The sequence below is a fragment of the Paenibacillus sp. 2TAB23 genome (assembly GCF_052115165.1).
Classification (GTDB): Bacteria; Bacillota; Bacilli; order Paenibacillales; family Paenibacillaceae; genus Pristimantibacillus.
Map to the genome: position 1 here is coordinate 171,702 of NZ_JBFRGD010000002.1, position 115,343 is coordinate 287,044.

The 115,343-nt window shown below is 46.1% G+C and carries 114 protein-coding genes (1 of these 114 only partly in view); 112 read left to right on the forward strand and 2 right to left on the reverse strand.

Translation table 11 applies throughout. The annotated features are described in order from the left end of the window. Positions 1 to 61 precede the first annotated feature (61 nt). The 11 genes from AB4Z29_RS03515 (at position 62) to trmD (ending at position 11,271) form a co-directional block, all read left to right on the forward strand. A complete protein-coding gene (locus AB4Z29_RS03515) occupies positions 62 to 295 on the forward strand; it encodes an acyl carrier protein (protein ID WP_053375686.1) in 234 nt (77 codons plus the stop codon). A 290-nt stretch (positions 296 to 585) separates the two neighbouring features. Beyond that, positions 586 to 1,827 carry a beta-ketoacyl-ACP synthase II gene (gene fabF, locus AB4Z29_RS03520; protein ID WP_441941731.1) on the forward strand — a complete coding sequence of 414 codons (1,242 nt, stop codon included), beginning with the start codon at positions 586 to 588 and terminating at the stop codon, positions 1,825 to 1,827. Beyond that, positions 1,817 to 2,521, forward strand: coding sequence for a ribonuclease III (gene rnc, locus AB4Z29_RS03525; RefSeq protein WP_441941732.1), 705 nt, complete (start codon positions 1,817 to 1,819; stop codon positions 2,519 to 2,521). Before fabF ends, rnc begins: the two co-directional genes overlap by 11 nt. Positions 2,522 to 2,678: 157 nt before the next feature. Beyond that, positions 2,679 to 6,254 (forward strand): chromosome segregation protein SMC, encoded by a 3,576-nt coding sequence (gene smc / locus AB4Z29_RS03530; RefSeq protein WP_441941733.1) that lies wholly within the window; start codon positions 2,679 to 2,681, stop codon positions 6,252 to 6,254. A 42-nt stretch (positions 6,255 to 6,296) separates the two neighbouring features. Then, complete coding sequence (ftsY, locus tag AB4Z29_RS03535) at positions 6,297 to 7,304, forward strand: signal recognition particle-docking protein FtsY (RefSeq protein WP_441941734.1); 1,008 nt, start codon at positions 6,297 to 6,299, stop codon at positions 7,302 to 7,304. 168 nt (positions 7,305 to 7,472) lie between these two features. Continuing rightward, positions 7,473 to 7,835: a putative DNA-binding protein gene (locus AB4Z29_RS03540; protein ID WP_441941735.1), complete on the forward strand. Its 363-nt coding sequence runs from the start codon at positions 7,473 to 7,475 to the stop codon at positions 7,833 to 7,835. Between the two features lie 26 nt (positions 7,836 to 7,861). Next, on the forward strand, positions 7,862 to 9,238 hold the full coding sequence (gene ffh / locus AB4Z29_RS03545; protein ID WP_441941736.1) for a signal recognition particle protein: 1,377 nt from the start codon (positions 7,862 to 7,864) through the stop codon (positions 9,236 to 9,238). Between the two features lie 33 nt (positions 9,239 to 9,271). Beyond that, positions 9,272 to 9,544, forward strand: coding sequence for a 30S ribosomal protein S16 (gene rpsP, locus AB4Z29_RS03550; RefSeq protein ID WP_053375694.1), 273 nt, complete (start codon positions 9,272 to 9,274; stop codon positions 9,542 to 9,544). 25 nt (positions 9,545 to 9,569) lie between these two features. Continuing rightward, positions 9,570 to 9,800 (forward strand): KH domain-containing protein, encoded by a 231-nt coding sequence (locus tag AB4Z29_RS03555; protein ID WP_053375695.1) that lies wholly within the window; start codon positions 9,570 to 9,572, stop codon positions 9,798 to 9,800. A 172-nt stretch (positions 9,801 to 9,972) separates the two neighbouring features. Next, complete coding sequence (gene rimM, locus AB4Z29_RS03560; protein WP_441941737.1) at positions 9,973 to 10,497, forward strand: ribosome maturation factor RimM; 525 nt, start codon at positions 9,973 to 9,975, stop codon at positions 10,495 to 10,497. Between the two features lie 3 nt (positions 10,498 to 10,500). After that, complete coding sequence (trmD, locus tag AB4Z29_RS03565) at positions 10,501 to 11,271, forward strand: tRNA (guanosine(37)-N1)-methyltransferase TrmD (RefSeq protein WP_441941738.1); 771 nt, start codon at positions 10,501 to 10,503, stop codon at positions 11,269 to 11,271. Positions 11,272 to 11,330: 59 nt separating this feature from the next. Here the strand turns inward: trmD and AB4Z29_RS03570 are convergent, their stop codons facing one another. Beyond that, positions 11,331 to 12,746 carry a CAP-associated domain-containing protein gene (locus AB4Z29_RS03570; RefSeq protein ID WP_441941739.1) on the reverse strand — a complete coding sequence of 472 codons (1,416 nt, stop codon included), beginning with the start codon at positions 12,744 to 12,746 and terminating at the stop codon, positions 11,331 to 11,333. A 201-nt stretch (positions 12,747 to 12,947) separates the two neighbouring features. Here AB4Z29_RS03570 and rplS point away from each other — a divergent pair, with 201 nt between their 5' ends. From rplS to AB4Z29_RS03605, 7 genes are all read left to right on the forward strand, one after another. After that, on the forward strand, positions 12,948 to 13,289 hold the full coding sequence (rplS, locus tag AB4Z29_RS03575) for a 50S ribosomal protein L19 (RefSeq protein WP_053375699.1): 342 nt from the start codon (positions 12,948 to 12,950) through the stop codon (positions 13,287 to 13,289). Positions 13,290 to 13,475: 186 nt separating this feature from the next. Further along, positions 13,476 to 14,087: a signal peptidase I gene (lepB, locus tag AB4Z29_RS03580; protein WP_441942006.1), complete on the forward strand. Its 612-nt coding sequence runs from the start codon at positions 13,476 to 13,478 to the stop codon at positions 14,085 to 14,087. Positions 14,088 to 14,096: 9 nt separating this feature from the next. After that, positions 14,097 to 14,963, forward strand: coding sequence for a ribosome biogenesis GTPase YlqF (ylqF, locus tag AB4Z29_RS03585; protein ID WP_441941740.1), 867 nt, complete (start codon positions 14,097 to 14,099; stop codon positions 14,961 to 14,963). Between the two features lie 21 nt (positions 14,964 to 14,984). Further along, on the forward strand, positions 14,985 to 15,599 hold the full coding sequence (locus AB4Z29_RS03590) for a ribonuclease HII (RefSeq protein ID WP_441941741.1): 615 nt from the start codon (positions 14,985 to 14,987) through the stop codon (positions 15,597 to 15,599). Positions 15,600 to 15,834: 235 nt separating this feature from the next. Continuing rightward, complete coding sequence (locus tag AB4Z29_RS03595) at positions 15,835 to 17,727, forward strand: hypothetical protein (RefSeq protein ID WP_441941742.1); 1,893 nt, start codon at positions 15,835 to 15,837, stop codon at positions 17,725 to 17,727. Beyond that, positions 17,724 to 18,032, forward strand: coding sequence for an EscU/YscU/HrcU family type III secretion system export apparatus switch protein (locus AB4Z29_RS03600; protein ID WP_441941743.1), 309 nt, complete (start codon positions 17,724 to 17,726; stop codon positions 18,030 to 18,032). The genes AB4Z29_RS03595 and AB4Z29_RS03600 overlap by 4 nt, the downstream gene beginning before the upstream one ends. Beyond that, positions 18,025 to 18,429 carry a YraN family protein gene (locus AB4Z29_RS03605; RefSeq protein ID WP_441941744.1) on the forward strand — a complete coding sequence of 135 codons (405 nt, stop codon included), beginning with the start codon at positions 18,025 to 18,027 and terminating at the stop codon, positions 18,427 to 18,429. The genes AB4Z29_RS03600 and AB4Z29_RS03605 overlap by 8 nt, the downstream gene beginning before the upstream one ends. Before the next feature lie 105 nt (positions 18,430 to 18,534). Here AB4Z29_RS03605 and AB4Z29_RS03610 read toward each other — a convergent pair whose 3' ends face one another. Then, positions 18,535 to 20,103 (reverse strand): YifB family Mg chelatase-like AAA ATPase, encoded by a 1,569-nt coding sequence (locus AB4Z29_RS03610; protein ID WP_441941745.1) that lies wholly within the window; start codon positions 20,101 to 20,103, stop codon positions 18,535 to 18,537. A gap of 349 nt (positions 20,104 to 20,452) precedes the next feature. Here AB4Z29_RS03610 and sucC point away from each other — a divergent pair, with 349 nt between their 5' ends. The 94 genes from sucC to AB4Z29_RS04080 form a co-directional block, all read left to right on the forward strand. Then, positions 20,453 to 21,613 carry an ADP-forming succinate--CoA ligase subunit beta gene (gene sucC, locus AB4Z29_RS03615; RefSeq protein ID WP_183561764.1) on the forward strand — a complete coding sequence of 387 codons (1,161 nt, stop codon included), beginning with the start codon at positions 20,453 to 20,455 and terminating at the stop codon, positions 21,611 to 21,613. 59 nt (positions 21,614 to 21,672) lie between these two features. After that, positions 21,673 to 22,605, forward strand: a complete 933-nt coding sequence (gene sucD, locus AB4Z29_RS03620) for a succinate--CoA ligase subunit alpha (RefSeq protein ID WP_183561761.1) — start codon at positions 21,673 to 21,675, stop codon at positions 22,603 to 22,605. 154 nt (positions 22,606 to 22,759) lie between these two features. Next, positions 22,760 to 23,914 carry a DNA-processing protein DprA gene (dprA, locus tag AB4Z29_RS03625; protein ID WP_441941746.1) on the forward strand — a complete coding sequence of 385 codons (1,155 nt, stop codon included), beginning with the start codon at positions 22,760 to 22,762 and terminating at the stop codon, positions 23,912 to 23,914. A 28-nt stretch (positions 23,915 to 23,942) separates the two neighbouring features. Further along, positions 23,943 to 26,051 carry a type I DNA topoisomerase gene (topA, locus tag AB4Z29_RS03630; RefSeq protein ID WP_441941747.1) on the forward strand — a complete coding sequence of 703 codons (2,109 nt, stop codon included), beginning with the start codon at positions 23,943 to 23,945 and terminating at the stop codon, positions 26,049 to 26,051. Positions 26,052 to 26,374: 323 nt separating this feature from the next. Next, positions 26,375 to 27,694, forward strand: a complete 1,320-nt coding sequence (trmFO, locus tag AB4Z29_RS03635; protein WP_441941748.1) for an FADH(2)-oxidizing methylenetetrahydrofolate--tRNA-(uracil(54)-C(5))-methyltransferase TrmFO — start codon at positions 26,375 to 26,377, stop codon at positions 27,692 to 27,694. Between the two features lie 60 nt (positions 27,695 to 27,754). Continuing rightward, positions 27,755 to 28,300 carry an ATP-dependent protease subunit HslV gene (gene hslV / locus AB4Z29_RS03640; protein WP_441941749.1) on the forward strand — a complete coding sequence of 182 codons (546 nt, stop codon included), beginning with the start codon at positions 27,755 to 27,757 and terminating at the stop codon, positions 28,298 to 28,300. Positions 28,301 to 28,379: 79 nt separating this feature from the next. Continuing rightward, positions 28,380 to 29,780 (forward strand): ATP-dependent protease ATPase subunit HslU, encoded by a 1,401-nt coding sequence (gene hslU, locus AB4Z29_RS03645; RefSeq protein ID WP_441941750.1) that lies wholly within the window; start codon positions 28,380 to 28,382, stop codon positions 29,778 to 29,780. A 27-nt stretch (positions 29,781 to 29,807) separates the two neighbouring features. Then, positions 29,808 to 30,578 carry a GTP-sensing pleiotropic transcriptional regulator CodY gene (codY, locus tag AB4Z29_RS03650; RefSeq protein ID WP_441941751.1) on the forward strand — a complete coding sequence of 257 codons (771 nt, stop codon included), beginning with the start codon at positions 29,808 to 29,810 and terminating at the stop codon, positions 30,576 to 30,578. Between the two features lie 216 nt (positions 30,579 to 30,794). After that, complete coding sequence (flgB, locus tag AB4Z29_RS03655) at positions 30,795 to 31,208, forward strand: flagellar basal body rod protein FlgB (protein ID WP_441941752.1); 414 nt, start codon at positions 30,795 to 30,797, stop codon at positions 31,206 to 31,208. A gap of 2 nt (positions 31,209 to 31,210) precedes the next feature. Next, the gene (gene flgC / locus AB4Z29_RS03660; RefSeq protein ID WP_441941753.1) at positions 31,211 to 31,660 is read left to right on the forward strand and encodes a flagellar basal body rod protein FlgC; all 450 of its coding nucleotides are present in this window, start codon (positions 31,211 to 31,213) and stop codon (positions 31,658 to 31,660) included. Between the two features lie 35 nt (positions 31,661 to 31,695). Then, entirely contained in the window at positions 31,696 to 32,004 is a 309-nt protein-coding gene (gene fliE / locus AB4Z29_RS03665) for a flagellar hook-basal body complex protein FliE (RefSeq protein ID WP_441941754.1), read from the forward strand. A 42-nt stretch (positions 32,005 to 32,046) separates the two neighbouring features. Next, positions 32,047 to 33,618 (forward strand): flagellar basal-body MS-ring/collar protein FliF, encoded by a 1,572-nt coding sequence (gene fliF, locus AB4Z29_RS03670; RefSeq protein WP_441941755.1) that lies wholly within the window; start codon positions 32,047 to 32,049, stop codon positions 33,616 to 33,618. 23 nt (positions 33,619 to 33,641) lie between these two features. After that, positions 33,642 to 34,643: a flagellar motor switch protein FliG gene (fliG, locus tag AB4Z29_RS03675; RefSeq protein WP_441942007.1), complete on the forward strand. Its 1,002-nt coding sequence runs from the start codon at positions 33,642 to 33,644 to the stop codon at positions 34,641 to 34,643. Next, positions 34,636 to 35,475, forward strand: coding sequence for a FliH/SctL family protein (locus AB4Z29_RS03680; protein WP_441941756.1), 840 nt, complete (start codon positions 34,636 to 34,638; stop codon positions 35,473 to 35,475). The genes fliG and AB4Z29_RS03680 overlap by 8 nt, the downstream gene beginning before the upstream one ends. Next, the gene (gene fliI / locus AB4Z29_RS03685) at positions 35,462 to 36,787 is read left to right on the forward strand and encodes a flagellar protein export ATPase FliI (RefSeq protein ID WP_441941757.1); all 1,326 of its coding nucleotides are present in this window, start codon (positions 35,462 to 35,464) and stop codon (positions 36,785 to 36,787) included. The genes AB4Z29_RS03680 and fliI overlap by 14 nt, the downstream gene beginning before the upstream one ends. 8 nt (positions 36,788 to 36,795) lie before the next feature. After that, positions 36,796 to 37,242 (forward strand): flagellar export protein FliJ, encoded by a 447-nt coding sequence (gene fliJ, locus AB4Z29_RS03690; protein WP_441941758.1) that lies wholly within the window; start codon positions 36,796 to 36,798, stop codon positions 37,240 to 37,242. A gap of 37 nt (positions 37,243 to 37,279) precedes the next feature. Then, positions 37,280 to 38,185, forward strand: a complete 906-nt coding sequence (locus AB4Z29_RS03695) for an MgtE protein (RefSeq protein ID WP_441941759.1) — start codon at positions 37,280 to 37,282, stop codon at positions 38,183 to 38,185. A gap of 48 nt (positions 38,186 to 38,233) precedes the next feature. Beyond that, complete coding sequence (locus tag AB4Z29_RS03700; protein ID WP_441941760.1) at positions 38,234 to 39,604, forward strand: flagellar hook-length control protein FliK; 1,371 nt, start codon at positions 38,234 to 38,236, stop codon at positions 39,602 to 39,604. Positions 39,605 to 39,645: 41 nt separating this feature from the next. After that, positions 39,646 to 40,170: a flagellar hook capping FlgD N-terminal domain-containing protein gene (locus tag AB4Z29_RS03705; RefSeq protein ID WP_441941761.1), complete on the forward strand. Its 525-nt coding sequence runs from the start codon at positions 39,646 to 39,648 to the stop codon at positions 40,168 to 40,170. Then, on the forward strand, positions 40,167 to 40,544 hold the full coding sequence (locus AB4Z29_RS03710; RefSeq protein WP_441941762.1) for a TIGR02530 family flagellar biosynthesis protein: 378 nt from the start codon (positions 40,167 to 40,169) through the stop codon (positions 40,542 to 40,544). The genes AB4Z29_RS03705 and AB4Z29_RS03710 overlap by 4 nt, the downstream gene beginning before the upstream one ends. A 118-nt stretch (positions 40,545 to 40,662) precedes the next feature. Then, positions 40,663 to 41,481: a flagellar basal body rod protein FlgG gene (flgG, locus tag AB4Z29_RS03715; RefSeq protein ID WP_441941763.1), complete on the forward strand. Its 819-nt coding sequence runs from the start codon at positions 40,663 to 40,665 to the stop codon at positions 41,479 to 41,481. Positions 41,482 to 41,538: 57 nt separating this feature from the next. After that, a complete protein-coding gene (locus tag AB4Z29_RS03720) occupies positions 41,539 to 41,766 on the forward strand; it encodes a flagellar FlbD family protein (protein ID WP_441941764.1) in 228 nt (75 codons plus the stop codon). Continuing rightward, complete coding sequence (locus AB4Z29_RS03725) at positions 41,763 to 42,227, forward strand: flagellar basal body-associated FliL family protein (protein ID WP_441941765.1); 465 nt, start codon at positions 41,763 to 41,765, stop codon at positions 42,225 to 42,227. Before AB4Z29_RS03720 ends, AB4Z29_RS03725 begins: the two co-directional genes overlap by 4 nt. A gap of 38 nt (positions 42,228 to 42,265) precedes the next feature. Continuing rightward, positions 42,266 to 43,267, forward strand: a complete 1,002-nt coding sequence (gene fliM / locus AB4Z29_RS03730) for a flagellar motor switch protein FliM (RefSeq protein ID WP_183561723.1) — start codon at positions 42,266 to 42,268, stop codon at positions 43,265 to 43,267. Continuing rightward, complete coding sequence (gene fliY, locus AB4Z29_RS03735; protein WP_441941766.1) at positions 43,257 to 44,519, forward strand: flagellar motor switch phosphatase FliY; 1,263 nt, start codon at positions 43,257 to 43,259, stop codon at positions 44,517 to 44,519. The genes fliM and fliY overlap by 11 nt, the downstream gene beginning before the upstream one ends. 20 nt (positions 44,520 to 44,539) lie before the next feature. After that, positions 44,540 to 44,902: a response regulator gene (locus AB4Z29_RS03740; protein WP_028611027.1), complete on the forward strand. Its 363-nt coding sequence runs from the start codon at positions 44,540 to 44,542 to the stop codon at positions 44,900 to 44,902. A 57-nt stretch (positions 44,903 to 44,959) separates the two neighbouring features. Next, positions 44,960 to 45,559: a flagellar biosynthetic protein FliO gene (locus AB4Z29_RS03745; protein ID WP_441941767.1), complete on the forward strand. Its 600-nt coding sequence runs from the start codon at positions 44,960 to 44,962 to the stop codon at positions 45,557 to 45,559. A gap of 37 nt (positions 45,560 to 45,596) precedes the next feature. After that, entirely contained in the window at positions 45,597 to 46,304 is a 708-nt protein-coding gene (gene fliP, locus AB4Z29_RS03750) for a flagellar type III secretion system pore protein FliP (RefSeq protein ID WP_441942008.1), read from the forward strand. A 22-nt stretch (positions 46,305 to 46,326) separates the two neighbouring features. Continuing rightward, positions 46,327 to 46,596: a flagellar biosynthesis protein FliQ gene (fliQ, locus tag AB4Z29_RS03755; RefSeq protein ID WP_183561717.1), complete on the forward strand. Its 270-nt coding sequence runs from the start codon at positions 46,327 to 46,329 to the stop codon at positions 46,594 to 46,596. Between the two features lie 11 nt (positions 46,597 to 46,607). Beyond that, on the forward strand, positions 46,608 to 47,405 hold the full coding sequence (gene fliR / locus AB4Z29_RS03760; RefSeq protein WP_441941768.1) for a flagellar biosynthetic protein FliR: 798 nt from the start codon (positions 46,608 to 46,610) through the stop codon (positions 47,403 to 47,405). A gap of 12 nt (positions 47,406 to 47,417) precedes the next feature. Continuing rightward, a complete protein-coding gene (gene flhB, locus AB4Z29_RS03765) occupies positions 47,418 to 48,515 on the forward strand; it encodes a flagellar biosynthesis protein FlhB (RefSeq protein ID WP_441941769.1) in 1,098 nt (365 codons plus the stop codon). Positions 48,516 to 48,537: 22 nt separating this feature from the next. Then, the gene (gene flhA / locus AB4Z29_RS03770; protein WP_441941770.1) at positions 48,538 to 50,568 is read left to right on the forward strand and encodes a flagellar biosynthesis protein FlhA; all 2,031 of its coding nucleotides are present in this window, start codon (positions 48,538 to 48,540) and stop codon (positions 50,566 to 50,568) included. Next, positions 50,565 to 51,770, forward strand: coding sequence for a flagellar biosynthesis protein FlhF (gene flhF / locus AB4Z29_RS03775; protein WP_441941771.1), 1,206 nt, complete (start codon positions 50,565 to 50,567; stop codon positions 51,768 to 51,770). Before flhA ends, flhF begins: the two co-directional genes overlap by 4 nt. Continuing rightward, positions 51,767 to 52,636, forward strand: a complete 870-nt coding sequence (locus AB4Z29_RS03780; RefSeq protein ID WP_441941772.1) for a MinD/ParA family protein — start codon at positions 51,767 to 51,769, stop codon at positions 52,634 to 52,636. Before flhF ends, AB4Z29_RS03780 begins: the two co-directional genes overlap by 4 nt. A 26-nt stretch (positions 52,637 to 52,662) precedes the next feature. After that, positions 52,663 to 54,024 (forward strand): protein-glutamate methylesterase/protein-glutamine glutaminase, encoded by a 1,362-nt coding sequence (locus AB4Z29_RS03785; protein ID WP_441941773.1) that lies wholly within the window; start codon positions 52,663 to 52,665, stop codon positions 54,022 to 54,024. Between the two features lie 44 nt (positions 54,025 to 54,068). After that, a complete protein-coding gene (locus AB4Z29_RS03790; RefSeq protein ID WP_441941774.1) occupies positions 54,069 to 56,150 on the forward strand; it encodes a chemotaxis protein CheW in 2,082 nt (693 codons plus the stop codon). Positions 56,151 to 56,163: 13 nt separating this feature from the next. Beyond that, complete coding sequence (locus AB4Z29_RS03795) at positions 56,164 to 56,625, forward strand: chemotaxis protein CheW (protein ID WP_183561701.1); 462 nt, start codon at positions 56,164 to 56,166, stop codon at positions 56,623 to 56,625. A gap of 3 nt (positions 56,626 to 56,628) precedes the next feature. Beyond that, on the forward strand, positions 56,629 to 57,249 hold the full coding sequence (locus AB4Z29_RS03800; RefSeq protein ID WP_441941775.1) for a chemotaxis protein CheC: 621 nt from the start codon (positions 56,629 to 56,631) through the stop codon (positions 57,247 to 57,249). After that, complete coding sequence (locus AB4Z29_RS03805) at positions 57,246 to 57,740, forward strand: chemotaxis protein CheD (protein ID WP_441941776.1); 495 nt, start codon at positions 57,246 to 57,248, stop codon at positions 57,738 to 57,740. The genes AB4Z29_RS03800 and AB4Z29_RS03805 overlap by 4 nt, the downstream gene beginning before the upstream one ends. 1 nt (position 57,741) lies before the next feature. Continuing rightward, complete coding sequence (locus AB4Z29_RS03810; protein ID WP_441941777.1) at positions 57,742 to 58,179, forward strand: hypothetical protein; 438 nt, start codon at positions 57,742 to 57,744, stop codon at positions 58,177 to 58,179. A 4-nt stretch (positions 58,180 to 58,183) separates the two neighbouring features. Further along, positions 58,184 to 58,969, forward strand: coding sequence for a FliA/WhiG family RNA polymerase sigma factor (locus tag AB4Z29_RS03815; protein WP_441941778.1), 786 nt, complete (start codon positions 58,184 to 58,186; stop codon positions 58,967 to 58,969). Positions 58,970 to 58,984: 15 nt separating this feature from the next. Next, positions 58,985 to 60,391 (forward strand): DUF342 domain-containing protein, encoded by a 1,407-nt coding sequence (locus AB4Z29_RS03820; protein ID WP_441941779.1) that lies wholly within the window; start codon positions 58,985 to 58,987, stop codon positions 60,389 to 60,391. A 37-nt stretch (positions 60,392 to 60,428) separates the two neighbouring features. Next, positions 60,429 to 60,755, forward strand: coding sequence for a hypothetical protein (locus AB4Z29_RS03825; protein ID WP_441941780.1), 327 nt, complete (start codon positions 60,429 to 60,431; stop codon positions 60,753 to 60,755). A gap of 33 nt (positions 60,756 to 60,788) precedes the next feature. After that, a complete protein-coding gene (locus AB4Z29_RS03830) occupies positions 60,789 to 61,394 on the forward strand; it encodes a DUF6115 domain-containing protein (RefSeq protein ID WP_441941781.1) in 606 nt (201 codons plus the stop codon). Continuing rightward, positions 61,387 to 61,968, forward strand: coding sequence for a hypothetical protein (locus tag AB4Z29_RS03835; RefSeq protein ID WP_441941782.1), 582 nt, complete (start codon positions 61,387 to 61,389; stop codon positions 61,966 to 61,968). Before AB4Z29_RS03830 ends, AB4Z29_RS03835 begins: the two co-directional genes overlap by 8 nt. Positions 61,969 to 62,147: 179 nt before the next feature. Then, entirely contained in the window at positions 62,148 to 62,846 is a 699-nt protein-coding gene (gene rpsB / locus AB4Z29_RS03840; protein ID WP_054028957.1) for a 30S ribosomal protein S2, read from the forward strand. Positions 62,847 to 62,989: 143 nt separating this feature from the next. Then, entirely contained in the window at positions 62,990 to 63,640 is a 651-nt protein-coding gene (gene tsf / locus AB4Z29_RS03845; protein WP_141500749.1) for a translation elongation factor Ts, read from the forward strand. Between the two features lie 105 nt (positions 63,641 to 63,745). Beyond that, entirely contained in the window at positions 63,746 to 64,474 is a 729-nt protein-coding gene (gene pyrH, locus AB4Z29_RS03850) for a UMP kinase (protein ID WP_138752926.1), read from the forward strand. Further along, positions 64,474 to 65,028: a ribosome recycling factor gene (gene frr, locus AB4Z29_RS03855; protein ID WP_441941783.1), complete on the forward strand. Its 555-nt coding sequence runs from the start codon at positions 64,474 to 64,476 to the stop codon at positions 65,026 to 65,028. The genes pyrH and frr overlap by 1 nt, the downstream gene beginning before the upstream one ends. Before the next feature lie 61 nt (positions 65,029 to 65,089). Continuing rightward, positions 65,090 to 65,854, forward strand: a complete 765-nt coding sequence (locus tag AB4Z29_RS03860; protein WP_441941784.1) for an isoprenyl transferase — start codon at positions 65,090 to 65,092, stop codon at positions 65,852 to 65,854. A 27-nt stretch (positions 65,855 to 65,881) separates the two neighbouring features. Continuing rightward, entirely contained in the window at positions 65,882 to 66,676 is a 795-nt protein-coding gene (locus AB4Z29_RS03865; protein ID WP_441941785.1) for a phosphatidate cytidylyltransferase, read from the forward strand. A 15-nt stretch (positions 66,677 to 66,691) separates the two neighbouring features. Then, positions 66,692 to 67,831, forward strand: a complete 1,140-nt coding sequence (locus tag AB4Z29_RS03870) for a 1-deoxy-D-xylulose-5-phosphate reductoisomerase (RefSeq protein ID WP_441941786.1) — start codon at positions 66,692 to 66,694, stop codon at positions 67,829 to 67,831. An 87-nt stretch (positions 67,832 to 67,918) separates the two neighbouring features. After that, the gene (gene rseP, locus AB4Z29_RS03875; protein ID WP_441941787.1) at positions 67,919 to 69,193 is read left to right on the forward strand and encodes an RIP metalloprotease RseP; all 1,275 of its coding nucleotides are present in this window, start codon (positions 67,919 to 67,921) and stop codon (positions 69,191 to 69,193) included. Positions 69,194 to 69,203: 10 nt separating this feature from the next. Further along, a complete protein-coding gene (gene proS / locus AB4Z29_RS03880; RefSeq protein ID WP_441941788.1) occupies positions 69,204 to 70,652 on the forward strand; it encodes a proline--tRNA ligase in 1,449 nt (482 codons plus the stop codon). Positions 70,653 to 70,695: 43 nt separating this feature from the next. After that, entirely contained in the window at positions 70,696 to 75,003 is a 4,308-nt protein-coding gene (locus tag AB4Z29_RS03885; RefSeq protein WP_441941789.1) for a PolC-type DNA polymerase III, read from the forward strand. A 169-nt stretch (positions 75,004 to 75,172) separates the two neighbouring features. Beyond that, positions 75,173 to 75,634, forward strand: coding sequence for a ribosome maturation factor RimP (gene rimP, locus AB4Z29_RS03890; protein WP_441941790.1), 462 nt, complete (start codon positions 75,173 to 75,175; stop codon positions 75,632 to 75,634). A gap of 38 nt (positions 75,635 to 75,672) precedes the next feature. Next, positions 75,673 to 76,770 (forward strand): transcription termination factor NusA, encoded by a 1,098-nt coding sequence (gene nusA / locus AB4Z29_RS03895; RefSeq protein ID WP_441941791.1) that lies wholly within the window; start codon positions 75,673 to 75,675, stop codon positions 76,768 to 76,770. 51 nt (positions 76,771 to 76,821) lie between these two features. Continuing rightward, positions 76,822 to 77,136, forward strand: a complete 315-nt coding sequence (gene rnpM, locus AB4Z29_RS03900) for an RNase P modulator RnpM (RefSeq protein ID WP_183561664.1) — start codon at positions 76,822 to 76,824, stop codon at positions 77,134 to 77,136. Further along, positions 77,123 to 77,455, forward strand: coding sequence for a L7Ae/L30e/S12e/Gadd45 family ribosomal protein (locus AB4Z29_RS03905; protein WP_183561662.1), 333 nt, complete (start codon positions 77,123 to 77,125; stop codon positions 77,453 to 77,455). The genes rnpM and AB4Z29_RS03905 overlap by 14 nt, the downstream gene beginning before the upstream one ends. A 61-nt stretch (positions 77,456 to 77,516) precedes the next feature. Then, on the forward strand, positions 77,517 to 80,093 hold the full coding sequence (gene infB / locus AB4Z29_RS03910) for a translation initiation factor IF-2 (protein WP_441942009.1): 2,577 nt from the start codon (positions 77,517 to 77,519) through the stop codon (positions 80,091 to 80,093). A 7-nt stretch (positions 80,094 to 80,100) separates the two neighbouring features. Beyond that, positions 80,101 to 80,457, forward strand: coding sequence for a 30S ribosome-binding factor RbfA (gene rbfA, locus AB4Z29_RS03915; protein WP_054028943.1), 357 nt, complete (start codon positions 80,101 to 80,103; stop codon positions 80,455 to 80,457). After that, complete coding sequence (locus AB4Z29_RS03920; protein ID WP_441941792.1) at positions 80,454 to 81,443, forward strand: DHH family phosphoesterase; 990 nt, start codon at positions 80,454 to 80,456, stop codon at positions 81,441 to 81,443. The genes rbfA and AB4Z29_RS03920 overlap by 4 nt, the downstream gene beginning before the upstream one ends. Positions 81,444 to 81,446: 3 nt before the next feature. Then, positions 81,447 to 82,361: a tRNA pseudouridine(55) synthase TruB gene (gene truB / locus AB4Z29_RS03925; RefSeq protein WP_441941793.1), complete on the forward strand. Its 915-nt coding sequence runs from the start codon at positions 81,447 to 81,449 to the stop codon at positions 82,359 to 82,361. Positions 82,362 to 82,404: 43 nt separating this feature from the next. Next, positions 82,405 to 83,355 (forward strand): bifunctional riboflavin kinase/FAD synthetase, encoded by a 951-nt coding sequence (locus AB4Z29_RS03930; protein WP_441941794.1) that lies wholly within the window; start codon positions 82,405 to 82,407, stop codon positions 83,353 to 83,355. 206 nt (positions 83,356 to 83,561) lie between these two features. Further along, positions 83,562 to 83,831, forward strand: coding sequence for a 30S ribosomal protein S15 (gene rpsO, locus AB4Z29_RS03935; protein WP_053375765.1), 270 nt, complete (start codon positions 83,562 to 83,564; stop codon positions 83,829 to 83,831). Positions 83,832 to 83,981: 150 nt separating this feature from the next. Next, entirely contained in the window at positions 83,982 to 86,081 is a 2,100-nt protein-coding gene (gene pnp, locus AB4Z29_RS03940) for a polyribonucleotide nucleotidyltransferase (RefSeq protein WP_441941795.1), read from the forward strand. Positions 86,082 to 86,287: 206 nt separating this feature from the next. After that, positions 86,288 to 87,286, forward strand: coding sequence for a polysaccharide deacetylase family protein (locus AB4Z29_RS03945; RefSeq protein ID WP_441941796.1), 999 nt, complete (start codon positions 86,288 to 86,290; stop codon positions 87,284 to 87,286). Between the two features lie 132 nt (positions 87,287 to 87,418). Further along, on the forward strand, positions 87,419 to 88,687 hold the full coding sequence (locus AB4Z29_RS03950) for a M16 family metallopeptidase (RefSeq protein WP_441941797.1): 1,269 nt from the start codon (positions 87,419 to 87,421) through the stop codon (positions 88,685 to 88,687). Then, complete coding sequence (gene dut, locus AB4Z29_RS03955; protein ID WP_441941798.1) at positions 88,632 to 89,111, forward strand: dUTP diphosphatase; 480 nt, start codon at positions 88,632 to 88,634, stop codon at positions 89,109 to 89,111. The genes AB4Z29_RS03950 and dut overlap by 56 nt, the downstream gene beginning before the upstream one ends. A 185-nt stretch (positions 89,112 to 89,296) precedes the next feature. Then, positions 89,297 to 90,196, forward strand: a complete 900-nt coding sequence (gene dpsA, locus AB4Z29_RS03960) for a dipicolinate synthase subunit DpsA (RefSeq protein WP_441941799.1) — start codon at positions 89,297 to 89,299, stop codon at positions 90,194 to 90,196. Then, positions 90,193 to 90,780: a dipicolinate synthase subunit B gene (locus AB4Z29_RS03965; RefSeq protein ID WP_441941800.1), complete on the forward strand. Its 588-nt coding sequence runs from the start codon at positions 90,193 to 90,195 to the stop codon at positions 90,778 to 90,780. Before dpsA ends, AB4Z29_RS03965 begins: the two co-directional genes overlap by 4 nt. 30 nt (positions 90,781 to 90,810) lie before the next feature. Beyond that, positions 90,811 to 91,845 (forward strand): aspartate-semialdehyde dehydrogenase, encoded by a 1,035-nt coding sequence (gene asd, locus AB4Z29_RS03970; RefSeq protein ID WP_441941801.1) that lies wholly within the window; start codon positions 90,811 to 90,813, stop codon positions 91,843 to 91,845. A gap of 57 nt (positions 91,846 to 91,902) precedes the next feature. Next, entirely contained in the window at positions 91,903 to 93,117 is a 1,215-nt protein-coding gene (dapG, locus tag AB4Z29_RS03975) for an aspartate kinase (protein ID WP_441941802.1), read from the forward strand. Positions 93,118 to 93,143: 26 nt separating this feature from the next. Beyond that, positions 93,144 to 94,019 (forward strand): 4-hydroxy-tetrahydrodipicolinate synthase, encoded by an 876-nt coding sequence (gene dapA / locus AB4Z29_RS03980; RefSeq protein WP_441941803.1) that lies wholly within the window; start codon positions 93,144 to 93,146, stop codon positions 94,017 to 94,019. Between the two features lie 399 nt (positions 94,020 to 94,418). Next, positions 94,419 to 96,098, forward strand: coding sequence for a ribonuclease J (locus tag AB4Z29_RS03985; protein ID WP_441941804.1), 1,680 nt, complete (start codon positions 94,419 to 94,421; stop codon positions 96,096 to 96,098). Between the two features lie 182 nt (positions 96,099 to 96,280). Then, positions 96,281 to 97,015, forward strand: a complete 735-nt coding sequence (locus AB4Z29_RS03990; protein WP_441942010.1) for a ClpP family protease — start codon at positions 96,281 to 96,283, stop codon at positions 97,013 to 97,015. Further along, positions 97,012 to 97,224: a YlzJ-like family protein gene (locus AB4Z29_RS03995; protein WP_441941805.1), complete on the forward strand. Its 213-nt coding sequence runs from the start codon at positions 97,012 to 97,014 to the stop codon at positions 97,222 to 97,224. Before AB4Z29_RS03990 ends, AB4Z29_RS03995 begins: the two co-directional genes overlap by 4 nt. Positions 97,225 to 97,304: 80 nt before the next feature. Continuing rightward, positions 97,305 to 99,986 (forward strand): DNA translocase FtsK 4TM domain-containing protein, encoded by a 2,682-nt coding sequence (locus AB4Z29_RS04000; RefSeq protein ID WP_441941806.1) that lies wholly within the window; start codon positions 97,305 to 97,307, stop codon positions 99,984 to 99,986. Positions 99,987 to 100,104: 118 nt separating this feature from the next. Further along, a complete protein-coding gene (sleB, locus tag AB4Z29_RS04005; RefSeq protein ID WP_441941807.1) occupies positions 100,105 to 100,890 on the forward strand; it encodes a spore cortex-lytic enzyme in 786 nt (261 codons plus the stop codon). Positions 100,891 to 101,019: 129 nt separating this feature from the next. Then, complete coding sequence (gene yfmF / locus AB4Z29_RS04010) at positions 101,020 to 102,312, forward strand: EF-P 5-aminopentanol modification-associated protein YfmF (RefSeq protein WP_441942011.1); 1,293 nt, start codon at positions 101,020 to 101,022, stop codon at positions 102,310 to 102,312. Positions 102,313 to 102,314: 2 nt separating this feature from the next. Then, positions 102,315 to 103,601, forward strand: coding sequence for an EF-P 5-aminopentanol modification-associated protein YfmH (gene yfmH, locus AB4Z29_RS04015; RefSeq protein WP_441941808.1), 1,287 nt, complete (start codon positions 102,315 to 102,317; stop codon positions 103,599 to 103,601). Next, positions 103,598 to 104,344: an elongation factor P 5-aminopentanone reductase gene (gene ymfI, locus AB4Z29_RS04020; RefSeq protein WP_441941809.1), complete on the forward strand. Its 747-nt coding sequence runs from the start codon at positions 103,598 to 103,600 to the stop codon at positions 104,342 to 104,344. The genes yfmH and ymfI overlap by 4 nt, the downstream gene beginning before the upstream one ends. 108 nt (positions 104,345 to 104,452) lie before the next feature. Next, entirely contained in the window at positions 104,453 to 104,704 is a 252-nt protein-coding gene (locus AB4Z29_RS04025) for a DUF3243 domain-containing protein (protein ID WP_183561625.1), read from the forward strand. A 191-nt stretch (positions 104,705 to 104,895) separates the two neighbouring features. Continuing rightward, the gene (locus AB4Z29_RS04030; RefSeq protein WP_138751528.1) at positions 104,896 to 105,663 is read left to right on the forward strand and encodes a DUF3388 domain-containing protein; all 768 of its coding nucleotides are present in this window, start codon (positions 104,896 to 104,898) and stop codon (positions 105,661 to 105,663) included. 18 nt (positions 105,664 to 105,681) lie between these two features. Then, positions 105,682 to 106,596, forward strand: a complete 915-nt coding sequence (locus AB4Z29_RS04035; RefSeq protein ID WP_441941810.1) for a RodZ domain-containing protein — start codon at positions 105,682 to 105,684, stop codon at positions 106,594 to 106,596. 29 nt (positions 106,597 to 106,625) lie between these two features. Next, positions 106,626 to 107,120 carry a YajQ family cyclic di-GMP-binding protein gene (locus AB4Z29_RS04040; RefSeq protein ID WP_183561621.1) on the forward strand — a complete coding sequence of 165 codons (495 nt, stop codon included), beginning with the start codon at positions 106,626 to 106,628 and terminating at the stop codon, positions 107,118 to 107,120. A gap of 294 nt (positions 107,121 to 107,414) precedes the next feature. Further along, positions 107,415 to 107,990, forward strand: coding sequence for a CDP-diacylglycerol--glycerol-3-phosphate 3-phosphatidyltransferase (pgsA, locus tag AB4Z29_RS04045; protein WP_169083019.1), 576 nt, complete (start codon positions 107,415 to 107,417; stop codon positions 107,988 to 107,990). A 91-nt stretch (positions 107,991 to 108,081) separates the two neighbouring features. Then, positions 108,082 to 109,332, forward strand: coding sequence for a competence/damage-inducible protein A (locus AB4Z29_RS04050; RefSeq protein ID WP_441941811.1), 1,251 nt, complete (start codon positions 108,082 to 108,084; stop codon positions 109,330 to 109,332). A 252-nt stretch (positions 109,333 to 109,584) separates the two neighbouring features. After that, positions 109,585 to 110,637, forward strand: coding sequence for a recombinase RecA (recA, locus tag AB4Z29_RS04055; RefSeq protein ID WP_053375788.1), 1,053 nt, complete (start codon positions 109,585 to 109,587; stop codon positions 110,635 to 110,637). An 80-nt stretch (positions 110,638 to 110,717) separates the two neighbouring features. Continuing rightward, a complete protein-coding gene (locus tag AB4Z29_RS04060; protein ID WP_441941812.1) occupies positions 110,718 to 111,422 on the forward strand; it encodes a regulatory protein RecX in 705 nt (234 codons plus the stop codon). A gap of 181 nt (positions 111,423 to 111,603) precedes the next feature. Then, entirely contained in the window at positions 111,604 to 113,145 is a 1,542-nt protein-coding gene (gene rny, locus AB4Z29_RS04065) for a ribonuclease Y (RefSeq protein WP_441941813.1), read from the forward strand. 90 nt (positions 113,146 to 113,235) lie between these two features. Next, the gene (locus tag AB4Z29_RS04070) at positions 113,236 to 114,030 is read left to right on the forward strand and encodes a TIGR00282 family metallophosphoesterase (RefSeq protein ID WP_441941814.1); all 795 of its coding nucleotides are present in this window, start codon (positions 113,236 to 113,238) and stop codon (positions 114,028 to 114,030) included. Between the two features lie 137 nt (positions 114,031 to 114,167). Continuing rightward, positions 114,168 to 114,428, forward strand: a complete 261-nt coding sequence (locus tag AB4Z29_RS04075; protein ID WP_006036664.1) for a stage V sporulation protein S — start codon at positions 114,168 to 114,170, stop codon at positions 114,426 to 114,428. A 209-nt stretch (positions 114,429 to 114,637) separates the two neighbouring features. After that, a protein-coding gene (locus tag AB4Z29_RS04080; RefSeq protein ID WP_441941815.1) for a dipeptidase crosses the window boundary here: on the forward strand, positions 114,638 to 115,343 show its 5' portion. The gene runs 236 nt beyond the window's last position; only the first 706 of its 942 coding nucleotides appear in the window; it begins with the start codon at positions 114,638 to 114,640; its stop codon lies beyond the right edge, outside the window.

Below are 115,343 nucleotides of genomic sequence, written 5' to 3' on the forward strand. Positions count from 1 at the left end.
ACGGTTACGTATGGCAATTTATCTTTAATTCTCGTATAATACCATGGAGGAGGTGAACCGGATGTCCGAAGTAGTAGATCGCGTAAAACGTATCGTCATCGACCGACTAGGCGTAGACGAAGCGGAAGTTACACTAGAAGCTTCATTTAAAGATGACCTCGGCGCTGACTCTCTTGATGTCGTTGAATTGGTCATGGAGCTAGAAGACGAGTTTGATATGGAAATTTCTGATGAAGATGCTGAGACAATCACCACTGTGGGAGAAGTAGTTAAATACATACAATCTCATACGTAAGAAGGACAAGTCCCGTTTTTAATAAACGGGACTTCTCTCCATCTAGGCCATTTCACCATTTCTAATTATGGAAGCGTTGCAGCTTTTACATACACAAGCGTAAATGGCTTCAAGGGCAATGAATTTATACCTCCTTATATTTCAAGTGTAAAGGCGCTGCCGTGTTTGAACGGAATTGCTTGGGTTTACCGAGAAATATAAGCAGGGTATACGCAAAAAGCATGATCGGCTTGCATGTTCAGAATGCGGCCATATGTGCAATAAAAATGCTGGATACAGAGGTGAATCGAATGAAACAAAGAGTAGTTGTTACAGGTATGGGCGTTATTACTTCGCTAGGTTCTGATTTGGATCAATTCTGGGGAAACCTGATGGAAGGAAAGTCGGGCGTATCGGTTGTTGAGGCTTTCGATTTCTCTGAATACCCCACTTATATAGCGGCGGAAGTTAAAAACTTCGTCCCTGAGGATTATGGCTTAGATAAAAAAGAAGCACGCAGAATGGACAGATTCGTACAGTTCGCGGCAGTAGCCAGCCAGCTGGCGGTTAAAGATGCGGATTTGCAAATCGGCCAGAATGCAGACCCAGAGCGCGTAGGCGTAATGGTCGGCTCCGGTATTGGCGGTCTTGGCACGTGGGAGGATCAGCACAATATTTTGCTGGAGAAAGGGCCGAAGCGCGTTAGTCCGTTCTTTATTCCAATGATGATTGCAAATATGGCATCCGGTCAGGTTTCCATGCTAACGGGAGCAAAAGGGCCGAATAGCACCGCGGTTACCGCGTGTGCGACAGGTACGCACTCCATCGGCGATTCTTTTAAACTGATTCAACGCGGCGATGCTGACGTCATGATTGCTGGCGGCGCGGAAGCTACGATTAGACCGACAGGCATGGCAGGCTTCTGCTCCATGCGTGCGATGTCAGTACGCAATAATGAGCCTGAGAAAGCGAGCCGCCCGTTCGATATTGACCGTGATGGCTTCGTTATGGGCGAGGGCGCAGGCGTATTGGTACTGGAATCTCTTGAGCATGCACAGGCACGCGGCGCGAAGATTTATGCAGAGGTCATTGGCTACGGCATGAGTGGCGACGCTCATCACATGACTGAGCCGGACCCGGATGGCGCTGCGCGCTGTATGGTGAAAGCATTGAAGGATGCGGGCATTGAACCTACTGACATTGATTACATCAATGCGCATGGTACTTCTACGCCTGTAGGAGATCGTTCGGAGACGAAAGCGATTAAGAAGGCGCTTGGCGACCATGCTTATAAAGTAGCGGTAAGTTCGACCAAATCGATGACGGGTCATTTGCTCGGCGCGGCAGGAGGCGTCGAAGCTGTCATTTTAGGCTTAACGCTAAAAAATGGCATTATTGCACCGACTATCAATTTAGACAATCCGGATCCGGAATGTGACCTGGATTACGTGCCCAATACACCGCGTGAAGCGAATGTGAGAACGGCTTTGTCCAACTCCTTCGGCTTTGGCGGACATAATGCGTCGATCGTGATGAAAGTTTATGAAGCGTGATTCCTTCTATGAGCTGCAGCAGAGGCTGCAGCTTAGCTTCAAGCGGACGAAACTGCTGAAGCAGGCATTCACCCATACCTCTTACGTTAACGAGCACAAGCGCGGCTCCGCACAGGACAATGAACGCTTGGAGTTTCTTGGCGATGCTGTGCTTCAACTGCTTGTTTCGGAATATTTGTTCGCAACGTATCCCCAGAGGCCGGAAGGCGAGCTTACGAGAATGCGTGCTTCCATCGTCTGCGAGCCGTCGCTTGCACAGTTTGCAGAACGTTTGGAACTTGGCTCGCACGTATTGCTGGGGCGCGGTGAGGAGCAGCTCGGAGGCAGGCAGAGACAAGCGCTGCTGGCTGATCTGTTCGAGTCATTCGTAGGCGCGATTTTTCTCGATGCCGGGATTGAACAGACTAGAGCCTTTCTGAATGAGCATATGTTCCCGTTCGTCGAATCGAACGATTACGGGTTGCTTGTGAAAGACTCCAAGTCCAAGCTGCAGGAGCGCTCTCAGCATCATGGCCTCGGCGCAGTCGAGTACCGGATTATAGAGGAACGCGGACCAGCACACGACCGTGAATTTGTTGTTGAAGTCTATCTCGGTGAAGAGCGCTTCGGCATTGGCAGCGGGAGGACGAAGAAGGAAGCGGAGCAGCGAGCGGCGGCGGAGGCATGGCGCACGCTATCGCAAGAGCAAGGTTAAACGGATAAGAGAGTATCTAACAGGCGATGCAGCCTGCAGGATACTCTCTTTTTGATAAGGAGAATATGCTGACGTGGAGTGGTCGTATTTAGCGGCTGGAATGGTTATCAAGGCCTATGAATTGTGGTACAATGAGGGGTGAGGTGAAAACCAAGACATGTTTCTGAAACGGATTGAATTATCAGGCTTTAAGTCTTTCGCCGATCGGACCGAAATGGAATTCGTAACCGGCATTACTGCGGTTGTAGGCCCGAATGGCAGCGGGAAAAGCAATATCTCTGACGGTATTCGCTGGGTTCTCGGCGAGCAAAGCGCTAAGAGCTTGCGCGGCGGCAAAATGGAGGATATTATTTTTGCCGGGAGCGATGCGCGCAAGGCGGTCAACTACAGTGAGGTTTCACTGACGCTTGACAATTCGGATGGCGCGTTGCCCCTAGAATACAATGAGGTCACCGTCACGCGCCGAGTGCACCGAAGCGGAGATAGTGAATATTTAATAAACAAGCAGCCATGCAGGCTGAAAGATATTACCGAGCTATTCATGGATACCGGTATCGGTAAAGAGGCTTATTCCATAATTGGACAAGGCCGAATTGAAGAAATTTTAAGTACGCGCTCAGAGGATAGGCGCGGTATATTCGAAGAAGCGTCAGGCATTGTTAAATACAAATCGCGCAAGCGCGAGGCACAGCGCAAGCTTGACGAGACCGAACAAAATTTGCTCCGTATTCACGATCTTGTGACTGAGCTTGAGGATCAGGTTACTCCCCTCCGCAAGCAGTCGGAGAAGGCTATCCAGTTCAAAGCGCTGAAGGAGCAGCTCAAGACAAAAGAAATTTCAATGTACGTACATAACATTGAACAGATACACGGATCGTGGACGGAGGCTAACGGCAAGCTGGAGCGTCTGCAGCAAGAGCAGCTTCAGCTATCAACCGTAGTCAGCAAGCATGATGCGCATCTGGAGAAAGATCGCCAGCAGCTTCGGGATCTTGAATTGGAACTCGACCAGCTGCATGAGGCGATGCTGCAAATTAGCGAGGATTTCGAAAAGTGCGAGGGCTACGGCGAGGTTTTGAAGGAACGTAAGCGCAATTTGGACCAGAACAAAGAGAAGCTTGAGGAATCGATTGCAGCACAGGATGCCCGTATCGTGGCATTGTCGCAGGAAGAAGCGGAATTCCGCAGCCGCGCGGCAGCGCTGCAACTGCAGCTTGCGGATCTAAGGTCGAAGATTGCTGACGAGGAAGCCCGCTTGCTCGGTGTGGCAGGCGGAGCTGTCGCGGATGCGGAAGAAACGCTTAAAAGCGAGCTGCTTGAAGTCTTAAGCGCTATGGCTCAGCACCGTAATGAGATCCGTTATGCGTCGCAGCAGCAGGAAACACTGCAGCGGCGTATGGAGCGGATTAGCGAGGATGAGGCCAAATGGCTCGATCAGCAGGCGAAGCTGGACGAGAGAAGATCGATGCTTGCTTCGGCGCTTGAAGCCACGCTAGCCCGTCTGGAGCAGGCAAGAAGCAAGACGCTGACGGAATCGGAAAAAACGAGAGAGATATCTCAGAGTTTGGAAGAGGTTACGCTGGCGATCCGAAAGTGGGATCAGAAGCTGGACAGCCACATTTCACGCCGCGATACGATGAAGGAAATGCAGGATGCATTAGATGGCTTTATGCAAGGCGTTAAAGAAGTGCTCAAAGCCTCAAGAAGAGGCAATAGCGGCATAAGCGGCGTACACGGTGCCGTTGCCGAGCTGATCCGCGTTCCTGAGCGTATTGAAACGGCTGTTGAGACAGCGCTTGGCGGGGCTTTGCAGCATATCGTCATGGAAGATGAGAAAACAGCCCGTACCGCGATTGCTTTTTTGAAGCAGCGTCAGTTAGGCAGGGCTACGTTCCTGCCGCTTGATGTCATCCGCGGCAGGCAGGTGCCAGAGCATGATAAGCGCACTGCCGAATCCGTTGACGGTTTCGTTGGGGTAGCCGCAGATCTAGTAAGCTCGGACGATCGTTACGCAGCAATCGTTAATAACTTGCTCGGCAATGTGTTGCTTGCCGAAACCTTGGAGCAGGCGAACCGGATCGCTTCGAAATGCCAATATCGTTATCGCGTTGTGACGCTGGAAGGCGATGTCGTAAATGCCGGCGGCTCCATGACAGGGGGAAGCTTGCAGAAGAAGGGCGCCAGCTTGCTCGGCCGTCAACGCCAGATCGAGGCGCTTGATCAAGAAATTACGGATGCACGCCGGACGGCGGAGCAGCTTCGCAATAAGCTGAGCGACTTGCGCAAAGAACATTCGATACGCTCGCATAACATCGAAGAGCTGCGTGCGGAGGGTGAGAAAAGCCGTATCGAGGAACAGCAAATCCGGGCTGAGCTCCAGCAGCTTCATAACGAAGCGAAGCATCTGGAGGAACAACGGCAGCTGTATTCAGCCGACCGCAATACGCATTTGACTGAACAGAAGGATGTACAAGCTACGGCGAAGGCAGCTGAGCTTCGGTTAGAGCAGCTCGTAACAGATGAAGCAAGGCTTCAGGAGGCCATTCGCATGGCCGAAGAGCGACGCAAAGCAAGTGAATCGGCGAAAGAGGAACTGCAGGGTCAGCTTACCGACATCAAGATTGCTGCAGCTAAAACGGATCAAGAGAAGCTTTCCTTTGAGGATCAGTCCACGCGCGTCCGCGCTGATATACAGCGAGCCAAGCAGGAACTGGCTAATTTGCGTTCCTTATCCGTTCAGCAGGAGGAAGAGCTGGCTAGACATGCGGGAGAATCGGTACAGCAGATTGAACAGCTGAACCATCTCCGCATCAAGAAGCAAGAATGCGCAGAGCAAACGGACTTGAAACGCGCCGCGCGTGCGCAGCGTATCGCAGAGCTCGACCTTGGCGAGAGTGAAACCAAGGAGCAGCGGGCACAGCTTAGACAAGTCGAAGAGCAGATGCGGCAGACAGAAATTGCTGCCAACCGGCTAGATGTTGAGCTCGACAATCTGCTTCGCAAGCTTAGTGAGGAGTATGAGCTCAGTTATGAGCTAGCGAAGGAGCAGTATAAGGTGCCGGAAGATGTGCTTGGTACCCAGAACGAAGTTAGGGATATTAAGCGACAAATTACTTCGCTAGGCGAGGTAAACTTAGGCGCAATTGAAGAATATGAGCGTGTCAGTGAACGGTTCGAGTTCTTGTCCGAGCAGAAGAATGACTTGATCGAGGCGAAAACAACACTGTATCAGGTTATCCGTGAGATGGACGAAGAGATGTCGAAGCGTTTCAAAACGACCTTTGAAGCTATTCGCGGCCACTTTGTCGTTGTTTTCGCGAAGCTTTTTGGCGGAGGACGTGCAGATCTTGTGCTCGTTGAACCGGACCGCGTCTTGGACACGGGCATTGATATCGTCGCCCAGCCTCCTGGCAAAAAGCTGCAAAATCTTCAACTGCTCTCAGGGGGAGAACGCGCATTGACGGCCATTGCGCTGCTGTTTGCCATTCTGCAGGTGAAGCCTGTTCCGTTCTGTGTGCTTGATGAGGTAGAAGCTGCGCTCGATGAGGCGAATGTATCGCGCTTTGCGCAGTATTTGCGGGAATTCTCGGAATTAACGCAATTTATCGTCGTAACGCACCGCAAAGGAACGATGGAAGAGGCGGATGTGCTGTATGGCGTTACGATGGAGGAAGGCGGCGTATCGAAGCTGGTATCCGTGCGCCTAGAGGATGAAGAGCCGGTATCCGCATAAAGAATAGACATGCCGGCAATGTGAGGATGAGGAGTGGGAACGATGAGTTTTTTTAAGAGACTGAAGGAAAGCATCGCAACAAAAACGGAAGCGGTAACGAATATATTCAAGGAAGGCTTGACCAAAACCCGTACGGCATTTGTGGAGAAGGTCGAGGAGCTCATTACGCGTCGCAAGAAGATTGACGAGCAGTTTTATGAAGAGCTTGAAGAAATTCTTATCGGGGCGGATGTTGGCGTCAACACGGTCATGCAGCTCATTGACGATCTTCGCGTCGAGGTGAAGAAGCGGAAAATAGAGGATGCTGCTGACTTGCAGCCCATTCTGTCAGAGAAGCTCATTAACCTCATGAAGGGGGATGACCAATCTGGTTTGCGTATGGCATCAAGCGGAATAACGGTTATCTTGTTCGTAGGCGTTAACGGCGTCGGAAAAACGACAACAATCGGAAAGCTCGCACATAAATTCAAAAGCGAAGGAAAAAGCGTTCTTATGGCAGCAGGAGATACGTTCCGCGCCGGCGCAATCGAGCAGCTTGAAGTATGGGGACAGCGAGTCGGGGTTGATGTCATCAAGCAGCAATCCGGTTCAGATCCGGCAGCCGTCATGTTCGATGCGGTACAAGCTGCTAAGCAGCGCGGCGTGGATGTCCTATTATGTGATACAGCTGGACGGCTGCAGAACAAAACGAACCTGATGGAAGAGCTGAACAAGATTTTCCGCGTCATTCAGCGCGAGCTGCCGGATGCTCCGCATGAGGTGCTGCTCGTCCTGGATGCAACGACAGGCCAAAATGCCCTTAGCCAAGCGAAGCTGTTCGGCGAGAAAAGCGGCGTTACCGGGCTTGTGCTCACGAAGCTGGATGGCACAGCTAAAGGCGGGATTGTGATCGCGATCCGCAATGAGCTCAGCTTGCCGGTTAAGCTGGTTGGGTTAGGCGAGAAGATGGGCGACCTTCAGCAGTTTGATTCCGAGCAATTCATTCATGCGCTGTTCGCTGGCTTGATACAGCGCGAGGAAGCGGAAGAAGCAGAGAAAACGCAGGAGTAATACTCGTTTCATGCACGACTGCGCTTATAGCATAAGCTGCTCAAAAAGGTGACAAGGTGAAATGCTTGACAGCAGCCTATAGCGTCATGTATGATAAAAGACGTTGTCAGGTGTAAAGGTATTTACCTTGTCGGCGAAACAAGCTTAATAACAGGAGGGGCTGAGGGGATGAAAGCAAATGAACCAGATGCCTTGTCCAAAACAACCCGAATAAACTTGTTGTTCGACTTTTACGAGCCGCTCTTGACTGAGAAGCAGCGGACGTTTCTCAAATATTATTTCCATGATGATTTCTCCCTTGGGGAGATTGCGGCAGAGTTCGGAATTAGCCGACAAGCGGTGTACGAGCATATCAAACGGGCCGAACAGGTGCTTGAGAGCTACGAAAGCAAACTGAGCCTGCTGGTCAGGCATGAATCGCTTCAACATTTAACGGTGCAGCTCGTAAACAGCGTGAATGAGCTTTCCATTGCCGAGCATGACAGGCAGGCGCTCATTCAAGTAATTGCGCAGTTGAAACTGGACGAATAATACATAATGAATGGAGGTGACGGTACATGGCAGCATTCGAGAGCTTATCAAGTCGACTTCAAAATGTGTTCAGCAAGCTGAGGGGCAAAGGCAAGGTTTCTGAAGAAGATGTTAGCGAGGCAATGCGCGAGGTACGATTGGCGCTGCTAGAGGCAGACGTTAACTTTAAAGTCGTGAAGGACTTTATTGCGAAGGTGAAGGAACGGGCTATCGGGTTGGATGTATCCAAAAGCTTTACGCCCGGCATGGTCGTCATCGATATCGTAAATAAAGAACTAACCGAGCTGATGGGCGGCACACAGAGCAAACTGGCGAAGGCGAACAAGCCGCCAACCGTAATTATGATGGCGGGTTTGCAAGGGGCCGGTAAGACAACGACGACCGGGAAACTGGCCAAGCTGCTCCAGAAGAGCAACAATCGGCCGCTTCTCATAGCCTGCGACATTTACCGTCCAGCTGCCATTAAGCAGCTGCAGGTGCTTGGCGAGCAAATCAATGCGCCGGTATTCTCCTTAGGTGACCAGACATCTCCAGTCGAAATTGCGCGTGCAGGACTTCAGCATGCGAAAGAAAACGGAAATGACTATGTGATCATCGATACAGCGGGTCGCCTGCATATCGATGAAGAACTGATGGAAGAGCTGAAGCAAATCCATCAGGTTACGAAGCCGGACGAAGTGCTGCTTGTTGTCGATGCAATGACGGGCCAAGACGCAGTAAACGTCGCCCAAAGCTTCCATGAGCAGCTTGCCTTAACGGGTGTTGTGCTGACGAAGCTTGACGGAGATACACGCGGCGGCGCGGCGCTTTCGGTCAAAGCCGTAACGGGCTGTCCGATCAAATTCGCGGCGATGGGTGAGAAGATCGACTCGTTGGAGCCGTTCCACCCAGAGCGTATGGCTTCACGTATTCTCGGGATGGGCGATATGCTCTCCTTGATCGAGAAAGCACAGATGAACATCGACGCGGACAAAGCTAAAGAAATGGAACGTAAAATGCGTACAGCAGAATTTACGTTCGATGATTTCCTAGAGCAGATGGAGCAGGTTCGCAATCTGGGACCGCTTGATCAAATTATGGATATGCTGCCCGGCATGAACAAGATGAAGGGCATGAAGGATATGAAGGTCGATGAGAAGCAAATCGGCCGTGTCGAGGCGATTGTTCGCTCCATGACGAAAGCGGAGAAGCAAAAGCCAGAGCTGCTTAACCATAGCAGGCGCAAGCGTGTTGCTGCCGGCAGCGGTACAACGATCGTTGAGGTTAACCGCCTTATTAAGCAGTTCGACGACATGAAAAAAATGATGAAGCAATTCTCGTCGATGATGGGTCCGAAAGGCCCTAAGGGCGGCAAAAAAGGCCTGAAGGGCATGCTCGGAAAAAATATGAAATTCCCGTTTTAACGTCAGTTTACTCTTTGAAGGAGGTGAATTTTCATGGCAGTACGTATTCGTTTGAAAAGAATTGGTGCTCATAAAGCTCCATTTTACCGCGTAGTCGTTTCGGATTCCCGTTCGCCGCGTGACGGACGTTTTATCGAAGAAATCGGTACTTACAACCCGGTTGCACAACCGGCTCAAGTTAAGATTGATGAAGAGAAAGCGTTGAAATGGTTGCAAACAGGAGCACAAGCTTCTGATACCGTTCGCGACTTGCTTTCCAAAGCTGGTGTTCTTAAAAAGTTCCATGAGCTTAAGCAACAGAAATAACTGTTGAACAGCGGAGGGCCTTGAGATGAAAGAATTGATTCTTGTCATAGCGAAGGCATTGGTTGATCATCCTGATCAGGTGCAAATCAATGTGAAGGATGATGACCGTGGCACGATATACGAGCTTTCGGTTCACCCCGAGGATATCGGTAAAATCATCGGTAAACAGGGACGCATAGCGAAAGCGATGCGTACGGTAGTGACTTCTGCTTCCGTCAAATCGCAAAAGCGCGTCATCGTCGACATTATGTCATGATGCACGTAAGGGAGAAAGGCTGGGATCAACGTCCTAGCCTTTTTTCTGTGAAGATGCAGGTGCAGATGCTGTATGTATCCTCCGCTCAACGAAACGGCTTCGTCCCTTGCCATGGAACGAAGTCGTTTTTGCATGTATAATGAAGATACATACAAATGAAGGGCTGGTTGTTATGAACGAGAAGTGGTTTACGGTTGGCAAGGTTGTGAATACGCACGGCATACGCGGAGAAATGAAAATATTATCGCAAACTGATTTTGCTGAGGAACGTTTCGCTGCCGGAAGCTCGCTGCTCATGCTGAATGAAGAATCAGGGGCTTCGTTGGAAGTGAAGATTACCAACTCACGTGCAAACAAAAACGTATACATATTGAAGCTTGAAGGCTTCACTGACATTAATCAAGTCGAGAAATACAAAGGCTGGACGTTGAAGGTATCCGCGGACAAGCAGCTTGAGCTAGATGAAGGCGAATATTACTATCATGAGATTATCGGCTGTCGCGTCATCTCCGAAGAAGGAGACGAACTAGGCGTTATATCCGAAATATTAAGTCCAGGTGCCAATGATGTCTGGGTTGTTGACCGTCCCAAAGGCTCCGGTAAACAGCTTCTTATACCCGTAATTGATGACGTTCTGTTAAAGGTAGATAAGAAAGAGAAAATAGTGACGGTCCATTTAATGGAAGGATTGATTTAAGGAATGAAAATAGACGTGCTAACGTTATTTCCGGAGATGTTCGAAGGCGTGTTCAACGCTAGCATCCTAGGAAAAGCAAAAGAAAAGGGACTTGTTACGCCGCAAGCGATCAACTTCCGTGCCTATTCGGGGAATAAGCATAATACGGTTGATGATTACCCTTATGGCGGAGGCGGCGGCATGGTTTTGAAGCCTGAGCCTGTATTTGCAGCTGTAGAAGATTTGAAGCTGGACGAGTCCATTAAACCACGTGTGATCCTGCTTTGCCCGCAGGGCGCGCAATTTACGCAGCAAAAGGCTGAGGAGCTGGCAAAAGAACAGCATATTGTGCTTATTTGCGGACACTATGAAGGCTATGATGAGCGTATACGCGAGCATCTTGTCACGGACGAGCTCTCCATTGGCGATTATGTGCTTACGGGAGGGGAAATACCGGCTATGGTACTCATTGATAGCGTGGTAAGGCTGCTGCCAGGCGTCCTTGGCAATGAAACTTCAGCTGTGACAGATTCATACAGCACGGGGCTGCTCGAGCATCCTCATTATACACGTCCGGCAGAGTTCCGTGGCTGGGCGGTTCCGGATGTACTCATTTCCGGGCATCACGCCAATATTGAGGTGTGGCGTCGTGAGCAATCTCTTATACGAACGCTGGAGCGACGTCCTGATCTGCTGGAAAGTGCGGAGCTTACCGATAAGGAGCGCAGATGGCTGACGGCTCGCCGGAAGCAAAGAGCGCCTCAAACAGATCGATTCATACCTGTATATGAATAAGTGAAAGCCGCAGCGGTAGTCCGTTGCGGCTTTCGTTTGTCCTTTTTTAAGCAGCAAGATTATGGCGTATAAAAGTTTTGGGTATAATAGACTTGATAGCTGCCGCCAACGGCGACTCCGGTACCAAGCTTCGTTAGCTTGCTGTCCAGCAAAGTCTCGCGATGTCCGGATTTGGAGTTCACCCAGCCATAATGGGCATGTATACTGCCTTGGTAACCGGCAGCAATATTCTCAGCCGCTTGATGATATTTGATCCCTTTAGCCTTCATTCGGTCAAACGGGGAAGAGCCGCTGGGATTGATGTGGTCGAAAAAGTCGTATTTCTTCATATTTTCGCTATGGCTGCGGGCAGATGAGGCTGCTAGCTTGTCCCATTCCAGCAGTGGAATGTCTCGTACAGCACGTTCTGCGTTTGCTAGGTCGAAGAGCTGCTGCTCTAATGCGGCCGCAAGCTTGCTTGAATAAATCGATTTGACCGGATTGGCAATCGATTGATTTATGCGAAGAATGCCAGAAACTTTATTAGCGTCCTGTCTGTCATAAAATAAAGTCATTCGCTCACTGCCAGAAGTAAAAGCATAATAGTCATCTTTAAGCACGGCATTTGTTGCGCTTTTGGTTAGCTTTTTGATATTTTCAATCGTTTGTCCGATCTTAATCCCGGATGTGCTCGTCCAATCTTCGCTTGCATTAGAGAAGAGAGCGACGACACGCGCGTTCTGAACGCCGAACATCATGTAATGGCTGTAATCGGGATTGTGATAGACATGCCACGAGAAGCTATATTCACTCAAATCAATCCGTTCAGGCTTGCCAAGCGTCTTCTGGAGCTTCTCAAGCGAGTCGTTTAGTGCGATGCCGCCAAGAGAATCAACCGTCTTAATAATTTTTTTGTCGGACAGTTCATTCGAGTGCTGCTTCAGGTTATAAAAGAAGGTTAATGCTTCAGCGCGTGTTAGTTTGCCGTTAGGAATGAAACCGGCAACCGTAGCGGATGTACGACCATTGGATATCTTCTCGTCAAGCAGCCATTGGATGGCACCATTCTCCGTGAAAGCTTGACCGGTTGCGGCTGATGCGAGCAGCAATGCGGCTTGTCCTCGTCTGAACTCCTTGGCCTGTTGTACGGTGCTAAGCGGCCAGCCGTGACTGTCTGCGTAATCGTAGTAAGGGCTCGACCAGATAGCGCCAGAGGCTGAGGTTTCGTTAACCAAGCTATAAGTTCGGAGCAGCATAGCCAAAAACTCAGCTTCGTTTACGAGGTTATTCGGTTTGAAGAATACGTCCCCATAACCTTTTGCAAGCTTTTGGTCAACTGCCCAAGTAATATAGGAGCCGGCCCAATGTCCGTTTGTATCTTTAAAAGCCGTTGTCTCCGCAAAGATGCGTGAGGGAGCTGACAGAGCAAGTATTAGTAAGACTGCAATTTTACCCCCTTTTTTAATCGCTGAATTGAACGTAAACGATTGGTGCAAATGGGTCACCTCTTCTGTCGGTGTTTGTCATATTTCAGTATACATGAAAAAGGAATAAAAAATCGTATTGTATTATTGGGCGAGCTATGGTAAAATTTCTAATGTTGTTCGTAAAGTCGGACGGTCCGCTATCAGCGATGATCCGGTTCAGAGGAATTCGGTGAGCTTATAAGAACGTCTATGGTGGAAGGAGTGAATCAAATGAATCTTTTGCAAACAATTGCGCAAGAAAACCTGCGCCAAGGTCTACCGAACTTTCGTCCTGGTGACACGCTAAAAGTTCATGTAAAAGTTATCGAGGGAACTCGTGAGCGTATCCAATTGTTCGAGGGCGTTGTAATTAAACGTCGCGGCGGTGGAATTAGCGAAACTTTTACAGTGCGTAAAATTTCCTACGGTGTTGGTGTGGAAAGAACTTTCCCGCTTAACTCGCCTAAAATCGAAAAAATCGAAGTGGCTCGCCGTGGTAAAGTACGTCGCGCGAAATTGTACTACCTACGTAGTCTTCGCGGAAAAGCTGCTCGTATTAAAGAAATTCGTTAAGAACAAACGACAAGAGGGGCTTGCGCAAACAAGCTCCTTTTCGTTATTTCTAAAGGTCGTTTACATATTACAGCATATGGGAAGAAGGCGAGCAGAGTGGACTCTCAGCAGCGTAATGACGAACCGGTCAATGGCAATGATCATGATGTGAAGGATACGCAGAATGTTGCGGATAACGAGCAAAATATACCAAATCGCTCAGCAGCTCATGCTTCCGGCACTAGAAAACAGGGCGGAGCTTACAAGGAAATCGTAGAATGGATCAAAGCGTTAGTAATTGCTGTCGTTCTCGTTTTTCTTATACGCCAATTTTTGTTCTCGCCATTTATCGTAGATGGGCCTTCCATGAAGCCAAACTTTGAGACGGGCGAGCGACTGATTGTAAACAAAATTTTGTATACCATCCGCGAGCCAAAGTTTGGAGAAGTTGTTGTATTCGATGTACCTGAGCAAGGCCGCAAGTTCATTAAGCGCGTTATCGGCGTTCCTGGCGACAAAATCAAGCTTGACGGCGATGACCTGTACATTAATGATAAAAAAATAGACGAACCCTACCTCAAGGAAGCCATTGAGGCGGCTCATGCTAACGGCCAGCTTTATAATGAAAAAGGAGCGACATCCGACGTAGCGGATCTTGTTGTTCCGGAAGACACGATTTTTGCACTTGGCGATAATCGCAGCGACAGTACGGACAGCCGAGTCATCGGTTTTGTTTCCGATAAAGAACTTGTAGGTCGGGCGGATATTATTTTCTGGCCGCTGAACAAGCTGGAATTTATTAAGCACTGGACTAAATGAGGTGAGTAAATGACCATTCAATGGTTCCCGGGTCATATGACACGGGCGAAACGGCAAATACAAGAAAAGCTAAAACTAATCGATCTTGCCATCGAACTGTTGGATGCTCGAGTTCCGCTATCAAGCCGCAATCCAATGATAGAGGAAATTTTGAACGGAAAGCCAAGGCTGATTGTATTGAATAAATCAGATTTGGCCGATCCCAAGACTACGGAGCAATGGATGGCATACTTCCGCAATGAAGGGCATGAGTCCATCGCTATTGATTCATCGACGGGTACGAAGGTCAATGAAGTTCCGTTGAAGGCGAAGCAGATTTTGCATGAGAAAATTGCCCGTCAGATTAATAAAGGAATTAATCCGCGTGCGATTCGCGGTCTTATTGTCGGCATTCCGAACGTAGGGAAGTCGACGCTCATTAATAAGCTTGCCGGCCGTGCAATTGCGTTGACTGGTGACCGCCCTGGCGTAACTAAGGGTCAGCAATGGATTAAGATCGGTACAGAGATGGAGCTGCTTGACACGCCGGGCATTCTGTGGCCTAAGTTCGAGGACGAGCTGGTGGGCTATCGGCTTGCCATGACGGGTGCGATTAGAGAGCAGATCTTGAACGTGGACGATATTGCTTTTTTTGCAATGAGGGAGCTTGTGGACCGCTATTGGCCGAACATGAAAGAGCGCTACGAGCTTGAAACGCCTCCGAAGGATATATCGGATTCGGATGAGATCGTTCGCGTAATGGAGGATATCGGGCGCAGACGGGGCTGTCTAGTAAGTGGAGGACATGTTGATCTGGAAAAAACGTCCGGCATTATTTTACGGGATTTGCGTTCAGGCAAGCTAGGACGCATTACGCTGGAAGCTCCACCTTATTGATGTGAAACGGGGGAACGTAACGTGCTGCAGTACGAACAGTCGTTATGGCAAGAAGGCTATCAAGCAATAGGCGGGGTAGACGAAGTGGGACGAGGCTGCCTGTTCGGAGATGTCGTGGCAGCTGCTGTTATTTTGCCGCCAGGGCTCATTATTGAAGGCGTCAATGATTCAAAGAAGCTTTCGGAAAAAAAACGTGAACAGCTATATGATATTATTTTGCAGGAGTGTGTCGCTTGGTCAGCCGCTCGCGTTGATGCTGAGACAGTTGACCGCATCAATATTAAGCAGGCAGCTAGGCTTGCCATGAAGATTGCGGTGGAGACGCTGCAGATTCCTCCCGATTATTTGCTGATAGATGCAGAGAAAGTGGATGTTGCTTTGCCCCAGCAATCCATTATCAAAGGCGATGCAACGAGCCAAACGATAGCGGCAGCATCCATAGTCGCGAAAGTGACGAGAGATAGGCTCTGCAAGGCGGAATGGGAGCAGGGATATCCTGCATATGGAATTGCGATACACAAAGGTTACGCAACGAAGCTGCACCGTGAACGGTTGCTCGAGAACGGGCCAAGCCCGTTGCACCGCAAATCGTTTCTTGGCAACTTATTCAGTGAGGAACAGCTTTCCCTTTTTTGACATAGGACTAGAAACAAATAACGTTCGATCAGATTCGCTTGGCAAAGAATGCCTGGTGCTATGATTGAACGTTATTTTTTATCGCGAATATAAACTTTAAATTGCTTCATGCTTTTGCTGAATTGACCGATATAAGCGTTATGGGTTTACACAGTCGAGGGATAGGATTGTACATAATAATCAGCGCTTAACAGGAGCGCAATTAGGCGCTAGTGCAGCGGAGGCGGATGAACAGATGAACATAAGTCAAATGATGAGAAGCTTCTTGGGTGAAGCATCTGGTTCAGATACACGAGCGGTAGAGCTCAAGGTCGGTCAGGTTGTACGCGGTGTAGTCTTGCAGGTTATGGAAAACAATGAAGCGCTTGTTCAAATTAACGGCGTGCAGGTTCGGGCGAAGCTGGAGATTCCTATGCAGGTAGGTCAGACGGCCATGCTTCAGGTGCAGCCGCAGTCAAGCGGAGCGCTCGTGATGCTGAAGCCGGTTGAGCCCGGACAGGTAGGCTTGCCGGAGGATACCTTCAAGGAATGGGCGAAGCAGCTTGCTTTGCCAGAGCAGAAATGGGCAGCCCAAATCGTAAAGGATTTACGCAAAGAAGGTTTGATTCTGAACCGGGACGTAGCACAGGCATTCCAGCAAGCTGCCGCAGCTATGCCTCCAGATGGAGATGCGGAGCAGTGGATGCAGTCCGCTGCAGCAACGTACAAGCGCGGCTTGCCAATGACAGGCGCGACCATCGGAGCTATGCAGCAGGTGATGTTTGGTCGCAGTTCCCATGAGCTGCTGGATACGCTGCAAGTGCAGCTATCAGCGCTTATTGGTGATTCTGATGCAGAATCGAGTGAAAACAAACCTGTCAACCAAGCACTTGCAAGGGTACAGGTCCTTCTAAATGAAGGGATGGAGCTGCTGAGGGGGGCAATTGCCGGTAATCAGGCTTCCAATGGAGCGGATGAAAAAGCTTTGGACTTGCTGATGGGAAAGCAGCAAGCAGCACCGAATGGCAAGACAGAATTTCAGCATCAAGCAGCACCTAGCGGCAAGACAGAAAATCAGCATCAGGCAGCTGCCAATCAGACAGGTGATGCTTCTGCAGCAGGTGATACACTTGTGCAAACCATAAAAGCGGCAAATGGTCAACCGAACTGGCTTGGCCAAATGATGAAGTGGATGGGCGTTGATCACGAGCTTCAGCTTGCCAAAGCAGTAGCAAGCGACTCGCAGAAGCAGCAGCCCGTTGCAAATCCAGCACAAGCAGCAGCCCCCGCTGAACTTACGCCTCAGACATCCACGGGGGAAACAGCGAGGCAGTCTGCTACGATTCAAAATGCCGCTGCTTCGCATATAGTCACGCCGCAGTTAGCTGACGATGGGAGCCTGGAAGCTTCTAAACTAGTACAATCAGCATCAAGCGAGACGGATAAGTCGGCAGAACAGCAGCAAGGCAGAGCCTCTGACAGCAGAAATGTGGTAGAACGGACAGCCGCGGCTGTTGTATCAGTCCTTGCTGACAGCTTCCAAGTACCCGATGGATCGCCGCCGGCACAGCAAGAATCGTTAAAGAGCGCACTACTCGCGTTGGTTTCATCAGATAGTACGCCGCCTGCGATAAAGGAAACTGCGCAGCAGCTTGTGCAACAAATAACGGGTCAGCAGCTGTTGTTAACACCTGAACGAAACAACTCGGTGCTTACCCATGTGACCATGTTTATACCGCTTAACAGTCCAGATGGCAAACAGACTGCATCCGTCCATATTCAGACAAGACGAGGGCGCAAAGGAGAGCTCGATTCATCCAATTGCAGGCTGTTGTTCAATTTGTCGATGCATACACTAGGCAACACCATGGTCGATGTGAATGTAATGGACAAAATTGTAAGTCTTAATATTTGGAACGATCATCCAGCGATCGCAGCTCTTGCAGAGTCATCGCGTGGCGAGATTGCGAGCAGCATTCAAGACGCAGGCTATCAACTGCTGTCACTGCGTACAACTCCTTTGCCTAAGGAAACTATCATGAAGCCGGAGGAGGCCGATGGCGCTTCAATGGCTTCTAAGAATAATCCGATGGCCGACCTCACTGCTTTTTCCTCTAACCGTTACAAAGGGGTGGATTACCGAATATGAGCAGTGAGAAAGAGAACAACCCGCATAAAGAAAAAGTGAAAAAAGCAGTCGCCCTTAAATACCAGCCAGGTGAACGGTCAGCTCCTGTTATGATAGCCAAGGGTAAAGGACATTTGGCGGATCAAATTTTGGAGAAAGCAAAGGAAAACGGGATTCCGGTCCAAGAGGATTCTTCCTTGGTTGAGGTGCTCTCGAAGCTGGATATTGATCAAGAAATTCCGCCAGAGCTATATACGCTGGTTGCGGAAATATTGAGCTTCGTGTACCGGTCGGATCGCAAAGCGAGGGATTTGCTTGATGGCTGAAGAAATAACGTCCGTTGGCAAGCAAAGCAGCAATGATCAGCGTAAACAAACGGGTGAACGTGGAGAGCAAGCGGCGTACGCTTATTTAAGCAAGGCGAATTATACGATTTTGGAGCGCAATTGGCGCTGCAGAAGCGGAGAGATCGATATCATTGCGGAGTACGATGGCAGGCTGATATTTGTCGAGGTGCGCACAAGAACAGCTAGTGGGAAATTCGGTAGTGCAGCAGAATCTGTGGACTATCGAAAGCAGCAAAAAGTGCGCAACACAGCTCAAGTTTATCTGAAAAGCATGGGGCGGCTGGATGCCGCTCAACGGTTTGATGTCATTGCGGTAAGTATTAATCGCAAGAATGCCGAGGTTGAAGATTGCAGGCATTTTGAAGGTGCTTTCTAAAGCAAGGGATAAACAAAAGAAGGCCATTCACTGTAGCATTTGGAACAAACCCCTGTTTTTAAGAAAGGGATCAGCTCCATTGCAGTGAAAGGCCTTTTTAATCCGTCAGAAAACAGTTTTGTCTAATCCTCTGAATTGTATCGCTTCTGCGATATGCTCGGCTTGAACGAGATCCCTTGCTTCAAGGTCTGCGATGGTTCGAGCAAGCTTGAGTATACGGTCGTAGGCGCGCATGCTGATGCCGAGCGCATCAAAAGCATGATCCAGTAGACTAATGGCATCTGGCATGATGTCTATGGATTGGCGTAAGGCTGCTCCTGTTAGCTCGGTTATGGGGCTTACGGATTTATTGCCCATGCGGGCTAGACGAAAAGCTCTGGCATGGATGACCATTTGCCTCATTTGATGTGAGGTAAGAGAAGGACTTGCGGATGGCTGCTCCAAGGCAATCGGACGAGGAACCTCGAGCTGTAAATCGATGCGATCAAGAAGTGGTCCGGAAATTTTGGATCGGTAACGACTAATCATCGCTGAGCCGCACGTGCAACGCTTGTCTCCATATTCGTGGCCGAGGTAACCGCAGGGACATGGGTTAAGGGAAGCTGCCAGCATAATATGGGCCGGGAATTGAAAAACGGCTTTAGCGCGGGATATCGTTACGATCCGGTCTTCGAGCGGCTGGCGCATAACCTCAAGCACCTGTCTAGGAAACTCAGGAAGCTCATCGAGAAACAAAATGCCGCGATGGGCAAGGGTAACTTCGCCTGGCTTAGGAATGGCGCCGCCTCCGATTAAGCCGCCTGCCGATATGGTATGATGCGGAGCACGGAAGGGAGCTTGGGTTATTAGGTCTTGAGAGCCTTCAAGCAGTTTGCCTGCCACGCTATAAATTTTCGTAACCTCGAGCGCTTCCTGTTCGGTTAACAGTGGCAATATGCCAGGAAGACGGCGGATCATCATGGTTTTTCCCGTTCCGGGCGGACCAGTGAGCAAAATATTATGTTTGCCTGCCGCGGCGATAAGCATAGCCCGCTTAGCCTGATGCTGACCGATGACATCGCCGAAATCACCGTTTTCATTATTCGCGTCCAAGGCAGCTTGGGTAATCGCGCTGCCAAATTCAATCATATTGTCTCGAGGAACGCGAATATGATTCCAGCCCTCCTGTTTCCTTTTGAACAAATCAAGCTCGTTCAAATGGTTAAGGGCAAATAGCTCCATGTCAGAGATCCAAACTGCCTCCTTTACATTTCCGCTTGGCAAAAGGATTCGCTCGAAGCCGATACGCTTTGCTTGCTCGAGCATGGCCAGTACGCCTGGAACAGGCCGCACCTTGCCATTCAGCGAAAGCTCTCCTATAAGCAGTGTTTTTTCAAAAGGAGCCGCGCTTATTTGCCCGCTAGCGGTAAGGATGCCGGCAGCAATGGCTAAATCGAACGCAGTTCCTTCTTTCCGCAGGTCGGCAGGAGCGAGATTCACTGTTATTCGGTCAAGTGGAAAGGTAAAGCCGCTGTTTTTAAGTGCTGCCCTTACGCGCTCGACTGATTCTCGGACAGCGGGATCGGGCAATCCGACTATGCTGATCTGCGGAAGCCCGCTTGAGATATCAACCTCGACCGATATACTTTTGCCATCCACGCCATATACGCTCGCGCTGTGAATAATGCTGAACATAACAAAAAGCACCTCCATGTATGAGAATGAAGGTGCTTCCTTTCGATTCTGATCCGTATTTATGAATTTGCAAATATCATAGTTTAGATCGCTTCTTATTGTCAATATTTTTAAATTGTCGGGTATGCAGGATCGGTTTTGGTCATACTAGATGGCGTAGTTACCAGGCTCGAAAACGCCTGTATCAACAGGTTTTATTTATTTAATCTCAAATTGAGATGAAACCCATATCAAAAAAGCCGTATTAATTATGTGTGAAAGTAAGGTAACGGATGGGGAAAGGTGCTACAATAATAGAGGTTTGTGTACATATGACTGATTTCAGTCTGTGAAATGGAGGATTTCAACAATGAATATCCATGAGTATCAAGGGAAAGCGGTCCTGAAACAGTATGGTGTCGTCGTACCAGAAGGTAAAGTAGCCTTCTCCGTAGACGAGGCTGTTGAAGCGGCCAAAGCGCTCGGAACACCGGTAGTTGTCGTGAAAGCACAAATTCACGCAGGTGGCCGTGGTAAAGCGGGCGGAGTTAAAGTAGCAAAAAGCATCGATGAGGTGCGTGCTTACGCTAGTGAAATTCTAGGCAAAGTACTCGTAACTCACCAAACAGGTCCAGAGGGTAAAGAAGTTAAACGCCTTTTGATCGAGCAAGGGTGCGATATTAAGAAAGAATATTATATCGGCGTAGTATTAGACCGCGGTACGGGTCGGGTCGTTATGATGGCTTCGGAAGAGGGCGGCACGGAGATTGAAGAAGTAGCCGAGCACTCCCCTGAGAAAATTTTCAAAGAAATCGTTGATCCAGCTGTAGGCTTGCAAGCGTTCCAAGCTCGCAAATTGGCTTATGCAATCAACATTCCTAATGAGCTTGTTAACAAAACGGTTAAGTTCATGATCTCTCTCTACACTGCATTTGTTGAGAAAGACGCTTCCATTGCAGAAATTAATCCGCTTGTCGTTACTGGCGACGGACAAGTTATTGCACTTGATGCGAAACTTAACTTCGATTCAAATGCACTTTACCGTCACAAAGATATCGTTGAGCTGCGCGACCTGGAAGAGGAAGATGCGAAAGAAATCGAAGCTTCCAAATACGACCTTAGCTACATTGCGCTTGATGGCAACATCGGCTGCTTGGTTAATGGTGCGGGTCTTGCGATGGCAACAATGGATATTATCAAATATTACGGCGGCGACCCAGCCAACTTCCTAGACGTAGGGGGCGGTGCGACAGCTGAGAAGGTTACGGAAGCATTCAAAATCATCTTGTCCGACGAGAAGGTTAAAGGGATTTTCGTTAACATCTTTGGAGGCATCATGCGCTGTGACGTAATTGCTAACGGCGTTGTCGAAGCAGCTAAGCAAGTCGGTCTTGATCGTCCGCTTGTTGTTCGCCTTGAGGGCACGAACGTAGACCTCGGCAAAAACATTTTGAAAGAATCGGGATTGAACATCGTGGCTGCGGATTCCATGGCGGACGGCGCGCAGAAGATTGTCGCTCTCGTGAAATAAGATAACTTGCTGTGCGGCAATAGCTGCATACGAATTCATTCAGGGGATGTGAGTTAAGAGTGAGCATTTTGGTCAATAAAGATACAAAAGTCATTACCCAAGGGATTACAGGCGCTACTGGCTTGTTCCATACAAAAGGCGGGCTGGAATACGGCACGCAAATGGTAGGCGGCGTAACACCTGGTAAAGGTGGCACGAACGTTGACATTACACTTGATAACGGCACGCTCGTATCATTGCCTGTTTTCAATACCGTTGCTCAAGCGAAAGCGGCTACTGGCGCTAATGCATCAGTTATCTATGTTCCTCCTGCATTTGCTGCAGATGCGATCATGGAAGCTGTAGATGCAGAACTTGACCTCGTTATTTGTATCACTGAAGGTATTCCGGTACTGGACATGGTACGAGTTAAACGTTACATGGACGGCAGCAAAACCGTTCTAATCGGACCTAACTGCCCAGGCGTAATTACGCCGGATGAATGCAAGATCGGTATTATGCCAGGTTACATTCATACAGCTGGTCACGTTGGCGTTATTTCCCGCTCTGGGACGTTGACTTATGAAGCGGTTCATCAATTAACGACTCGCGGCATCGGACAATCCTCTGCAGTAGGTATCGGCGGCGACCCGGTTAAAGGCTCCGAGTTCATCGATATTCTGAATCTATTCAATGAAGATCCAGACACCTATGCGGTCATTATGATCGGTGAGATCGGCGGTACGGCTGAGGAAGAAGCAGCTGAGTGGATCAAGGCGAACATGAAAAAGCCAGTTGTAGGCTTTATCGGCGGCGCTACAGCGCCTCCAGGCAAACGCATGGGACATGCTGGTGCAATCATCTCAGGCGGTAAAGGTACTGCTGCAGAAAAAATTGCAACGCTTGAAGCTTGTGGCATTAAAGTTGCCCCGACTCCTTCCGAGATGGGTTCAACGCTTGTAAGTGTTCTAGAAGAGCAAGGACTGCTTGAAAAGTGCATTACACGTAAATAATTGCATCGATTGATGTGAGGTAAGCAACCTCTCAACGACCCGAAAACGGGAGTTGGGAGGTTGCTTTTTTTTTACCGATTTCCATTATTTTAGCGGCCGACTTGCATTCTTATGCAGTGTAACGCACAATAGATAAGAATGCAGGCCAGCCCAAGTGAAGAAAGGGTTGGGTAAAATCGTTCAAAATCAAGATATACGCAGAAAAATGATCATTGCGTTTCACGAAATTTCAGGTATTGGCTGGCATGCGATTCAAAAAGCGGTTCAGCACCAATTCTGGAATAAACCACTATGGAGTATAGAAGATCTTCTTGCAATAGGATTGCAGCGAGGTCAAGCGAAAGCGGCAGCAGACCGTTATGCCGAGCATCCTTGGATATTGACGGAAGAGCCTTCCGCAGCCGCGCAGAAAGTAAATGCTGTCGCCTTGACACCATATGATGCAGCTTATCCACAAATGCTGAAAGAAATCGCGCAGCCGCCTTGGGTTCTTTATGTAAGAGGAAGGCTGGAGCTCCTGCAAAGGCCAGCGATTGCTATTGTAGGAACAAGGGTGCCAACCGCTTATGGTAGGCAGGCCGCAGTTTCACTAGCGAAAGAATTGTCACGGTCAGGGCTGACGGTTGTAAGCGGACTTGCGAAAGGGATTGACGGAAAGGCTCATGAAGCTGCGCTAGGAGGAGCGGGAGGCACCATAGCCGTTTTGCCTACTCCGATAGACAGGTGTTATCCGCCGGAGAATCTATCATTGTTTCATAGTATTGCGGAGCAGGGCTTGCTTGTTTCCGAAACTCCGATTGGGACCTCGCTGCACCCAGGGCAGTTCCATCAGCGCAACCGTATTATCGCAGCATTGTCGGTGGGTACGGTTGTGGTAGAAGGAGCAACAAGAAGCGGTTCTCTCATAACGGCACGTCATGCATCAGACATGTCCAGAGAATTGTTCGCCATACCTGGTCCGATCTATTCGCCAAAGAGCGAAGGACCCAATGAGCTAATTAAACGCGGCGAGGCGAAGCTAATTACAGGTATGCAAGATATAATCGAAGAGTTGAATTGGCTGCCGGCTGCATTACAAGCATACAAGGAAGCGGATAAAACGAGCACGTCCAAATTAGACACAAAAGGGGATCAATTAACTCCAGAAGAGAGCAAATTGATTGCATTGCTGAGAGATCAGCCACTCTCGATCAATGAGTTGCATGAGCTTTCTGCCATCCCGTTTGGACATTTGAACGCACTTCTGCTAAATTTATGTATAAAACGAAAAATCGAATTGCAGCCCGGATCCATATATATTGCTTTATAGCTTGCAATGAAGAGAGGAGGCGCCTTACATGGCAGATTCTTTAGTTATCGTCGAATCACCCGCTAAAGCCAAAACGATAGGGAAATATCTTGGCAGCAAGTATATCGTTAAAGCATCCATGGGTCATATTCGCGATTTGCCCAAAAGCCAGATCGGCGTCGAGGTTGAAAACGATTTTAATCCCAAATACATTACGATACGCGGCAAAGGCAGCGTCCTCAAGGAATTGAAGGATGCCAGCAAAAAAGTAAAACATGTCTTTCTAGCAGCCGATCCGGATCGCGAAGGAGAAGCGATTGCTTGGCATTTGGCCCACTATTTGGAGCTGGATGAGACAGATACTTGCCGCGTTGTATTTAATGAAATAACGAAGCAGGCTGTCAAAGACGCATTTAAGACGCCGCGCAAGATCAATATGGATTTGGTGAATGCACAGCAAGCAAGACGTATATTGGATCGGCTGGTCGGATATAAGATAAGTCCTCTTCTATGGAAGAAAGTAAAAAAAGGCCTGTCAGCCGGCCGCGTACAATCGGTTGCAGTAAAGCTCATCATTGATCGTGAAAATGAGATTGATGCATTTGTTCCCGAGGAATATTGGTCTATTACCGCTAAGCTAAATCATTCGGGAATTGCGTTCGATGCCAAATATCATTCCATAAACGGAGATAAACGTGAGCTTGGCAAAGAGGCAGATGTGCAGGAAGTGCTTCGCGCTATGAACGGAAGCCAGTTTACGGTCTCTGACGTACGCGAGAAAGAGCGCTTGCGCAACCCTTCTCCACCCTTTATTACAAGCTCATTGCAGCAGGAGGCGGCCAGAAAGCTCGGTTTCCGTGCTTCTAAGACCATGTCCGTTGCCCAGCAGTTATACGAAGGGGTAGAGCTTGGCAAAGAAGGTACAGTCGGATTGATAACGTATATGAGAACAGATTCGACGCGCATATCCCCAATTGCGCAAGAGGAAGCAAAGGAATTCATTACGGAAAAGTACGGTGCTTCTTACGTGCCTGAACAACCGAGGGTTTATACAAAGAAGAACAGCAATGCCCAGGATGCGCATGAGGCGATTCGACCGACATCCATCTTGCGCGACCCTGAATCGATGAAACCGTTTTTAAGCCGAGACCAGCTTCGCCTGTATAAACTTGTATGGGAACGTTTCGTTTCGAGTCAAATGCAATCAGCCGTCCTGGATACGATGACTGTTGATTTGCAGGCTGGCGAAACGATTTTCAGAGCGACAGGCTCCAAAATCAAGTTTGCTGGGTTTATGAAGGTTTATGTCGAAGGCAACGATGACGGAACTGTGGAAGAACATAAGTTTTTACCACCGCTTGCCGCAGGTGAAGTGATGAACTCAGAGACTATTGATCCAAAGCAGCATTTCACGCAGCCTCCTCCAAGATTTACGGAAGCAAGATTAGTGAAGACGCTTGAGGAGCTGGGTATAGGGCGTCCCAGTACGTATGCGCCAACTCTCGAAACGATTCAAAAACGCGGATACATTGCGATGGAAGAAAAGAAATTTATGCCGACTGAGCTGGGTGATTTGGTCATTCAGCTTATGGAAGAATTTTTCCCTGAAATTCTGGATGCCGAATTTACGGCTAACATGGAAGGGAATCTTGACCATGTAGAGGAAGGTACGGAGGATTGGGTGAAGGTTCTTGCGAATTTTTACGAATCTTTCGAGAAGCGTCTGGAAGTAGCCGAGGACGAGATGAAGGAAATTGAAATTCAGGATGAGGTTTCGGATGAGATTTGCGAGAAATGCGGTCGTCACCTCGTCTACAAAATGGGTCGTTTCGGAAAATTCCTTGCATGCTCCGGATTCCCGGATTGCCGAAATACGAAGCCGATTGTCAAGGATATTGGCGTGACGTGTCCGAAATGCGCGGAAGGCAAGATCATTGAAAGACGGAGCAAAAAAGGAAGAATATTTTACGGCTGCGATCAATATCCGGGCTGTGATTACGTCTCATGGGACAAACCGACAAACAAGCCATGTCCGCAATGCGAAGAATCCAAGCTCGTTGAAAAAAGGAACCGTAGCGGAGCTAAGCTGATATGTCCAACCTGTGATTACTCAGAAGAGGTTCTTGATGAGGACGAACAGGGTACGGACATCGATTAATCGCTAGCCGAGTGTCAGCCAGTGCGCCTAAAATATACTCAGTCTCTATTTATCTAATCGAATAAGTTCCCGCCACCGTCCTCCCTTTCATTAGGGAGGACACCGTTGTTCAACGGGCTGTTTATTCATCAACGTTTTATTCATCAACGTTTTATTTATCCCTTTTTACCGTTAGACGAATGTTTATATTGTGTTAGGCAGAGATTTGAACAACTGTGATTAAATCGTAAATGATGACTGGAAATGGATAAGAATTTGTTAATTGGCATATGAAGTACTGTAAGCAATCGAAGCGAATTACATCATGGAAGGATTGAAATATTTTGTCACAACCACAAAAAGTAACAGTAATCGGAGCTGGCCTGGCTGGGAGCGAAGCAGCATGGCAAATCGCATCACAAGGAGTACCCGTCGTATTATATGAAATGCGACCAGTTACAAAAACGCCAGCTCATCATACGAATCAATTTGCAGAGCTAGTGTGCAGTAACAGTCTCCGGGCAAACGGTCTAGCAAATGCAGTAGGAGTACTGAAGGAAGAAATGCGTCAGCTTGATTCGTTAATATTAAGTTGTGCCGATCAGCATGCAGTGCCTGCGGGAGGAGCGCTGGCTGTTGATCGTGACGGCTTCTCTGGCGAGGTAACTCGGAGGCTGCATGACCATCCGCTCGTTGAGGTTCGTAACGAAGAGGTAACAGAAATTCCGACCGACGGAATCGTAGTCATTGCTACAGGACCATTAACAGCACCAGGATTATCCGCTCAAATCCAAGAGCTGCTTGGCGAGGAGTATTTTTATTTCTATGATGCGGCTGCTCCAATCGTAGAAAAAGACTCCATCGATATGAGCAAGGTTTATTTGGCATCACGTTATGACAAAGGGGAAGCAGCATACCTGAACTGTCCGATGACGGAGGAAGAATTCGAAATTTTCCACGAAGCGCTTACGACTGCCGAAAAAGCGGAAGTTAAAGATTTTGAAAAGGAAGTGTATTTCGAAGGCTGCATGCCGATCGAAATTATGGCAAGCAGAGGAAAACAAACGGTGCTATTTGGTCCGATGAAGCCCGTTGGGCTTGTTAATCCGCATACAGGCAAGCTCCCCCATGCCGTTATTCAGCTGCGTCAGGATAATGCCGCTGGCACGTTGTACAATTTAGTTGGCTTCCAAACCCATCTCAAGTGGGGTGAGCAGAAGCGTGTCTTCTCGCTTATACCAGGCCTTGAAAATGCTGAGTTTGTGCGTTTTGGCGTGATGCATCGCAATACTTTTATTAATTCACCGCGGTTGCTTAAACCGACCTATCAGCTTAATAATCGCGATACACTGTTCTTTGCGGGTCAAATGACAGGCGTTGAAGGGTATGTCGAATCTGCCGCTTCCGGTTTGATTGCCGGCTTTAATGCTGCAAGGCTCGCTCGCGGACTCGAGCCAGTCGTTTTTCCTGAGCATACAACGCTCGGAAGCATGGCTAATTATATTACTACAGCGGATTTCAAGCATTTCCAACCGATGAACGCAAACTTCGGTTTATTCCCGCCGCTTGAAAAAAGAATGAAAAGCAAAAAAGAAAAAAACGAAATGATCGCTAATCGCGCGCTTGAAGGTATTGAGCAATTTAAAAAGGAACATTTGCTGTAGCCAATCGTAATGTAGGCATGGCAGCTGATTTTTAAGACCGAACCTTGAGGAGGCAAAGCAATGGAAATGCAATTTCACGCTACTACGATTTGCGCCGTGCGTCATGAAGGCAAAGGCGCGATTGCGGGAGATGGACAAGTAACTTTCGGTAATAGCATGGTCATGAAAAACACGGCCAAAAAAGTAAGAAGACTATATCGTGGCCAAGTTATCGCAGGTTTTGCAGGCTCTGTTGCAGACGCAATAACCTTATTTGAGAAGTTCGAAGCAAAGCTGGAGGAGCATCACGGTAATTTGCAAAGATCAGCAGTTGAGCTTGCGAAGGAATGGCGTTCAGATCGCGTGCTCCGGAGGCTTGAAGCGATGATGCTTGTGATGGACAAAACAGGCTTGTTATTAATATCCGGAAATGGTGAAATCATAGAACCAGACGATGGTGTATTAGCCATTGGCTCTGGCGGCAGCTTCGCATTATCCGCGGCACGTGCGCTGCAGCGTCATGCACCTCAAATGACTGCAAGCGATATTGCTCGTTCATCACTTGAGATCGCAGCGGAAATCTGTGTATTTACTAACCGAAACATTATTGTTGAAGAGATTGAGTAACGTTAATTATGCTGCAGAACATATAAGGTTGAGCTTCGGAAAGTCAATGTGAAGATTTATAAATCGGAGGGATTTTATAATGGGAAATGATGCAATGACACCCCGACAGATTGTAGCGGAGCTTGATAAGTACATCGTTGGTCAAAAGCCGGCGAAACGTTCTGTAGCGATTGCGCTGCGGAATCGTTACCGCAGAAGCTTGCTTGATGAAACATTGCGCGATGAAATCGTTCCGAAAAATATTTTGATGATTGGACCAACTGGAGTAGGAAAAACCGAAATTGCGCGTCGATTGGCGAAATTGGTCAAAGCCCCTTTCGTTAAACTGGAGGCTACAAAGTTTACCGAGGTCGGTTATGTTGGCCGGGATGTTGAATCTATGGTGCGGGATCTGGTAGAAACTGCAATACGCATGGTGAAGACAGAAAAAACGGAGAAGGTAAAAGACCGGGCAGAAACGCTTGCTAATGAACGCATTGTTTCGCTTCTCGCACCGTCTGCGGCGAAAGCTAAAGCTTCAAAAAATCCTTTTGAAATGCTATTTGGCAATCAACAACAATCCGATGAGCCAAAGGAAGAACCTGAAGCTGAGCATGCGCTGTATCAAAAACGCTCGCAAATAAAAGAGCAGTTGGCTGCGGGTAAGCTTGAGAATGAAATCATTGAAATTGAAGTAGAGGATTCTTCACCTAATATGATGGATATGCTTTCCGGTCAAGGGCCGGAGGGCATGGGCATGAATATGCAAGAGCTGTTTGGGCAACTTATGCCGAAGAAGCCAAAGAAACGCAAGCTGCCAGTCAAGGAAGCACGAAAGGTGTTAACGCAGGAAGAAGCTAACAAAATTATCGATATGGACGATGTTATTACGGAGTCGATTACAAGGGCGGAGCAATCCGGCATAATTTTCATAGATGAGATCGACAAGATTGCCAGCCCGTCACGCGGGTCTGGTCCAGATGTATCGCGAGAAGGCGTTCAACGTGATATTCTTCCGATTGTGGAAGGCTCGACAGTCATGACGAAATATGGCCCAGTCAAAACGGATTATGTATTATTTATTGCTGCAGGTGCATTCCATGTAGCCAAACCATCAGACCTGATTCCTGAGCTTCAAGGACGTTTCCCGATTCGTGTGGAGCTGACGAGCCTCAGTTTGGATGATTTCGTAAGCATTCTCAAGGAACCGAAAAATGCATTAACCAAGCAGTATTCGGCATTGCTAGAAACAGAAGGCATTCAAATTGAATTCTCTGATGAAGCGATTCACGAGCTGGCATCTATCGCTGCAGATGTAAATCGCAATACAGAAAATATAGGAGCGCGTCGATTGCATACCATTCTGGAGAAGCTGCTTGAGGATCTATCTTTTGAAGCGCCAGAGCTGTCGCTTGAGAAGATGACGATTACACCGGAGTATGTTAGAGAAAAATTAGGAAGCATTGCGCAAAATCGCGATTTGAGTCAATATATACTGTAGTTGTTATGAGTTTTGGGAGGCATTGGAATGAGTTTACTAACAAAGACAAGAACGCTGAATCGTCTGCTGCAGCGCGCGGCCGGCAAAGCGCTCAGTTTCAGGGAAATGGCGGAGGTGCTCTGCACGACGATACAGACCAACGTATTCGTTGTAAGCCGAAAAGGGAAAATACTTGGATGTTCCGCTGTTGATGCATATGACCATGATTTCATGCGATCGTTATCTGCGGATGAGCTGCGGTTTCCTCAAAAAAGCAATATTCGATTTCTCGATATGCAGGAATCGATGACAAATGTAAAGCCGGATGTGGGTATCTATGAAACGTTCCCTCGTCTTGGCGATCAAGAAATTATGACCGTCGTGCCGATTATAGGCGGAGGAGATCGTTTGGGTACGCTCGTACTCACTCGGTTATCTGGCGCGTTTGACGATGATGATCTGATTCTAGCCGAATACGGCTCGACGATTGTCGGTATGGAAATTTTGCGCGAACGAACCGAGGAGATTGAACAAGAGGTTCGAAGCCGTGCTGTCGTAGCCGTTGCAGTTGGTTCGTTGTCCTTCAGTGAGCTGGAAGCTGTTGAGCATATTTTTGAAGAGCTGGACGGAAAAGAAGGATTGCTGGTTGCTTCCAAGATCGCCGATCGAGTTGGGATAACGAGGTCAGTTATCGTAAATGCTTTGCGAAAACTTGAAAGCGCCGGAGTAATCGAAACGAGGTCATTAGGGATGAAAGGCACATATATAAAAATCCTAAATCATCAATTACTGCAAGAATTAGACAAAATGAAGTCGTGAATATAGGTCATTTAGACCAAATTAGCCCTATCTTTTTATAAAGATAGGGCTTTTTTCTTATTGTAATAATTTAGGAAATTGTTGAATATTATCATGTCGGCAAAAATCGACACTACAATCTCATTTTTTTAATTTTTACTGTCGAACAAAGAAGGAATGAGCAGTAATCTGTTGAATACGTAAAAGAGATCTCCTATGTGAAAGTGGTGAAACTACGTGAATTTGTTGAATGGCGCTGCATTTGGACGATTGGAAGGCGCGCTTCAAGCAGCAGAAATGCGGCAACGCGTCATTTCAAACAATGTGGCAAACGGTGATACGCCACATTTCAAACGGTCTGAAGTACTGTTTGAGGAATTACTGGAGCAATCAATGGGCAATCAGCAGGGGCAATTGATTGGTAAACGGACCAATCAAAAGCATATAGCAATTGGAGCAGCTTCTTCTAGTCTACCTGTACCCAAAGTTATCACTGATGAAACAACTTCGATGAACAACAATGAAAATAACGTTGATATCGACCGCGAAATGTCTTTGCAAGCAAAAAATCAGCTGAGTTATAACTTTTATATCCAGCAGATCAATCATGAAGTAAAAATGATGCGAACAGCGATTGAAGGGAGAGCTTAAGGATGAAGTTGTCAACCGGATTTGATGTTAGTGCTTCTGCACTGTCGGCGCAGCGCCTGCGCATGGATGTTATCTCCTCAAATATTGCGAATGCAGAAGTAACGCGGGGAAGTTTCGTTAACGGACAATTCCAACCTTACAAGCGGAAGATGGTTGTTATGGAGCCACTGCAGCAATCGTTTTCCAGCGTGCTCTCCCAGCAAATGAGTGGAAACTCAACTGCTCAGGGCGTCAAGGTTACAAGAATCAAAGAAGATCAATCACCAAACAAACTTATTTATAATCCGACGCATCCGGATGCTGACGCAAATGGCTATGTAAATATGCCAAATGTGGATGTTACTAAAGAGATGGTCGATATGATAGCAGCGACTCGTTCGTATGAAGCGAACGTTACCGCATTGAATGCATCAAAAGCTATGTTTGTCAAAGCTCTTGAAATAGGTAGATAACGTTAAAAATAAGCAACAAACGAAAGGGAGGGAAAATGATGATACAATCGATGTCGCTCGGCCCCATTCAACCAGTAAAACTGGTTGAAGCTAAACCCATCCAAGAAGCGACTCCGGCTCAACTGACTCAATCATTTGGTCAATATTTGCAAACAGCAATTGATAATGTCAGTAACCAAGAGAAAAACGTTCATAAGCTTAATGATAAGTACTTAATTGGTGAAGTAGACGTTACCAAGGTGCTAATTGCATCTGAGCAAGCGCAACTGAGCTTGCAGCTTACCTCACAAGTCCGCAACAAAGTGGTTGAAGCATATCAAGAAATCATGCGGATGCAAATCTAATCATCATTTCGAACTAGCATAGTATTTGGGTGAGGTGACAACGTGAACGAGAGAATCGCCCAATATAGAGCAAGGCTCACTCAATTCTGGGGCCAAATGGGCAGAAAACAAAAAATTTGGTTGGGGGCTTCTATTAGTGGATTGTTGTTAACAATCATATTGTTAACAATTGTATTTACAAGGACGGAATACGAAATTGCTTTCCAGAATTTAGATACAACAGACGCAGCTGCGATTATGACTTACCTCGATGGTAGCGGAATTCCTTATGAGCTTAGTAACAATGGTAAAAGTATATCTGTTCCAAGCACGGATGCTGCACGAATTAAAGTGGACGTTGGTTCGCAAGGACTAGTTCAAAATGGTTCGATCGGCTTCGAGGCATTTACTTCAAGCTCAAGCCAGTTTGGAACGACAGAAAATGAATTCAATGTGAAATATCTGAATGCATTAAATGGGGAAATACAGCAGCTTCTGAACGCCATGCAAGGCGTAGACAGCTCAAAGGTGTTAATAAATTTGCCGGAAGAGAGCGTATTTCTTTCTCCTGAAGACGCGGAACAAGCATCAGCTTCGATCATGATCAAATTCATGTCGGGTTACCGCCCAAGTCAGAAAGAGGTTGATGGCTATTACAATCTCGTGAAGACCGCTGTTCCTAATCTCCAAATGAAGGATATTACGATCTCGAGTCCACAAGGCGAATTAAGCTTCTCAGAGGTTGACGGCGGATTGGCGAACAGTACAGATGCTGTAGAGTCGCAATTCAGCATTCAGAGGAAATATGAAACGGAGCTCAAGAAAAATATCCAACAATTTCTGGGCCCGATTGTCGGAGCCGACAACCTAGTTATTCAAGTTTCAAGCAGCATGAACTTCGATAAAAAAACGTCGGAAGAGTCAGTTGTCAAGCCTTTGGATAACAATAATAATAATGGGATTATTCTCAGTGAAGAAATTACGAATAGCACATCAACTGGAACTTCTGGAGAGGCCGGTGGTGTTGCAGGTACTGGTGAAACCGATGTCCCAGGTTACGAAGCTTCAACAAGCGGTGAGAATTCATCAGAGACAAGCTCGCAAATTCGGAATTATGATTATACGAAAATTAACAGTAATATCGTTTCTGGGCCGTTTGTATTGAAAGACCTTTCTATTAGTATTGGTATCGAAGCGTCACAAATTGAGGATGGGGACAGCAGAACAGCAATTATGGCTTATCTGACTGCTCTAGTCCGCGCGCAGCTGGCTGATTCGGGTCAAGATGTAACAAATGACCAGCTTATTGAGAAAAAGGTTGCTATCATTGCAAGAACGTTCTCCGGCAACGCAGCTAATAATCAAGCAAGCACATTGAGCATGCCATGGATAATTGGTATTGGTGTTGCAGCGTTAGCGATCATTGGCGGACTTATCGTCATTCTTGCACGCAGACGCAAAAAAGCGGCTGAAGAAGAAATTGAATTGGCTGCTCCATCCAAAGTGGAATATCCAACTCTCGACTTGGAAAGTGTCAACAATGACAGTCAGGCTCGGAAAAATCTTGAAACACTTGCCAAACGGAAACCGGATGAGTTCGTTAATCTTCTTCGCACATGGCTTGTGGATGAATAGAGGTGGTTCAGGTGTCAAAATCGATGCAAGTCTTATCGGGTCGTCAGAAAGCAGCTATTTTACTCATTACGCTTGGACCTGAAGTATCTGCACAAATATTCAAACATTTGCGCGATGAAGAAATTGAACAGCTTACGCTTGAAATTGCCAATGTCCGTAAGGTAGACAGCATGGACCGTGAAACCATTCTTAGTGAATTTCATCAAATTTGCATGGCACAGGAATATATCACGCAAGGCGGCATTTCATATGCAAAAGATATTTTGGAAAAGGCACTTGGCGAACAGAAAGCGCTGGAAGTTATCAACCGATTGACAGCGACGCTGCAAGTGAGGCCGTTTGACTTTGCAAGAAAAGCAGAACCTACTCAAATCTTAAACTTTATACAGAATGAAAATTCTCAAACGATTGCGTTGGTGCTTTCCTATTTGCAGTCGGAGCAATCTTCGCATATTCTCTCTTCGCTTCCGCAAGAAAAGCAAGCAGAGGTTGCTAGACGAATTGCATTGATGGACAGTACATCGCCTGAAGTCATATCGCAAGTAGAACGTGTGTTGGAGCAGAAACTTTCAGCAACGGTTACACAGGATTATACGAATGCTGGCGGCATCGACTCTATCGTACAAATTCTAAACGKTGTAGATCGCGGAACAGAACGGACGATTTTGGATGCGCTTGAAATACAAGATCCGGAGCTTGCTGAAGAAATCAAGAAACGCATGTTCGTCTTCGAGGATATCGTCAATATCGACAATCGTTCTATTCAGCGTATTATTCGTGATATTGAGAACGCGGATCTTCAGCTTGCGCTTAAAGTGGCAAGTGAAGAAGTGCGTGAAGCCATATTCCGAAATATGTCTAAGCGAATGGCTGAGACTTTCAAAGAAGAAATGGAATTCATGGGCCCAGTACGGCTTCGTGATGTGGAAGAAGCACAAACTCGTATCGTAGCTACTATACGCAGATTAGAAGAGTCAGGTGAAATCATCATCGCCCGTGGTGGAGGAGACGATATCATTGTCTAATTTGATCAAATCATCGAGTGTGATTACTCTTGACCAATTGAAGCAGCTGGAATGGCTGCATCAACGGAATTTTGAAATCGATGGAGCACATATTCAGGAAGAGGAAATAGAGCCTGGACCTGATGAAGAGACGATAACGCTGCGAGATCAAATTTTGAGTGACGCACAGCATTATGCAGAGGAAAGACTGCAAGAGGCTGCAACAGAAAGCGAGAGACTGCTTTCCGAAACCGAGCAACAAATCGATGTTTGGTGGCTGCAAAAACGAACCGAGGATGAAGCCGCATCTGAACTGTCTAGACAAAAAGGATATGAGCTTGGCTACGCTGAAGGATCTGCACAATCCGAGGCGGAGCTACGAGAAGTCTGGGAACAAAAAATTGCAGAAGCATCCGATGTGCTGAAAACAGCCTTCGACATGAGAGAACAAATAATTCAAGAGGCTGAGCCTTTTCTAGTCGAGCTTAGCTGTGCAATTGCAGAAAAGATTATTGGGCAGCAGCTTACTTTAGTACCCGATATGGCTCTTGAGCTAATTCGCAAATCATTATCTCGAAGAAGAGAGCAAGGTGTCATCACACTTTGTGTCGCACCAGGTCAGCTTGCTTTTGTTCAAGCTGCTCGTGAGGAACTGCATTTTGCAATTGATTCACAAGCCGAATTGCAAATTTTGCCTGATTCTACAGTGAAGGATAACGGATGTGTCATTCGTTCGGCATTCGGAAGCATTGATGCCCGAATTGATACGCAGCTCTCAGAAATTAAGCGTGAATTAATCCATCTTGCTCACCACAGCGGCGAAGAGCGAGGTCATTCTGATGATAGTGAATAATCTCGATGTTCTGAAATATATCGAACATCTGCAGCCACTCGATCCCGTTAGAGTGAATGGCAAAGTGTCGCAAGTCATTGGACTAACTGTTGAATCTGAAGGACCCGATGCGAGTATTGGTGATGTATGCTTCATTTATCCGTCTAAAGGAGCAAAGCCCATTAAGGCAGAAGTTGTTGGCTTTCGCGAGAATAAGGTCATTCTGATGCCGCTAGGTGATTTGCATGCGATTAGCCCCGGATGCGATGTTGTAGGCACAGGCAAGCCTTTGACGGTTCAAGTTGGATCCGAACTGCTTGGCAAGGTGCTTGATGGATTAGGAAATCCACTGGATGGATCCTTTCTTCCTAGACGAATGCCGCATTACTCTACATACAATGAGCCCAGTAACCCGCTTAAACGTCCGCGTGTGGTCGAACCGCTTGGTATCGGAGTAAGAGCCATAGACGGTTTGCTAACGGTTGGTCGTGGCCAACGTGTAGGTATCTTCGCTGGATCTGGCGTTGGAAAAAGTACGTTGCTCGGTATGATTGCACGAAATACATCAGCCGATGTCAATGTGATTGCCCTCATTGGCGAGCGTGGTCGTGAAGTGTTGGAATTTATCGAGAAGGATCTTGGCCCAGAAGGCTTGGCTCGTTCCGTTGTTATCGTGGCTACCTCTGACCAGCCAGCTCTTATTCGTATTAAAGGAGCGCTAATCGCTACATCTATCGCTGAGTATTTTAGAGATAGAGGTTTAAACGTCATGCTTATGATGGACTCGGTTACCCGGTATGCGATGGCTCTACGAGAAGTTGGCTTAGCTATAGGCGAACCACCTGCCACTCGTGGTTATACACCGTCTGTATTCGCTGCGCTACCCAAGCTGCTAGAACGCGCAGGAACAGGTCCAAGCGGTTCCATTACGGCTTTCTATACCGTGTTAGTTGATGGCGACGACATGAATGAGCCAATCGCTGACGCTGTTCGCGGTATTCTAGACGGACATATCGTATTAAGCCGTCAGTTAGCCCATAAAGGACATTTCCCGGCAATCGATATTCTTGCTTCTGTCAGCCGTGTTATGAAAGAAATCGTAACCGAAGAACAGCAGGATGCGGCGAATGAATTGAAAAAGCTTCTCTCTATTTATAGAGATTCGGAGGACCTCATCAATATTGGGGCGTACCAACGAGGATCAAATCAAGAAATTGATACTGCGATGCAATTTATTGAAACGATTCAAAGCTATACGAAGCAAAAGACCAATGAAAAGGTTAGCTTAGAGGAAGCGCAAATGGGTTTAATTAATCACTTCTACAGGAGTTGAACCTTTAAATGGCATCATTTCGGTATACATTTCAGAGGGTTGTCGATTTAAAGGGCAGCGAAAAAACACAAGCGGAGTGGATGCTGTCCACTGCCGTTGGCGTGTTAACTGCAGAGGAGCTTTCACTTGCGCAATTACGCATGAAACAGCAAGAATGGGAATCTAAGTTAATAGAGGCTGCCAGCATAGCCGTTCCTCTATCTGAGCTTCAGGTCATTCAGCAATATCTGAATTACTTAGTAGCTTGTATTACAAACAAAATGAAAGACGTATTGCATGCACAAAAAGCGGTTGAGCAAAGCAGACTTAATCTTTCAGACAAGATGAAAGATGAAAAAGTGTGGCTTAAAGCAAAAGATCATGCGCGTGATCGGTTCCAGTATGCTTTGCAAATTAAAGAGCAGAACGAGCTGGATGAGATGGCAAGCGTCCGTTTCATGATACCAACCCCATAAAGTGATGCGTAATACCGGCTAGAGGGAGTGAGTGGAATTGGCGGGTACGGAAAAAGAGAAGCAAGGCTACAGTACGCTTGAGCGAATGATGTTTTTGATGACGCCGATTTTATTTGCCATCGTACTGCTCGGTGTATTGTTTACTTTGTTTAATAACGATTTCCGCAATAAAATGCTTACAGCCGGAAATTCAATTCCTGTCTTAAAAGACGTATTGCCTGAACCAAAGGTTGCAGGTGGTTCAACAAATGACGATGAATTGAAAACTTCGAACATGTCAGCTAAGATTGCGGATTTGCAAGCCAAGTTGACGGCAATCGAAAGCGAATTGGCTGCAGCGAATCAAACAAAATCTACACTGGAGCAAGAAGTGAAGGATTTAGAAAGTGACAATTCGCAGCTAAAGAGTTCAAATGAATCGGATGCATTAGAGGACGAGCAGTATCAGGCAAAAATACAGGAGCTGGCAAGCATGTTCTCCAAGATTACGCCAAGTAAAGCTGCACCGATCATGCAAAGCATGACTTTGGACGAGATGGTTCTTGTGTTTGCGAATATGCGCCCAGACGACCGAGTTCGGATCATGGAAAAAATGAATCCACAGACAGCAGCCGATGCCGCTATGAAACTGAAGGACAATGTGACAGCAAAGGACATGCAGATTGCCGCACTCCAAGCTAGACTTCAAACAGAGAAAACAGAAGTGTCCAAACCGGCTTCTTCCGTTCTTGATCAAGAGCAGCTTAGCGCCACGTTTACAGCAATGGATGCAAAAAGTGCAGGTGAATTGCTGGTTAAAATGGTTGAAGTTAGTCCTAGTAAAGTACTTCGGATTTTAAACGCGGTAGATAATGAAACCAGATCTTCCATACTTGCCGAAATGTCAGGAATCGATGAAAAGATAACCGCCCAGCTTGTAACAAAACTGATGTCAGGAAGTTAGAACCGCCTTTTGGAATGTGACTTTCACGATTTGAAAGGAGGTGAAAAAATGGAAATGGCAATAACGCAGGCTAATCATGCACAACCTCAAACACAAGCCGTTTCAAACGCTCAAGGTAGTAAAGTTGTTGAGGGTGCTGTTTTTCAAAAAACATTGGTTCAACAATTGAACAACGAGGCGGCCTCTAAATCGGGACAAGCACAAGCTGCACCTCTTGTCGCTGCTCTGAATAATGAAGCGGTCGTTGAAGGAGAGGAAGCTGCAGCTTCACCAACACTTTTGGAACTTATGTCTATAATTGATGGTTTGTTAGATAAGCTTGAATCTTCTGAAACGGTGGATGAAGAAACGAAACCAATAGACGATGAGCAGCTGAAACAGCTTTCTGATATGTTGGATCAAATGAATGCTCTGCTTGCTTTGCTTGGATTGCCTGTTCCGCTAGTCCAGCATTCGAATACGGATGTTTTCTTGGATGATGCAAGCTTAGAGGTACCGCAAAAGCTTGATCAAGCAGCTAATATTAAGAATAAACTTCAAGATACGCTTGTTCATATGCAAATCATGTTAAATCAAGGCTCAATGAAATTGATACAACAACAAGAGCCTGCACTAGTGATTGCTCAGCAGCTACAAGCGTTAACAGCGATTTTGGAAGGCGAGCCGGTGGATACGATTAAAGCACAAACGAAATCGACGGCCTTCACACAACAACTGTTTACCGCTCAGCTGGCACCGCAAGCAGATACTGACGTTCTCTTACAGCGTTTATCTCAGAAAACTGTTCATCCGGCGTTGTTAGCCACAATTGCACAAGCGATGGAGCAAAGCGTGAATACAGATCCAGCAGTTTCTAATGTTGAAAGTAATCTGCAAATGCATATTGGTTCAACCAACACTGAGACGATGCGCGGTCTAGCGCCATTGACGGCAAATGCTCCGGCTGCAACCTCCTTTGTCGTTGCGGAAGAGTTCGCAAAGTCGATGACAGGCATGATTGTTCAAAAATTTGATTTAACGACAATCAACGGCGTTTCAGAAGCTAAAATTATGTTGTACCCAGAACATTTAGGTCAAGTTGACGTGCGTATATCAATGCAAAACGGATTGTTGACAGCTGTTTTTCAAACGGATACTGCAATGGCAAAAGACATGCTAGATAACCAAATGGCACAGTTGCGCTCTGCACTTCAAGCACAGGGTCTAATGGTTGATAAGCTGGAGGTATCACAAGGTCATTCGACTACGCAGCTTTCTCAGCAGCAGCAAGGGCAGGGTAGCAGCCAGCAGCAATCATCGAATCGACAAAACTTTAGCAGAGATGAAAGTCCAAACGAGAGCCAATTCGAGACTGAAATGGTTCAGCAAGCTACGATCCAAGGACTTGGATTTGGACGAGGAATCAATGTAAGAGCATAATATCGCAGATTTACCGTCCAAATGAACGGAGGTGATTGGAAATGACAGATAGCGTATCTACTCGTGCGGTATGGCCCAACTACAGCCAAGCCAATGTTCAAGCCGCTGCCAGTAAAAAAAGCTCAGATACTCTTGGCAAAGATCAATTCCTTAGCATTCTCGTAACACAGCTGCGCAATCAGGATCCGATGCAGCCACTGCAAGATAAAGATTTTATTGCGCAAATGGCCCAATTCACATCCGTCGAGCAGCTAATGAACATGTCAACTGAGTTAACCTTAATGCGACAGAACATAGGCTCTGCATCAAGCTTAATCGGTAAGACGATAGAGTGGAGCGAATATGACGAAGCGGGAGAGGTTACTACGGTCAAAGGCGTGGTTGATTCTATTATTTCGAAAGAAGGAATCCTATATGCGAAAGTCGGCGGAGCTGAGGTTGCCCTTGATTATGTAACTTCGATCTCAGAAACGAACGACAGCGAGGACTCTTCTAGCGAAGAGGATGAAGATAGCAGCAAATCTTCTAATTCAGCAAGTGCTGAGGAAGGAGCTGAAAACCGATGAACGATGGCGTGAAAATTGGTCATATTTTCCCCGTCATGACCACACCTCACCAGGCGAGCAAGACCGCAGTCAGCCGTCAATCGCAGACGTCTGAGTTTCAAGAAATGCTTAATGCTAAAGTGCTTAAATTCAGCCATCATGCGGAGGTTCGCATGCAGCAGAGAGGCATTAAGTTACAACCTGAATCGCTGACAAAAATAATAAATGCAGTGGAAGATGCAGCCTCTAAAGGGGCACAGGACTCCTTAATCGTATTCCGCGATATTGCTATGATTGTCAATGTCCCGAGCCGAACCGTCGTAACCGCGATGGACGGTGGGCAGATGAAAAGCAATGTATTCACACAGATTGACAGTGCTATTATTTTAACATAAGCAGGCTGGACCTATCAGGAAGCCTCAAGCTGTGGATCGATTGAAGCAGCTAAATGATAGTGCATTTACAATTTTGAGTTCGTGGTTTTCATCTCATATTCCAGGAGGAATAATTTAAATGCTAAGATCGATGTATTCAGGCGTTTCTGGTATGCGCGGCTTTCAAACAAAGCTAGACGTTATTGGTAACAATATTGCGAATGTAAACACGGTTGGCTTTAAAGCGGGTCGGGTTATGTTTAAGGATATTCTTAGCCAAACAGTTGCAGGCGTTACGGCGCCTGAGGAAGGCGTACGCGGAGGTGTCAATGCGAAGCAAATTGGTCTAGGTGTATCTATCGGATCTATCGATACGGTACATACTGCGGGAAGTGCGATGACTACGAACCAACCGACAGATCTTCGGCTTGATGGAGACGGTTTTTTCGTAGTCAGAGCAAGTGATGATTCCGAAATGCTTCTAACCCGTGCAGGAAACTTTACGCTGGATTCAAACAGGCAGCTCGTGACTGGAGACGGGTATTTTGTTCTGAGCGTAGATCAAGAGCCAATCATTCTTGATGAAGCTATTACGGCATTCTCTATCGGACAGGACGGTACGATTATGGGGGTAACGGCTGACGGTACTGAAGCGATTGCGCAATTAGGGGTTGCTAAAGTTGTAAACCCAAGCGGATTAGAGAAGCTTGGCGGTAACATGTATCGCGTTACAGCCAATGCGAACCCAGACGCTTCGATTGAAGATTTCATGACCTTCGCGGGTGATCCGGATCTAGGAACAGGCGCTATTATTGCGGGTCAGCTTGAAATGTCCAATGTTGATTTAACGGCTGAATTCACGGAAATGATCGTGGCACAGCGCGGCTTCCAAGCCAACTCGCGAATCATCACGACTTCAGATGAGATTCTGCAAGAGGTTGTTAACTTAAAACGATAGGTAATTCATAACGAGCGGGAGGCTTAGTGCCTCCCCTAGGTGTGAGGGGGGTAACTAATGATTACCGTAACGCGTTTAAATGGAACAAAAGTAACAATTAATGCTTTATTGATTGAAGTAATTGAAGAAGCAGCAGATACGGTTATAACGCTTACGACAGGAAAAAAATTAGTCGTTACGGAGAAAACATCTGAGCTGCTGTTGCTTAATCAACAATATCTACGCACAATTGGCCTCATTGCGGCGGCCCAAAAGAGTGAGCAAACGGAGGGTCCCTCATTATGAAAAAAATGCTTCCATGGTTAATAACGATTCTATTATCTATAACACTAATAGCAGTTGTTGCCATTATTTTGTTTAAGTCATTCTTTGCTGATCCGAAAGAGCAAGCTACAGAAACAAAGACAATTGAGGTTAAGGTATTGTCCGCAGACGAGCGGGTGGAGGTTACTTCCGAGTTGAAGGATTTCAGACGAAATCTGAAGGATCCGGAATATGTTGTTGTGCTCAGCTTTGCGTTCCAGCTTGACGGCAAGAAAGCAAAGGAAGAGTTCGATAAGATAATTGAAATTGAAGTTAGGCCCATTATTAACAGAGCACTCGCCGACATGACTGCTGCTGAATTGAATGGATCGCAGGGAGAAGATGCACTTGAATCTAAGCTGCTGAATCTCATTACGCCAATCATTCCAAAAGGAAAATTGGTTAAAGTAGAAATCACTAACTTTATCATTACTGAAATTTAACTTAACTACGCCGACATTCCTCGAAGGAGGTGAGATATTTGGTTGATGTTCTATCGCAAAATGAAATAGATGCGCTACTAGCAGCCTTGGATTCTGGCGAAATGGACGCAGAGGATCTCAAGAAGGAAGAAACGACCCGAAAAGTCAGCTTGTATGATTTTAAGCGCGCCGTTCGTTTTTCGAAGGATCATATTAGGAGCTTAACAAGGATTCATGAAAACTTCGCGCGATATTTGACAACCTATTTCTCAGCGCAACTTCGCACTTTTGTTCAAATTAATGTCGTGCAGGTCGAGCAGCTGCCTTATGACGAATTCATTCGTTCGATTCCTAAAATGACGATCTTGAATATATTTGAAGCGGAGCCGCTCGAAGGTCGAATGGTGCTCGAGGTACATCCGAATGTGGCCTATGCTATGCTTGACCGTATGCTTGGAGGACAAGGGATAGCGCCTTCCAAAATCAACAATCTAACGGAGATTGAAACCATAATTATGGAGCGAATCTTCAGCAGAACGTTTGAAAGCTTACAGGAAGCATGGAAAACGATTATCGACATTTCGCCAAGGCTTGAAGCTTTAGAAACTAATCCGCAATTTATGCAGATAGTTTCACCCAATGAAACGATAGCCCTTATTTCGTTTAGCACCAAAATTGGTGATACGACGGGCATGATTAATCTCTGTATCCCGCATGTGGTTATTGAGCCAATTATGTCTAGGCTATCTGTACATCATTGGTTTGTATCCCAGAAGAAAGCCCGCGCGCCAGAAGAGGTAGAGATTCTAGAGCAGCGTGTTAACAAAGCTAAGCTCCCCATCGTTGCTGAGCTAGGTGAATCGGCACTTACCATTAAAGAATTTTTAGGTCTGAATGTTGGGGATGTCATTTCACTTAACAAATCAGTCGATGAAGGCTTGAAAATTAAAGTGGGGGACAAGCTTAAGTTTATCGGCAGCCCTGGTTCTGTGAAGGATCGGATAGCAGTTCAAGTAGATGAGATTGTCGTTGAAGGAGTGGAAGAAGATTATGATGAGTAAGGACTATTTGTCGCAAGAGGAAATTGATGCATTGCTTCGTCAGTCTTCCAATGATTCGGAAGCCGAGCAACCTTCTGAAGGCGGATCACAGCTTTCGGACTTCTTATCTGAAATGGAGCAATCAGCGCTTGGCGAAATAGGCAATATTACTTTTGGAAGCGCGGCAACAGCATTATCTACATTGTTGGGCAAAAAAGTGGATATTACGACACCTCAAGTAACGATTGTGAAAAAGGAAGAGCTTGCTGATATTTTCCCTAAACCTCATGTAGCTGTAAGCGTGCAATATGTCGATGGGTTTCAAGGCATCAATTCTTTGGTTATTAAAACCAAGGATGCTCAAATCATCGCTGATCTCATGCTTGGCGGCGAAGGAAACAATATAACGGTTGAAGAGCTAAATGAAATTCATATCAGTGCTGTGCAAGAAGCAATGAATCAAATGATGGGCTCATCGGCGACTTCCATGTCTACGATATTCAATCGTTTTGTTAATATTTCGCCTCCCGGCATCGATATTTTAGATGTGAACAACGGTGATGGCATGGAGCATTTGCCGCCAGTTGATTTGTTTATTAAAATTTCTTTCCGGTTAACAATAGGCGATCTCATTGATTCAACGATCATGCAGCTGCTTCCGATTCCTTTTGCGAAGCAGATGGTTGATATTTTAATGGGAGTTGTAGAGGAGCCTGCAGCACCAGCAGCAGTTGCAGCACCGCAAGCAGCGCCTCCTGCTTCAGTACAGCATGCTGCGATGCAGGAGACGGCAGCAACCGCTTATATGAACGCTGCGCCGCCTCAGATGCATGCAGCACCACCTATGCAACAGCAAATGCCGCCTACGCAGTATCAAACGCCTGCAGCTGGCTATGATATGCCAATGCAGCCGCCAGGCCCGCATACATACGGTCATGCTGCTAATCGGAACGTTAATGTACAGCCCGTGCAATTTGCTAATTTTGGCAATGCGCCATTTATTCAACCTGATGAAACAAACCTCAATTTACTTCTCGACATACCGCTTAAGGTCACTGTAGAATTAGGAAGGACCCAAAAGCAGATTAAAGATATTTTGGAGCTGTCGCAAGGTTCAATTATTGAGCTGGACAAGCTGGCCGGTGAGCCGGTTGACATTCTGGTAAACAATAAACTCATTGCCAAAGGCGAGGTTGTTGTTATCGATGAAAACTTTGGTGTTCGAGTTACAGATATCGTTAGCCAATGGGACCGCATACAAAAATTACAATAGCATTCTAGGAGGATAAAAAGATGGCAAACCGCATTCTTATCGTAGACGACGCAGCTTTTATGCGAATGATGATTCGTGACATTTTATCAAAGAACGGATACGAAGTCGTCGGTGAAGCCCAAGATGGCGCCCAGGCGGTTGAGAAGTACAAGGAACTAAAACCAGATTTAACAACGATGGATATTACGATGCCTGAAATGGACGGAATTTCCGCATTGAAAGAAATTAAGAAGCTCGATGGAAACGCAAAAGTGATTATGTGTTCAGCAATGGGTCAGCAAGCAATGGTAATTGATGCGATTCAAGCAGGCGCAAAGGACTTCATCGTCAAACCGTTTCAAGCTGATCGTGTAATCGAAGCGATTAAGAAAACTCTCGGATAACGGTTAGATATTATGCTTAACTTAACTTCGCGCATTTCAATGGTGTCTGCTCTTGGGATGGCGATATGGCCTCGATTTGCGGCTGCTGCTGCCTTAGACGGCAGCAGCGCAAGCAATGACGAACAAATGGTGTTCACGGGATCTAATGATCTCGCAGGCAACTTGGTATGGGTCATCGTCTCACTTGCTATCGTCATCGTCTTAATTATTTTTGTCATTAAATGGCTGTCTCAGCGCAACCGTATGTGGGGGGCGAATCGGTCGCTTCGCTCACTCGGCGGCATTGCACTCGGACAAAACAATTCCATGCAAGTCGTTGAAATTGCAGGAAGAATCTACATAGTTGGCGTAGGCGAAAGCATCACTCTACTAGATAAGGTAGACGATCCAGAGCAGGTTAGTGCTGTGATTGCAGCGTTAGAGCGTCAGAAGGATGCTGGATGGGGCAATGACGTTGTAGGACAAGTGATTAACAGGCTCAAAAATCGCAACAAAAAAAATGAATCAGAGCCTATAAACGAGCAATGGAACAAAAAGACCTCTTTCGAAGACTTGTTACAAAACAAACTTAGCCAGCAAGCTGATCGCAAACAGCAGTTGGAATCGCTATTGCATGACTCAAAATCAAATGAACGGTTGATGGATGATGAAAAATAAATGGTGGATATCAATTGTCGCTGTACAGCTACTTGCGATGTTCATACATAATCAAGCATTTGCTGAGCCGTTGCCTGATATATCCATCAACATCGGTGATGGCAATAGCGAGACACCAGGTACTAGCGCATTATCCATGCTTCTTCTGATTACAGTTTTAAGTATTGCCCCTGCGATTTTGGTGTTAATGACAAGCTTTACGCGAATTGTAATCGTGCTTGGTTTTGTAAGGACTTCCCTAGGTACGCAGCAAATGCCTCCTAACCAGGTGCTTATTGGTTTGGCCATGTTTCTTACTTTCTTTATTATGGCTCCCACCTTTTCACAGGTAAATGAGGTGGCATTGCAGCCATATTTGAAAGGTCAAATTTCACAAACAGAGGCTTTTAGTGAAGCAGCCGTTCCGATGAAAAAGTTCATGTTTTCGCATACGCGTGAAAAAGATCTCATGCTTTTCATGAATTACACGAAAACAGAGAAGCCTACTTCTTTCGAAGAAATCCCTATAACGGTATTAATACCAGCTTATGCAATAAGCGAATTGAAAACGGCATTTCAAATGGGCTTTATGATCTTCATTCCATTTTTAGTCATTGATATGATTGTTGCAAGCACATTAATGGCGATGGGGATGATGATGCTCCCGCCTGTTATGATTTCACTGCCATTTAAAATATTGCTTTTTGTGTTAGTAGATGGGTGGTACTTGATCGTTAAATCTTTATTGTTGAGCTTCAACACGTGATACTAGCAGGGAGGGACATTCGATGAGTACTGATTTCATAATCGGATTAGCCGGTGAGGCTGTATTCGTGGTTTTGAAAGCCAGTGCGCCAATGCTCGTTCTTGCTTTGGTCGTAGGATTGATTATCAGCATATTCCAAGCAACAACTCAGATTCAAGAGCAGACGCTCGCATTTGTTCCGAAAATTGTAGCGGTTTTTGTATCCATCATTATCTTTGGACCATGGATTCTAAATACGGTTATCGATTTCACATACAATCTGCTGAATAATCTTCATAATTACATCGGTTAGGTTGTGAGTGGATGAATACGATCGTACAAGGTTTTCCTGTTTTTTTGTTAATCTTTTGTCGAATAACTGCGTTTTTCGTCGTTGCGCCTGTCTTTTCATCGCGAGGCGTGCCGAATGTATTTAAATTAGGACTCGGTTTTTTCATTTCATTTATCGTTTTCCTAACGTATGGAATGAAACAATCGATTGTGCCTGATGCAGAGTATGTGCTCATATTGTTTCGCGAAATATTGATTGGCGTATTGATGGGCTATGTCGTTTATTTATTTTTTACGGTCGTTCAAACGGCTGGAGCTTTTATGGATTTACAGGTTGGATTCGCAATGGCGAATATCGTTGATCCGCATACAGGAACTTCTGCGCCGCTGCTTGGTAACTTCAAATACATGGTGTTGATTGTCATTTTTCTAATGATGAACGGCCATCATTTTTTATTGACTGGCCTCATGGACAGTTATCAATGGATGCCGCTAGATAACGAGCTGTTCAGTCGATTTATGAATGGTAGTTTAACGGATTTCTTAACTCGAACAGTAGGGAACACCTTTTTAATTGCAATACAAGTCGCTTCACCGCTTATCGTTGCTATGTTTCTCACCGACGTTGGATTAGGGTTTTTAACAAAGACGGCTCCGCAATTTAACGTTTTTGTAATCGGCATTCCTCTTAAACTAATTATTGGTATGTTTTTATTAACCTTGTTAATGCCAAGTCTAGCAGCCATATTCGAAAGATTATTTTCCATCATGTTCGATTCATTAGAGCAATTATTCGGTGTCGTACAAGGGCCGCCGGCTGAAGGGCAATAGGAGGATGCTTGTGTGCGTAATTACCGTCTAGAGCTTGATCTCCAGCTTTTCAGTCAGGAAAAGACAGAACAGGCTACTCCAAAGAAAAAAGACGAAGCTAGAAAAAAAGGACAAGTCGCCAAATCCGCAGATTTAGCCGGATCTTTTATATTGTTATTTGTGTTTATGAGTTTTATTATGCTAGGCAGCTATTTTAAACAGCACATTATGATGTTGTTCGGGAATTTATTTGAAGACTGGCTCTTAATGGATTTGACGGTCGGCAATGTGTTGTCTCTCTTTACAGAAATCACGATTGAAATGCTCCTCATATTGCTGCCAGTATTTGTGATAGCGATTTTAGTTGGAATTCTCGGCAATATTGTGCAGTTTGGATTTTTATTAACGGGTGAACCACTCAAAATGAAACTAGAAAAAGTCAACCCTATTAATGGTTTCAAACAAATTTTTTCCGCAAAGACACTCGTTGAATTTTTAAAAAGCGTGTTAAAGCTTTTAATTGTAGGAGTACTCGTTTATTTGGCCATATCAAAGGAATGGGAACGAATACTCGTACTAGCAGGCTTACCCATTCAACAAATTTTTTCTTTTACGGCTGGTTTAACCGTGAAGCTTGGCATTGAAATAGGAGCGGTTTTGACCGCTCTTGCGTTAGCTGATTATTTCTATCAACGATACGAGCACAATAAAAGTTTAAAAATGTCCAAGCAGGATATAAAAGACGAACACAAAAAATCCGAAGGTGACCCGTTGATTAAAGGGAGAATTCGTGAGCGCCAAAGAAGAATGGCATTTCAACGCATGATGCAGGAAGTACCTAACGCAGATGTCATAATTACCAACCCTACCCATTTCGCTATCGCTTTGAAGTATGATGCCTCTAAGATGGAAGCGCCTAAGATCATTGCAAAAGGGATGGACCATGTTGCTCTTCGTATTAGAGAAATAGCGAAAGAAAACGGGGTTGTCATGATGGAAAATAAACCACTGGCCAGAGCGCTTTACGAGCGGGCTGAGATTGGGGATGTCATCCCTCCAGACCTGTTTCAAGCGGTGGCTGAGGTGCTTGCATATGTATACAAAATGAAAGGCCGAGTAAAATCATCATAACACTACGGGAGGAGTCGGCGTCATGAAAGCAAGAGACTTTGTAGTATTATTTGGCGTAATTGGCATTGTACTCATGATGATAATTCCGATCCCAGTCCTACTACTTGATATACTCATTATTTTAAACATTTCAATTGCCTTGATGATTTTACTTATTGCGATGAATACGAAGGAAGCGCTGGATTTCTCTATCTTCCCTGCAATACTATTAATAACTACCCTGTTCCGACTAGCTCTAAACGTCTCAACAACAAGAAATATATTATCTCATGCCGAGGCTGGAGAAGTTGTCGCGACCTTCGGCAGCTGGGTAGGCGGAGGACAAATTGCTATTGGATTTATCGTCTTCCTTATCCTTGTTGTGGTGCAGTTTATCGTAATCACAAAAGGCTCGGAGCGTGTGGCAGAGGTGGCGGCAAGATTCACGCTCGATGCTATGCCCGGTAAGCAGATGAGTATTGACGCAGATTTGAATGCCGGACTGATTAATGAGCAGCAAGCTAAAGCCCGTCGTTCGAAAATCGAGCGAGAAGCTGATTTTTACGGAGCGATGGACGGTGCAAGTAAGTTCGTAAAAGGGGATGCAATTGCATCTATTATTATACTTGTCATAAATCTTGTCGGTGGTTTCATTATCGGTATGGCGATTCACGATTTAAGCTTTGGCGAATCGCTCTCCACTTTCTCCATTCTGACCATTGGTGACGGACTAGTAAGTCAAATCCCTGCCTTGCTTATTTCAACAGCTGCTGGTCTAATTGTGACAAGAGCGGCTTCAGACGGCAACTTGGCAGAGGATGTTACCAATCAGTTATTCAAATATCCTAAGCTTTTGTTTATTGCAGCAGGAACAATTGGTTTGTTAGGTTTAACACCAATTGGACCGTTAAGAACATGGCCATTCGCCATAATGCTTGCAATTGGTGGATGGTATATGCAAAAGGCTATTAACAAACAGCAAGAACAAGAGGAAATGCTCGTTGAAGAGCAGCAGATCGAAGAAGTTCGCAGCCCAGAGAGCGTCATTAGTTTACTGCAGGTTGATCCGATTGAATTTGAGTTTGGATACGGTCTTATCCCGCTGGCAGATACCCAGCAAGGTGGAGACTTGCTTGATCGAATCATTATGATTCGCAGGCAATGTGCTCTAGAGCTGGGGCTTGTGGTTCCCGTCATTCGAATTCGGGATAACATTCAATTAAAGCCAAATGAATATGTTGTCAAAATAAAAGGAAACACCGTGGCTCGTGGAGATTTATTGCTGAATCATTATCTGGCAATGAGCCCTGGTTTTGAGGATGATTCCGTCATTGGGATCGAAACGATGGAGCCTGCTTTTGGATTGCCTGCTATTTGGATTGATGAGCAGATGAAAGAAAGAGCAGAACTTTCCGGATATACCGTAGTAGATCCACCATCAGTAGTTGCGACGCATCTCACAGAAATTATTAAACGACATGCTCATGAGCTTATTGGACGGCAAGAAACGAAGCAGCTTGTTGAGAATGTTAAAGAATCATACCCAGCACTCATTGACGAATTGATTCCGGCCATCCTTACTGTTGGTGATGTTCAAAAGGTATTGTCCAAGCTGTTGCGCGAGAAGGTATCCATTCGTGACCTGGTGACGATCTTCGAAGCGTTAGCGGACCATGGAAATTATACGAAGGATCCTGATATATTGACGGAATATGTAAGACAGTCATTATCAAGACAGATTACGCAACAGTTCTCATCGGGCGGCGATACGCTGAAAGTGATTACAGTAGGACCGCAGTTGGAGAAAAAAATTGCGGAATCGGTTCAGCAGTCGGATCAAGGCAGCTATATTGCATTGGATCCGATATCTACGCAGCAGATCTACCAGAAGCTGAACGAGCATGTCAATCGTCAGATTCAATCAGGTCAGCAGCCAGTTGTGCTCGCTTCGCCTACAATTCGCATGTATCTTAGACAAATTGTAGAAAGAACGATGCAGGATGTACCGGTGCTTTCATACAGTGAACTAGAACCAAACATTGAGGTACAAAGCGTTGGGGTGGTGAATTTATGAGAGTGAAACGATATGTCGTTAACGCATTGCCTGAGGCAGTGTCGTTAATTAGAAGTGAACTTGGTAAAGACGCCGTTATTCTGAACACAAAAGAAATCAAGGTTGGCGGCTTTATGGGCATGTTTCGCAAAAAAAAGATGGAAGTTATTGCAGCTATTGAATCGAATCAAGCCAATCCCCCAGCTCAAGCGCAGCGAGCACCGAACCCGCAAGTCGATGCTGCTGTAGAACAGATCCTTCAATCGGTACAGAGAACGGCTACTGCAGTAATGGAGCCGCCACCGGCACCTTTGATTGATGTGCAGGAACAAAAGCGCAATGAGCGGGAGCAATTCATAATTGATGAAATCAGAGATTTGAAAGAATATATGGCCACTCTTTCAAAGAAGCAGAGTCAAAGCACAGAGATGTCAGAGCATCTGATTGCATTAAGTGAGCATCTTACTGAGCAAGAGATGGATGTGCAATGGATTGAACGCTTGCTTAACGAAATTTTGGACAAGCAAACGGAGGAAGGAACTACCTATAGTAAAGAGCAGGTCTGGGAGCAGGCATTTTTGCAACTCGAAGCATGGCTTCAACCTTATAGTGGAAGCGGCATTAGCAATCAAGCCAGAGTTGTACATTTCGTAGGTCCGACAGGTGTTGGCAAGACAACGACTATTGCTAAGCTGGCAGCTGAACAAACCATCAAGCAAGGGAAAAAAGTTGGGTTTATTACTTCTGATACTTATCGAATCGCAGCGGTGGACCAGCTTAGGACATACGCTAACATTTTGAACGTTCCAATGGAGGTTGTGTTTTCGCAAATGGATTTGCCACGCGCATTCAAGCAGCTTGAAGAGCGTGAATTAATTTATATGGATACAGCAGGTCGAAACTTTCGCAGCGAGCTTCACGTTTCAGAAGTGAATAGCCTGCTTCAAACGAGCGAGCCGAGCGAAACCGTGCTCGTGCTAAGCATGACAGGCAAAACACGTGACATGGCCGCAGTTGCAGATCACTTTTGCAAATACGGTGTACGGAAGGTGCTATTCACAAAGCTTGATGAAACATCCGTTTATGGAGCCATTTTCAACCTCATCATGAATTTTGAGCTGCTGCCGACATACATGGCAAGCGGGCAAACCGTTCCAGATGATATTGAAAGCTTTAAAGTTGAATCGTATATTCGACAGCTTTTAAGGAGTAGTGTCTCATGATGGACCAAGCTGAAGCGTTGCGTAACTTAGTCAAGCAGCAAGAACGCAGTGAAGATGTTCTTGCGACTCGGGTTGTAACGGTTACCAGCGGGAAGGGCGGAGTAGGGAAGTCGAATTTCAGCTTGAATTTTGCACTTTCATTGCAGCGGTTAGGTAAAAAAGTACTTGTTTTTGATGCTGACATCGGTATGGCAAACATCGATGTACTGATGGGAGTTTCATCTACTTACAATCTCTATCATTTGCTAAAGCAGGAAAAAACAATCTGGGAGATTGTGCAGGAAGGTCCCGAGGGGCTTCACTTTATTGCAGGAGGATCCGGGTTCCGTGATTTAATGGACCTGTCATCGGAACAGTTGGACCGGTTCGCGGATGAAATCAGCAAGCTTCACGGCAAATATGATGTCATTCTGTTCGATACTGGCGCTGGATTATCGAAGGAGACCATGAAGTTTATAACGGCTGCTCAAGAAACGATTGTCGTAACAACTCCTGAACCTACATCGATTACGGATGCATATGCTTTAATTAAGATGGTTAAAGGAATGGAAGCAGACATTCAGTTCAAATTGATTGTTAACCGTGCATCCGATGCGAGAGAAGGAAAACAAACCGCAGACAAAATCAGCATGGTTTCACAACGGTTTCTCCAGTCGGAGCTTCCACATCTCGGCATTCTTCCTGATGATCCTAATGTGTCGAAGGCTGTGAAACGCCAAGTACCTTTTACTCTTGCATACCCGGGAACAGAGGCATCCATTGCTATTAATCAAATTGCAAAACGTTTTCTAGAAATCCCACAAAGTGATACTGTCAGCGGCGGCGTCAAAGGATTTTTGCATAAAATGTTCAGACTCTCGAGATAATCCTTTGAAAGTGAGGTGCGAAAAGAATGGTTCCTTACCGCGTACTTGTTGTTGATGATTCCGGATTCATGCGGAAAATTATTAGTGATTTGATCGTTCAAGACCCGCAATTTATAATTGTGGCTACTGCCGTGAACGGCCAAGAAGCCATTGAAGCAGTGCGTGAATGGAAGCCAGATGTCGTTACTTTGGATTTGGAAATGCCTCTCATGAACGGCATTGAAGCCTTGCAAGCCATTATGAAAGAAAATCCAACACCTGTTATTATGTTGTCAGGAATTAGCGAGGATAATACGAGAGAAACGATCAAAGCACTTCAGTTCGGGGCCTTTGACTTTATCCGTAAGCCTTCGAGCGCCATATCCAATGATATACATCAAGTTGGAGAGGTCCTACTGGAAAAGTTGCGGATTGCCGTTTTAACAAAGCGTTATCAGCCTGTCATCTCCATTATTGAGAAATCCGCTTCTATTATTGAAGATAACGATCAAGTCAAGCAGCAGATTTCTGCTGCCATAGAGAAGAAAGTACAACCTGTGGAGCCCAGCCTTCCCACTCAGCCGACTGCATCACTTAGTTCGGACTCGATCTTGATTCCGAAGCCAGAGGAGCAGCAAGTGACGCAGCGTTCGGTATCCTCTTTACATAAACAGCAAAAACCTAAAGGATCTGAAACTTCTGCTCCGAATAATGCGAAGCCCCAGGCTTCAACACTGAAACCTGTTGTGAAGTCGAAGCTTCCGGAGATTAAGTCTTTAATTCCTGAACCGCCTAGTATAAAAAAAAGCAAGACTAGCGGAGCGACTGGAGCCTTTAAACATATTGTGGCTATCGGTACATCTACAGGTGGTCCTAGGGCCCTGCATGAAGTAATTACTTCTTTGCCAGGTGACTTTCCGGCACCTGTACTAATCGTTCAGCATATGCCTCCTAAATTTACAAAGTCGCTAGCTCAGCGTTTAGACAGCTTCAGCGAGCTTCATGTTGTAGAGGCGGAGCAGGGCGAGAGAGTTGTAGCAGGGAAGGTTTATATCGCACCAGGTGCTTTTCATATGGAGCTTGCAAAAGATGCGGCCGGATTCTTCATTAAGCTCACCGAGCAGCCGCAGCGAAATGGTCATCGTCCATCCGTTGATGTTCTGTTTGAATCTTTACTGCCGATTCGTGAGCTTAAACGTCATGCTGTTATTATGACAGGAATGGGAAGTGACGGTGCAAAAGGAATGAAGCTGTTATCAGAGTCTGGGATTGAGACTTCCATTGCCGAAGCCGAAGAAACCTGCGTGGTATATGGGATGCCGAGATCTGCGGTAGAAGCTGGCTGTGTTGATCAAATCGTACCGCTGCACAACATAGCTTCACAACTCGTGCAAGCCATGCTGAAATAAATAGGCCACACTCGCAAGAACATACTAACAGGAGGTGCTAGGAAATGGATATGAATGCGTATTTATCGATGTTTATCGATGAATCTAATGATCACCTGCAATCCTTGAATGAGAATTTACTTCGTTTAGAAAGCGAGCCTGAAGAACTTAGTATCGTTCAAAACATCTTCCGTTCAGCGCATACGCTGAAAGGGATGTCAGCAACAATGGGCTTCGAAGATTTGGCTGCACTCACACACGAAATGGAGAACGTACTGGACCTCGTACGAAACAGCAAACTCAAAATGGACAGCTTTATCTTTGACACATTGTTCAAAGGGCTGGATGCACTTGAAGCGATGGTTCAAGATATTGTTGGCGGAGGGACTGGCAAAGCTGACGTCACAGCAATCGTAGCGTCATTGCAAATTATTCTTAAAAGCGACTACAGCGCGAGCAGTGCCGCAGCAGCTCCTGTCGTAGCAGCTAATGCATCAATATCAAGCGCATCAGGGGCGATGCTGCTCGATGAATTCCAATCTTCAATCCTTCTCCAATCGATTGAGACCGGCCACAATGTCTATCATATTCAAATCGCCATTCGCGATAATTGCATGCTGAAAGCCGTTCGTGCTTATATGGTTTTTGATTTACTCGAGCGAAACGGTGAGGTCATTAAATCCGATCCATCCGTCCAAGATATCGAGCAGGAAAAATTTGATTTCACCTTTACTGTGTTTACAATCTCGAACTTGAAGCAGGAGGATCTTCAATCCCAGCTTCTTAATATTTCTGAGATTGAATCCGCTGAGGTGACTCTGCTAGATGCTGAATCATTAGCCGTTCTCGGTCAGTCCACTGCGGCTGCGGCCGTTGAGACAGTCGAGGCAGCTCAAATTGAAGCGCCTGTCGTGGCTAAAGCTAAAGAAGATGCAGCTCCGAGCAGTCAAGCAGCTAAGGGACAAGCACCTGCGGCAGCAAATGCACCTGCTAATGTTTCTAGAACCATTCGTGTTGATATTGAAAGATTAGATGCACTGATGAATCTATTCAGCGAGCTGCTTATTGACAGAGTACGGCTGGAACAGCTTTCAAGTGAAATTAAACGCAATGATTTAACGGAAACCGTGGAGCATATGACGCGAGTCAGCTCCGATTTGCAAAGTATCGTACTGAAGCTACGTATGGTGCCGGTGGATTCTGTATTTAACCGTTTCCCGCGTATGATTCGCGATTTAGCGAAATCGCTGGACAAAAAGATTGATCTTGTCATTACCGGTGCCGATACTGAGCTTGATCGTACGGTGATTGATGAAATCGGGGATCCTCTTGTTCATTTGTTAAGAAATTCCGTCGATCACGGCATTGAAACCGTTGAAGAGCGAATAGCGGCAGGGAAGCCAGAAACGGGAACCATTTATCTGCGTGCTTATCACAGCGGGAACCATGTCTTCATCGAGGTAGAAGAGGATGGCCGAGGCATTCATCACGAGCGCGTGCTTAAAACAGCCATTAAGAATGGTGTCGTAACCGAAGAACAAGCCAAGCTGCTGTCAGCCGATGAAATTAACATGCTTATATTTGCAGCTGGATTCAGTACCGCTGATAAAATATCCGATATCTCCGGACGAGGCGTAGGGCTCGACGTGGTACGTTCTAAAATCACTTCGCTCGGAGGCAATGTTACGATTGATTCTGCATTTGGCAGAGGAACGAAGTTCTCTGTTCAACTGCCACTCACACTGTCGATCATATCTGCGATGTTAATTAAGCTTGGTTCCGAGAAGTATGCCATTCCATTATCATCAATCGTTGAGACCGGCATTATTCGCAAGGAACAAATTCTGCATGTACACGGCAATAAGATGATTGAGTTTAGGAACGTAATTATTCCGCTCGTATCGCTAAGCAAAGTGCTCGATTCACCTGATTTCAATGAGAACGACGAGACAGAAACCGAAATCGTAGTCGTGCGCAAAGGTGAAAAATGGGCTGCAGTGATGGTCGATGAGTTTATCGGCCAAAGTGAAATCGTTCTGAAAACGTTGGGCAAGTATTTGACCAATGTTGAAGCGATCTCGGGGGCTACTATTCTAGGCGATGGTTACGTCGCACTGATCATTGATCCGAATGCACTAATTAAATAGGGAGGTTTTTAGTATGGGAGAAGAATTAAAGGTTATCGTGTTTGCGCTTGGCAACGAAGAGTACGGTATCGAAGTAGATAAGGTTCGCACGATTGAAAGGCTGTCTCCAATTACTCGCGTCCCTAAAACTGCGGCATTTATAAAAGGCGTTATTAACTTGCGCGGTATTGTCGTCCCAGTTATCGACCTCCGTGGTCGCTTTAACCTCACGGAAACGACACCAACAGAAAATTCAAGAATTATCGTTGTAGCTGTAGCCGATATCGAGGTAGGTTTCATCGTTGATTCAGCAAATGACGTAATCGATATTGATACGGATGCAATCGACTTGCCTCCTGAGATCGTAGGCGGGATTAAAGCTAAATACTTAAGAGGCATTGCTAAACTTGGTGAAGGTCGACTTCTCATCATGCTTAACTTGTCCGAGGTACTTAATAAGAATGAAATCATCCAAATCGAACAGCTTGAGGTTTAAAAGGTGAGCTTATTTAGCCGATTTGAAGCGTTTGAACTGGATGTACTGAAAGAAGTCGGCAATATCGGAGCAGGCAATGCTGCTACTGCACTATCAAGGTTGTTGGATAAACCCGTCGATATGGCTGTGCCAAAGGTAAGCCTGCTTCCGTTCGAAGAAGTCGCTGAGCGAGTTGGCGGTTCTGAACAAATCGTAATAGCCGTTTTCCTCAGGGTGGAAGGTGAAGCACCAGGCAATATGTTTTTTATTATTGAAGAAGCTTCTGCAAGAAGAATTTTGAGGCAGCTGCTTTCGATCAATATGGAGGAGCAAGAGGGATATTCAGAAATGGAGCTCTCAGCTCTTTGCGAGATTGGCAACATACTGGCAGGCTCTTATTTATCCTCGCTTGCAGATTTTACTCATCTTACGATGGCACCTTCTGTTCCTGCGATCGCAGTTGATATGGCTGGTGCGGTACTCAGTTATGGTTTAATGCAGTACGGTGAGATGGGCGACTCGGCCCTATTAATTGAAACGACGTTTTTAGAGGATCGTCAATCACTGGAAGGACATTTCTTCCTGATTCCGGATCCAGAGTCGTTTGAGAAAATTTTTAGGGCTTTGGGAGTCGTTACCGAATGATACAACATAATTTGGTCAAAGTCGGCATGGCTGATTTAAATATTGCAACAGATGGAGCAATACTCAAAACGACCGGCTTAGGATCTTGTGTGGGTCTTACTTTGTTTGATCCCATTCGAAAAATAGCCGGAATGGCACATGTGATGCTGCCATCTTCAGAAATTGCCCGTGAGACCAAAATGAATTTGGCTAAGTATGCAGATACAGCCATCCCTGAGCTGCTGGACCGTATGTTAGCGGCAGGCGCACATGTTATTAGCATGAAGGCTAAAATGGCGGGCGGGGCCCAGATGTTTGCTATGTCGGGGCATACGGATTCGCTCAGAATTGGACCGCGTAATGTGGAATCCTGCACGGAGATGCTGCACCGGTTTAAAATTCCCATTATCTCACAAGATACGGGAGGCAGCTTCGGAAGGACGATTGAATTTGATAGTGTTAGCGGGATGCTCTCGATAAGAAGCGTCCAGTTCGGAACAAAGGAGATTTGATATGCTGGGAACATGGCGATGGAATGTCGTATTTGGAATTTTCGGCACCGTGCTGACGGTAGCTTTCTCAATTGGTAATAATCCGATTGTTGTCATGCTGCTAAGAAGTATGTATGCTTTCATCGCTTTTTTTGTTCTTGCGTATGGAGTAAGAGCCATTTTGGCCTACATTCTTCAGCCTCCTTCATTAGTAGGCGATTCACTCGAAGATAATGATGGTAAAGGTACACAGCTTGACTTAAAAACACCTGACGAGTCGGCGGATTTAAATGCAATGCTGAAGTCGCAGCTGCAGGATGGAGGAGCATCTCCGACAACTGATTCTCACAATAATGCAGCAGTTGATTTCAAACCGTTAAGCCCGCCGCAATTGCTATCTACAAAAAATACACAACCTGAAGAATTGGTTAAAGCCATTCGTCACCTGACAGGAGAGTGAGTCGATGACTGAGCAGAAACCCCCTCATTTGACAAACTTGCAGATGTGGCAAGCCTGGAGAGAACAAGGCGATTTGGAAGCGAAAAAAAGTCTGATCGAGCAATATTTGCCTTTAGTTGATTACGTTACAAATCGAATGGCTATTGGACTTCCCAAAAACGTTATTAAAGATGACCTTGCGAGCAATGGTGTGATGGGATTAATTGATGCCATCGAGAAATTCGATTACGGACGCGGCTTACAGTTTGAGACCTATGCATCTTGGCGAATTCGTGGAGCTATTATTGATGGGCTGCGACAAGGAGATTGGGTACCGCGTTCAGTAAGAGAGAAAGCGAAAAGAGTGGAAGAGGCCTACCAGCATTTAGAACAGCAATATTTGCGCTCTGTGACAGATGCGGAGATCAGCCAGTATCTGGAGCTGACAGAGAAGGAATTTACGAATATGCTACAAGATATTTCGGTCACTACCGTATGTTCGCTGGAAGACCCGATAAGAGAAGAAGAGTCAGAGACGAGAATGTCTTTGCTCGTGGATGACAAAGCTAAAAACCCTGACCATAAAGTACATGAGTTCTACATTAAGGAATCGCTGGTAAAAGGCATTGACCGGTTAACGGAAAAGGAACGAACTGTCGTTTCATTGTTTTATTATGAAGAGCTGTCCTTGAGTGAGATTGCAGAAGTAATGTCACTATCACCATCGAGAATTTCCCAGCTCCATTCAAAAGCCATTCTAAGGCTGCGCGGAGCTTTGGCTAAGCATAAAGATCAACTCATGCAACATTAAGAGAGGAGGAGTCAGGTGGATAATCTACAATTAGAATCATACCTAAGCATCCAGACATCAGCCGATAAGCTGTCTGCCTTTATTACATTTAGCAGGATTACGGATGAATTCGAATGTAACGGCGATGAGCTTGAACGGTTTCTAAGAAGCAAGGGAATCGTTTATGGTCTTCGAACAGAAGTTCTTAATCAGATTGGCACTAATCCTCTCGCATACTGCAAAGAACAAACACTTATCGCACAGGGGGAGCCGCCGCTGCCAGGTAAGGATGGATACGTTAAGCTCGTACAGGATCTGAACAAATCTAGTAAAGCTCCAGCAGAGCTTGAGGATGGCAAAGTTGATTTCAAAGAGGTTGTACAGCTAAAAAATGTCAAGCGTGGTCAATTGATTGCAGAGCGGTTTGATCCCACACCAGGTCCAATGGGGAAAACAGTGACAGGCGAAGACATCCCTTCTAAGACGGGGAAATCGGTCCGTTTTAAAGTAGGCAAAAATGTGGTACTGAACGATCAGCAAACTGCAATGTATTCCGCAATAGATGGCATGGTTTCCTTGACAGATAAAGAAAAAATCAATGTCTTTCCGGTTTATGAGGTTAATGGCGACGTTGATTATAGCGTAGGCAACATTGATTTTGTAGGAACTGTAGTCATTAGAGGAAACGTCCTTAGCGGCTTCCGCATTAAAGCATCTGGCGATATTCGCGTAATTGGCGGGGTGGAAGGTGCCGAAATCGAATCGGAAGGCTCAATTGAAATTACAGGCGGAATATTGGGCGGAAATAAAGGTTTTGTCAAAGCGGCTCGTAACGTGCGAAGCAGCTTTATTCAAGATAGTAATGTATTAGCGGGCGAAGAGGTTCTCGTTTCTCAAAGTATTATGCATTCTCATGTGAAAGCCGGAAAAAATGTCATTTGTTCAGGTGCTAAAGGTCTTATTGTAGGAGGCTTAGTGCAAGCTGGTGATATGGTTAGCGCAAGAACGGTAGGGAATTCGATGTCTACTGCAACGACAATTGAAGTTGGTGTCAATCCTGAATACCGTACGGAGCTGCTTGATTTGAGAACGAGGGGCAGGCAGTATTTCGATAATCTTGATAAAACGGATAAAGCGCTTACTATTCTTGATCAACTGGCGGCTGCGGGGCATCTTACCCCGGAAAAACTTGCTTTGAGAATAAAGTTAACGGCTTCCAAGCGTCAGATAGTCATGGAAAATGATGCTGTCAAATCGCGAATTCTTGAAATTGAAAAGACGCTCGAGGACACGGAACGCTCAAAAGTGGATGTCAGCAATATTGTTTATGGCGGGACAAAAATTGTAATTGGACGATATACAAAGTTTGTTAAGGATTCTTCCCAACGCGTTTCTTTTCGGTATTCGGACGGAGATATCGTGTTAGTACCGTACTCAAGCTAGTTCAATAATGATCAATAACCCAAAGGGGTGAGTTGATATGACCTTTAAATCGATTGACTTGCAGATGTCTATACCGCGCACGCAGGAATTTAGCGGCATGCATGGTCAAGCACTTCATAAGCCAGTGGCGGATCAGAATACGCTGGCTGCTCAAACAACAAAACAAACCGAGCTTCTGCGCGGCAAGAATACGGCTGTTGAGCAGTCTAATGGAGCTCACATACGCAACGATCAGGATGGTGAGCAAGGTAGTTCTTACCAAAACGCCAAACGAGAACGAAAAGAGTCTGGCTTAGATCATGAGGAGCAAGAACATCCACCTGCACATCCATTCAAAGGGCATCGATTGGACATAAAGCTTTAGAACCAGGTTATTTCAGAAAGGCAGGCTAAAACGATGCAGCCTTACTTGCAATATATTATTTTACTCGGAGCGGTTGTCATTGTTGGCGGCTTAGTTATGCCCCGGAAGAAGCAGGAAATGGCAGCACGGCCGCAATCTATGGAAAATATGGAGAATGCGCTGGAGCAGTTTATGGAGAACATGGAAAAGGATAATGAAGAGCTGGTTCTTCTAGTAAGAAACTCACAAGAAGAATCGAAATCGGATGCTGTTCGAAAAGAACAGCGCATTGCGCAGTTGGAAGCCAGATGCGAGCAGCTAACGGAGCAGCTGCAAGATACACTCACCAAAGTGAGCAAATCCGGCAGCTTACCAGCTATAGAATCCGCACAGAATGCATCAATCGATTCGAATCATACACAATACCCTGTACCTTCCCAGCAGGAGGCAATGCGTTTACCTGAAGCAGAGGCACAAATAGAAGCACAAGTAGAAGCAGCATCTGATAAACAGTCGATACAATCGCGCTACAAGGATCTTTTTTCACTTTATGAGCAGGGTAAATCGATTGAAATTATATCGAAGAAGCTGGGGATGAACAAAGGCGAGGTTCAGCTTATTATTCAGCTGTCTAAGCAAGAGGAGGCATCCCGTGCTTAAAAATCGAATATTTTTAATCGGACTAGGCTTGGGTATTATCATTGGTGCCTTGTTGTTCCAATTGATGCTCTCAGGAGAGCAGAGCAGAGAGAAGCTAGCAGAGCGGGATAACGAGACTACGGACAAGTTATATACGCAGATTGAAGTCGATGCGCTGCTAGAGGCTGAACGTGATTCCATTGAGCTTGACCAAGCGATTGGTACTGAAGCTGGCACGCAAGAACCTGAGCCGGCCGTGACCCCAGTACCGAGTGCAGAGCCAACGAACAAGGTCGAGGAGACTGCTGAGAGCCCGACTGCAATACCTGAAATTGAAAAAGCTGTTATTAATCATGTGATAAGAATCAAAGCTGGCCTAGGTCTATCCAAGACGGCTGAGCTGCTTACGTCAAATCATATCATTAATGATGGCGCAGCATTTATTGCTGAAATGAAAAAGTCTAAAAAGCTGGTTCGCGCCGGTTATTTTTTGTTTCATGAAGACAGCACAATTGAACAAGTTATAACTGTAGTAACAAGCCAACCGCTTACGGAAGAACAAGCTGCGGCATTATCATCAGCTAAAAATAGTTAGTCTATCTTTTCGGAAACGAATGTTGCGCGATGATTGTATTTATGGTATATTAATTCACGGTGTTAAAAACGCACGCAGGTCAATTTTGTCAAATGGTGCTTCCGCCCGGCGGAAGTTTTGACAGAAGATGCGACTAGCGGAGGAGCACTAAAAAACCATTATTAGGAGGTGTTGAAGAAATGGCGGTTATTTCCATGAAACAGCTACTAGAAGCTGGGGTACACTTCGGTCATCAGACTCGTCGTTGGAACCCGAAGATGGATCGTTATATCTTCACAGAAAGAAACGGGATTTACATTATCGATTTGCAAAAAACGGTTAAGAAAGTTGACGAAGCGTACAACTTTGTTAAATCGATCGCTGCAGACGGCGGCACTATGCTGTTCGTAGGTACGAAAAAACAAGCTCAAGATTCCGTAAAAGAAGAAGCAGAGCGTTGCGGCAACTTCTACATCAACCAACGTTGGTTGGGTGGAACTTTGACTAACTTCCAAACGATTCAAAAACGTATTGATCGTTTGAAACAACTTGAAAAATGGGCTGAGGATGGCACTTTCGAGGTTCTACCTAAGAAAGAAGTTATCATTCTTAACAAAGAAAAAGACCGTTTGGAAAAGTTCCTCGGCGGTATCAAAGGCATGAAAGGTTTGCCAAGCGCGTTGTTCATTATTGACCCACGCAAAGAGCGTATTGCGGTTGCAGAAGCTCGCAAACTTGGAATTCCAATCGTAGGTATCGTTGATACAAACTGTGATCCGGATGAAATCGACTACGTGATCCCAGGTAATGATGATGCAATTCGTGCCGTTAAATTGTTGACGTCCAAAATGGCTGATGCTATTGTTGAAGCTAATCAAGGCGAACAAACAACGGCTTAATCTAAGGCTTTAGTTATTCAACAAAGGGTGGTCAGATGGTGATAAACCTCTCACTGCCCTTTTTTCGAATGTAAATCATTAAAACCAATATTAATTATTTGCGAAGCTACATAGACTTCGTGAAACCTATAGGAGGGCTTACAATGGCAGTTAGTGCTAGCGCGGTAAAAGAGCTTCGGGAAAGAACTGGAGCCGGAATGCTTGATTGCAAGAAAGCTTTGGACGAAACAAATAATGATGTTGAAAAAGCGATTGCGGTACTTCGTGAAAAAGGCTTGGCGGCTGCAGCTAATAAAGCAGGCCGTATTGCAACTGAAGGCGTAGTTGAATCATATATTCACGCAGGCGGCCGTATTGGCGTTATCGTTGAAGTAAACTGTGAAACGGATTTCGTTGCAAAAACGGATCAGTTCCGTGAGTTTGCAAGAGACGTTGCGATGCAAATCGCTGCAGCTAACCCTAAATTTGTTAGCCGTGAAGAGGTTTCTTCCGAAGAGCTTGAAAAAGAGCGCGAGATTTTGAAAGCTCAAGCGCTTAACGAAGGAAAACCTGAAAAAATCGTTGAAAAAATGGTTGAAGGCCGTATCTCGAAATACTACGAAGAGTTCTGTCTTCTTGAGCAATCGTTCATCAAGGATCCAGACAAAACGATCTCTGTATTGCTAAATGAAAAAATTAGCAAAATCGGTGAAAATATTTCTATCCGTCGCTTTGTTCGTTATGAACTTGGTGAAGGTCTTGAGAAAAAAGTTGACAATTTCGTTGAAGAAGTTATGGCACAAGTTAAACATTAATCCGAACGCACAGGCGGGGCGGGGCGTCCGCCCCGCCTGCTTGTATGAATAGAACATATTTGAAGGACCTCAGCAAAAATGAGGTGCATGATGGAGGTATTAACGTTGGAGCAGCCTGTGTATAAACGTATCGTTCTGAAAGTCAGCGGTGAATCATTGTCTGGGCAAGAGGGTTATGGCATTGAAGCAACTGTCATATCATCAATTGCAGATCAAGTGAAAGAAGTCGTAGCACTTGGGATAGAAGTAGCTATAGTAGTTGGCGGCGGCAATATATGGCGCGGCATAGCTGGTTCTGCTAAAGGAATCGACCGCGCTACAGCTGATTATATGGGTATGCTGGCTACACTTATGAATTCACTCGCACTTCAAGATGCGCTTGAACAAATCGATGTACCGACTCGCGTCCAAACTTCAATCGCAATGCAACAGATTGCTGAGCCATACATCAGACGTCGTGCTATCCGTCATTTGGAGAAAGGCCGCGTCGTTATATTTGCAGCTGGAACAGGAAATCCTTTTTTCTCTACAGATACTACAGCGGCATTGCGTGCTGCAGAGATTGAAGCTGAAGTAATATTAATGGCGAAAAACAAAGTGGACGGTGTGTATTCAGCCGATCCGTTTAAAGATAGTACGGCTGAGAAATTCGAGGAGCTTACATACCTGGATATGCTTAACCGTAATTTAGGCGTAATGGATTCAACCGCTGCATCGCTTTGCATGGATAATAATATTCCTCTTATCGTATTTGCGATTACAGAGAAAGGGAATATTAAACGCGTCGTGCTGGGTGAGAAAATCGGAACGATTGTGAGAGGAAGTGCGAAATAATGCCACAAGAATTGAAAAAAAACGCTGAAGAACGTATGGATAAAGCAATCTCGGCTCTAAAACGAGATTTGTCATCACTACGTGCGGGAAAAGCAAGTGCATCATTGTTGGACCGTATTCAAGTTGAGTATTATGGATCAATGACGCCAGTGAATCAGCTTGCCAACATCAGTACGCCTGATTCACGCACACTATTTATTCAGCCGTGGGATAAAACATCGATGTCAGCTATCGAAAAAGCGATTATGAAATCGGACCTTGGTCTAACGCCATCGAATGATGGTACATCAATTCGACTTTCGATTCCGCCACTTACGGAAGAACGCCGTGGCGAGCTCGTAAAAACATCAAAAAAACTCGGCGAAGAAGCTAAAGTAGCCATTCGCAACATTCGTCGCGATGCTAATGACGGCATTAAAAAGCTAGAGAAAACAGCTATTTCCGAGGATGAATCACGCGGTCACCAAGAGGACATTCAAAAAGCGACCGATAGGTTCATCGCTGAAGTGGATAAAGTACTCGTTACAAAAGAAAAAGAAATTATGGAAGTATAATAATCTCTGGGCCCCTCCGCTAGGTGGGGTTTGGTTTTGATTTCGGTTGGGAGGAAGTAAGATGATCGAGCGACTTTGGGCCAAATTAGGCAAATCGTCCTTACAGCCGACTGATTCTGTGGCCTCAGAAAACGTGCCTGAGCATGTTGCGATTATTATGGATGGTAACGGCCGCTGGGCTAAACATCGCGGATTGCCAAGAATGGCAGGTCATCATTCTGGGATGAAAGCGATCAAACGCATCACTATTGCAGCAGATCGGCTTGGCGTCAAATATTTGACGTTATATGCATTTTCTACGGAGAACTGGAAAAGACCAAAGGCTGAAGTGGATTTTCTGATGAAGCTTCCTCAGCAATTTCTTGAGATTGAATTAGAAGAGCTGATCGCAAACAATGTACAGGTTCGGATGATGGGGCATAAAGAGGACTTGCCATCTTTCACATTAAACGCTATTGAGGAAGCCATCGTAAAAACGGCTAACAATACAGGCCTTGTTTTGAACTTTGCACTTAATTATGGAAGTCGCAAGGAAATGCTTGAAGCGATAAAAACGATTGCTTCGGATGTACAGCAAGGACAACTGTCAATCGATGATATCGACGATAAGGTGATGTCAGATCGATTGCTCACGAGCGGATTGCCGGATCCGGATTTGCTTATTCGAACAAGCGGAGAATTGCGATTAAGTAATTTCATGATGTGGCAGCTTGCTTATAGTGAATTGTGGTTTACTGATGTGTATTGGCCGGAATTTACGGAAGCGCATTTTCAAGAAGCGATTTTGGAATATCAGCGACGTGCGCGTCGATATGGTGGATTGTAGCTTCAAGCAACGGAGTGTGACTTTTCATTGAGACAACGAATTATTACAGGTGTAGTAGCAGGTGTAGGTTTTATCGGTTTAACTGTGGTCGGCGGTTGGTTATATACCGCGCTACTCGTCTTACTGGCAATTATCGGCTTTACTGAATATGCGCGCATGAATGGTGTAGCATGGTCGCATCCGTCTTCATTGCTCGGATATGCGGGTGTGCTACTGTTTGTGCTTCCTTGGTCGGAGTGGGGAATTAGTGTTCCGTCCACTTTGGCAATCCTTTGGATATTAGCCTTTTTGTTGCTGGCTCTTACCGTGATTACAAAAAATAGAACAACAATCGATGGCGCCGCACTTATGTTGCTTGGCGCTTTATATGTAGGATACGGCTTCGCTGCAATGAGTGAGGTTAGGCAAATTGAAACTTACGGCATGATGTGGACATTTTTGTCTTTTGGATGTATTTGGGCATCGGATATTGGCGCCTATTTTACAGGACGAGCTATTGGTAGAACAAAGCTATGGCCATCCATCAGCCCGAATAAAACGATTGAGGGTGCACTAGGAGGCGTCTTGTTTTCGTTGGCGGTTTCTGCTGTTTTTGCATTATGCTTTCCGGATTTTATTACGCTGTCGAAAGCTTTGCTGATTGGCTGCATCGCTGCTGTGGCTGGTCAATTCGGAGATTTAATACAATCGGCTTACAAGCGTGTAAGAGATATTAAAGATACTGGAACACTGCTTCCGGGGCATGGCGGCGTTCTTGACAGATGCGACAGCTGGCTTATCGTATTTCCGCTATTAGTGCTTACGGAGCTGCTACCTGTATAAGCCAGGAGGATTTGCATGAAAAAAATTAGTGTATTAGGTTCGACGGGTTCAGTTGGAACGCAAACCTTGGATGTCGTCGCTCATCATTCTGAGGAGTACAAGGTAGTTGGATTATCCGCTGGATCTAATATTGATTTGCTAATTGCTCAAGCCAATCAGTTTAAACCGACGATTGTAAGCTTGGCATCCAAAGCAGATGCTGATAAAGCACGTATTCATTTGCCGCCCGGAACCAAGGTCGTTTATGGCGAAGAAGGCTTAATTGCAGTCGCGGCAGAAACTGATGCAGATTTAGTCGTGACTGCAATTATGGGCAGTAGAGGTCTTCCAGCAACGCTCGCAGCAATTGATGCGGGCAAGACGATTGGACTTGCTAACAAAGAAACGCTAGTGACAGCAGGACACATCGTGATGGATCGAGCTAAAATGCGCGGAGTATCGATATTGCCTATCGACAGCGAGCATTCCGCTGTTTATCAATGCTTGAACGGAGAGGATCGTAAATCGGTTCAACAAATTACGTTAACGGCATCGGGCGGTTCCTTTCGAGATCGGACAAGAGATCAGCTTGAGGGAGTAACGGTTGCAGAAGCGCTTAACCACCCGAACTGGGCGATGGGAGCTAAGATTACGATAGACTCCGCGACAATGGTTAACAAAGGCTTAGAGGTAATAGAAGCGAAATGGTTATTCGATGTTACATACGACCAAATAGATGTCATTATTCATCCGGAAAGCATTATTCATTCCTATGTTGAGTTTTCCGACAATAGTGTGATTGCGCAGATGGGAATGCCAGATATGCGCGTACCGATTCAATATGCGTTGTCGTATCCACAGCGGAAGACGACACCGACAGAGAGACTGAACCTTGCTCAAATCGGCAAGCTTCATTTTCGAGAAATGGATTTCGAGCGATATCCATGCCTGCGATTGGCTTTTGAATGCGGAAGGCTGGGACAATCTGCACCAGCTGTGTTCAATGCAGCGAATGAGGTTGCCGTTGCACGGTTTTTAAAAGGTGAGATAACATTTCTTGATATTGAACGGATACTGGAAACTGTAGTCGGTCAGCACAGCGCTATCGATATTCATGATGTGGAGACGATTGCGGAAGTGGACGCTTGGGCACGCAGAATGGCTGAATCCGTTTAAGTTGGCCGAAAACCGGTTCTCTTGTATCGGACGGGAGAATAATGATAATCTATGTACAGGCCGTAATGAACAGGAGGCTTCAGCTTAATGCACATGATTCAAGTTGTGTTTTTGACGATACTCGTCTTTTTCGTCATTGTGACGATTCATGAATGGGGTCATTACTATTTTGCCAAACGTGCGGGTATTTTGGTACGCGAATTTGCCATTGGCTTCGGGCCGAAGCTGTTTTCTGTCAAGCGTGGAGAAACCAGATATACGCTTCGTTTAATTCCTGCAGGCGGATTCGTGAGAATGGCAGGCGAGGATCCGGAAATCGTCGATGTTCAACCTGGCCAGACGATTGCGGTTCGTGTGAAGGACGATAAAGTGACCCGCCTCTATCTGGATCGCCTTGACGAGCGGAGCGGCGTTATACGCGGTGAAATTGTTACCATTGATTTGGAGCACAGACTTTCAGTAACATTGGATGTGGAAGGCGAGAATGAAACGTATTCGGTTCATCCTGCTGCATTAATGATTACAAAGGGCAAGGAAACTCAAATTGCACCAATTGATAGACAATTCGGAAGCAAAACAGTTCCACAGCGTGCGCTTGCTATTTTTGCAGGCCCGATGATGAACTTTATTCTTGCTTTCGTATTATTTGCAGCCTACATCCAAATGGCCGGCATTCCAGTTGAAAATCCGGATAAGCTGCTCGTGGGAGAAATCTCAGAGGGGATGCCGGCATCGAAGGCGGACCTGAAAAAGGGAGATGTCCTTGATGCCGTTAACGGCGTCAAGATCGGAGCCGATTTCGATAAAATGATTGAAATAATCGGGAAATCGCCGAATGTTCCCATTCGCATCGATATCATCCGTGACGGCATAGCACAGCAAGTCGTCATTACCCCAGAAGCTAATAAAGAAGGCGTAGGCAAGGTAGGCATCAGCGCTTCAATCCCTACGCGTTCTGCAACCTTTGGAGAAACCTTTACAGGTGCTGCAAAGCTGATGAAAAGCATGACAATTAGTATTTTTGAAGGATTCAAGAAGCTGATTTTCGGAGAATTCAAGCTGGATGATCTCGGTGGTCCCGTACGTACAGCCGAAGTAACCAGCCAGATCGCTCAGCAAGGCATTGTTCAGTTAACTTCTTGGACAGCGCTGCTCAGCTTGTACTTAGGAATATTCAATCTATTGCCGATACCGGCACTCGATGGCAGTCGCCTCATCTTCCTTGGAATTGAAGCGATACGCCGTCGTCCAATCGATCCAAATCGCGAGAGCATGGTTCATTTTGTGGGCTTCGCGCTCATCATGCTTCTCATGCTCGTGGTAACCTATAATGATATTTTACGTTTGGTAAAAGGGGAGTAATTGGTCGCTTATGTCTAAAGACAAACAGTTCGTAACCGAAATCACGCCACAGGGCGAGGATTTCTCAAGATGGTATCTCGATGTAATCAAAAAAGCAGAACTAATGGATTACTCGCCTGTACGAGGCTGTATCGTATTTCGCCCTGAGGGCTATGAGCTTTGGGAAAATATTCAACGTGACCTTGACCGTCGATTCAAAGAAACGGGACACCGGAACGCATATTTTCCTTTGTTCATTCCCGAGAGCTTTTTTCAGAAGGAAAAGGAGCATGTGGAAGGCTTTAATCCTGAGCTGCCTTGGGTAACAGAAGCGGCTGGCGAGAAGCTTGAGGAGCGTCTTGCCATCCGTCCGACATCAGAGACAATGTTCGGCCATATGTACTCGAAGTGGATCCAGTCTTACCGTGATCTCCCGCTTCTGATCAACCAATGGGCGAACGTTGTCCGTTGGGAGAAGCGTACGATGCCTTTCCTACGTACAAGCGAGTTTTTATGGCAGGAAGGCCATACAGCTCACGAGAACGAAGTGGAAGCACGTCAAGAGACGATGCAAATGCTTGATGTTTACACGCAATTCGTCGAAGAGTTTCTTGCTATCCCCGTCATTAAAGGGGAGAAGACGCCTTCGGAGCGATTTGCCGGAGCAGTAGATACGTATTCGATTGAAGCAATGATGAAGGATGGCAAAGCCGTTCAAGCAGGTACTTCGCATTACCTCGGAACTAAATTTGCTATTGCGTTTGATATTAAGTATCTCGATCGCGAGAATACGCTGCAATTCGCGCACACGACTTCTTGGGGAGTAAGCACAAGACTAATTGGTGCGTTAATCATGGTTCATGGTGACGACAGGGGGCTAGCTTTGCCTCCAAAGGTTGCGCCTACACAGGTTATTATGATACCGATTGGTCCTGCCAAGATGCGTGAGCAAGTTGTGGGTCGTGTAGATGAGCTGTATGCGGAGCTCAAAAAAGCTGGCATACGTGTGCGCATTGACGATCGTGCTGATGTAAGTCCCGGCTGGAAATTTAATGAATACGAAATGCGCGGTGTGCCGCTTCGTCTGGAGCTTGGACCGCGCGATATGGAAAACGGTCAAGTGGTTCTCGTATCTCGTATTACTGGCGAGAAGCGTATCGTCAAACAAGACAACCTGATTGCTGAAATTGAAACAATGCTCGAAGAAACACATCATGAGATGTTTAACCGTGCCAAGCAATTCAGAGTCGATAATTCCCGTACGGTAGATACGCTTGATGAAATGAAAAGCTTTTTGGAAGAGCAGCGCGGCTTCGTAGAAGCAGGCTGGTGCGGCTCTGCGGCATGCGAGAAGCAGGTTAAAGAAGAAACCGGGGCAACAAGCCGGAACATTCCATTCGAGCCTACTGTTCATAAAGAGAACTGTTTAGTATGCGGCGACTCCGCTAAACATACAGTCGTATTTGCAAGAGCTTATTAAGGACTGAAGCTAGTTCGGTTCGGATCTTAAGGGGTTGATTTTTTTGGGCCAAACCGCAGATAATCGGCAGCGCTTCGAGATGCTATTGCAGCAATCGGGGCTGCCGAAAGAACTTATACAAACTTATTTTCAAGATGGTTATATCGAGCAAGTTATAGTAAGCAACAGTAATCGTGAATGGACGTTTTGCATACGCAAAACGTCCATGGTTCCTTTACAGGCATACAATGGCCTTTGTCAGGCGGCGCGAATAAAGTTTGAGCATATTGCTGAGGTCAAGTTTATTCTTATTTATGATGAGGTCGTGGAAACAGAATCCATCGTAACGCAATATTGGGGTTTGTTCATGGAGTGGGCGCAGCGTGAGATTGCCTCCGTAAACGGCTGGCTTCAAAAAGCGACGATAGCGGTTGAAGGCGATACGTTGATCTTGTCCCTTTTGGACAATACGGGATTGGAGCTTGCTAGAAAAAAACGTCTTGATGATGAAATTATTCGTTTTTACAATCAGTATTTTCAACGTTCCTGCAAAGTCAAAATGATTATTAGCGAGTCTAGACAGGATATTCTGGATGAGTACGCACTTAAGATTGTTCAAGAAGAACGTGAATATGTGCAAGAACTCATGGCAAGCTCGCAAGCAGAATCTGATCTTGTTGATGAGTCTGAAATTAGACTTGCAGTGGGCTATGATATTCGTGAAGAGCCAGTTCCACTAATGAACATAGTCGAGGAAGAGAAGAAAATTACCGTTCAAGGCTCAGTATTTGGCCTGGATGTAAAAGAGCTTCGCAACGGCAGTACCTTGTTTACCTTTAACGTCACCGATTTCAGTGATTCGATTGCAATGAAAATGTTTGCAAAGACGAAGGATGACGTGAAAATACTCAATCAGCTCTCAAATGGAAAATGGGTGAAAGCACGGGGCAGAATCGAATATGATCGTTTCATGCAGGAGCCGGAGCTAGTCATGATGCCGAATGATTTGCATGAAGTCAAATCACCGCCTGACCGTATGGACAAAGCGGAAGAAAAACGCGTTGAATTTCATCTGCATACGACAATGAGCGCTATGGATGCTGTTACACCAGTGGATACGTACATCAAGACTGCAGCCAAATGGGGCCATCAGGCGATAGCTGTAACGGATCATAGCAATGTTCAATGTTATCCAGACGCTAATAAATCAGCCAAAAAACACGGGATTAAAGTGCTATTCGGTGTAGAAGCCAATATTGTAAACGATGCTGTTCCTATGGTATTGCATTCAAGGCCTGAGCCACTGGCATCGGCAACCTATATCGTTTTTGATATCGAGACGACGGGCTTGTCCGTTATCAATAATAAAATTATAGAGCTAGCGGGCGTTAAGATGCGTGATGGTAAAGAAATCGATCGATTCTCGACGCTGATCGATCCGCACGAGAAAATCCCATACCATATTCAGCAATTGACCAATATTAATGATGATATGGTCAAAGGACAGCCCGAAATTGAGCCAATGCTTCGCGAATTTATTTCGTTTATAGGAGATGACGTGCTTGTAGCGCATAATGCGCGATTTGATATCGGATTTATACAAGCGAATTGCAAAGCATTTGGTATGCCTGAGGTGAAAAATCCAGTTCTAGATACTCTTGAACTCGCCAGATTTATATTTCCGTCGCTCAAAAATCACCGTTTGAACACGTTGGCGGATAAATACAAGGTTAGCCTTGAGAACCATCACCGTGCAGTAGATGACTCTCTTGCTCTCGGCGGTGTGCTGTACGGCTTAATTGCCGATGCGGCAGAACGGAATATTACGGATCTCCACCAGCTTAATGATTATGTCGGAATTGATTTGTCGAACTCCAGGCCGTTTCATAGCAATGTTTATGCTCTGAATGCAGTTGGCAAGAAAAATTTATTTAAGCTTATCTCATTATCCCATACGGAGCACTTCAAACGTGTGGCAACGATTCCAAAAACGAAGCTTACCGAGCACCGTGAAGGCTTGCTTGTCATATCAGGCTGCGAGAAGGGCGAATTTTTTGAAACCGTTCTGAACAAGTCTTATGAAGAAGCGCTAGAGGTTGCTCGTTTCTATGATGTTCTCGAAATTCAGCCGATTGATTTCTATATGCACCTTGTAGAGAAAGGTCTCGTCGGCAGCCGTGCAGAGATCGAGCAAGCCCATCGCCGGGTTTGCCAAATCGGGGATGAGCTGGGCAAGCCGGTTATTGCGACAGGAAACGTCCATTACTTGAATCCTCGGGACAAAATGTACCGTGATATTACGATTCATGGGATTACAGGCTTTAGCCCGCTTAAAAGCATACGAAAGCCTGATGCCCATTTTCGGACGACTGAGGAAATGCTGGAGGAATTTGCTTTTTTGGGAGATGCAAAAGCCCGCGAAGTTGTTATTACCAATACGGTAGAGCTTGCAGAGCGTTTTGAACCTTTCGACATGTTCCCAAAAGGCTTGTTTGCCCCGGATATCGAAGGAGCGGACGATGAAATCCGCAATACCTGCTATGATACGGCGAAGTCTATGTATGGAGAAAACTTGCCGCAAGTGGTCATTGATCGGTTGGAAAAAGAACTTATTCCAATTATCAAATTCAAATTTTCCGCGAACTACTTAATATCGGAGAAGCTGGTCAAAAAGTCTAATGCGGACGGTTATTTGGTTGGCTCAAGGGGATCCGTAGGCTCATCGGTCGTGGCGACGTTTCTTGGCATCTCCGAGGTTAATCCGCTGCCAGCGCATTACCTTTGCAAAAATTCGGATTGCCGCCATAGTGAATGGTTTCTAGACGGCAGCATACCGAGCGGCTTTGACCTTCCTGATAAATTATGTCCAAAGTGCGAAAAGCCGATGAAGGGCGAAGGGCAAGACATACCGTTCGAAACCTTTCTTGGATTTAAGGGCGATAAAGTTCCCGATATCGATCTTAACTTCTCTGGCGACTATCAGCCGATTGCCCATAACTTCACGAAGATTATGTTTGGTGAGAAAGCGGTATTCCGGGCAGGAACGATCGGAACGGTGGCGGAGAAAACGGCATATGGCTTCACTAAGAAATATGAAGAGGAGCATAACAAGAAATGGCGGGGAGCAGAGCTCGCTAGGCTTGCTAGCGGATGCACCGGCGTAAAACGCAGCACAGGGCAGCATCCAGGGGGGATTGTCGTTGTTCCCGATTACATCGAGGTAGAGGATATTACGCCTATTCAGTTCCCGGCAGACGATGTAAACGCAGAGTGGAAAACGACGCATTTCGATTACCACGCCTTCGATGAAAACTTGCTTAAGCTCGATATACTTGGACATGATGATCCGACCATGATGCGGATGCTTCAGGATTTGACTGGTGTTGATCCGATAAGCATTCCAATGAATGATCCGAAAGTGATGAGCATGTTCAACTCTACAGCAGCACTCAACATACCAGGTGAGCGAATCCGATCTTCGGTAGCCACTTATGGCGTTCCAGAAATGGGTACGAAATTCGTAAGACAAATGCTTCAGGAAACGCAGCCGTCTTCTTTTGCGGATTTGCTGCAAATTTCTGGTTTATCTCACGGTACGGGCGTATGGCTGGGTAATGCTCAAGAGCTTATTAAGAAAGGCACTTGTAATATTAAGACGGTTATTGGATGTAGGGATGACATCATGCTATTCCTCATCTACAAAGCTGGCATGGATGCCGGACTTGCGTTTAAAATTACGGAAAGCGTACGGAAGGGGAAAGGACTTACTCCTGAGTGGATAGAAGAGATGAAGCGCTGCAAAGTACCCCAATGGTACATTGACTCCTGTCTACGCATCGAGTATATGTTCCCGAAAGCACATGCTGCCGCGTATGTCATTTCTGCTGTACGTACCGCCTTCTTCAAGCTTTATTATCCGATTGAGTATTATGCAACTTATTTCACGGTAAGAGCGGATGATTTTGATTTGGAGCTGCTATGCCAAGGCTATGATGCGATATTGCGAAAGCTGATCGAGATCGAAGCAAAAGGATTCAATGCGCTGCCGAAAGAAAAAAACATGGTATCCCAGCTCGAAATGTCGCTTGAAATGACTGCGCGCGGTTTCTCTTTCAAACCGATTGACCTCTATCGCTCAGATGCTACGAAGTTTCAGGTGGATGGTGATTCTCTCATCCCGCCATTCGCAGCGATAGCTGGTATCGGAGATAATGCGGCACGCAATATTGCTGCTTCAAGGAATGAAGGCGAATACCTGTCAATAGAGGATTTTCAGATGAAATCCAAGGCAACCAAGACGATAATCGAGGTACTTGGAAGCATGGGTTGCTTCCGTGGTTTGCCTGAATCCAACCAGCTTTCCTTGTTCTAGAATTGGTTTCAATAGAAAAGATTTCTTGTCACTATAGTGCGGTTATGTTATAATTTTTCTGGCAATGATGATGATAAAGACTTTGATGCAGAAGAGTGGGGAAACCCACTCTTTACGTTTTGTAAACGGCAAAATGGCATAGTGCGTATAAACAGGAGGTCAACAGAATTTGAGTACATCCAAAATCAAAGCCGCTGTCCAAGAAATGGCTCTGCCATACCTCAGCAGCAATGGATTTGAACTGGTTGATATTGAGTATGTGAAAGAAGGAAGCAACTATTTCCTTCGTATATTCGTGGATAAAGAAGGCGGCATCGATATTGATGATTGCGGCCGTATTAGCGAATTTATGAGCGAGCAGCTGGATAAAAACGATCCGATTACCGACGTTTATTTCCTTGAGGTTTCTTCCCCCGGTGCAGAAAGACCGCTTAGGAAGGAAGAGGATGTACGTAAAGCTATCGGTAAACACGTTTACATAACGACATATGAACCGATCAGCGGCGCTAAAGAATTTGAGGGGCTGCTGCTTGCGTTTGACGGGGTAAATGCGATCGTTCGAACTGCCAAGAAGGAGTATACGATTCCTTACGATAAGGTAGCCGGTGCTAGACTGGCTATCGTATTCTAAATATTCGCTTTTATATTGAAAGGGGGAAATTCAGTCCAATGAGCATGGATTTTATTGAAGCATTACAAGAAATAGAAAGAGACAAGGGAATCTCGAAGGATATTCTCCTCGAAGCGATTGAGGCTGCTCTTATCTCAAGCTACAAAAGAAATTTTAATACCGCGCAGAATGTGCGTGTTGACATTAACCGCCATACTGGCGTAATTAAAGTTTATGCACGCAAAACGGTTGTCGACGAAGTGCTAGATCCGCGTCTTGAAATCACGGTAGAAGCATCTCGTGAAATCAATCCGCATTATCAAATCGATGACATTGCGGATATTGAGGTTACGCCGCGCGATTTCGGGCGAATTGCAGCCCAAACCGCTAAGCAGGTCGTAACGCAGCGCATTCGTGAAGCTGAGCGTGGACTGATCTATAACGCATTTATCGATAAAGAGGAAGATATCGTCAACGGTATCGTTCAGCGTCAGGATGTCCGCAATTTGTTTGTGGATCTTGGCAAGGTCGAAGCGGTACTTCCGCTTACTGAGCTTATGCCTACTGATAAGTTTAAGCACGGCGATCGCGTAAAGTCTTACATCACTAAAGTGGAGAATACGACGAAGGGTCCTCAAATTATTTTATCCCGTACGCACCCCGGCTTGCTTAAACGTTTGTTCGAGCTTGAAGTGCCTGAAATTTATGACGGTGTCGTAGAAATTCGCTCTGTAGCCCGCGAAGCAGGCTTCCGCTCCAAAATTGCGGTTCATTCCCGCAATACCGAAGTTGATCCGGTAGGATCATGCGTCGGTCAAAAAGGACTGCGCGTTCAGACGATCGTAAACGAGCTTAAAGGCGAAAAAATCGATATCGTTCGTTGGTCTGAAAGCGTGGATGAGTACGTTGCGAATGCACTTAGCCCATCAAAGGTGCTTGAAGTTATCGTATTCGAACAAGAGAAAATGGCCCGGGTAATCGTTCCAGATTACCAGCTTTCGCTTGCGATTGGCATCAAGGGACAGAATGCAAGGCTGGCAGCTAAGCTGACTGGCTGGAAGATTGATATTAAAAGCGAAACGCAAGCGGAGCAAGAATATGGCCGTCCGAAATCGTTGACTACCGTTATGCACCAGGATTCGGTATCCATCGATTAATCCGTTTCGGCAACTATAGCGTCAATTCAGCTGGCAGAGGAGGGGTGTGCAATGAGACCGAGAAAAGTACCGCTTCGCAAATGCGTCGCTTGTCAGGACATGAAACCGAAGAAGGAACTCATCCGGATTGTGCGGACACCGGCCGAAGAGGTGCAGATTGACCTGACAGGCAAAAAAGCTGGACGCGGTGCGTATTTATGCGGCAAAGTGAGCTGTTTTAAACTGGCGAAAAAATCCAAAGCGCTCGATCGAGCGTTGAAACAGCAAGTTGGAGAACATATATATGACCAGCTCGAGCAGGATTTCGTAGCGGTAGAGGAGCAGTTTATCGCGAATAAGGAGCTGATAAGCGATGAAGCAGAATAAAAGCTTATCACAGCTCGGCATGGCGATGCGTGCGGGAAAGCTGATTACAGGGGACGAAATTGTTCTCAAAGCCGTCAGAAACAAACAAGCATTTCTCGTTATCATCGCAGGAGATGCTTCAGACAATACGAAGAAAAAATTTCGTGACAAATGCAACACCTACGGTATACAACTCGCCGAAGCATTCGATCGTGAGCAACTAGGAAGGGCGATTGGTAAGCCAGAACGGGTTGTGCTTGCGGTAACCGATATGCAGTTCGGAAAAATGATTGCGAGTCATCTGAGCCATAATACGGAGGTGGATCATATTGGACAATAAACAAGACAGCAAGGATAATAAAGATAAGCTGCGCGTTTACGAGTATGCCAAGTCACTTAATATGAGCAGCAAAGAAATTATTACGATTCTAAAAAGACTGGATTTGCCAGTTAATAACCATATGAGTGTTATGGAAAATGAAATGGTAAACAAAGTCGAAGGGTTTTTTCGCAATATCAAGCAAAACGCTGCCGTTAAGCGCGCACAGGAAACGACGAATGTCTCGGTTTCCTCCGCACAGCCTACTGCCAACAAGCCGCAATCGCAGCAGCCGCAGCAGCAGGAACGAAAGCCGCAATTGATTCAGGAAAACAAAAATACTACGCAAGACAGACAGGGGCCTATGAATTCTATTAATACGAAACCACAAACCACAGAGCAACAATCCGAACAACGACCAGCCGGACAACAAACAAGTCGTCCAGCGCAAGCATCCAGCAATAATCGTCCAGCACAGAGCAGTAATTCCAGCCGCCCTTCACAGGGCAGCAATAATTCCAGCCGTCCAGCTCAAAGCGGACAGGGCAACCGTCCTTCACAAGGCAGCTCCAGTCGTCCAGGGCAAGGTCAAGGCGGACAAGGCAACCGTCCAGCATCTGGAGGACAGAGCCGCCCACCACAAGGCGGACAAGGCAGTTCAGCTAGTCGTCCTAGCGCTCCGCGCCAAGATGCTTCCAGTCGTCCTGCTCCATCCGGCCAAAGTCGTTTTGACTCCAAGCCGGCACAGGGGCAAGCACGCGGAAACGACAACAGAAATGCAAGACCAGGCCAGAAGAGATTTGAAGACGGCAAGCCAGGCGGCTTCAGAGGCAACAATGGTCGTGGCGGTCAAAAAGGCCGCGGTGGCAAGTTCCAACAACAGCCGCCACGCGAGAAAGTTGACAATACACCGAAAAAAATTATCGTTCGCGGTACGATGACTGTCGGCGAACTTGCCAAATTGCTTCATAAGGATGCTTCAGAAGTTATTAAAAAGCTAATTTTCTTAGGCGTTATGGCTACCATCAACCAAGAGATCGATATGGATGCGATTCATTTGATCGCTACTGATTACGGCGTTGAAGTAGAAGTGAAAATTCCGGTTGAGGAAGATTCCTTCGAAACGGTTGAGGAGTCGGACGAGGATGAAGATTTAGTATCACGTCCTCCAGTAGTTACCATTATGGGTCACGTTGACCATGGTAAAACGACTTTGCTTGATGCTATTCGTCAAACAAACGTTACTGGTGGAGAAGCAGGCGGCATTACACAGCACATTGGTGCATACCAAGTTGAAATCAACCACAAGAAAATTACTTTCCTAGATACACCGGGTCACGAAGCATTTACGCTTATGCGTGCGCGCGGTGCACAGGTTACAGATATAACGATTATTGTTGTCGCAGCCGATGATGGCATCATGCCTCAAACCGTTGAAGCGATCAATCATGCCAAAGCTGCCGGTGTACCTATTATCGTAGCGGTAAACAAAATTGATAAGCCTGAAGCGAACACGGAAAAAATCAAGCAAGAAATGACTGAGTATGAGCTTGTTCCGGAAGAGTGGGGCGGCGATACCATTTTCGTCGAGGTTTCCGCTAAGCAAAGAATCGGTCTTGAAGGTTTGCTTGAAATGATTCTGCTTGTTGCTGAAGTTAACGATTACAAAGCGAACCCAGATAAGCGTGCAAGAGCAACGGTTATTGAAGCAGAGCTCGATAAAGGAAAAGGTCCAGTTGCCCGTATTCTCGTTCAACACGGAACATTGAAAATCGGAGATGCTTTTGTAGCTGGTAACTGTTTCGGTCGTATTCGAGCAATGGTTAACGATAAAGGCCGCCGTTTAAAGGAAGCAGGTCCTTCAACTCCGGTAGAAATTACTGGATTAACGGAAGTTCCACAAGCTGGCGATCCGTTCATGGTATTTGAGGATGAGCGTAAAGCTCGCGCAATTGCTGATCGTCGTTCGATTAAACAACGTCAATCGGATATGGGCGCTAATACGCGCGTAACGCTTGATGATCTGTATAACCACATTAAAGATGGTGAAATTAAAGACCTGAACGTTATTATCAAGTCCGACGTTCAAGGGTCATCTGAAGCACTTAAAGGCTCGTTAGCCAAGATCGATATCGAAGGCGTTCGCGTTAAGATCATTCACAGCGGCGTTGGAGCGATTACGGAGTCCGATATTATATTGGCATCCGCATCGAATGCGATCGTTATCGGCTTTAACGTTAGACCTGATCCGCAAGCAGAAGCTACAATTGGCCAAGAAAAAGTCGATGTTCGTATGCACCGCGTTATTTACAACGTAATCGATGAAATTGAACAGGCAATGAAAGGCATGCTTGATCCAATCTTCAAAGAAGTTGTAATCGGCCATGCTGAGGTTCGTAACGTATTTAAAGTGACGAAGGTTGGCGCAATTGCAGGCTGTATGATTACTTCCGGTAAAATCACACGTTCCGCAGAAGCGCGTCTGATTCGCGGCGGCATTGTGGTCTTTACGGGTAAAATCGATTCCTTGAAGCGTTTCAAGGACGACGCCAAGGAAGTTGCACAAGGCTACGAGTGCGGTATAACGCTAGATCGTTACAACGATGTTCGTGAAGGCGATACAATTGAAGCGTTTGTCATGGAATCAGTAGAGAGGTGAGTATAGTATGGCAAAAATCCGGGTAGGACGGGTTGGCGAACAAATTAAAAAAGAGCTAAGCCAGATTATACAGACTGAGCTTAAAGATCCAAGAATCGGTTTTATTACCGTTACAGGCGTAGAAACGTCAAGCGACCTTTCTCAAGCAAAAGTATACTTAAGTGTACTTGGCAGCGAAGAGCAGAAGGAAGCAACGCTTAAAGCACTAGCTAGCGGAACTGGTTTTATCCGTACTGAGCTCGGAAAACGCATGCGACTGCGTCATACGCCGGTATTGCTGTTTAAGTTTGACAGCAGTATTGAATACGGCAGCCGAATTGAGGCTTTGCTTGAAAATATCAACAACGGAAATTCGGCTCGATGATGGAACAAGGCAGCTATTTAAAGGAGCTCGATTCAGCGCTGGCTTTCATGAGAACCTACGATGATTTTCTGGTTGTTTCTCATGTTCAGCCTGATGGGGATGCGATAAGCTCCACTGTCGTTATAGGCTGGCTTCTTGAAAAGCTGGGTAAAACCTTTGTTCTGATTAATGAAAGCGAATTGCCATCGCGGCTTAGCTTTCTAAATCAATTTGATTCCATTATTCATTATAAGAATGCCATTCCGGAGCGAAAATTCGATGCGGTGATATCCATTGACTGCGCTGACTTCAAACGGATCGGTGAGGTTTCGAGCAGCTTTGCATTTGGTGCAAAGCTGCTCAATATCGATCATCATCCGACCAATAATGGATTTGGTACGGTCAATGTCATTCGTGCAGAAGCAGCAGCTACTGTTGAAATCTTGTTCGATTTGATAGAACGAGCTGGGATCGCTTGTGATCTGGACTGCGGAACAGCAATCTATACCGGATTATTAACCGATACAGGCGGTTTCCGTTATTCCAATACGAGTCCGCGTGTAATGGAAATTGCATCGCAGCTTCTTGCATTGGGAGTATCGGGAAATGAACTAGCAGACCATCTCCTTGAGAAAATGACAAGAGCCAAACTAAAGCTGCTGCAATTAGCATTGAATCGACTTACTTTCTCAGATAACCAGGAAATCGGCTGGGTTTATATCGGAAAGGATGATCTTCGCGAAACAGGCGCTGTTCCTGAGGATCTTGAAGGAATCGTGAATTACGCGTTGAATGTCGATGGGGTTGAAGTCGGTATTTTGTTCAAAGAAACAGAGGATGGTGCAGTTAAAGCGAGCATACGTTCCGCCGGTAAAGCCAATGTGGCTGCCATTGCGCAGCAATTCGGTGGCGGAGGGCATGTTCGGGCGGCAGGCTGTCGTCTGGAAGGCTCGTTGCCAGCTTCGATTGCCGTGTTAGTGGAAGCAGTAAGAAAGGCGTTGGTTTAATCGATGGACGGCATTTTGGCAGTTTGGAAGCCCGAAGGCTGGACTTCCCACGATGTGGTCGCTAAAGTTCGCCGAGTGTTAAAGATGAAACGAATTGGACATGCAGGTACGCTTGATCCTATGGTCACCGGCGTATTGCCTTTATGTCTTGGACGTGCAACGAGAGTCGTTGAATACGTGCAGGAGCGTCCGAAATCTTATGAAGCAGTACTGCAGCTTGGAATCGCAACCGATACGGAGGATTTAACCGGTACGGTGATCGAAAGCCGAGCATCAATATCTGTGACAGAAGCTGAGGTTCGTCAAGCTTTGACTGGTTTCATCGGTGAGATCGATCAAGTACCTCCGATGTATTCAGCCGTCAAAATCGACGGCAAGCGTTTATATGAGCTTGCAAGAGAAGGCAAAACGGTGGAACGGAAGTCTCGGAAGGTGACAATTCATGAAATCAACCTTCTTGATTTTCAGCTTGAGCTTGATCAACCGAGAGTAACCTTTTCTGTCGTGTGCTCCAAAGGTACATATATCCGTACGTTATGTGTGGACATTGGCAAAGCGCTAGGGGTTCCTGCAGCAATGGCTCACCTGACGAGAACGATGTCTGGCGGCATAACGAAGGAAAGCTGTTTGACGCTTGAACAAATCGAGGAATTGCAGCAAGCAGGAAAGTTGAATAGCCATCTGATTCCCGCCGATGAAGCGATTACGCATTTAGAGCGCGCAAGCGTCTCTGAATCGATTGGCCGACTTGCTTTAATGGGACAGAAGGTAGGGCTTGCCCATTCTAATATCCATTTGGACAATATGCGGAATGAGCAGCTAGTACGACTTTACAACGAGCATAACTCTTTTCTTGGCATTTTCCAGATAGATTTTGTTTCTGCTGTTTTCAAGCCAATTAAAGTTTTTTCGGCATAATTAACGTTCTAGAAAGCTAAAAGGAAATGCAGGTGTTTCAGCGTTGGAAATAATTCCATTAAGTTTCCCTTTAAACGGTTTGTCCATGTTATCGCTGGACAAACCGCTTTCCATAGCAATCGGCCATTTTGACGGTGTCCATCGCGGTCATCAAAACGTCATTCGCCAGGCGGTTAATGAGGCAAAGGGCTCTGATATGCTATCGGCGGTTTTAACATTCGATCCGCATCCGAAGGAAGTACTAGGACAAGGCGAGCAATACTATCGTTGTCTAACTCCACTTGATGCGAAAACTGCTTTATTTGCCGAACTTGGAGTGGACCTGGTCTTTATAATGAGATTCGATACGGAATTCGCTTCGGTCTCACCAGAGCGTTTCGTAGCTGAAGTACTGCGTACACTGCGAGCCAAACATGTCGTAGTGGGTTTTGATTTTAATTTTGGACATAAAGGACTCGGAAATTCTGAAGCCTTGATGAAGCTGGGTCAACCCGATATTTCTGTCGAGGTCATTGAGCCTTTATACGAAAATGGGATTAAAGTTAGCAGTACTTATATACGCGAAGCGTTGGAGCAAGGGGAGATTGAGCTAGCAGAACGCTTGCTCGGACGTCCTTATGAAGTAATCGGCAGTGTCGTACATGGAGATAAAAGAGGTCGGACTATCGGTTTCCCAACTGCAAATCTCCAGATAACAGCACCCTATATAACACCACGTTTAGGTGTATATGCGGTTACTGCTTGGGTTGACGGCAAAGCGTATTCCGGTGTTTTGAATTATGGACTGAAGCCAACCTTCAACAAGGATGGTCTGCAGCCCGTAATGGAAGCTCATTTATTCGATTTCAACAGCGATATCTATGATGAGCAGCTGCGTCTTCAATTTATTTCATTTATAAGATCAGAGAAAAAGTTTGAATCGATAACGGAGCTGATCGAACAAATCAGCACCGATTCTCGACAAGCGAAAGAGATACTCGGGTATACCGATTAGTTTGCTTGTTTCATTTAGAATCGTTAATATTGCAAACTAATGTTATGCTTCTCGACATTTGTCCAGCATATATGTTATACTATACAACGTTGTGAGTAGTCATACATTCTGTATGAAATATTCATGAACTTAACCTTAGCTTGGATGCCCGTTCTCACCGACGGCTTCGTGGCTATTGGCGATTATCAAGAAGGAGGTGAATTAGGATGGCAATTACACAAGTACGTAAAAACGAACTGATTGAGACGCATAAGACACATGCAACTGATACCGGTTCTCCGGAAGTTCAAGTGGCTATCCTGACTGAAAACATCGTTAACTTGACTCAACATTTGCGGGAGCACAAGAAAGATCATCATTCCCGTCGTGGTTTGCTCAAGATGGTAGGTCAGCGCCGTAAGCTGCTTGCATACCTTAAAAACAATGATGTTAGACGTTACAGCGCATTGATCGAAAAACTCGGCCTACGCCGCTAAACTATGCGTAATGAAAAGCAACCTGGTTGTCCTGCCGTCCGGGAATAACGGATAAGCGGATTCGGGTTGCTTTTTGTAATAGGGAAGCACCTATAAATACCTGCGAATTGCAGTAAAATAGTCTACATAGAAACGTATAGGAGGGATATAATGGTACAACGAATTGAGATGGAAGTAGGCGGAAGACCGCTATCCATCGAGACAGGCCGTCTTGCAAAGCAAGCAAATGCTGCAGTAACCGTGCAATATGGTGATACTGTCGTATTATGTACGGTGACAGCTTCTGCGGGTCCGAAGGATTTGGATTTCTTTCCGCTAACGGTTAACTATGAAGAGCGGTTGTATGCGGTTGGTAAAATTCCAGGCGGATTCATTAAACGTGAAGGCCGTCCAAGCGAGAAGGCTATTCTGTCGAGCCGACTTACAGATAGACCTATTCGTCCATTGTTCCCAGAAGGCTTCCGTAATGATGTTCAAGTGATGAACATCGTGATGAGCGTGGATCAAGATTGCTCGCCTGAAATTGCAGCAATGATTGGTACATCTGCGGCCTTATCGATCTCTGATGTTCCGTTTGACGGTCCAATTGGCGGCGTAAATGTAGGCCGAATTAACGGTCAATTTATTATTAACCCGACCGTTGAACAAAGCCAAGAAACGGATATTTTTGTAGTCGTTGCCGGTACGAAAGATGCCATCATGATGGTTGAAGCCGAGGCGAACGAGGTTTCTGAATCCGTGATGCTTGAAGCGATCATGTTCGGACACGATGAAATCAAAAAGATTGTTGGTAAAATCGAAGAATTGCAGGCTGTTGCCGGCAAGCCGAAAATGGAAGTAAAGCTGCGCAAAGTCAATGATCAAGTTAATGCCGATGTACGTGCATATGCTTCTGCTGGTTTAGTCGATGCGATTAAAGTAGAAGAAAAGCATGCTCGTCAAGACGCAATTGATGCGGTTAATAGTGAGGCTGTTGCCTACTTTGAAGAGAAATATATGGATACGCCTGAGCTTCTCTCTGATGTCAAGGAAGTGCTTTATGATATCGTAAAGGAAGAGGTCCGTCGTCTGATTTCACATGACAAGATCCGTCCGGATGGTCGCTCGCTTGATGAGATTCGTCCAATCGATTGTGATGTTGCGATTCTTCCGCGTACGCATGGTACAGGATTGTTTACGCGTGGACAAACACAGGCGCTAAGTATTTGTACGCTTGGCGCAATGGGTGATGTTCAAATTTTAGACGGCATTTCGCCAGAGGAAACAAAGCGGTTTATGCACCATTACAACTTCCCTCCATTTAGCGTAGGTGAAGCTCGTCCGCTTCGTCCACCAGGTCGTCGTGAAATTGGTCATGGCGCATTAGGCGAACGAGCATTATCAAAGGTTATCCCGTCTGAAGCGGAATTCCCTTACACGATTCGCCTTGTATCAGAGGTGCTTGAATCGAATGGCTCCTCTTCGCAAGCAAGTATTTGTGCTAGCACGCTGGCGATGATGGATGCAGGCGTACCGATCAAAGCTCCTGTAGCAGGTATTGCAATGGGTCTTATCAAAGATGGCGATCATTTCGCAATCTTGTCGGATATTCAAGGGATGGAAGATCACCTTGGAGATATGGACTTTAAGGTTGCAGGTACAGCTGAAGGCGTAACGGCTATTCAAATGGACATTAAGATTGCCGGCATCAACCGTGCAATATTAGAGCAATCACTTGAGCAAGCCCGTCAAGGACRTATTTTCATACTTGGCAAAATGCTTGAAAGCCTGCCGACAACTCGGACTAGCTTATCCAAATATGCTCCGAAAATTTTGACGCTTCGCATCAATCCGGACAAAATCCGTGATGTAATCGGTGCCGGCGGCAAGATTATCAACAAAATTATTGAAGAAACTGGCGTCAAAATCGATATTGAGCAGGATGGTATGGTATTTATCGCTTCATCTAATGAAGAGATGAACCAAAAAGCCAAATCCATTATTGAAGGTATCGTGAAAGAGGTTGTGGTTGGTGAGATCTACCTAGGTACGGTTAAGCGCGTTGAGAAGTTCGGTGCTTTCGTTGAAATTCTACCGAACAAGGATGGACTTGTCCATATTTCCCAACTGTCAACTGAACGTGTAGCCAAAACGGAAGATGTTGTTAACATCGGCGATCAAATTAAGGTAAAAGTAACAGAAATCGATCAACAAGGACGAATTAACTTGTCTGCAAAAGTGTTGATGACGACTGAAGCTGCTCCGCAATAGACATTATGTCTAGTGGATCCATATAAGTGAAATATGAAAAGAGACAGATTCAATCTGGCTCTTTTTTGCTTTTTGTTGCCTACATAATCAATCATTGCAGGAGGCCTGCTGCATAAACTCGTCCAATGATTCATACATATGAATTAACATGCTGGATTAAGGTCAAGCTTAAAAGGCATGCTAGGACTTTTATGGGAGTGGACGAAATGATGGTGAGGAAGGCAGCGATGATTGCAGCAAGCATGCTGCTCGTGCTTGCACTGGTTAGCATGAATGATGATGTTTCTAGATATCTGGCTACCATTAAGTATACAGACAACGTTACAGCAACAACAAACATATATAACAAAACGAATGAGCGCGATCGATTGCTTACTATCATCCAGACAGAGGCTGATAAATTGAAAATAGCACCAGTAAACGCGCGTATCGATCGTGTGTGGAGAGCCATTCCAGGTTACAATGGTTTGGAAGTGGATGTGGAAAAGACATTGGAAAGTGCTTTACTTGCATTGCCATCAGAAACCATTCAATATGTCTACAAAGAAGTTGAACCTCAGATTAAGCTGAATGATTTGGGACCGCATCCGATCTATCGAGGTAATCCTGATAAGAAGATGATATCACTAATGATCAATGTGGCTTGGGGCAATGAATTCATGGATTCCATTCTTAACACGCTGAAAAGAGAAAACGTAAAGGCAACTTTTTTTCTGGATGGAAGCTGGTTAAATAAAAATGTGGAGCTCGCATCTCGCATTCAATCTGAGGGACATGAGATGTCCAATCATGCTTATACGCATCCAGATATGAAAGCACTAAACAGGCAGTCACAATATAACCAAATAGCAAAGACAGAAGCGCTTTTGAAAACGAAGCTTCACGTGAATAACAAATGGTTTGCTCCGCCTTCAGGATCTTTTAACCAAACGACCGTTCAGATCGCTGAGGAGATGGGGTTAAAGACGGTGTTATGGACGATCGATACTATTGATTGGCAGAAGCCGCCAGCGGACTCGGTTATTAGAAAGATAACCGCAAAGCTTGAACCAGGAGCTTTAATCTTAATGCACCCTACAGTAACGACGCGTGATGCGCTTCATGGCATCATAACGGCTGCAAAAGCAAAAGGGTATGCGATCGGAACGGTTAGCGAAACGCTTTCTTCTAGACGGGTTCCTGCTGCGGTTGAGGGAGCCGACTGATTCTGCTATAGTAAAAACATTCATGTTCAAGAAAGCATGTTTAATGATGCGAATTTTGTAAGGTGATAATATTAATGTTAATGTTAATGACTGAATTTCGTTTTGCCGAACGATACACAAGGAGGACTACTGATGAACAAATACATGCTGAGCAACGGCTTACGCGTTGTTGTTGAATACATACCGACTGTAAGATCGGTTTCATTTGGCATTTGGGTCAAAACAGGTTCAAGAAACGAGACGCCGGAAAACAACGGAATTTCGCATTTTATTGAACATATGCTTTTTAAAGGAACAGAAAGCCGTACGTCAAAGGACATTGCCGATCTGTTCGATGGTATTGGCGGCAATGTAAATGCGTTTACTTCCAAAGAATACACCTGTTATTTCGCCAAAGTGCTTGATGAGCATTTGCCGCTCGCCGTTGACGCTTTATCCGATATGTTTTTCAACTCGCAGCTCGATCCGGAGGAGCTCGCTAAGGAGAAGAATGTAATTCTGGAAGAAATATCGATGTACGAGGATACTCCCGATGATAAAGTGCATGATGAAGCGTCACGTGCTGCATTCGGTGACCATCCGTTGGCTTACTCCATCTTGGGGCTAGAGGAACGGTTGACGGCGATGACTTCGGAGACGCTGCGCGGATACATGAATGACAACTACACGCTGGAGAATGTCGTGATCAGTGTTGCAGGCAATGTAGAAGAGCAGAGTCTATTAGCGCTTTTGGAAAAGCATTTCGGCAGCTTCACCAATAGCAAGCCAGCTTCCGCTATCGTGACAGCACCATCCTTTCATGGCGATTACCTGTTCTACAAAAAGAAAACAGAACAAAATCATTTATGCATATCGTTTCCGGGCTGTTCAATTACGGACTCTCATTTGTATGCCATGATTCTGCTGAACAACGCTTTGGGAGGAGGCATGAGCTCCAGGCTATTTCAGGAAATTAGGGAAAAGCGCGGTCTTGCCTATTCTGTTTACTCCTATCATACTTCTTATGCGGATACCGGGCTATTTACGTTATATGCCGGTACTGCACCGAAACAAACCAAAGATGTGCTTGATTTGACGATGGAACAGCTTAATGAGCTGTCCGTCAAAGGGTTAGGCGAGGATGAGCTGCACCGCGGCAAGGAGCAATTGAAGGGGAGCCTGATCTTAAGTTTGGAGAGCACAAGCAGCAGGATGAACCGACTCGGCAAAAACGAGCTGATGTTAGGCCAGCATTATACGCTAGATGAATTGTTGAAGCGCATCGATTCGGTAGAGATGTCGCATGTGGTTGAGGTTACGAAACGAATGCTGTCCGTTCCTTTTTCCGTAGCGATGGTAGGCTCGAATGATAAGGCAGCAGCGCAATTGGGGAGGAATCAATTTGTATCAGGTACAGTTTAAGCGTTTATCTGGAAACGAGGATATTGCTATTCCGCAAAAAATGTCTGAATGGGCCGCAGGCTTCGACCTGCAGGCAGCTGTTGCAGAATCAATCGAGTTGCATCCAGGAGAGCGAAAGCTTATTCCTACCGGCTTTGCCATGGCAATGCCAGGCGAGCTTGAAGCACAAATCAGGCCACGGAGCGGTTTGGCATATAAGCATGGGATAACCTGCTTGAATTCTCCAGGTACGATTGATGCCGATTATCGCGGTGAAGTGAAGGTGCTGCTTGTTAATTTGGGGCAGGAACCATTTACAATTACACGTGGCGAGCGTATCGCACAAATGGTGTTTCAGCTTGTGCCAGCGGTTTCTATTATCGAGGCGGATGTACTACCCGAAACGGTGCGAGGCGCGGGCGGCTTTGGCCATACAGGCGTTTAGAGAAAGCAAGTGTACATAAGTTCTAGTTGTGACCCTGTGTAGGGGTGGTTGCCGTAAGGATTCACTAATTTCATAAGATGGAAAGAAGATCGGGTTATTTGCCCGATCTTTTTTTATTTTTCACCCCGCTCTGGGCGCAAGCATAAGATGATCTTGAGCGATTAGCAAGAAAGGAGTGGAGCTTAATGCTAACAGGCGTCCGAGTGCTGTTGCTTGGCGGTGATGCAAGGCAGCTTGAGGTCATTCGCAAGTTGACAGAGCTTGATGCTTCAGTCACTATATCAGGATTTGACGGCTTACATTCATCGCTGGACGGAGCCGTTCAGGCAGAGTTTGAGGAGCAGCTGTTCGAAGCCGTCGATGCACTGCTTTTGCCTGCGGTAGGTACCGATGACCAAGGCATCATTCAAGCTGTATTCAGCGACCGGGAGATGCAGATAACAGAGGGTCATTTTTCGAAGCTGCCTAAACACTGTACGGTCTACACTGGAATGGCAAAGCCTTTTTTGCGACAGCTTTGCGAGCAGCATTCCTTATCGTTAGTCGAGCTGTTTGACCGTGACGATGTTGCGATATACAATTCGATCCCGACAGCAGAAGGCGCATTGATGATGGCGATTCAGAATACGGATATCACGATTCATGGCTCCTCTTCCATGGTCCTAGGCTTCGGAAGAACGGGCTTCACGATGGCACGCACGTTGAAGGGTTTAGGGTCTAAAGTGAAGGTTGGCGTACGTCGTTCCGAGCACTTCGCAAGAGCGGCAGAAATGGGCTTTGAGCCTTTCTACATCAGTGGTTTATTGCAGCATGTAAGCAATATTGACTTGCTTTTTAATACAATTCCGACTATGATAGTCACAGCACAAATTATCGCAAATTTACCCTCGCGGGCCGTCATTATTGACCTCGCATCGAAGCCTGGCGGCACTGATTTCCGCTTTGCAGAGAAGCGCGGGATTAAAGCGATGCTCGCGCCCGGACTTCCCGGTATCGTCGCACCCAAAACAGCTGGACGTATCATGGCGGATTGCTTATCACAGTTGATTTTGGACGATACGATTAAGCGGGGGAATGGGATATGAATTGGTCTGGAATTACGGTGGGCTATGCTTTGTCAGGCTCACATTGTACGTTTGCTGAGGTTATGCCAGAAATTAAACGGTTCGTCGATGCAGGTGCGAATGTGGTGCCGATCGTTTCGAATACGATTATGACTACGGATACGCGGTTTGGCAAGTCCGAGGATTGGCAGTCACAGCTTAAGGCGATTACAGGAAATGAAATTATTTCAACGATTGTGCAGGCAGAGCCGCTAGGTCCATCGAAGCTGCTGGATGTGCTTGTTATTGCACCATGTACTGGAAATACAACAAGCAGACTAGCGAATGCGATTACGGATAGTGCCGTTCTTATGGCCGCCAAAGCGCAAATGCGCAATGGACGCCCGCTTGTTCTTGCGATTTCGACGAATGATGGACTAGGTTTAAATGCTGCTAACATAGCGAAGCTATTAGTGGCTAAACATATTTATTTTGTACCGTTTGGCCAAGATAATCCTGTGCAGAAGCCGAATTCGCTTGTTGCTAGAATGGATTTGGTCTTGGAAGCATGCGAAGCTGCCCTTCAAGGCAAACAGCTGCAGCCTCTGCTTGTCGAGCGGCATTAAGGACAGATGGACGAGGGGAGACGACAACAAATGTCGAATCAGCGATTGTTTAATGTTGCAGTAGTTGGGGCAACAGGCGCTGTTGGAGAACAAATACTACATTTACTCGAGTCCAGAAACTTCCCTATCAAACAATTAAAGCTATTATCTTCTGCCCGTTCCGCAGGCAGAATCATTACCTTTAAAGGTCAGGATCATACGGTTGAAGAAGCAACACCTGATAGCTTCAAAGGCATTGAAATCGCGTTGTTCAGCGCGGGCGGCGACGTAACAAAAGCGCTTGCACCTCATGCAGTTAAGCATGGCGCAGTATGTATTGACAATACGAATGCATTTCGTATGGACGAGAATACTCCTCTTGTCGTCCCTGAAGTTAATCTAGAGAAGATTAGCGAGCATAAGGGCATAATCGCTAATCCTAATTGTTCCACTATCCAACTGGTAGCTGCGCTTAAGCCGCTTCAAGATCGCTACGGAATAGCACGCATTATCGTATCTACGTATCAAGCAGTATCCGGCGCCGGTAGCCTTGCAATCGATGAGCTGCTTCGTCAGACAACTGCCTCGTTGAATGGAGAGGAAGTGAATCCAGCTATTTTACCTGTGGGTTCATTGCCTGTTAAGCATCAAATCGCATTCAACGCGATTCCGCAGATTGATAAATTCCAGGACAATGGCTATACGCTTGAAGAAATGAAAATGGTTCGCGAAACAAAAAAGATTATGGGTGACGAGTCGATACAGGTTACAGCGACTTGCGTTCGTATTCCTGTTGTATACGGGCATTCAGAATCTGTTTATGTGGAACTTAAAAACGACTACGATTTGGAAGAGGTTAAACAGCTGCTTGCGGACGCACCGGGCGTAACGCTTGTTGATGATCCAGCAAATCAGCAGTACCCTCTAGCGACTGAGGCTGCCGGCAAGCCGGATGTTTTTGTTGGTCGCTTGAGACGCGATCTTGGGTTTGAGCGCGGACTTAATATGTGGATTGTATCCGATAACCTGCTCAAAGGCGCAGCATGGAATGCCGTACAAATCGCAGAACATATTTCAAAAGGTTAGTGTATTAAGCAGGTCATTGTTTGCTTTTTCCTGGGATCGATCATGGAGGATTATATTATGCGCATCCTGATTCAGAAATTCGGGGGCACGTCACTATCTACCAATGATGCCAGAGAACATGTGATCGAACATATTACTAGAGAACGAAACGATGGTTTTGCCATTGTCGTTGTTGTCTCCGCTATGGGACGCAAGGGTGATCCTTATGCAACGGATACCTTATTGCAGATGATACGTGATAATGGCGACAGCTTGCCGGCTCGCGAGCGAGATATGCTGCTTGGCTGCGGAGAGATTATTTCCGCAGCTGCTTTATGCAGCTTACTCCATGCGAGCGGGATATCTTCCGTTGTCCTAACTGGCGGACAGGCGGGCATGATGACTGACGAGCAGTACGGGCAGGCACGGATCAAAGAAATCCGACCAGAAAAGGTGATTGCTCATTTGCGGGAAGGTACCGTCGTTATTATTACGGGCTTTCAAGGAAGCACGGCGCATGGCGATACGACAACACTAGGACGTGGCGGCAGCGATACTTCGGCTACAGCTCTAGGAGCAGCACTTCGAGCTGAGATGGTGGATATCTATACGGATGTGATTGGCATATTGACAGCGGATCCTCGAATTGTTGAGGAAGCGAAACCATTGCCAGTTGTCAGTTATGCTGAAATCTGCAATATGGCTCGGCAAGGCGCGAAGGTCATTCATCCTCGAGCTGTGGAGATTGCACAGCAAGCACGCATACCGCTGCGTGTAAGGTCAACATTTTCTAAAGAAACGGGAACGCTTGTTACGGATTCAGTAGAGCTGAAAGCAGAGCTATCTGTCAAGGATAGGCATGTTACTGGAATTGCTCACGTTTCTGGGATTACCCAAATTTCAGTAAAAGCGATTGAAGGCCGAAATGATGTACAGCTTCAGGTTTTTCAATCGATGGCGAAACATCATATCAGCGTTGACTTTATTAATGTGACGCCTAGCGGTGCAATATATACTGTTTTTGATCAAGATGCAGAACGAGCAGTAAAAGTGTTGGTTGAGGCTGGTTTTGCCCCTTCTGCCATTAATGGCTGTGCTAAAGTATCTGTAATAGGCGGAGGAATGAACGGGGAACCCGGCGTCATGGCACGTATCGTGGAAGCGCTGACGGAGCAAGGGATCTCTATTATGCAATCTGCTGATTCAAATACAACGATTTGGGTGCTCGTTCGTGAAGCGGATATGGCTGAGGCACTTCGTTCTCTCCACGCGAAGTTCGAGCTTCATCGATAGAGAGCAACACTTTAGGAGGAATTCAGATGGAATTTGGAAGATTGATTACCGCAATGGTAACACCATTCGATGCGAATGGTCATATTGATTGGGAAACTACTGGCCAATTGATCGATTATTTAATTGAGGAGCAGCAGAGCGATAGCCTTGTCGTGTCAGGTACGACTGGTGAATCGCCGACTCTTTCCGATGAAGAGAAGCTGGAACTGTTCCGATTTGCTGTAAAGCATGCAAACGGTCGCTGCAAAATTATTGCAGGTACAGGCAGCAACAACACGGCCCATTCCATCCATTTGACCCAAGATGCTGAAGCAGCTGGCGTTGATGGAATCCTGCTTGTCGCACCTTATTACAATCGTCCTAGCCAAGAAGGACTTTTCCAGCATTTCAAAGCAATCGCAGAAGCAACGGCTCTGCCGATTATTTTGTATAACGTGGAAGGCCGTACAGGCGTAAATATCTCTGCGGATACAACGCTTCGGTTAGCTCAAATCGATAATATTATTGCGACTAAGGATTGTGCTAATACAGAACAGCTGTCGCAAATTATTAGCGGAGCACCTGAGGGCTTTAGGGTATACAGCGGTGATGACAGCGCGACGCTGCCGTCTTTGGCTGTAGGCGGCTATGGTATTATCAGCGTAGCTAGTCATATTGTAGGCGTTCAGATGAAAGAGCTTATTCAAGCTCATTTGGATGGCAATGTTCAGGAGGCTGCACGTATTAACGGAACGCTGCTGCCTGTATTCAAAGGACTGTTCTACTGTCCGCATCCTGTGCCTAACCCAGTGGCAGTAAAATATGCATTAGGCTTAAAAGGTATTTCAGTTGGCGGGGTTAGATTGCCGCTTGTTACCGTTAATGAAGCTGAGGCCGCATTCCTACGCAATTTATTGGCATAATCAATCGATTTTATTTATCCCAGCCGGTGCGTCCAGCATCGGTTTTATTTTTTGGGGAAACCTAATTCAAAACAGCAATATCGTGTTTCACTTGTATTCCAGCTTTTTCTTCATGTATAATGATTTCAAGTGACTGGGTGCGGCAAATATTTGGAAATGAACTTAACGTCAGAGCGGCATCTGACGAAACACGTGCATAGGTAGCGAGAAGTTCGGCATCACAACACCTATGGATAAGTAATGTATAGCTTTGCTTTTCCATATAAACACAATAATTACGAGGCCATTCTAGCTTCGCAAAAATAATTAGATGCTCTGAAGCGAAATTGCTTCGACAAATTTAACAGATGATTACGAAGCGGTTATCGCTTCGCAAAATTTTAAGGAGGAAAGATACACTTGTCTAAGAAGAACAACCAGGATAAACTGCTCATTTTTGCACTAGGCGGAGTAGGCGAAATCGGAAAAAATATGTACGTTATCCAGTATAACAATGACATCGTTGTCGTTGACTCGGGCTTGAAGTTTCCAGAAGAGGACATGCTCGGCATTGATATTGTAATACCAGATATTTCATACCTCACTGAAAATCGTGACAAAGTTCGCGGAATTATTATTACGCATGGTCATGAGGACCACATCGGCGGATTGCCTTATGTGCTGAAAAGCTTAAATGTTCCGTTATATGCAACAAAACTTACTATGGGCCTAATTGAAGGGAAATTGAAGGAAGCTAGCTTGCTTGGAGAAACTAAGCGTATTCTCATCAATGCAGACAGCGAAATCCAATTAGGAACCATCCGAGCATCATTCTTTAGAACAAACCACAGTATCCCAGATTCCGTTGGCGTTAGCTTAGACACTCCGGAAGGAACTGTTGTCCATACAGGCGACTTTAAATTTGACCATACTCCGGTTAATGAGCAGTTTGCAGATTTGCAACGCATTGCCGAAATCGGAAAACGTGGCGTATTGGCACTTTTATCCGATAGCACGAATGCTGAGCGCCCTGGCTATACGCCGTCGGAAGCTCAGGTTGGAGACAACCTTGAAGATATTTTCCGCAAATCAGCACAACGCGTTGTTGTTGCGACTTTCGCTTCCAACGTTCACCGTATTCAACAAATCATTAACGCAGCTATCGCGACAAAACGCAAAATCGCTGTTGTAGGACGCAGCATGGTTAATGTTGTTGGCATCGCATCTGATCTTGGTTACTTGAATATTCCAGAAGGCATGATTATCGAGCCAGAGGAAGTTAATAAACTTGCAGCTGATCGTGTAGTTATTTTATGTACAGGCAGTCAAGGTGAGCCGATGTCGGCGCTTACGCGCATGGCACGCTCAACACACCGCAAGGTGGATATTCTTCCTGGCGATACCGTTATTATTGCAGCAACGCCTATTCCAGGTAACGAACGTTATGTTGGTCGTACAGTTGATGAATTATTCCGCCTTGGCGCGAATGTTATCTACGGCAACGGTTCGGTATCCGGCGTTCACGTATCCGGTCACGGCAGCCAAGAAGAATTGAAGCTAATGCTCAACCTTATCAAACCGAAATATTTTATTCCGATTCATGGTGAGTATCGTATGCTTCGTCAACATGCGAAGCTGGGAGAAGCAATCGGCATCGAACGTGAGAACATTTTCGTTATTGATAACGGAGATACTGTCGAATTCCAGAACGGAAACGGTCGCAAAGGGTCGAAAGTACAAGCTGGTAACGTACTGATTGATGGTTTGGGTGTTGGCGACGTTGGTAATATCGTATTGCGTGACCGCAAGCTGCTTTCGCAAGACGGTATTCTAGTCGTTGTTGTTACGCTCAGCAAACAGGACGGAGCGATCTTGTCTGGTCCGGACATCATCTCGCGTGGTTTCGTCTATGTTCGGGAGTCCGAAGGTCTTCTTGATGAAGCGAACCGCATTGTAACATCGACATTAACTCGTTTGATGAATGATAAAGTCAATGAATGGGCTTCGCTTAAGACGAATGTGAAGGATGCGCTTGGTCGCTTTTTGTACGAGCAAACCCGTCGCCGTCCAATGATCCTGCCTATTATAATGGAAGTATAATACAATAATTTTCAAATGAAGAGAATCACTTGTCCATTCCGCAATTGCCGCGGCGGATACAAGCGATTCTTTTTTTATATCTGCTAACACACGCGTGGCAACTGCATAAATTCGACGAGAGACCCCATACTATGACAAGCAATATCACAAGAGGGGGATTGTACATGTATTGGCATTCACGTATGGATATTACGGCTGAGCAGCCCGAACCAAATGCAGATGAGAAAAGGAAAGCAAGTGCTGTCGTTGAAACGATTCAACAGCTAGGTCAGACCGCGATACCGGCAATGACGGAATCAAACATATTTTGTATGACGATTATCGGGCAAGTAGAGGGCCACCTTGTATTGCCGCCACAGAATAAAACGACCAAGTACGAGCATCTTATTCCTCAGCTAGTCGCAGCAGAACAAAACCATAAAATCGAAGGCATATTTATTGTGCTCAATACAGTCGGCGGTGACGTGGAAGCAGGACTAGCCATAGCTGAAATGATCTCATCTTTAACGAAACCTACGGTCACCCTTGTCCTTGGCGGCGGTCACTCCATTGGCGTCCCGATCGCTGTTGCAGGAGATATGTCATTTATCGCAGAAACCGCGACAATGACGATTCACCCGATAAGGCTGAACGGATTAGTAATCGGAGTCCCGCAAACGTTTGAGTATTTGGATAAGATGCAGGAGCGTGTCGTACGTTTTGTAACCTCGCATTCTAATGTGTCCGAGCATATCTTCAAAGAGCTGATGTTCAAGACAGGGGAGCTCACGCGTGATATCGGTACGACGGTCATTGGTTCTGATGCGGTAAAGCACGGGCTAATTGATGCCGTTGGCGGTTTAGGAGAAGCGCTCAAAGAGCTAAATAATCGAATAGAAGCGGCCAAGCAAAGCAAAGTGGCGGTGACACTCCAATGACGCTTTATACGAATATGCCTCTAGAAGTCGTTCTTGAAGGATTTAATGACGACAGGGAAGACATGCAGGAGATATGGACAAGCGGAGTAAAAATGCAGGTCATTCCCATTGCTCCTGGAATGGGGAAAATTGTAAGGTTAATCGAATGTGGCCTAGATGATTATTTGAACCCGAAATTCACGCCTGGTACTATCATTCAATACCAATAACGCCAAACGGATGTTCGTACGAATGTCTCATAGGAACAATTGCCCACCTATGGTATAATCTTTTACCAGAGGTGACCGAATTGGCTAAAAAAAAGAGACGAAGAAAATCATTAGGTACTAACCTAAAATACGAAGTATACGGCATACTGCTTATTACAATCTCCATCATAGCTCTCTCCGGGGAAGCGGCTGTCGGGCGCTCGTTATCCAAATTATTTGGACTTGTGCTCGGCAAGTTTTATTTTGTGCTCGCAGTAGTTGGTATCGTAATTGGATTAACGGTAATGATCAAGAGAGCTTGGCCAAAAGGCTGGACGAATAAGCGGACAGGCTTGCTTATTTTGGTGCTTGCTTTCACATTGATGAGCTCCATCTCTGAAATTGAACAAAAACTTAGTCCTACCGTGGAACTCACCGGAACGTTGATATTTAGGCAGTTAAGCAGTGATCTGCAGCTATTATTAATAAGTGTACCAGTAGAGAACGATTTGCCTATCCGCGATAAGGAAATCAGCGGCGGGTACGTAGGCGCAATTCAATACGCAATGTTTTTCTCATTATTCGGTTATTATGGTGCGAAACTCATTATGTTCGTGATGTTTGCGATTTCGATCATGCTTATGACAGGCAAATCTTACGTAGAGCTGGGAAGAATAGTGAGCAGCCGTGGTACGCGCATGTTTAAGCTGCTAGCGGCCAAATGGGCCAAGCGATCCACGATTCGAGCGTCAGCTGCAGCAAATGGAAGCGCAGGACAAGGAGATTTGGACGACGATGATACAATTGATGACGAGCATGATGATTACGTAGCAGCTCCACCTAAGAAAAGAAGATCCTTATTTTTCTCATGGCGGTCTAATGCTGACAATGAGGAGTCGGATGCCAAAGAGGAAGGACTTGATGATTGGATATTTGAGCCAAACAGTACTGAGACAGCAACAGGTAGCAAGCCAGCCTGGCTGAACGAGATAGAACCGCCTTGGGAAAAATCGGGCACAGACATACATAATGCTTCCATTCCAAATGAGCTTGAACATACGCAATCAGAACCGTGGGTTAACGATGAGAAAGGCTTTATTATTGATCCCGATTTACCAGAGGCCGTAGATGAAGCGCCTTGGACCGAGAACGGTATTGCGCCAATTCGAGCTGAGGAGTCAATGCAATCATCCGATTCAGATGATTGGGAAGATGATTCGGAAATTAACGAAGAGCCCGATGTATCCGAGCAAGCATCAGAACATTTGCAAACTGGATCAGAGGCTCTGGTAGTGGATGATAATCAGGTGCAAGCGGTACCGCGTCGTCCAATATCTACGGTGGAAGCTGTGACCGTTAAGCCATACCAGCTGCCGCCTTTTTCATTGCTGACGAAGCCGAACCTAATGAGCAAAAATGCTGATGCAACGGACATGTACGACTCCCGAAGGAAGCTGGAAGCTACATTAGAAAGCTTCGGCGTGCGTGCGAAGGTGCTCGATGTGGTTAGAGGACCAGCCGTGACACGCTATGAGGTCCAGCCGGCGACAGGCGTAAAGGTTAGTCGTATTGTGGGATTAACGGATGATATCGCTTTAGCGCTCGCCGCTAAGGATATCCGTATGGAAGCTCCGATCCCCGGGAAATCGGCTATCGGCATTGAGGTTCCGAATATGGAAGTATCCGTCGTGACGATGCGTGAGGTAATGGAAACGGCCACTTTCCAGAATGCTGCATCCAAGCTGTCCATTGCATTCGGACGTGACATTTCGGGTCAGACTATTGTCGGGAACTTGGCAAAAATGCCCCATTTGCTCGTAGCTGGAGCCACGGGCTCTGGTAAGTCGGTTTGTATTAACGGTATTATTACAAGTATCTTGTACAAAGCAGCTCCGGATGAAGTTAAGTTTCTGATGATCGATCCGAAGATGGTCGAGCTTAATGTGTATAACGGCATTCCGCATTTGCTAGCGCCTGTCGTTACAAATCCAAAAAGAGCTTCGCTTGCGCTTAAAAAAATCGTCGTGGAGATGGAGAGCCGCTACGAGCTTTTCTCAAAATCTGCTACACGTAATATTGAAGGTTATAACACGTTAATGGCGGATAACCCTGCGGCAGTTCTTCCATATATCGTTGTAATCGTGGATGAGTTAGCCGATTTGATGATGGTTGCTGCCAATGATGTAGAAGATTCAATTGCCCGCTTAGCCCAAATGGCTCGTGCTGCCGGCATTCATCTGATTATTGCGACGCAGAGGCCGTCTGTCGACGTTATTACCGGCGTAATCAAAGCAAACATACCTTCACGCATTGCGTTTGGCGTATCTTCCCAAGTCGATTCTCGTACCATTCTGGATATGGTCGGAGCGGAGAAGCTACTGGGCCGCGGTGATATGCTGTTTTTACCAGTTGGCATGTCTAAGCCCATCAGGGTGCAAGGCGCTTTCTTATCGGATCAGGAGGTTGAGACGCTCGTTAATTTCGCACGGGGCCAAGCAGAGGCTGAGTACAAGGAAGATCTTGTGCCGGAGGTTGAAGAAGAAACGGCGGAAGGGAATGAAATGCTTGATGAACTCTATGATCAAGCCGTTCAGATTATCATTGAAGCAAAGCAAGCATCTGTGTCGCTGCTGCAGCGCAGGATGAGAATTGGATATACAAGGGCGGCAAGGCTGATCGATCAGATGGAGGCACGCTCTATCGTGGGTCCATACGAAGGAAGCAAGCCAAGGGAAGTTCTGATCACAATGGATCAATTCCAAGCTGGGAAAGTTAGCTCATAATCCCTGCTGATTGCCGAATACGGTATAAAGTGCATAGAAGCGGATTGAATTTCTCATACTAAAGTTAGGTAACGCTACCTTAAGCGAACTAACTTGCAAGAGAAAGGCAGATCCCATCATGAGAAATCGTTTGATTCTGGCAACCTCGATTATCGTGCTGTTGTTGTTTGGCTCCTTTACGATGCTGCACGGGGATCGGGAGAAGGCTGCGGAGACGTTTAGCAACGCTACCTTGACCGTAGGCTCTTCCGGACAAGACGTAAACGAGCTTCAAGGACGACTGAAGCACCTCGGATATTTCAAAGGAGAAGTAGACGGGAAGTTCGGAACGGGAACTAAAAACGCGGTAACTTGGTTTCAGTGGAAATTTGGTCTGAAGTCGGATGGCGTTGTCGGTGCAAAAACAAAGCTTAAGCTTTGGGAAGCTACTAAGAGCTGGAAGCCGACTGCAGCAGCCCCGCCAGCAGCTAATTCGGGAGCGGGCGGCAAGGAAACAGCAAGTTCAACCGACAAAGGGTCGACGATAGCCAAGTCCAACCGTCTAGGCTTGACTGAGAATGACCTGCAGATGATGGCTAATGCCGTATATGGAGAATCGCGCGGCGAGCCTTATGTAGGACAAGTAGCTGTTGCAGCTGTTATTATCAACCGTCTGAAATCGCAAAGCTTTCCTAATACGATATACGGCGTTATATTCCAGCCGGGCGCGTTCACTGCGGTTGCAGACGGACAAATCTGGCTCACGCCAAATGCAAAAGCTAGGGAAGCGGTTGAAGATGCAATCAATGGCTGGGATCCAACCGGCGGCTGCATTTACTACTTTAACCCTGACACAGCAACATCGAAATGGATATGGACAAGGACACAAATTAAGACGATCGGCAAACATATTTTTTGTATGTAACTATAGGACACTTACGAGAGGAAGCAGCCGTTACTGCCATAAGCAGCAGTGGTTGCTTCTTCCATTTCCTATAGGTTAGAATGGTATAGTGATTTGTCTACTGGAATAGATTTACTCTATAACGCGCCGATGAAAGGAGCAAACCGAGTGACCACATTTGAAAGAGGACAGCTGCAGCGTATAAGGCTGCATGTACTGCCTACAAAACGATTCAAAACGTTTGCTATTTCCTTATTTGCGGGACTTACACTTGATGAAGCAACGGTAACCCCGGTTGCTTTACTTCCGTTTGTAATGAGAAGAGGTACTGCCGATTTGCCTGAAACGATCAGCTTCCGAGAAAAGCTGGATGATTTATATGGAGCAGGTTTCGGATTTGATGTATATAAAAGAGGCGATTCCCAAATCGTCCAGTTCCGCATGGACGTTATAAATGACGCATTCGTCTCTTCGAGCACGTCTTTGCTTGCTGAATCGCTGCAATTTCTAGGCGATGTCGTTACGGATCCTTTGCTTGAAAAAGATGCATTTAACTCGAAATATGTAGAAGCCGAGAAAATCACGCTTAAAAAGCGTTTAGAAGCAATCGTAAACGATAAAATAAGGTATGCTGCCGAGCGCTGTCTCGAAGAAATGTGTGCGGATGAGCCATATCGCCTTCATCCGCTTGGCAAGCTGACGGAGATTGATTCCATTACACCAGCTTCGTTATACGTGCAGTATGAACAATGGCTGGATCAGGCTGCGCTTGATTTGTATGTCGTGGGAGACACAACGCTGGCTGAAGTTACGGAGCTCGTTACGCACGCATTCAAGCTCAAGGAAGGCTCTCCATCGTCTTATGCAACGCCTAATGTTCACCATAAAGTCAAAGAAATAAAGCAAGTAACCGAGCGGATGGAAGTAAGCCAAGGCAAGCTCAATTTAGGACTTCGCACAGGAGTAGGATATGTTGATGACGAGTATCCTGCTGCGCTGATGTATAACGGTATTTTAGGCGGTTATCCGCACTCGAAGCTATTTCTGAATGTCAGGGAAAAGGAGAGCTTAGCCTATTACGCGGCTTCCCGGCTTGATGGCCATAAGGGACTTTGTACGATTCAATCCGGTATTGAATTTGCTAATTATGACAGAGCCGTTGTCATCATTAAAGAACAGCTAGAAAGCATGCGCGCAGGCAATTTGTCGGAGCTGGAGTTAAATCAGACGAAAGCGATGATTTCGAATCACCTTAGGGAGCTTCAGGACTCCGCCTACGAAATGATCGCCTACGATTTCAACGGCGTACTCACCGGCAAGCACAGAAGCGCAGATCAGCTGCTGGAGCAGGTACAGGCGGTCACGCCAGCAGACATTGTCAAAGTAGCTGAAGGCGTGCAGCTGGATACGATTTACTTTTTGCGTGATCGGAAGGAGGCATAACGATGCAAACCCTTAACTATCCTAACGTGCAGGAAACGCTATATCGCGAGGTGCTTGATAACGGGCTTGAAGTGATCGTGCTGCCAAAGGAAGGCTTCAATAAAACTTATGCAACGTTCTCAACGAAATACGGTTCGGTAGACAATCATTTTTCAGTTGGCAGCCAAACACCTGCTAAGGTGCCTGACGGAATTGCTCATTTCCTTGAGCACAAAATGTTTGAGGAGCCGACTGGTGACATATTCGCAGTCTTTGCTTCCCAAGGGGCTTCTGCCAACGCTTTTACGAGCTTTGATCGCACCGTGTACTTGTTCTCGGCAACCGAACAAATTCATGCGAATCTGGAAACCTTGATTAATTTTGTTCAGAACCCCTATTTCACGGATACCAATGTGGATAAGGAAAAAGGAATTATTGAGCAAGAAATCAATATGTATCGCGATAATCCGGATTGGAGAGTTTATTTCGGGCTGATCGATGCGCTTTATCATAAGCATCCGGTTCATATTGACATTGCCGGCACGGTTGAGTCCATCAGGCAGATTGATAAGGAAATGCTTTACCAGTGCTATGAAACCTTTTACCACCCTTCCAATATGCTGTTGTTCGTCGTTGGCGGCGTTCAAGCGGAAGAAGTGTTCCAACTGGTTCGCGACAATCAAAAGGCCAAAAACATCGAGCCGCAGGATGCTATTTCACGTTATTTTGACGATGAACCGGAATCGGTCAAAATAAAACGAAAAGTAACCGAGCTGCCGGTCTCACTACCTAAATGCATGCTTGGCTTTAAAGATAAACGGACGGGATTGACCGGCGAAGCCCTTCTCCGGCAGGAAGTAACGACAAAGCTGATGCTGGAAGCTTTAATTGGTCCTAGCTCTAAGCTTTACCAGCAGCTGTACGAAGCGGACCTTATATCGGATTCCTTCGGACATGAATACAACTCTAGCACGGGTTATTCATTCTCCGTTATCGGCGGCGACACACGCAGCTCAGATGAATTAATCGAGCAGTTCCGTACAGCGGTAGAAGCAGCATTGGCTAGCGGCATCGAGCCGACCGCGTTCGAGAGATCTAAACGGAAAAAAATCGGCGGATATTTGCGGATGCTTAACTCCCCAGAAGCGATTGCCGGTGAATTTACGAGATACCGCTTCCGTGACAGCGATATGTTCGACGTGCTGGATTTTTATGAGAAATGCACCATTGAAGACGTGAACGCCCGGCTGCGCGAGCATTTCGACTTTGAACAATTGGCCGTATCGATTGTGGAACAACCGACGGCATGAAGACGCTCCAACAAATGACGGTATTGATTACGGGGGGAGGCCGCGGAATCGGGGCAGCGATTGCCAAACGTTTCGCGGCAGAAGGAGTCAATATTGTCATTCATTATTTGGAGTCCCACGAGACCGCTAATGAAACCGCCAGAACATGCATGGCTTTAGGTGCCAATGTGCTAACGATCTCTGCTGATTTGCGCTCAAAAGAGCAGCTCGCGCGAATGCGAGACAAATTGGAGAGCCAACAGATGCTTCCTGATATTTTGGTGAATAACGGCGGCATTTCCCATTACGGCATGCTCATGGATGTTACGGAAGAGGAATGGGATAATGTCATGTCCGTTAATCTTAAAGGCATGTTCTTGTGCTCGCAGCTATTTATGCCGAATATGGTTGCACAGCGATATGGACGAATTATTAACGTATCTTCCATTTGGGGAATGTCAGGCGCTTCCTGCGAGGTGCTCTATTCTACAACAAAGGGCGGTATGAATGCATTCACGAAGGCACTTGCCAAGGAGCTCGCGCCTACAGGGGTCACGGTTAATGCCGTTGCCCCCGGCGCTGTTGATACCGAGATGATGGATAGCTTCAACGCCGAAGAAAAGGCAGCAATCCAACAAGAAATTCCTGTCGGGCGATTCGGCTCCACGGAGGAAATCGCATCGCTCGTATATTTTCTTGCGCTGCCCGAGTCTTCTTACATTACGGGTCAAGTCATTAGTCCGAATGGCGGCTGGCACACCTAAAGTTAAACAGGTATGAATTCGGACAAGCCTACTGCATAATATGAGATACTTTTACGCATGATATGACTGTTGATGATTCTTTTCTATACCTTTAGGAGGCGAGAGAACATGTCAACTGTCCTTTCTAATTTTGCTACATGGAAGCATTTCTTGGCAGACCGTGTATCACAAGCGAAAAAGATCGGCATGACGGAAGAAACGATTTCAAGCTTGGCTTACGAAATCGGTACCTTTCTCGATGAGAAGGTAGATCCGAAAAACGAGGAAGAACGCGTATTGAAGCAACTATGGGATGTCGGTGACGAGGCAGAACGAAAAACGCTTTCTTGCCTTATGGTTAAGCTCGTCGAGAAATCGTAGTTGTTCTTTTACCGAGTCGTCATTCTCCTCAAGTAGAAGCAGAAGCAGGAAAGCCTCCCAACAGGAGGCTTTTCTGCAATGTTTCTTTTTGGGTTGCAGGATTGTGACGAAAATTGTAGAATTATGTTTCATGACGTACATATCCATCATTTACATACTTCTATAAGAACAGTTTTAGGACGGTGACAGCTTTGGAGTCGAAACAATGGTATATGGAATACAAAATACATAAAAACAGGCCTGGCTTGCTTGGAGATATCGCGTCATTGCTCGGTATGCTGGAAGTCAATATTATGACCATCAATGGCGTTGAGGATCGGACTAGGGGTATGCTCCTTCAAACGGATGATGACGAGAAAATCGAGCTGCTTGGTAAGATGCTTCAGAAAGTGGATAATATTACGGTTAATAAATTGAGAACGCCAACAATTGTTGATATTTTGGCTGTTCGTCATGGACGTTATATCGAACGGGATTCAGACGATCGAAAGACGTTCCGGTTCACGCGCGACGAGCTCGGCATTTTAGTTGATTTTTTGGGCGAGGTGTTTAAACGTGATGGCAATCAGGTTATTGGATTACGTGGGATGCCTCGCGTTGGCAAGACAGAATCCATTATAGCTGGCAGCGTCTGTTCGAATAAACGCTGGACATTCGTGTCGTCCACCTTGCTGCGTCAAACGGTTAGGAGTCAGCTGTCCGAGGATGAAATGCAGCCAAACAATATTTTTATCATCGACGGAATCGTAAGTACCATTCGCTCCAATGAGAAGCATTATGGCCTACTGCAAGAGATTATGGCTATGCCGTCCACAAAGGTTATTGAGCATCCGGATATTTTTATTAAGGAATCCAATTTCGATTACAGCCATTTTGACATTATTGTGGAACTGCGCAATACGCCAGATGAAGAAATATCCTACGAATCTTTTACAGCTAACTATACAGACGATTTCTAATTGGAAGGAGGCCGTCTCATGTCTGATTTGGGAGAATTACTTCGCAAGGCGAGAGACCAACGCGGATTAACACTGGACGATATTCAAGAAACAACAAAAATCAGAAAACGGTATTTGGAAGCAATCGAAAGTGGTGACCATACGGTTTTACCAGGTCCGTTTTACGTACGGGCATTTGTGAAAAATTACTCAGAGGCTGTTGGTCTCGATCCCGACGAAGTGCTTCGTTTGTATCAGCATGAGGTGCCTGCAGCACCAGTTGAGCAAATCGCTGAGCCAATGGTCGTTAGGTCGCCGCGGCGAGTGAAGTCTCAATCCTCAGAGCGTTTGGGCAAAATCGGCTTTAACGTGATGATGTGGTCCTTTCTGATTCTCATCGTGGTCGTTATTTGGGTGTATGTGATCAATAAGGATTCGGATGGACCGAAACAAGTCGATAATAGTACGGATATTACAGACGCCTCGGAGTCCCCTGTCAAGAATGAGGACGGGGTTGCCGGCGGCAGCACAAATGCGCCAACAAACGAGCCAGTTGCTCCAACTCCGACTGAAGCGCCCACGACGGTCGTATTCGGCAGCAAGGTTGGCAAGGCGGATCAATACGATATTGGCCCAGCTGGTAAGCCACACAAGGTTGAAGTGAAAGTTACAGGCGGCAGAAGCTGGCTGGAGGTTCGTACGGAAAGCAATAAGGGAGAAAAGCTGTATTCCAAAAATGCTGAAGATGGAACAACCGAATCGTTTGATCTAAACGGTGTTATCTACATAAATGTGGGTAGAGCTGATCTAATTGAAATAAAGGTAGATGGCGTATTGGTACCTGACGGTGATCGTGCGACTTCCAAAAAGGTTTTGCTGCAGCCGTTATCCGGCGGCAGTGAAACACCTGAAGGAACAATCACGCCCTCTAACGAAACGAATCAATCACAATAATGAACACTGTAACAAAGGAGAGGTTTTTTATGGCTTCAGAAAATGCATTTGATATCGTATCTAAAGTTGACATGCAAGAATTAGTTAACGCAATCAAGCAGGCGGAGCGGGAGATAGAGACTCGGTTTGACTTTAAAGGTAGCAAAAGCTCCATTGCGCTTGAGAAGGAAGAGCTTGTCGTAGCGTCAGAGGATGATTACAAGCTGAAAAACGTGCTGGACATTCTTCTATCCAAAATGGTTAAACGCGGGGTTCCAATCAAAAACTTGGATTACGGTAAAATTGAAGGTGCTTCCGGCAATACCGTTCGGCAGCGGATTAAGCTTAGACAAGGCATCGAGCAGGATGTTTCCAAAAAGATTAATATCCTCATTCGCGATTCGAAGCTTAAGGTCAAAAGCTTGATCCAAGGCGATCAAATCAGAGTCTCGGGCAAAAGCCTGGATGATTTGCAAGCGGTCATGAAGCTTCTACGCGAAGCGGATCTTCCAGTAGAACTGCAATTTACCAATTATCGCTCGTAATAACGAAGCTTCGTTTCGTCGGAATTCGAGAAACGGAGCTTTTCATTTAGGTGCAGCATGGTTGAAAATGAGGCTTTAGCTGCTTTTGACACGTGTATTTTCATGTATTATACTTGTTGAGATAGCTTTACAGTAGGATCTGGGGGATACATAAATGAGAGAAAGCACACATGCAGACGCTCAAGGTTGCTCTGCGCACGCTCTACAGCCGAAGCAGATTTCCGGTCATATTCATGAACAAATGGTTCGCGTATCGCACACCTATGAGTTAGATCGATCCGAGGAGGGAATAGCGTGAATCTGGCGAACCGCATAACGCTTGCCAGAATATTTTTGGTGCCGGTTATTATGTTTTTTCTGCTTATTAAAGTGGATCTGGGGTCGTTTAGCATTTCAGACTTCTCCATTACATACAATCAAATCGCAGCGGCACTCATTTTTATTGTGGCGGCAAGCACAGACGGGTTAGACGGCTACATTGCCCGCAAAAACAAAATCGTAACCAATCTAGGGAAGCTGCTCGATCCGCTGGCAGATAAGCTGCTCGTTGCCGCTGTCCTTATTTCGCTCGTTGAGATGGATAAGTTGAACGCGCTAATTGCGATCGTTATCATTAGCCGGGAATTTGCTGTGACAGGTCTTCGCCAAATTGCGCTCCTAGAAGGCTCAGTTATGGCGGCCAGCACATGGGGCAAATGGAAGACCGCGATTCAAATCACGATGATTATCGCGCTATTGATTAACAACTTCCCATTTAATTTTATTGATTTTCCATTTGATGTCATTGCTAGCTGGGTGGCTGCGGCCATTACCGTATACTCAGGCATCGATTATTTTTTGAAGAATAAGCATTTGATTCCGGTAGAATAAAGTTAAAGCATCTTTCCGTATGACGGGGAGATGCTTTTGCTTATATGGCATAAAGCCAGCCTATAATTAGACGTGGAGGAGATATCGAATAATGAAAGCAGAAATTATAGCGGTCGGGACGGAGCTGCTGCTTGGCCAAATCGTAAATACGAATGCACAGTTCCTGTCTCAGAAATTAGCCGGACTCGGCGTCGATGTTTATTTTCAAACGGTAGTTGGCGACAATGCCGGACGGCTGAGGGAAGCGATAGAAATTGGCCGCAGCCGTGCTGACTTGCTTGTATTCACTGGCGGACTAGGTCCGACGCAGGACGACCTTACAAAGGATGTACTAGCGGAATACCTGAACCGAAACCTTCTCATCCATGAGCCTTCAATGGCTCAAATCGAGCATATGTTCAGCTCCCGAGGCATTCATATGGTGGAGAGCAATCGCAGGCAAGCACTTATGATCGAAGGTGGAGAGCCGCTTGAGAATACGACAGGACTTGCCGTCGGCAACGGGTTATCTGTTGATGGAACGTTATATTTGCTGCTGCCTGGTCCTCCCCGCGAGATGAAACCGATGATGGACGGCGCAGGAGAAGCATGGCTGCGCGCAGAGCTCGGGGCAGCGGATCCCCTTTATTCACGCATTTTGAAGTTCGCGGGTATTGGTGAATCGAATTTGGAAGCGAAGCTGATTCCGTTGATTGACAGGCAGATCGACCCAACCATTGCTCCCTATGCGAAGGAAGGCGAGGTATCGATCCGTGTTTCCACCAAAGCGGGCTCGGCTATCGACGCTGATCTGAAAATAGACGAAACGGTTGCCAAAATCAAGGCTTTAGTTGGCGAATTCCTATACGCGCAGGAGGACATCCCTCTGGAGGAAGAGGTTATACACCTTCTAAGAGCCTCGAGACGCAAGCTAGCGAGCGCGGAAAGCATTAGCGGGGGTTTGCTGGCGGAGCTCATTACGAACGTTCCTGGGAGCAGTGGAGAGTATGTAGGCGGTGTTGTCACTTATACGAATATAATGAAGCATCACTTATTAAGCATTCCTCTCACGCAGCTTGAAGGCGAGGGGGCGCCCGGCGCGATAAGCGATTCGACAGCTGCGATCATGGCAGAGCGCGTCCGGGAGCTCTCTGATGCAGACTTCGGGGTCTCGTTGACTGGCGTAGCCGGTCCGGCTGAATCCGAGGGCAAGCCTGTCGGACTAGTGTATGTGGGGATTTCGCAGCGCGGGAGGGCTACTGAGGTGTTTACGTTAAATCTCAGCGGCGGCAGAAGCATGATCAGGCTTCGTGCTGTGAAATCGGCATTGTACCGGTTATGGCTCGCTCTTAACAGAGAATAAACGATCTAATTAAAATGCACGGGCTTTTGCTTCCGGTTCACTGTCATAAATAATGTTTGTCAATTGCCGGACAGCCCGTTATAATAAAAGACAGTTACCGGAAGAACCGTGGCGAAGATTACTTTGCTGCGGTTTTTTTATGTCCATAACTAGGGGTGAAGCAAAAAGGCGAATGTATGTTCGAAAAAATGCTTGTCATCCCGGAAGAAAAAAGGTATCATAACATTATAAATAAAGAAGGATGTGAGTTTCTTGTCGGATCGTCGCGCTGCACTAGAAATGGCTTTGCGTCAAATTGAGAAACAATTTGGTAAAGGCTCCATCATGAAATTGGGAGAATCTACACACATGCAAGTTGAAACCGTGCCTAGCGGTTCACTTGCTCTTGATATCGCTTTAGGAATAGGCGGCTTGCCGCGTGGACGTGTTATTGAAATATACGGACCGGAATCATCAGGTAAGACGACAGTTGCGCTTCACGCGATTGCAGAGGTTCAACGCATTGGCGGACAAGCTGCATTTATCGATGCGGAGCATGCGTTAGACCCGCTCTATGCAAGCAAGCTTGGTGTGAATATTGATGAGCTGCTGCTCTCACAGCCGGATACGGGAGAGCAAGCTCTAGAAATTGCAGAAGCGCTTGTTCGCAGCGGTGCGGTTGATATCGTGGTTATCGACTCCGTTGCCGCACTCGTACCGAAAGCAGAGATTGAAGGCGACATGGGTGATTCTCACGTCGGTCTCCAAGCCCGCTTGATGTCACAAGCATTGCGGAAGCTATCGGGTGCAATTAGCAAATCGAAGACGATTGCAATCTTTATCAACCAGCTTCGTGAGAAGGTTGGCGTCATGTTTGGTAACCCTGAGACAACACCAGGAGGCCGGGCATTGAAGTTCTATTCCAGCGTGCGTCTGGATGTACGCCGTATTGAGACCTTGAAGCAAGGCAACGACATGGTTGGTAACCGGACCCGTATCAAGGTTGTTAAGAACAAAGTGGCACCACCGTTCAAACAGGCCGAAATTGATATTATGTACGGAGAGGGAATTTCGCGAGAAGGAACCCTTGTTGATATTGGCGTTGAAATGGATATTGTACAGAAGAGCGGCGCATGGTTCTCATATAATGGGGAGCGTCTTGGCCAAGGCCGAGAGAATGCAAAGCAGTATTTGAAAGACCATAAAGATATTGCCGAAGTAATCGAGAAGCAGATTCGGGATGCGAGCAATCTGTCGGCAGCAGCGACTCAAGCTAACTTCAAAGCTGAGGAAGAAGACGACGAAGAGTTCGAAGATCTAGAGTAGAACTGCACGGAAATTATACGTACCAATGCTTCGCCGCCCTGATAGGGGCGGCGAAGCTGTGTTTAGAGAGGATGTAAATCGTGGCTCCAAGCATTGTCGAGAATGAAGAAGAATGGATGATTTTGTCTGTTCGCCTTGATAAAAAAGAACGAAAATTATATCATCTCTTTGCTGAGTCCGAGGAACCTATGTTATCTGTTCATGAGGATATATTGATACGATTCCGTTTAACGAAAGGTCAACTGTTAACGGAAATTCAAATGGAAGAAATAAGAACGGAAGATGAACGTTACCGTGCTTATATATTAGCAATCGGCTATTTAGGTGCTAAACCGAGAACGAGAAAGCAAATCGAGCAATATTTGAGCCGGAAGCTGTTTGAGAATGATAATATTCAATATGCGCTAGACCGTTTAGAAAGGGAGCATATTGTGGATGATGAACAATATGCACGTCAATTCGCTGCAGGGCGATTGAAAAACGGCTTGAAGGGTCGACGCTTCATTAAACAGGAGCTGCAGCAGAGAGGCGTGTCGAAAGAAGCCGCTGCGGAAGCCATTGATGCATTGGACGAGGAAATCGAACTTGCGTCAGCGAAGAAGGCTGCGGAGAAGAAATGGCGATCGCTAAAGGGAGAGACTTTCGAGAAAAAGCGCAAGCTTATGGGCTATTTAATGCGCAGAGGCTTTCCAGGAGATATCGTCAAGAAGGCAATAAAATGGATAGATCTAAACGGGGATGAAGACGCATTCGAGGAAGTTGATGGGCTTTTGCTTGACAATTGATTTTACGAAAAGATAAAATGAGGTTGTATTCCTTCACTATTGAATCAATTTTCCTTCCAAAAGTTGATTCAATACGATTATTTTCGTCAAATTAGTAATTGTTGAAACGGTTTGAAGCCGGTTGAAAACCTAATATCATCCCAAGCAGTGCCTTGGTGTATGCAACAAGGAGGTGAACAAGATGTCTGAGATCATTTGGATCTTGATCTGTCTCTTTGTTGGCGCAATTTTCTTTGGGATTGGTTATTTTATTCGAAAATCGATTGCGGAGGCCAAAATTTCGAGCGCTGAGCAAGCTGCTGTTGTTATCGTAGAAAATGCGAAGAAAGAAGCGGAAGCTCAGAAGAAAGAAACCGTGCTAGAGGCAAAAGATGAAGTCCACAAACTTCGTTCCGAAGCCGAGAGAGACATTCGTGAACGTCGCAACGAAGCTCAACGTCAGGAAAGACGTTTACTCCAAAAAGAGGAGTCGCTGGATAAAAAGTTAGAAGCGCTAGAACGCAAAGAAGAAACTGTAGCCAACAAAGAAAAACGGATCGAAGAAACGCAAGAGCAGATCGATTCCATCTATAAGCAGCAGCTAAGCGAATTGGAACGGATATCGAGTCTGACAACGGAAGACGCGAAATCGATTATTTTATCTAATGTTGAGCAGGAAGTACGACATGAGACGGCACAAATGATTAAAGAGATCGAGCAGCAAGCGAAAGAAGAAGCCGATAAGAAAGCCCGTGATATTATATCACTTGCTATTCAGCGCTGTGCGGCGGATCATGTGGCTGAAACGACGGTATCCGTCGTAACTTTGCCTAATGAAGAAATGAAAGGCCGCATTATTGGGCGCGAAGGCCGTAATATCCGTGCTTTGGAAACATTGACTGGTATCGATCTAATCATCGACGATACACCGGAAGCGGTCATTTTATCAGGTTTCGACCCGATAAGACGCGAAATTGCCCGCACTTCTTTGGAAAAGCTTGTGGCTGACGGTCGTATCCACCCTGCCCGCATTGAAGAAATGGTTGAAAAATCTCGTAAAGAGGTGGACGAGCGTATCCGTGAATACGGTGAGCAGGCTACCTTCGAGGTTGGTGTTCACAGCTTGCATCCGGATTTAATCAAGATTTTGGGACGATTGAAATATCGGACAAGTTACGGTCAGAACGTGCTGAAGCACTCTATGGAGGTTGCTTACTTGACTGGATTGATGGCAGCAGAGCTAGGCCAAGACGTCACGCTCGCGAAGCGTGCAGGCTTGCTGCATGATATCGGTAAAGCTTTGGATCACGAAGTAGAAGGCTCACATGTTGAGATCGGTGTGGAGCTTGCTAAGAAATACAAGGAGCATCCTGTCGTTATTAACAGTATTGCTTCTCACCACGGAGATACGGAAGCAACTTCCGTTATCGCGATGCTCGTAGGTGCAGCTGACGCATTGTCCGCCGCGCGTCCTGGAGCTCGCCGTGAAACGCTTGAAACGTATATCAAACGACTGGAGAAGCTTGAGGATATTTCCGAATCGTTTGAAGGCGTCGAGAAATCGTACGCGATTCAAGCTGGCCGCGAAGTGCGCGTCATGGTGCAGCCAGAAAAAATCGATGATACCGAAGCATTCCGCCTAGCACGTGATATTACGAAAAAAATCGAGAGCGAGCTTGATTATCCGGGACATATTAAAGTTACGGTCATTCGAGAAACTCGCGCGGTTGAATATGCGAAGTAAGCAACAACAAAATATCGGCTTTTCAGAAAAGTGGCTGCTAGTTAGCCACTTTTCTGTTTGCAGGCGTACAAAAAAGGAAGTGTACTTATTATGAACGTATTATTTATCGGCGATATCGTAGGCAATGTTGGCAGAAGTGCTCTGAAAAGGGTACTTCCGGCTCTCAAAAGCAAATATAACCCGCATATTATCATCGCCAATGGCGAAAACGCAGCTGCTGGACGCGGGATAACGGCAGCCATAGCGAAGGAATTTTTCGAATGGGGCGTCCACGGCATCACAATGGGCAACCATACGTGGGATAATAAAGATATTTTTGAATGGATTGACGACGAGCCCCGTATTGTGCGACCGGCCAACTATGCAGAAGGCGCACCCGGTCAAGGCATGGCGATCATCAAGGCTGGCGGGAAACAGCTGGCAATTATTAATTTGCAAGGCAGAACCTTTTTGCCTCCGATCGATTGTCCATTCCGCAAGGCGGATGAATTAATCGAAGCGGCCAAGGAGAAAACAAATAACATTCTCGTCGATTTCCATGCTGAAGCGACATCAGAGAAAATTGCGATGGGCTGGCACTTGGACGGCAGAGCTTCAATCGTTCTTGGAACGCATACACATGTACAGACAAATGATGATACGATACTGCCAGCAGGTACGGCTTATATCACGGACGTGGGCATGGTCGGACCGAAGGAAGGCGTGCTGGGAATGGAGCGGAATGCCGTGCTGCATAAGTTCATCACGCAGCTGCCGGTTCGCTTTGTAGTGGATGAAGGAAAGTGGCATTTGCACGCCATATCTGTGCAGATTGACGATGCGACAGGCGAAGCGCGCAAAATCGAAAAAATACGGTTGACGGAAGACGAATGGCTGCTCATGTAAAGTTTTGAATCTTTGAAAAGTTCCGACAATTCAGAACAGTTTGTGAATAGACGGAATAAAAGCAGGAATTTTTTAATCTCCCTCGAATACTATTTAAAAGTGGAATCCATCCAACAGTCCAAGGGGAGGTTCTTTTTATGGATGTATTAAAAGTTTCAGCAAAATCGAATCCTAATTCCGTTGCAGGCGCGCTAGCTGGCGTTCTTCGTGAACGTGGTGGTGCGGAGCTGCAAGCCATTGGAGCTGGTGCGTTAAACCAAGCAATCAAAGCGGTTGCGATTGCGAGAGGTTTCGTGGCTCCCAGCGGGGTGGATCTGATTTGTATTCCGGCTTTTACTGACATTGTTATTGACGGGGAGGACCGAACAGCAATCAAATTGATTGTTGAACCTCGGTAGCAAGTCCAAGCGGCGTTAAGTTGCTAGCCAATTGGATCAAATGAAACGATTCGCCTGTTTACGACGTAGACAGGTTTTTTTGACGTATAGGAAAGGATATAAATTTGCTCGATCCTTCTCTATACGTTTTGCTGAAACGATGGTGCCTATAGATAGGACGCCGTCAGGCGTTTCTTCTTACTGTAAGCCTAACGAATGGTGGTGCGACTATGAAAGTGGTAGATTTTCATTGTGATGTGCTCTGCAAGCTGTTGCTAGATGAGCATTTAACGTTTCAAGACAGCAAGCCGGGCAGCTTGGACGTGACATACGAGCGCTTGAAGGCGGCAGGGACGGTTTTGCAAACCTTTGCGATCTATATTCCCGAATCGTTAAATGGACGTTTAGAGCCCATTCTGGAGAGTGTGGATCGCTTCTACCAACAGGTGCTTGCCTGTAAGGAAATGATGTTAGTTCGGTCTGCCCAGGACTTGGAATTATGCTTGAAAACAGGAAAAATAGGAGCATTGTTATCGCTAGAAGGCGTTGATGGTCTTCAAGGGCAAATATCTATGCTTCGTATCTTGCATCAACTGGGAATTCGCGCCGCTGGTTTAACCTGGAATCATGCGAATTGGGCTGCTGACGGGGCAATGGAGCCTCGCGGTGGAGGCTTAACGGCAGCAGGGAGACGCTTTGTTGAGGAGTGCAATGAGCTGGACATCATGGTGGACGTATCGCATTTATCAGAACGAGCGTTTTGGGATGTTGCAGAGCTTTCACAAAAACCATTCCTCGCATCCCACTCAAACGCAAGAGCGATTTGCGATCACCCACGAAATTTAAACGATAGGCAGATTACGGAGATCATTAATAAAGACGGAATGCTCGGCATAACGTTTGTTCCATGGTTTGTATCCAGCGCGGAGACCGTCG

Coding starts and splice junctions, on each gene's coding strand:
- rplS (WP_053375699.1), top strand. CDS start 12,948: ATGAATCTTTTGCAAACAATTGCGCAAGAAAACCTGCGCCAAGGTCTA.
- AB4Z29_RS03705 (WP_441941761.1), top strand. CDS start 39,646: ATGACAGATAGCGTATCTACTCGTGCGGTATGGCCCAACTACAGCCAA.
- hslU (WP_441941750.1), top strand. CDS start 28,380: ATGGGAAATGATGCAATGACACCCCGACAGATTGTAGCGGAGCTTGAT.
- fliJ (WP_441941758.1), top strand. CDS start 36,796: ATGGCATCATTTCGGTATACATTTCAGAGGGTTGTCGATTTAAAGGGC.
- ffh (WP_441941736.1), top strand. CDS start 7,862: ATGGCAGCATTCGAGAGCTTATCAAGTCGACTTCAAAATGTGTTCAGC.
- tsf (WP_141500749.1), top strand. CDS start 62,990: ATGGCAGTTAGTGCTAGCGCGGTAAAAGAGCTTCGGGAAAGAACTGGA.
- proS (WP_441941788.1), top strand. CDS start 69,204: ATGTCTAAAGACAAACAGTTCGTAACCGAAATCACGCCACAGGGCGAG.
- AB4Z29_RS03905 (WP_183561662.1), top strand. CDS start 77,123: ATGAAGCAGAATAAAAGCTTATCACAGCTCGGCATGGCGATGCGTGCG.
- ftsY (WP_441941734.1), top strand. CDS start 6,297: ATGAGTTTTTTTAAGAGACTGAAGGAAAGCATCGCAACAAAAACGGAA.
- yfmF (WP_441942011.1), top strand. CDS start 101,020: ATGAAAGGAGCAAACCGAGTGACCACATTTGAAAGAGGACAGCTGCAG.
- codY (WP_441941751.1), top strand. CDS start 29,808: ATGAGTTTACTAACAAAGACAAGAACGCTGAATCGTCTGCTGCAGCGC.
- rny (WP_441941813.1), top strand. CDS start 111,604: ATGTCTGAGATCATTTGGATCTTGATCTGTCTCTTTGTTGGCGCAATT.
- flhA (WP_441941770.1), top strand. CDS start 48,538: ATGAAAGCAAGAGACTTTGTAGTATTATTTGGCGTAATTGGCATTGTA.
- dapG (WP_441941802.1), top strand. CDS start 91,903: ATGCGCATCCTGATTCAGAAATTCGGGGGCACGTCACTATCTACCAAT.
- yfmH (WP_441941808.1), top strand. CDS start 102,315: ATGCAAACCCTTAACTATCCTAACGTGCAGGAAACGCTATATCGCGAG.
- AB4Z29_RS04025 (WP_183561625.1), top strand. CDS start 104,453: ATGTCAACTGTCCTTTCTAATTTTGCTACATGGAAGCATTTCTTGGCA.
- rpsO (WP_053375765.1), top strand. CDS start 83,562: ATGGCAATTACACAAGTACGTAAAAACGAACTGATTGAGACGCATAAG.
- fliE (WP_441941754.1), top strand. CDS start 31,696: ATGATGATACAATCGATGTCGCTCGGCCCCATTCAACCAGTAAAACTG.
- AB4Z29_RS03815 (WP_441941778.1), top strand. CDS start 58,184: ATGACTGAGCAGAAACCCCCTCATTTGACAAACTTGCAGATGTGGCAA.
- AB4Z29_RS03950 (WP_441941797.1), top strand. CDS start 87,419: ATGAACAAATACATGCTGAGCAACGGCTTACGCGTTGTTGTTGAATAC.
- fliQ (WP_183561717.1), top strand. CDS start 46,327: ATGAGTACTGATTTCATAATCGGATTAGCCGGTGAGGCTGTATTCGTG.
- frr (WP_441941783.1), top strand. CDS start 64,474: ATGCCACAAGAATTGAAAAAAAACGCTGAAGAACGTATGGATAAAGCA.
- AB4Z29_RS03860 (WP_441941784.1), top strand. CDS start 65,090: ATGATCGAGCGACTTTGGGCCAAATTAGGCAAATCGTCCTTACAGCCG.
- sucC (WP_183561764.1), top strand. CDS start 20,453: ATGAATATCCATGAGTATCAAGGGAAAGCGGTCCTGAAACAGTATGGT.
- AB4Z29_RS03995 (WP_441941805.1), top strand. CDS start 97,012: ATGACGCTTTATACGAATATGCCTCTAGAAGTCGTTCTTGAAGGATTT.
- fliI (WP_441941757.1), top strand. CDS start 35,462: ATGATAGTGAATAATCTCGATGTTCTGAAATATATCGAACATCTGCAG.
- AB4Z29_RS03945 (WP_441941796.1), top strand. CDS start 86,288: ATGATGGTGAGGAAGGCAGCGATGATTGCAGCAAGCATGCTGCTCGTG.
- AB4Z29_RS03745 (WP_441941767.1), top strand. CDS start 44,960: ATGGCGATATGGCCTCGATTTGCGGCTGCTGCTGCCTTAGACGGCAGC.
- truB (WP_441941793.1), top strand. CDS start 81,447: ATGGACGGCATTTTGGCAGTTTGGAAGCCCGAAGGCTGGACTTCCCAC.
- AB4Z29_RS03740 (WP_028611027.1), top strand. CDS start 44,540: ATGGCAAACCGCATTCTTATCGTAGACGACGCAGCTTTTATGCGAATG.
- AB4Z29_RS03725 (WP_441941765.1), top strand. CDS start 41,763: ATGAAAAAAATGCTTCCATGGTTAATAACGATTCTATTATCTATAACA.
- AB4Z29_RS03515 (WP_053375686.1), top strand. CDS start 62: ATGTCCGAAGTAGTAGATCGCGTAAAACGTATCGTCATCGACCGACTA.
- fliR (WP_441941768.1), top strand. CDS start 46,608: ATGAATACGATCGTACAAGGTTTTCCTGTTTTTTTGTTAATCTTTTGT.
- AB4Z29_RS03825 (WP_441941780.1), top strand. CDS start 60,429: ATGACCTTTAAATCGATTGACTTGCAGATGTCTATACCGCGCACGCAG.
- flgG (WP_441941763.1), top strand. CDS start 40,663: ATGCTAAGATCGATGTATTCAGGCGTTTCTGGTATGCGCGGCTTTCAA.
- rimM (WP_441941737.1), top strand. CDS start 9,973: ATGAACGAGAAGTGGTTTACGGTTGGCAAGGTTGTGAATACGCACGGC.
- AB4Z29_RS03965 (WP_441941800.1), top strand. CDS start 90,193: ATGAATTGGTCTGGAATTACGGTGGGCTATGCTTTGTCAGGCTCACAT.
- AB4Z29_RS03780 (WP_441941772.1), top strand. CDS start 51,767: ATGATGGACCAAGCTGAAGCGTTGCGTAACTTAGTCAAGCAGCAAGAA.
- fliY (WP_441941766.1), top strand. CDS start 43,257: ATGATGAGTAAGGACTATTTGTCGCAAGAGGAAATTGATGCATTGCTT.
- AB4Z29_RS03700 (WP_441941760.1), top strand. CDS start 38,234: ATGGAAATGGCAATAACGCAGGCTAATCATGCACAACCTCAAACACAA.
- AB4Z29_RS04050 (WP_441941811.1), top strand. CDS start 108,082: ATGAAAGCAGAAATTATAGCGGTCGGGACGGAGCTGCTGCTTGGCCAA.
- AB4Z29_RS03610 (WP_441941745.1), bottom strand. CDS start 20,103: ATGTTCAGCATTATTCACAGCGCGAGCGTATATGGCGTGGATGGCAAA.
- smc (WP_441941733.1), top strand. CDS start 2,679: ATGTTTCTGAAACGGATTGAATTATCAGGCTTTAAGTCTTTCGCCGAT.
- AB4Z29_RS03555 (WP_053375695.1), top strand. CDS start 9,570: ATGAAAGAATTGATTCTTGTCATAGCGAAGGCATTGGTTGATCATCCT.
- rnpM (WP_183561664.1), top strand. CDS start 76,822: ATGAGACCGAGAAAAGTACCGCTTCGCAAATGCGTCGCTTGTCAGGAC.
- rnc (WP_441941732.1), top strand. CDS start 1,817: ATGAAGCGTGATTCCTTCTATGAGCTGCAGCAGAGGCTGCAGCTTAGC.
- hslV (WP_441941749.1), top strand. CDS start 27,755: ATGGAAATGCAATTTCACGCTACTACGATTTGCGCCGTGCGTCATGAA.
- AB4Z29_RS03870 (WP_441941786.1), top strand. CDS start 66,692: ATGAAAAAAATTAGTGTATTAGGTTCGACGGGTTCAGTTGGAACGCAA.
- AB4Z29_RS03795 (WP_183561701.1), top strand. CDS start 56,164: ATGGGAGAAGAATTAAAGGTTATCGTGTTTGCGCTTGGCAACGAAGAG.
- AB4Z29_RS03805 (WP_441941776.1), top strand. CDS start 57,246: ATGATACAACATAATTTGGTCAAAGTCGGCATGGCTGATTTAAATATT.
- infB (WP_441942009.1), top strand. CDS start 77,517: ATGAGCAGCAAAGAAATTATTACGATTCTAAAAAGACTGGATTTGCCA.
- AB4Z29_RS04070 (WP_441941814.1), top strand. CDS start 113,236: ATGAACGTATTATTTATCGGCGATATCGTAGGCAATGTTGGCAGAAGT.
- AB4Z29_RS03785 (WP_441941773.1), top strand. CDS start 52,663: ATGGTTCCTTACCGCGTACTTGTTGTTGATGATTCCGGATTCATGCGG.
- AB4Z29_RS03830 (WP_441941781.1), top strand. CDS start 60,789: ATGCAGCCTTACTTGCAATATATTATTTTACTCGGAGCGGTTGTCATT.
- rpsP (WP_053375694.1), top strand. CDS start 9,272: ATGGCAGTACGTATTCGTTTGAAAAGAATTGGTGCTCATAAAGCTCCA.
- rpsB (WP_054028957.1), top strand. CDS start 62,148: ATGGCGGTTATTTCCATGAAACAGCTACTAGAAGCTGGGGTACACTTC.
- topA (WP_441941747.1), top strand. CDS start 23,943: ATGGCAGATTCTTTAGTTATCGTCGAATCACCCGCTAAAGCCAAAACG.
- fabF (WP_441941731.1), top strand. CDS start 586: ATGAAACAAAGAGTAGTTGTTACAGGTATGGGCGTTATTACTTCGCTA.
- AB4Z29_RS03605 (WP_441941744.1), top strand. CDS start 18,025: ATGGCTGAAGAAATAACGTCCGTTGGCAAGCAAAGCAGCAATGATCAG.
- rseP (WP_441941787.1), top strand. CDS start 67,919: ATGCACATGATTCAAGTTGTGTTTTTGACGATACTCGTCTTTTTCGTC.
- rbfA (WP_054028943.1), top strand. CDS start 80,101: ATGGCAAAAATCCGGGTAGGACGGGTTGGCGAACAAATTAAAAAAGAG.
- AB4Z29_RS03920 (WP_441941792.1), top strand. CDS start 80,454: ATGATGGAACAAGGCAGCTATTTAAAGGAGCTCGATTCAGCGCTGGCT.
- flhF (WP_441941771.1), top strand. CDS start 50,565: ATGAGAGTGAAACGATATGTCGTTAACGCATTGCCTGAGGCAGTGTCG.
- dapA (WP_441941803.1), top strand. CDS start 93,144: ATGGAATTTGGAAGATTGATTACCGCAATGGTAACACCATTCGATGCG.
- nusA (WP_441941791.1), top strand. CDS start 75,673: ATGAGCATGGATTTTATTGAAGCATTACAAGAAATAGAAAGAGACAAG.
- ylqF (WP_441941740.1), top strand. CDS start 14,097: ATGACCATTCAATGGTTCCCGGGTCATATGACACGGGCGAAACGGCAA.
- dut (WP_441941798.1), top strand. CDS start 88,632: ATGATAAGGCAGCAGCGCAATTGGGGAGGAATCAATTTGTATCAGGTA.
- dpsA (WP_441941799.1), top strand. CDS start 89,297: ATGCTAACAGGCGTCCGAGTGCTGTTGCTTGGCGGTGATGCAAGGCAG.
- sleB (WP_441941807.1), top strand. CDS start 100,105: ATGAGAAATCGTTTGATTCTGGCAACCTCGATTATCGTGCTGTTGTTG.
- AB4Z29_RS03790 (WP_441941774.1), top strand. CDS start 54,069: ATGGATATGAATGCGTATTTATCGATGTTTATCGATGAATCTAATGAT.
- AB4Z29_RS03810 (WP_441941777.1), top strand. CDS start 57,742: ATGCTGGGAACATGGCGATGGAATGTCGTATTTGGAATTTTCGGCACC.
- AB4Z29_RS04040 (WP_183561621.1), top strand. CDS start 106,626: ATGGCTTCAGAAAATGCATTTGATATCGTATCTAAAGTTGACATGCAA.
- asd (WP_441941801.1), top strand. CDS start 90,811: ATGTCGAATCAGCGATTGTTTAATGTTGCAGTAGTTGGGGCAACAGGC.
- AB4Z29_RS03710 (WP_441941762.1), top strand. CDS start 40,167: ATGAACGATGGCGTGAAAATTGGTCATATTTTCCCCGTCATGACCACA.
- flgC (WP_441941753.1), top strand. CDS start 31,211: ATGAAGTTGTCAACCGGATTTGATGTTAGTGCTTCTGCACTGTCGGCG.
- AB4Z29_RS03990 (WP_441942010.1), top strand. CDS start 96,281: ATGGATATTACGGCTGAGCAGCCCGAACCAAATGCAGATGAGAAAAGG.
- AB4Z29_RS04075 (WP_006036664.1), top strand. CDS start 114,168: ATGGATGTATTAAAAGTTTCAGCAAAATCGAATCCTAATTCCGTTGCA.
- fliP (WP_441942008.1), top strand. CDS start 45,597: ATGTTCATACATAATCAAGCATTTGCTGAGCCGTTGCCTGATATATCC.
- AB4Z29_RS04035 (WP_441941810.1), top strand. CDS start 105,682: ATGTCTGATTTGGGAGAATTACTTCGCAAGGCGAGAGACCAACGCGGA.
- ymfI (WP_441941809.1), top strand. CDS start 103,598: ATGAAGACGCTCCAACAAATGACGGTATTGATTACGGGGGGAGGCCGC.
- trmD (WP_441941738.1), top strand. CDS start 10,501: ATGAAAATAGACGTGCTAACGTTATTTCCGGAGATGTTCGAAGGCGTG.
- AB4Z29_RS03540 (WP_441941735.1), top strand. CDS start 7,473: ATGAAAGCAAATGAACCAGATGCCTTGTCCAAAACAACCCGAATAAAC.
- AB4Z29_RS03595 (WP_441941742.1), top strand. CDS start 15,835: ATGAACATAAGTCAAATGATGAGAAGCTTCTTGGGTGAAGCATCTGGT.
- AB4Z29_RS03720 (WP_441941764.1), top strand. CDS start 41,539: ATGATTACCGTAACGCGTTTAAATGGAACAAAAGTAACAATTAATGCT.
- AB4Z29_RS03600 (WP_441941743.1), top strand. CDS start 17,724: ATGAGCAGTGAGAAAGAGAACAACCCGCATAAAGAAAAAGTGAAAAAA.